Source organism: Natrinema salifodinae, assembly GCF_900110455.1.
In the GTDB taxonomy this organism is placed as follows: domain Archaea; phylum Halobacteriota; class Halobacteria; order Halobacteriales; family Natrialbaceae; genus Natrinema; species Natrinema salifodinae.
The window spans coordinates 400,297-511,069 of record NZ_FOIS01000001.1; the positions used below are offsets into that span (position 1 = coordinate 400,297).

A 110,773-nucleotide genomic window follows, 5' to 3' on the forward strand; every position below is an offset into this window, starting at 1 on the left:
CGCGGAACGCCAGCGGATACGACGAGGACACGCATGACTGACATCGAACTCACGCAGGCCGAACTGTTCGACGTGTTCAGCAACGCACGTCGACGCCGAACGGTCCAATACCTGAAACGACAGGGCGGCTCCTGTGATCTCGCACCGTTAGTCGAGCAGGTCGCCGCCTGGGAGAACGATACCAACCCCGACGATGTCACCCGCACCCAGCGCCGGCGGGTCTACATCTCGCTGTACCAGACCCACCTGCCGATGCTCGAGGACCACGGGATCGTCGATTGGGATCCAGACGGCCACGAGATCGAACTCCTCCCGAGCGAGGAACGGTTCGAACCGTACCTCGATCGCCACCTCGAGGATCGGTGGGAGTGGCACCGACTCTACGCGGCCGTGACGGCGCTCGGCGCCGTCGGGTTCGCGCTGACCTGGCTCGCAGTCGGCCCGCTGACGACGGCCCTCGCGCCGATCGTCGCGCTGGCCCTCTGCCTGGCCGTCCTCGTTCTCTCGGCGGCACAGCACGTCTCACGCCGCCCCGATCTGACCCTTCCGCTCGGCTTTGCGAGTCGGTAGGCTCCTCCCACACTCACCGTCCCCGTCGTCGCCTTTTCCGTCCCGAGTCGGTTCTCTCCCGCTCTTTTTGGCCGTCATTCGGCTCGTCGTACCCGATACGCTCGTCCGTCCCTCTGCGATCCGAAGCCGAGCGAACTAGTGCCCAGTCGAAACGATGAGGGCCACTGACCGATAAGCGGAACACACATGGCCGCTGTGGACACGGACCCCTCGACCCTGTACGTCGTTCGGAACGAGGTCGACGCCGACTGCGAGTACCACTGCGACGCGGTCGCGTCGCGGTTCCCGGCCGCCGACGAGGTGGATTTCGTCGCGGGCGAACGGATCCCCCTCGACGACGCCGACGGCGTCGTCCTCACCGGCAGCACCGCGGCCGTATACGAATCCGAGCGCCGGCCGTGGATCGACGACCAGGCGACCCTCGTTCGCGAACTCGTCGACCGCGAAATTCCCACGCTCGGCGTCTGCTTCGGACACCAGATCGCGAACGCGGCACTCGGCGGCACCGTCGAGCACGTCGGAACGACTGCGCGGCTCGTCGAGGCGACGCTCGCCGACGAGCCGCTGTTCGAGGGAGTCGCTCCGGTCGTCCCAGCCCTTCACGGCGACGCCGTGACCGAGCCGGGTGCGGAGATGGAGGTCATCGCCTCGGCGGACCACGCCCGCGTGTTCGGCACGCGCCACCGCTCGGCCCCGCTGTGGACCGTTCAGTTCCATCCAGAAGTTACCGCTGCCCTCCGGGACCGTCTCGTCGAAGACTTCGGCTGGGAGCCGACGGCGTTCTCGTTCGACGACGTCTCCGCGGACCGCATTTTCGAGCACTTCGACCGATTCGTCGCGGAGGCGACGCCCTGATCGGATCGGTTCCTCCGGCGTCCCCGCCGATACCGACGCGATTTCCGTCGCCTGGTCTCCTGTTCCGCGCCGCCGCCGCCTCGTCCAGTCGCCTACTCGTCCGCCTCGCCGCCCGTCACCGTCACCCAGAAGTGGGTCTCCTCGGCGGCGTTCTCGTTCGTGGGAGTGGCCGGCGGCTCGTCGTGATAGAGCAACACGCTGATGCGGACTGTTTCGCCTGGCGCCGCCGTCGGCGCGATCGACCGTTCGCCCGTTCCCGTCGCGCCGTCGGACACGCTCGCGTCGATGCGTCGCAACTCCGCGCGCTCGGTCACCTCGCCGTCCTCGCTGACGACCTGCTCCTGGACGACGACCGTGTAGTCGCGGTCCTCGCCCTCCTGATTCTCGATCGCGATCGTGACCGGGATCGACTCGCCGGATTCCACCTCGCCGGGGAGGTTCCCGGCGACCAACTCGCCGTCGTCGGCCTCGCTGTAGAGCGCGAGTTCGGTGAAGCCGCCGGCCGACACGGGGAACAGAAAGCCCACGAGCAAGGCCCCGGCCGCGGTCGCGATCGCCAGCACGAGCACGATCGACGAGACGGTCGCGACCGCGCCTTCGTCCCGGCGGAGCCGCCGGACGCCCGCCGTCAGCGAGACGGTAAAGCGCTCGGCGGCCGGCGTTCGGAGCCGTCGTACGGCACCGAGCTGTGCGACAGCGACCGTGACGAGCGCGAGCGCCGCCGCGATCGACGCGGTCGTCAGCCCCCACGACGTCAGCGGCAACGCCAGGACGACCGCCGGCACGATCGCGATCGAGAGGACGAACGCCAGGCCGAGATGTTCGACGGTATCGATCCCGCGGGGATGGGTCGCCGTCGCCGCCGTTGCGGTCTCCCGCGCGTCGCGCTCGCCGGCCGGAAACAGGACCGAGACGAGCGCGTAGCCCGGTAGAAACAATGCGAGCGGGAACGTCGCGAACAGCCGCGGCCCGCCGTCGACCCCGCCAGCCGTCGCGACCAGATACGCGAGCAAAGCGCCGACCGAGACGGCCGCGAGATCGATCGGGTAGCGGCGAACGACCGCGAATCGAGTCAAGGTGCCGGTTTCGTGGCTCATCGCTGCTCCACCGTCGTTCGCTGCTCGAGAGCCGATCGACCGACGAACAGTACGGATCCCATTCTCGTCCGGTCGCTACACTCTCACGTGCTTTGTTATGACCGCGTTACCGAGTGCGACCGGACGGCCGGGCGGCTGTGCGGGCCCGAGTAGGCCGCGGAATCGGGCCGAGAACGTGATCGGAATCGGGACTGTGACTGTGGCAGAATCCGGGATCGAGATCGGAGCCACGCCTGGCGATCGCTGGCGACGGTCGCTCACCGCGTTTCGTCGCCGCGAGTTCGATCGCGTCAGAAATCGACGTACTGCTCCTCCCACTCCCGGCGCTCTTCGATCTGCTGTCGACCGGCATCAGTGATCGCGTAGTAGTTCGTTCGCCTGTCGAGTTGTCCCTTCTCGACCAGTTCCTTGTTGACGAGCGTGTCCAGATTAGGGTACAGTCGGCCGTGATTGATCTCCGAACTGTAGTACTTCTCGACCTCGTCTTTGACGGTCTGTCCCGACGGTCGGTCAGCGCCCGCGATCACGTACAACAGATCACGCTGGAAGCCGGTCAGATCGTGCATTGCTCAATCACAGTGACCGTTCCAGTGAGTAGATATTTGTTATCCGTATCATACAGGATTGTCCCAGTTATTTTAAGCAATGTTACCGAACCGAAACGGACAGTTCCGGTGACGGTCACTCGCTGGTGGGGAAGTCCATCGTCCGCAGTCCAAATGAGCAGTCACTTATCTGAAACGAAACGGACGGCGCGACCGTTCGCAGACCTAATTTCGATCACGCTCGGATTAGTCCTCGGTATCCGAGACGGCAACTTCGATTCCGTCCGCGCCGATCCGAACGTGGAGGACGTCGACGGTCGCCTCGTATGCGGTCGTGTGCGACCCGTCGTCCTCGAACCGCACGCATTCCGCGAGGAGATCGCTCTCGAGGAGGTTGTTGATTCGTCGGTACACGGTGGCTGACGAACTGTCCGTTCGCTTCGTCAGTTCCTTCGCCGTCTTCGGGCCCTCGCTCGTCGCGATAAGGATCGTCCGGGCACAGTCGTCTCCGAGGACGTCGAGCTGGGCAGACGGGTCGGCAGTCGACTCCGATCGAGTGTTACTCGCTTGCGTTGACATAGTCGTGGTCACCTGGTGGGGCAGGTCCGTTCGATCTCCGTGAGCGGTGACGATTCGGAACAGCGGGGAAAGACTACCACTGTCCGAGAGGCACCGTTACATTCCGGCACGACGATCGGTAAGCGATAGTGGTATTTTATAACGATGTACCTTATTCACTGCCGCCAGTTCGTTCCGTGAGGTAAGATCGTATTTCGATCGAGAAACTACTGCTTTAGACCGGCTTGCGAAGCGATCAACTCGCTGTTTGACGACCCAAGACGCCCCAATACGAGTGAATTCGGATTGAGGTCGTTTGTTGGCTGATTATCGATTCGGTCTACTTTCGGCCTATTTGGGCATTCTCACCGGCTCCAGAGGCCAGAAATAGGCTGTTTCCAGCTTTCCGAGTGCACGTACCGGGTGAACGGTCTCCGTCCTTTATTCGCATCTGCTCCCCTCGGTACGATGATGCCCGGACGAGCCCCACCGACACAGGACCGCTGTCCGCGGGCCGATCGGCGGCGCATCAGTTCGTCGCTCGTCCGAGTACACCCCCACAAACCATGACCCCTCAACAGCAAGACTGGAAGCCCATGGAATCGTCGACGGCCGGCGCTCGCTGCCGAAACTGTGGCACGCACGTGACACAGCAGTTCGCTCGCGTCTTCGGTGACAACGGTGACGTCGTCCACGGCTGTCCATCCTGTACAACCTATCGGGAGATGCAGTCCGGCGGCCATCTCCCCGGAAGCCGATAACTGATCCGGTCCCGACACCGGTATTCGCGTCGCTTACACACGTCATCGTTTTCTGTCGCCCCGACTCAGTGACCGGCAGCCGTCGCCGTCGTCACCGAGGGGTGTCGTCGATCGTCGCGGCCGCGACGCGTGCGTCATCGTCCGTTCTCCCCTATTTTCCCCTTCTTCCCCGCTCTGTCCAACCCGGCGTCCATCGCCTGCTCGTTACTCCCGCGTCGTGCCAGCGTCGCAATATCGCGACGAGGTACTGCGAACCGTCGGTGACCCAACAGCGCGGTTAATTGTATCCTCCCCTTACGGCGATGCTCGCGTCCCTCGATTTCACCCGCCGAAACGGACGATGGCGTAACCTGCAAAAGTTAAAGTTAGTGGTGGGAGAAGTTGGGGTACATGGTCACTGGTGGTGGACTGCCCCTCGAGAACTCTCCCCCTGTCTCCCCGATCGATGTCAGTTCAAACGGACAGAACTGAACCGCTCGAGGAGAGCGAGGTGTTTCACATCCTCGGTAACGATAGGCGGCGGGCTATCGTGCAGTTGCTCGCGAACGAAGGCGGCCAGGTCGACGTCTCCGACGTCGCGAGCGAGATCGCTGCCACCGAATCCGACACCACGCCCGTCCCGAACAACCTCTACAAGAGCGTCTACGTCTCACTCCAACAGACGCATCTCCCCCAGCTCGAGGAGGACGCCGTGATCGAGTACGACTCGGAGGCGAAGACGATCCGGCCTGGCCGGCACTTCGACGACGTGCTCCGGTACGTCGACGGTCACAACGACGATCATTCGCAGGTCCTTCAACTCCACCTCGGGCTCTGCGTTCTCGGACTCGCGGTCATCGCGCTGGCCGGACTCGGCGTTCCGGTCGTCTCCGCGATCGATCCCGTGCTCTCGAGCGTCCTGGTGTTGCTCGCCGCCGGCGCCAGCAGCCTCTATCAGCTCCTCGCCTGAGTCTCGGCCCGCCTCCCCTCACGAGCGACCCGCTTCGCCGCTCTTGCACTTTCCGCCGCTACGAGCGTTGGCCAGGCCGTGACGTGCGTCTCGTCTGCGTGCTGAACTCACCGAAAGAAGATCGCCGCTGTATTCGCGACGACGGGAAAAGACGCGCCGTCCGTTGGAGCCGATGCGTTCGTCGGTGGCGGTGCGATAGTCGAGGCCGTTAGGCCGCGACGTGACCGATCGACGACTCAACGTCGCCGTTCGTCAGATCATCGTCACCGTTGTCGGTCTCGTTGGTTTCGTCGGTCTCGATCTCTTCTCCCTCAGTTAGTTCGATGGTCGCGACCTGACCGGACTGTTCGGTCAGTACCATCTGGATGTACGACCCGGGCGAGAAACTGCTCGTGTTGACCTGGAACTCGACGTTCGCGCTCTCGCCGCTTTCGAGCGTCACTTCCTCCCCGGTGACGAAGTCACCGTTGAGCCGGAACTCGACGGATTCGGTCCGTTCCTCATCCGTCGGATTCTCGATAGTTGCCGTCGCGATGAGCGGTTCACCGACTGCGACTTCCTCGGGCGCGTCGAATTCACTCACGACGAAGGACTCGGCCGTCACCTCTCCGTCGATCTCTTCATCGACATCGTCGGTCACGTTCTCGTCTTCGGTCGGCTCTTCGTCGGCGGGTTCGTCTTCGATGGCGTCAGTTTCGTTGTCCTCAGCAGGTTCTTCGTCCTCCACCGGTTCCTCGTCGACCGGCTCTTCATCGACATCGTCGGTCACGTTCTCGTCTTCAGTCGGTTCTTCGTCCTCCACCGGCTCTTCATCGACATCGTCGGTCACGTTCTCGTCTTCAGTCGGTTCTTCGTCCTCCACCGGCTCTTCATCGACCGGCTCTTCATCGACGGGTTCGTCCTCAACTGGTTCTTCGTCGACCGGCTCTTCTTCAATCGGCATTTCATCGCCATCTTCGAGCACAACGAAGACGGTCGCCTCTTCGATGGTGATCTGGATTTGGTGACCGTCGCCCGCTTCGTCGCTCGCGCGGTCATCGTCTCCGTCCACATCGTCTTCGACGGGAGCGACGTCAGTATCGTCCGTCTCGTTCGTCTCGTTCGTCTCGTCTCCGATTCCGGCGGCCGTGTCGTTGTCCGCAGTTTCGGTGTCGGTATCGACATCGAGACCGTCGTCGGTCTCGTTATCGTCAGTCGGCTCTTCCGCAGCCGATTCGTCCCCGAACATACCGAGGTGGCCAAGTGCGCCGTCAGCGCCCTGGATCTCGAGGTTCTCGACGGAGACGGTGATCGCCACATTCTCGAAGGACAGATCTCGGTCGCCGAACTCGGCTTCGGCATCCGTAGCGCTCTCGTTATCGTCAACCGGTCCGTCTTCGACGGGCTGCTCGTCGACCGGCTCTTCGTCAAGGTCGGTTTCGTTATCCTCGCCGTCTTCGATCGGCTGCCCCTCAACGGGTTCGTCCTCGACGCCGTCAGTTTCGTTGTCCTCGCTTGGTTCGGCGTCGAGGCCGTTGTCAGCGGCCTCGTCCTCGCCGAACATGTCGTCCTGAGAGTCGTTGAGTTCGTCCTGCGTGACCAGGTGGACGTTGAGCTGTTCGACGATGACGTTGATCGTTAGTTCGTCGGCCGCGGCGGGCTCTTCATCGACCGGTTCTTCCGCAACGGGTCCTTCGTCGACGCCGTCGGTCTCGTTGTCGTCGATCGGCTGCTCGTCGACCGGTTCTTCGTCGACCGGTTCTTGAACGACGTCGCCGGTTTCGTTATCCTCGGTCTCGTTGTCCGCGACCGGTTCTTCATCGACGGTATCGGTTTTGTTCTCGTCGACCGGCTCTTGAACGACGTCGCCGGTTTCGTTATCCTCGGTCTCGTTGTCCGCGACCGGTCCCTCGTCAGTCCCATCGACGGAGACCACTGCGTCGTCGGTCACCGGCTCGTCGTCGGCCGTGAGGAACGGCCCGTCAGCCTGGCCTTCGGTCTCGACGAAGTCGTACTCCTGGTTGTCGTTCGTGTCGCGATGCGGCATCGCGATCAGCGTTTCATCCTCCTCAAGCGGCTCGTCGAGGGTGACCTCGACGTTCTCGTGGGCCCCCGCTTCGAGGTATGCCGACGTGCCGATGACGCTCTCGAAGGCGTCACCCACCAGAAGGCTACTATCGTGGATCGTCACGAAGCCCCCGCTCGCCATCGAGACGTTTTCGACGACGACCGTCTCACCGTCGGTCGCCTGGTCTTCAAACGTCACGTACGCGGACTGTTGCTCGCCGTCGTCGGCGACAGACTCGTTTTCGAGTCCGTCGTCATCGTCTGCCGTGGCGTTTTCGACGTCTCCGTCATCACCTACCGGTCCGTCCGTCGTCTCGTTGTCCGTTTGGTTCTGGTCGACCTCGTCGCCTTCGACCTCGTCGCTCTGCTCGACGGTCCCAGCGCCCGCCGCCGCTGTGACCATCGCCCCGCTCGAGCAGACGAGCATCAAGGCGACGACAAGTGTGAGTAACTGATTGCGTGCGTTCATGGTTGCCGTAGAGGCATCCGTTTTGTCGTGATTTCCGGGGATAAACCGGCAGAACCATTACGCATAGAAATCGGATACTACGGCCAACGCGGGGCGTATTCAGTCGCTCGTTCGATCGCGGAAAACAACGATTGCTGATAGGAATGGCCCGGCTCGATCCGTTGTCAGCGTCGGTGACAGTGGCAGCAGTAGAAACAGTGCGAGCACCGCGACTGACACTAGTCGTCGTTGGCTTGCTCCGGTGACTTCGAAGCCGTCGGCTCGTGTCCCGGCAGACAGACCAGGTTCTCCCGCCCGAGGCGGAGTTTCGTGATCTGGTCGTCTTCCTCGAGGTCGGCGAGCAGCCGGCTGACCTTCGCTTTCGACCAGTCGACGGAGTTGACGATGTGTGACTGTTTCATTCGACCGCCGTTATCCTGGAGGAGTTGCCGAACCCGTTCCCGATCGGTCATAAACTCCTCGCGGTCCGGTTCCCGATCGGCGGCGAGCGAGTCCGGCTCCTCGTACCGGTTGCGAGCGACGAGGATCCCGCCGAGAAGCGCGAGCGCGAACATCCCCACGAGGGCAGCGAGGTGCGCGCCCCCCTCCAGTTGGAGCGGCCGGACGGCGGTCGATTCCGCGACGATTTCGGACGCGATCGCTCCGTTAGTCGATGGCGCGAGCGTCTCGACGGACGTGGCAACTCGGTGAAGGGAGCTCATGGCGCCTGGAGAGGGTTCTCGTTCACTCGATTCACGTCCTGTACCGTCGTGGCCGCTCTACAAATCGCTTTTTATCGGACATGGACTGTTAGCATTTTAGCTGTATTTCACGATGAGCGTTAATTCAATTCAACCGATATATCGCCGCGGACGGTGAGCAAGTTCACGGTGGGTCCACGCCGACTCAGTCGCTCCCTAGCGGGGGCGGAACGGCATTGGCCGTGATCGAGACCGGACCGGGAAGACAGTCGCTGGTCATGGTATGGGAACCCTTTGTTCGACGAGCCGAATAAACTCGACCGGACGTTCGAAATGGTTAGCGCGGATTCACTCCGGATTTAGCCGGTAAGTGATCGCTTCGATGATGTTTCGGTAGGTGAACAGATGCGGAATACGTCGTTTCACTGCCGCCCGGCCCCCATTTCTCACCGACCGACCGTCCGACATCGTTCGATGGCCAGGCGCGGGCGGCGCGCCGTCTGCCGTCGGGATGGCTGCCGGACTCGACGGGCGTCAACTGTACTGATTCGATTCGAGCGTAGGGCTCGGGTCCTCTCCGGTCGGCGCCGGCCGGGCATCGGACTCGCTGACCAGCGATCGAAGGCCGGACTCGAGACCGACGCGAGCCTCGAACCCGAGTTTGCGATCCGCCTTCGACGTATCCGCGCCGCTGTGTCTGATGTCGCCTGGCCTGGCGTCGCGGTGGACGATCGGCGAGGACGAGTCGGTCACGTCCCGGATCGTCTCGGCGAGTTCGAGGACGGTCGCGCGCTGGCCCGTCCCGATGTTGTACGCCTCGCCGACCGCGTCGGTCGTCGCCGCTCGCAGGTTCGCGCGGACGACGTCGCTGACGTGGACGAAGTCGCGGCTCTGCTCGCCGTCGCCCTCGACCGTGATCGGCTTGCCCGCCCACGCTTGCTCGAGGAACGTCGAGATGACGCCGCTGTAGGGGCCCTGCTGGCGCGGTCCGTAGACGTTGAAGTACCGCAGCGCGACGGTCGGAAGGTCGTACAGGTCCTCGTAGAGGCGCGCGTACTGGTCGAGTGCAAGCTTCTGGACGCCGTAGGGGGAGGTGGGCGCCGTCGACGCCGTCTCCGGCACCGGTAGCTCGTCGGGATGGCCGTAGACGGCCGCGCTCGAGGCGAGGACGACCCGGGCATCCTCCTGGCGGGCCTGTTCGAGAACGAGCAGGCTCGCGTCGAGGTTCGTGCGGTTGCTCTGGCGCGGTTCGTCGACGCTCCGGGAGACGCTGACGACCGCGGCGTGGTGGAAGATCACGTCGACGCCGCGGGCCGCTTCCTGCAGCGCCATCGGGTCGCGCACGTCGCCCTCGATGACCGTCACGTCGTCGGGGAGGTTCGCTCGGTCGCCGGTCGAGAAGTTATCGAGGACGCGTACCTCGTTCTGCGGGATCAGCGCCTCGACCAGGTGACTGCCGATAAAGCCCGCACCGCCGGTCACGAGTATCGTCGTATCGCGGATCGCTGGCGAATCCATTGCCACGTTCCACCACCCCCTCGCTGTTTAGTATTCGATCGGTACCTCGGGGTATACGGCACCTACGGAGCGAACGCGCGATATCTGACCGGCGGCGGATTCGATCGACGGTTCCTGTGTCGCGAGGAAGCAGCGGGGTTCAGGAATGGGGAAGCTATATGCGCGGTCCTCGGCAATGCCACGGCAATGACCGTCGAGCTCGTCGTGCGCAACTGCACCGTCGTCACGCCCGCGGATCGGACGCCCGACGCCGGCGTCGCCGTCGAGGACGGAACGATCGTCGCCGTCGGCCGGAGCGACCGTCTCCCCGACGCGGACCGCGTCCTCGACGCCGAGGGGATGGTCCTGGTCCCCGGGATCGTCGACTGTCACATTCACAACCGGGAGCCTGGCCTCGAGTACAAGGAGGACTGGGAGTCCGCGACCAGAGCGGCCGCGGCCGGCGGCGTGACGACCGTCGTCGGGATGCCGAACACGGACCCGGTCATCGATCGGCCCGAGCACCTCGAGTTGAAGTTCGAGCGCGGCGAGACTTCGGCCCACGTCGACTTCCAGAGCTACGCGGTCGTCACGAGCGAGAACCTCGATCTGATCCCCGACATCGACGAGGCCGGCGCGCTCGGCTACAAGATCTTCCTCGGCTCGACGGTCGGCGACGTCCCGCCGCCGAGCGACGGCGAGATCCTCGAGGCGATGGAGCGGATCCGCGAGACGGGCAAGCGGCTCGGCTTCCACGAGGAGAACGGCGAGATCATCGACCACTACACGGAGCAGTTCAAAGCAGAGGGGCGGAACGATCCGATCGATCACTCCCACTCCCGGCCGGTGATCGCCGAGCGGGAGGCCGTCGAGCGGATGATCACCTTCGCCGAGGAGACCGGCGCGAAGGTCCACATGTTCCACGTTTCGTCGGGGTCGGCCGCCGAGGCCGTCGCCCGCGGCAAGGACCGCGGCGTCGACGTGACCGCCGAGACGACGCCTCATTATCTCTGGTTTACCGAGGAGGTCATGCGCGAGAAGGGGAATCCAGCCAGAATTCAGCCACCGATCCGGGACGCCGAGGAACAGGAGAAACTCTGGGACGTCGGCATCGAGCAGGGTGCGATCGATTGCATCGCGACCGATCACGCGCCCCACACCCCCGAGGAGAAGAAGGTTGACGACCCGTTCGGAAACACCTGGGACGCGATCTCGGGGTTCGTCGGTCTGGAGACCGAGGTGCCGGTCATGCTCACGTTCGTCGATCGAGGCCGGTTCACGCTCGAGGAGTGGGTCCGCCGCCACTCGACGCGGCCCGCCAAGGTCTGGGGCATGTACCCGCAGAAGGGGTCGCTCCAGGTCGGTACCGACGCCGACTTCACCATCGTCGATCCCGACCTCGAGTGGACCCTTGAAGATCGGACGGACCTACACTCGAAGAACTGCGTGACGCCGTTCGAGGGCGAGTCGTTCCGCGGTAAGGCGGTCGCGACGGTCGTCCGCGGCGAAGTCGTCTACGAAGACGGCGAAGTCGTCGGCGAGTCGGGGTACGGAACGCGTGTGGACGTGGACTGATTCTTCTCGCGACGCATTCCCGTTCGCAGGTCGAGAGACCGACCGCGGCCGTTCGTCTCTTCGCCATCGACGATCGTCGACCCTCGATCAGTCGATCCCCGTGACGATTCTCAATCCGTGAAAGTAGCGGCCAGTTTATATTTCGGTGCCGTCCCACCGGTTCGACGAAGACCGCGCCATGTCCGAATCAGACTCCGAGGACGCCGAGATCGACGCCAGCGACGAGCCGGACGCGACGGACAAGACGGAACGACTCAGATCGGTCTACCTCTCTGTGACCGACGGCGAGGCGGAGCCGGTCGTCGAGTCCCAACGAGAGGACACCGACACGCGCGAGATCAGCGAGGCGCGCACCGACGAGGTCGTCGGGCCGGCCGAACACCACGGCCTCGACGACGCGATCGGCGATCCCGAATCCGCGGACTGATCGCGAGTCCGTTTTCTCCTCACTCGAGGTCCGCACCGACCGCTTCTTCGACCGACGAAAAGCCGTCGCGTTCGAGCAGGTCGACCAGGCCGCGGTTGATCCGCCTGGCCGTCGAGGGCCCCTCGTAGACGAACCCGGTGTAGAGTTGAAGGAGCGAGGCGCCGGCCCGAATCTTCTCGTAGGCGCTTGCCGCGGAGTCGACGCCGCCGACGCCGATAATCGGGAGGTCCCCGTCCGTATATTCGGCGAGGGTACGGATCACGGCCGTCGACCGGTTCTCGATCGGCTTGCCGCTGAGGCCGCCCCACTCGTCGCGGCGCGGCGACTCGAGGCCCTCGCGGCTCGTGGAGGTGTTCGTTGCGACGATGCCGTCGAGGCCGAACTCCTCGACGATGTCGACCAGATCGAACAGCGACTCCTCGGGTTCGTCGGGCCCGACTTTCACGAGGATGGGGACGTCAGCGTCGTTTTCGGCTTCGAGCGTCTCGAAGATCGAGCGCAGGTGGTCGGGCGAGGCCTCGTCGAACTCGTCGGGCGTGTTCGGGCAGGAGACGTTCACCACGACGTAGTCGGCGAACGGCGAGAGTCGGTCGAAGACGCGCCGGTAGTCCTCGATCGCCTCGCGCTCGGTCGAGGAGTTCATCTTCCCGACGTTGACCCCGAGCGGGACGCCGGGGGTGCCGTCGGCCTCGAGTCGCGACCTGACCGTCTCCATCCCCTGGCCGTTGAAGCCCATCCGGTTGACCATCCCCTCGTCCTCCCGGAGCCGGAAGAGCCGGGGGCGGTCGTTGCCGGCCTGCGGGTAGGGTGTGACGGTCCCGATCTCGACGAAGCCAAAGCCCAGCGCCTCGAGCGCGTGCGTCACTTCGGCGTTCTTGTCGAAGCCGGCGGCGACGCCGACCGGGTTCGGAAACGTCGACTCGAACAGATCGACCTCGAGGGCCGGATGCTCGTACCGGTACGCGTACGACAGCGCCGCTCGCGTCGGCCAGGTCGACTGGGCCGCCCGGAGCGTCCGCTTGCCGATCCCGTGGGCCGTCTCGGCCGGCAGCTTGAACGCGAGGGGGCGCACCCGAGAGTACAGCGTCATTGCCGGCCTATGGGAACGGCTGACGGGTAAACGTCTCGAACCTCGTCAGGCCCGCTCGAGCAGCGCCATGATCGCCCCGCCCCCGCCGATGCTCATGCCGACCAGGCCGCGGTCGACGTCGGAATCGGCCCGCAACTGGGAGGCCAGGCTTGCGGCGAGCATGCCGCCGGAGGCACCGATCGGGTGGCCGAACGCGACCGCGCCGCCCTGGGGGTTCATCTTCTCCCGCGGAATCCCGAGGCGGTCCATGACGTACACCGACTGCGCGGCGAAGGCCTCGTTGATCCAGAAGGCGTCGACGTCGTCGACCGCCAGGTCGTTTCGCTCGAGCAGTTCCTCGACGACGTCGCCGACGGCCTCGTTGAACCGGTCCGGATCGCGGTAGGCGGTCGCGTAGTCGACGAGCGTCGCCAGCGGGTCGAGGCCGCGCTCCGCGGCCGTCTCGCCGTCGGCCAGCAGGACCGCGCCGGCCCCGTCGCTTAACTTCGAGGCGTTGCCGGGCGTGATGGTGCCGTCCTCGCGGAACGAGGTGGGGAGGTCGGCCAGGTCCGCCGGGGTCGACTCGGGTCGGGGGCCCTCGTCCTGATCGACGGTTTCGCTACTGGTCTCGACGGGAACGATCTCGTCGTCGAACGCGCCCGATTCGATCGCTTCCGCGGCCAACTGGTGGCTCTCGAGCGCGTACTCGTCCTGGGCCTCCCGGGGGACGTCCTCGCGGTCGACCAGGCGCTCGGTGATCTCGCCCATGTGGACGTCGAGGGTGACGTCCCACAGCGAGTCGAGGAGCATCGAGTCCTCGAGTTCGACGTTTCCGTACCGGCGTCCCTTCCGATAGCCCGGAAGGATCCACGGCGCGTTCGACATGGACTCGAAGCCGCCGGCGATCGCGATCTCGGCGCGTCCGGCCGCGATCCGATCGGCAGCGAGCGCGATCGCACTCAGTCCCGATCCCGAGGCCTCGTTGATCGTCGTCGCCCGCGTGTCGTTGGGCAGCGACGATTCGACGACGACCTGGCGACCCGGCACCTGACCGATGCCGGCCTGGATGGCATTGCCGAGGCTCACCCAGTCGACGTCCGCGCCGGGAACGTCGATGCGATCGAGGAGTCCGTCGAGTGCCGTCCGTCCCAGTTCGACCGCGTCGACGTCCGCGAGCGATCCCAGCAACGTCCCGTGCGGCGTTCGCGCGCCGTCGACGAGAACGACCTCGGTGGCGGTGTCAGATCTTGCCATGAGGTTCGGATCCACGCGGAATCGAATCAAGGTTGGCGGTGGCGTTGACGATCGCGACGAGAGCGCGCCGGCTCGTCGATCGAACGGATCGGACAGCGGATAGTATACTGCCGCTGATGTCGGAAACAATCAGATAATTCACTGGAAAAGGACACAAATGTCTAGTACTAGAGTAATAAATTACACAAGTGGCGCAAGGTATTTATTGAAATGACCGACACTGTCCGGTGACAGTCACGAATGGCAGTACTAGACGATCTCATCGAGTGGATCGGCGGCGGTCGAGGGACGGGGGAACGAACGCGCGTTCACTACGAGTGTCGCCACTGCGGGACGACGCTCTCGAAGCGTGACACGACCTGTCCGACCTGCGGATCCGACGAAATAGCGGTCATTCCCCTCTGACCGCACCCCTTGCGGTCTTCACGACGGGATCGCGGCCGTTCCGCTCCGGACGCGAGGCGCGGTCAGAGGTCCTCCGGTTGCGTGCCGATTCCCTCCGGCCACCCCGGCGGCTCGGCCGCGGAGGGCTGGGCGTGCTCGCGTTTCAGGACCATCGGCGTCCGCTCGAGGGAGAGCACCAGGTCGCCGTGTTGGTTGTACGCCCGAAGTTCGGTCTCGACGATGCCGACGTGATCGCGAGACTCGAGGTCCCGCTTCGAGAGCACCTCGCTCTCGGCGAAGATGGTATCCCCGTGAAAAACCGGCTCGTGGTGGCGGACATCGTCGTAGCCGAGGTTCGCGGTGGCGTTGACCGAGACGTCGATGACGCTCATCCCGACGGCCAGGGCGATGACGAACGTGCCGTCGACCAGGCGCTCGCCGAACTCCGTCTCGGCGGCGTAGGCCTCGTTGAAGTGCATCGGGTTGAGATTCATCGTCAGGTTGGTCAGCCAGACGTTGTCCGTCTCGGTGACCGTGCGGCCGAAGGGGTGCTTGTAGATGTCGCCGACCGCGAAGTCCTCGTAGTAGCGGCCGTGCCAGCCGGCGACGAGTCGCTTGTCGGTCGCGTCGTCGGCGCTATCGCTCGGTTCCCGTTCGGCCCCTTCCTCGGTATCGTCTGTCATGGATTCGGTTCGTGCATCGTGAACCGCGACCGTAGTCCCATCGGTCGGCCGCTCGCCCGTGTGGCGAGCTAGCAGACCGGAGCGTATGAATGAGGAGCGACGCTCGGAGACCGCGGTGTGTCGCGCAGACGGTTGGCAGAAGGGTAGCAGAAGTCGGACAGCGGGCTGCTCTCGTTCGGACGAACGAACGGAGTCGTCTCGTAAAGCCCCGTGTTCCTGTCTCCGCGATAGCGGATCGTCGCCTCACACGTCGGTCCGGTGCGGACCACTCGACCGCGTCGCAAGTCGCGCTCCGGCTCGGGTCGTGACGGCCGTCGCCAGCACGAACAGGAGCGTGATGAGCGACCCGAGGACCAGGCCGGAGAGCGTGAGGACGCCGAGTTGGGCGGCGAGCAACAGACTGAGGCTCGCGGCGGTTGCCGCGCTGTAGTAGGTTGTATCGGACCGAACGGCGGCGCCGTCCGCCTCGGATTCTCGCCGATCCCGGTCCGTTCGATGGGACTCCTCGCTCGACACTTCGAGATAGGGCCGGAACACCTCCAGCCGGTCGGTCGGTCGCACGATTCCGCGGGGTTTGTCGTACTCGATGACGTCCTGTTCGTCCAGTTTCGGCAGGTGCGACTGGTACAGCGGGATGTACACGCGCTGGCGCTGCGTGGACGTCAGGTTCGCCACTGTCGTCTCGTTTTCCTTCGCCGCGACGTATTCCGCGACGTCGCGCATCTTTACGGGGTTGTCTTTCTCGAGTAGATACCTGATCGCGTCCCGTCTCCGATTCGTCTGGAGGACGTGAAAGATATCGTCCGGTGTGAGCTCGGATGGCTCGTCGGCTCCCGCCGTATTGGAGGATGACTCGGAAGAGCGGGGGTGACTGTCAGCTTTCAGGGTCATGCGCTGCACTCGGAGAGGGAAACTATGCCATCGTAAACTTTTCGCAACTAAATTCTAACTAATACATCCCATAACGTTCTCTGTGCCAACACATACAGGACCATTATTTTATTGCAAGTACAAAAACAAGTATTCAGGTCCGCTGCTCGCCGCACCGCGAGGGGACCGTAATCGTCGTCTCGGACCGCGTCGTCCGTCTATCCTGAGAGTCTAACTTGAGCGTGATAACCGTATTCCCAACAGTATTTGGTGCGAGAGGCTCTCCCTCCCGAGAGCAATTCGAGAACTCGACGAACGCAAGCGGCCGTCAAAATCCCGACAAACGGGCGTTCGAACCGTCTATTCGTCGTCGACGCGATTGGCGTTCGGCCCGAACGCTGACGCGAGCAGTTCGGGGACGTCGCCGGGCGTAACGTCGGAGTACCAGGCGTCGTGGGGCTGGATCGAGAGCGCGGTTCCGTTCTCGCTGCACAGTCCCAGACACGACGTCGTGCTGACGGAGACCGCCGTCCAGAATGCGTCCCGTTCGCGCAACCAGTCTTTGACCGCGGCGACCGTCTCGTCGGCGCCGGCCCCGCCGCAGGCCGCGTGCTCCGACTCGCGCTCGTTCGCACAGACGAACACGTGTGCGTCGAGGCGCTCGCGGTGGTGTTCGGTTCGATCCTTCATGGGCTGGTCAGCAGGTCCTCGTGTCGTTCCGCAGCGGCCCGTACGTCGGCCCGCGTCTGGAGCCATCCGAAACAGCCGGCGACCAGCGCCCAGAGCGCGGCCTGGCTGAGCGCGGTTAGCCCCCGGAACGCGGTCACGAGGGCGGCCGGCAGCGCGCCGGCGTCCACGATGGTCGGCGCCGCGATCGACGTCGCGGCGACGAGAACGACGATCGGGACCGCCGCCGTCACTACCCCGACCCGGCGGCTTCGCGCCGCGCCGCGCCCGTAGCCGTAGATCGACGCCGCGGCGACGAGCGTGCCGACGGCCATCATGCCGACGTAGATCGCGATCCGGGTCGTCGGATCGAACGCTTGATCGGCGCCTGGCGTCGCCGGCGGGAGCACCAGCCACGGCGCGACCGAGACCGCGAGAAAGCCGGCACCGGCGAGTACGTAGGCCTTGAGACTCCCGCGGCCGGGCAGAGCCGGCTCGAGGAAGTAGAAGGCCAGCGCGAACGCGCCGCCGAGCAGGATACCCCAGAGGACGCCGCTACCGACGCTGACGAGCGCGGTCGTGGTCTCGCTTACCGCGTGGGCGTGGTCGCCGGCGGCGTGTGCGTGTTCACCGGCCGCGTGCGCATGATCGGCGGCGTGTGCGTGCTCGTGACCCGAACCGGCCTCGGCGAGGTCCTCCATGTACCCGACCAGCGGGTTCGCGACCAGCGCCATATACGCGCCGTAGGCGAGTCCCCCGATCGCGCCGGCGAGGACGCCGCGCTCGAGGTAGTCAACGAACATCGTGATCAGTGGCAGGTCACGCCGGCCGCGTGCCGGAAGTTGTGCATCGCGTCGTGTGCCAGCGGTTCCTGCAGGAAGAGCAGCGTGAACGAAAGCGCCGCGACGAACGCGAAGACGGCCAGCAGCTGGCCGGTCGTCAGCTCGTCACGTGCGGTCCCGAGTCGATCGTGAACGGTGTCGGTCGTCGTCATGCAAGTAAGATTTCTCTACTGAAACTGCGATTGTAAAACTACCGGTCGGACGTCGGCGGCGCGAACTCGACTTCCGTCGACTACCCGGCGGAAAGACGAATCGAATGTCACGAGCAGTGCCAGCGAAATCGCGGAAACGAATGCCGGCCGGCGGATAACGAAATCGTTTTCCTACGGCTACCGCTTGAATCGACTAACAACGAGAGCCATGAGTACCGAACGACGGTCACCAGGAGGGAGACGCTGTGGCGGTTGAACGCCTGCTCGTCCCGCTGTCGGACACGGTGACCGTCCGGCAGACGGTCGGCTACGCCGTCCAGTCCGGCCTCGAGCGGGCCGATTCGTTCGAGTGCCACCTCGTCGTCGCGCTGCCCTACGACGCCAACGCGCCCGAGAGCGACCTCCATCGCGAGGACGCCGAGGAGCTACTTTCGCGGGCGCGAAACTGGGTCGAGGAAGACGCCGGCGACGCCAACGTGACGATCGAAACCGCGACGCTGGGCGCCGACGAGTACCTCTTCGGCCCCCGCGACTACGCCGAACTCTTCGACGACTACGCCGACGACCACGGAATCGATCGCGCGATCATCGATCCCGAGTACCAGCCGGGCGTCACCGCCCAGATGCTCCAGCCGCTCGAGCGCGAACTCGATCGCGTCGGCCTGGCCTACGACGAGGCGCCGGTCGAGCGGCCGGCCCGCCACGGGCGACTCGTCTGGAATCGCGAAGGGTTCGACCGACTGTTCGCGACGTTCTGGATCTCGTTCGGATTCTACCTCGTGCTCGGAGATCCGTTCTACTGGTTCGACCTCGTCACCGGCGCGGCCGTCGCCGCGATCGTGGCCGTCTCGCTGGGCCACGTGACGTTTACGGTGCCGCTCGATCGCGTCGAGTCGCCGCTCCGGACCCTACGCTTTGCGGTCTACATCCCGTATCTACTCTGGGAGATCGTCAAGGCCAACATCGCGGTCTCGGCCGTGATCCTCCGCCCGTCGATGCCGATCGAACCCACGCTGACGCGGGTCAATTCCCGCGTCCGCGGCGGGCTACCGCTGACCGCCCTGGCCAACAGCATCACGCTCACGCCGGGAACGCTGACGGTTCGGGCAACCGATCAGCAGCTGCTCGTCCACACGCTGATCCCCTCCGCCCGCGAGGACCTCTTCGACGGGGGGCTCGAGCGCGCGATTCGGTTCGTCTTCTACGGTCGCGATTCGGCCGCGATTCCGTCGCCGCGCGAGCGCGACGACGCGGAGATCGTCGGAGGTGACGAGCTGTGACGCCGGCGTCGATTCCGGACATCTTCATGGCCGCGGCCGCGGCCTTCGTCGTCCTCGCGATCGCGATGTTCTACCGCGCCATCGCGGGGCCGACGGCTCAGGACCGGCTGCTGGCGGTCAACGTCCTCGGGACGAACACGGTCGTCATCCTCGCCCTGCTGTCCGTAGGGCTCGACGAGCCGTGGTTCCTCGACGTGGCGCTGATCTACGCGCTACTGAACTTCCTGATGTCGATCGCGATCTCCAAGTTCACCGTCGAGCGAGGTGGGGTCCTGTGATCGAGACGATCCGCTTCTGGGCGATCGTCAGCCTCGTCGGGCTCGGCGTGTTCTTCACGTTCGTCTCGACGGTGGGCGTGCTCCGGCTGCCCGACGTCTACGCGCGGGCCCACACTGCGTCCCAGACGGACACCCTCGGGGCCGGCCTGGCCCTGGCCGGGGTTGCCCTCGCGCTCGGCTGGCAGCACGCGGCGGTTTACACCGTCTTGCTGCTGTTTTTCATCTTCGTCACGAACCCGACGGCGGCCCACGCGATCGCTCGCTCGGCCGCCGAGACGGGCGTCGAGCCGCAGCTGGACGAAGAAGCATCCGACGCGGCGGGCGGCAAGACGGGGACCGGGTCCGGATCTGAAACCGGAGCCGAAACCGACACGGGAGGTGAGCCGCGATGAACGCGTTCGTCTTCTCGCTCGCGGTCTTCGTCCTCGCGTCCGCCGTCGCGACGGCGCTGTTCCGCGACGTGCTGTCGTCGATCATCGTCTTCGGCGCCTACAGCCTTGGGATGGCGATCCTCTACACGTTCCTGCTGGCGCCTGACGTGGCGATGACCGAGGCCGCGATCGGCGCCGGCGTGACGACGCTGCTGCTGTTACTGACGATCGCGCGGACGACCCGACCGGCGACCGACGGACTGTTAGAGCGGATCCACCTGCCGGCGGTCGCCGTCGTCGGCGCGTTCGTCCTCGTGCTGTGCGTCGCTGTCCTCCCCGAGATGTACGCGATCGGGGGAACGGAGACGCCGGTCTGGTCGAACCCCGACGTGACCCAACACTACATCCAGGAGACCTACGAGCAGACCGGCGTCCAGAACGCGGTGACATCGGTGCTTGCCGCCTACCGTGGGTTCGACACCTTCGGCGAGGCGGTCGTCGTCTTCGCCGCCGGCGTCTCGACGCTGCTCGTGTTGAAACGCGAGGTGTTCGCCTAAATGTCCCACTCCGTCGACGATACCTACACCGAGAGTCAGGTGATCATGACCGCCGTCAAGATCATCGCACCGTTTACGCTCACCTACGGGCTGTTCATGACCTTCCACGGGGGCGACGCCCCCGGCGGCGGCTTCCAAGGTGGGACGATCATCGGCGTCACGGTCCTCATGCTGGCCTTCGCATTCGGGATCGAGCCAACCCGCCAGTGGCTGCGCAACTCCCTGCTCGTCGGCCTGGTCACCGGCGGCGTCCTCATCTTCGGCGCGGTCGGCCTGGCGATGATCGCCCTCGGCGGCAACTTCCTCGAGTTCTACCAGCTCAAGGAAGTTTTCCACGTCAAACCGAAGTGGGGGCTCGAGGCCATCGAGATCGGCGGCATCGCGCTGATCGTCTCGGGGGTCATCATCACCCTGTTTTTCGCGATGGCGGCCGGGTTCACGCCCGAACGCCGGGCCGGGCGCGGCGGAGCCGGCACGGCCGACGATCGGCCGACGTCGCCGCCCGCCGACGCGAATTCGAACGCGGAGGTGAGCGACGATGATTGAACTGCTCGCGAGCCGTTACCTCTACGCCCTGCTGTTCGTGTTGCTCGGCGTCGGGCTCTACATGGTGATCGCCAACGAGAACCTCGTGAAGAAGTTGATCGGGGTGAACCTCTTTCAGACGGCGATCTTCCTGTTCTTCGTCGCGATGGCCTACGTCGAGGGCGGCTCGGCGCCGGTCGTCCCCCACGAGGAGAACCCGGGGGAGCTGCTGGTCGCCAGCCCGCTGCCGCAGGTCATCGTGCTTACCGCCATCGTCGTCGGCATCGCGCTGACCGCGGTCGGCCTGGCGCTGATCATTCGCATCTACTCGGAGTACGGGACGCTCCGCGAGGACACCCTCAGGGAGGTGCGTGCCGATGAGTAGCGTCGACTTGCTTCCGCCGCTGCTGATCGCCGCACCGATCCTCGCGGCGACGCTGCCGATCGCGCTCGGCCTCTGGTTCGACCGCACCGGGTGGTCCGTCGCGGGGATCACCTCGCTCGGACTGTTCGCCGGCGCAGCGGTCCTCGCGAACGAGGTCTACGCCAGCGGCGAAGCGGTGACCCACAAACTCGGCGGCTACCCCCGCACGTACGGGATCGAACTCGTCGCTGACCAGTTCTCGATGCTGATCGTTCTGCTCGTGACGGGCGTCGCCCTCGGCGTCCTCGCGTACACGCGTCGGGGCGGTCCGCGCGGGAACACGTTCTACACCGCGTACCTGCTGCTGATCGGCGGGCTGCTCGGCATCTCGCTGACCGGCGACGTGTTCAACCTGTTCGTCTTCCTCGAGATCACGAGCATCGCGACCTACGCCCTCGTCGCGAGCGGCGACGGCCCGGAAGCGGCGGTTGCCGCACTGAAGTACCTGATCCTGGGGACCGTCGCCGCGTCGATGTACCTGATCGGCGTCGCATTCGTCTTCATGGCGACGGGGACGCTCAACATGGTCGAACTCGCCGATGCGATTCCGGACGCGGAACGGCTCACGCTGCTCCGTGCCGGCTTCGCGTTCATGGTCGTCGGCTTCGCCGTCAAGGTCGCCCAGTGGCCGCTACACACCTGGCAGCCGAGCGCCTACAACCGGGCTCCCGACGGCGTCACGCCGCTGATCGCGGCGCTCGTCTCGACCGCCTCCGCGTACGCCTTCGGGCGGGTGATCGTCACCGTCTTCGAGGTCGACTACATCTCGTCGACGATGCCCCGGGCGGCCGCGATCGTCGTCACGATCGGCTGCGTGAGCGTCCTCGCCGGCACGGTGCTGGCCGTGATCCAGTCCGAAGTCAAGCGGATGCTTGCCTACTCGTCGGTCTCGCAGTTCGGCCTGGTGATCGCCGCTTACGGGGTCGTCATCGCGGGCAACTCTGAGACGGCCTTTATCGGCGCCGCGATCCACCTCGTCGGCCACGGCCTGCTGAAGGCCGGGCTCTTCCTCGGGGCCGGCCTGGTCGCGATCAGCTACGACGCCCGCACCGTCGATGAGTACGCCGGCCTGGCGAAAGACCGGCCGATCGCCGCCGGCACGATGGCCGTCCTCCTGCTGGCGCTGGTCGGCGTCCCGCCGGGGGTCGGCTTCGTCGGCAAGTGGTACATCGCCGTCGGCGCCGTCCAGTCCGAGCTGTGGCCCGTCGCCGCAGTGATCTTTCTCAGTACCATGCTCACGCTCGCGTACGCCGCTCGCCTGATAGAGAAGATGTACTTCACGCCGTCGTCTCCGGTCGAGCGATCCCACGCGTCCGGCGCGACCGGGGTGGCCGCAACTGACGGTGGAACCGGACCCGAATCCGGAACTGCCATCACCGCCGCGTTCCGCGGTCGGGGCTCCCCCGACGACGTCTCGGCCGGAATGCTCGCGATCGTTGTTGTCGCCGCGCTCGGCGCCGTCGTGCTCGGCTTTGCGGGCGGCACGATCGCCGACATGCTCGGTCCGTTCCTCACGGAGGTGTTTAACTGATGGTTGCTGATCTCCGACCGCTCGCCGCCGTGCTCGTCTCGGCGGTCGCGATCGTTCTGATCGTCGCGTCGCATCGTCGTCCGAACCTCCGCGAGAGCTGGTCCGTTCTGGCCGCGCTCGCGAAGTTCGGCCTCGTCGCCAGCATGCTCCCCGGGGTCATGGACGGGACCGTCTACACGTGGAGCCTCTACGAGACCACGGGGATCCAGTTCCTCGAGGGGCTCGACTTCGCGCTGCGCGCGGATCCGCTGGGGATCTTCTTCGCGCTGCTCGCGAGCTTCCTCTGGATCTTCACGTCCTTTTACGCCGCGGGCTACATGCGCGGGCTCGACGAGCACGCCCAGACCCGCTTCTTCGCGGCGTTCGCGGCCAGCCTCTCGACCGCTGTCGGGATCGCCTTCGCGGCGAACCTGGTGACGATCTTCGTCTTCTACGAGCTGCTGTCGCTGGTGACCTACCCGCTGGTCGCCCACAACGAGGACGACGAGGCCCGCATCGCCGGCCGGAAGTACATCACGTACACGTTCTTCGGCGGCGGCGTCTTCCTGCTCGCGGGGACCGTCATGGTCTACTGGCTAACGAGCCTGGTCGGTGAGCCGACACTGGCGTTCGAAGCCGGCGGAATGAGTGCGCTGGCCGAAGCGGCCCAGGCCGAGCCAGTCTACGCGCAGGTCGCCTTCTTCCTGCTGATCCTCGGCTTCGGCGTCAAGGCCGCCCTGATGCCGCTGCACTCCTGGCTCGCGGACGCGATGGTCGCGCCGACGCCCGTTTCTGGGCTGCTCCACGCGGTCGCGGTCGTCAAGTCCGGCGCCTTCGGCATCGCGCGGGTCATCCTCGAGGTCTACGGCCCCGGGCTGATCCACGACCTGCCGCTCGACGTGCCGGGGTTCGGCGAGGTCGGGCTGAACATTCCAGTCGCCATCGTCGCCGCGTTCACGCTGACCGCGGCGAGCATCATCGCGATGCGGAAGGACCACCTCAAGCGTCGACTCGCCTACTCGACGACGGCCCAGCTATCCTACATCGTGCTGGGGCTCTCCTTGCTCCATCCCTACGCGATCGTCGGGGCGCTGTTCCACATCCCCGCGCACGCGTTCGCGAAACTCACCCTGTTCTTCTGTGCCGGCGCGATCCACGTCGAGACCCACACCGACTACATCAGCGAGATGGCCGGCATCGGGAAGCGCATGCCACTGACGATGTCGGCGTTCACGATCGGCGCCGCCGGCATGGCCGGCCTACCGCCGATCGCCGGCTTCGTCAGCAAGTTCTACATGCTGATCGGCGCCGGCGACGTCGGCGCCAGCTACTGGCTGTTCGCCGGCGCCTTGCTGCTCTCGGCCGTGCTCAACATCGGCTACTTCTGGCCGGTCGTCTACACCGCCTTCTTCGAGAGCGAGGACCGCCACGACGCCAAGCCGCTCCTCGAATTCCCGCAGGGCGGCCTGGTCGAATCCTACGCCGGCACGGGCGAGGCGGACGACGGCGTCGCCGCCGACGGCGGTGAGCAGACCGACGGTTCGCGATCCTCGTCGGAGCGTCGCTCCGACGGCGGGAAGCCGACCGACGGCGAGACGGACCGTTCCGAAGCGCCCGACGCGGCGGATACGGCGGACGCGGAGCGACCGCCGGACGCGGCCGAACCGGACGAGGAGGACTACGACTACGCCGTCGACAAGTATCCCAGCGACGCCGACGTGCCCGCCCAATCCAAGGGCGAGCGCGTCAGCACCGTCGACCACCACGGCGACCACGACGACCACCTCACCGGCGGGCCGCCGGCCGGCGCCTGGCCGCGTCACTCGCCGTTTACGGAGAGCACGTGGCTCATGCTCGCGCCCATCGCCGTGATCGCGACGGGCGCGGTCGTCCTCGGGATCATCCCGGACTACGCGGTCTTCCTCGACCTGGCGACCCAGATCGTCGAGGGCGTCTTCGGGATGCCTTTCGAGGAACTGACTGACGTTCCGTTCGACGAACTCATGACGGAGGTGAACGAATAATGGAAGCAGAATTCCTGTCGATGGCGTACCCGCCGCTTTTGGTCTTTGCGGCGGGGCTGCTCGTGCTCGTGTTACCGCGGCTCGCCGGCTTCGCCGTCGGCGCGCTCAGTCTTGCCGCCGTCCTGGCGATCTCGCTGATCGCGCCGGAGGGCCAGCACTTAGCCGGGACCTTCCTCGGGTTCGAGGTCGTCCCGTTCCTCGTCGACGACTTTTCCCGGATGATCGGCCTCGGACTGGGCTTCCTCGGGATCTGTAGCGTCATTTACGCCTACTCGAGCGAAGCGAGCGAGACGCTGACGGCCTTCGCCCTGATCTACGTTTCCTCGTCGCTCGGGGCGGCCTTCGCCGGCGACTGGCTCGTACTCCTGTTCATGTGGGAGCTGATGGCCGTGACAAGCACGCTCGTCGTCTGGCACTACGGCGGCGAGGCGGTCCGGGCCGGCTTCCGATACGCCGTCTTCCACGGCACCGGCGGGGTGCTCGTGATGCTGGCGGTCGCCGTCCACTACGTCCAGGCCGGCACCTTCATCTACAGCGAGACCGGCATCGCTGACGGCATCCCAGCGCTGCTCGCGGTGCTCGGGATGGGCGTCAACGTCGCCTTCATCGGGTTCCACACCTGGCTGCCCGACACCTACCCGCGACCGCACTTCGCGGCCTCGGTGTTCCTCTCCGTCTACACGACGAAGACGAGTGCGTTCATCCTCTACCGGGCGTTCCCCGTCGACGCCCAGAGCGACCTGGGGATCTACATCGCGTACATGGGCGGCCTGATGGCCGTCTACGGCGCGAGCTTCGCCCTGCTGCAACACGACATGCGGGCGTTGCTGTCCTACCACATCCAGGCCCAGCTCGGATACATCGTCGCCGGGATCGGGATGGGCGCCTGGCTGGTGGAGAGCGAAATTGCCGTCGCCGGCGCCATGGGCCACCTGTTCAACAACATCCTGTTCAAGAGTCTGCTGTTCATGGCCGTCGGTGTCGTCATCTACCGCACCGGCGAGGAGGACCTCTACGAGCTGGGCGGGCTCTGGCGCGAGATGCCGCTGACCGCGATCGGGTTCGGCCTCGGCGCGCTCTCGATCACCGCGATTCCGCCGTTTAACGGGTACATCAGCAAGGGTATGGTCTTCGACGCCGCCGATCCTCACTACTACGGCGTCGCGGAGTTCGAGGCGCTGTACTGGCTGCTCTGGCTCGGCGCGATCGGGACCCTACTCTCCTTTATCAAGCTCGGCTACTACGTCTTCTTCCACGGCGAGAGCGACGTTTCGGTTCCCGACGCCAAACCCGGCCAGACGGTCGCGATGCTCGGCCTCGGCGGCGCCTGTCTCCTCTTCGGCGTCTGGTGGCAGGGCCTGGCCGACCTGGCGCCGACGCTGCACGCCCACGGCGGCGAGTTCGAGTTCGCCTACCCCGACGGCGGCGAAAGCCACCTCCATCCCTACAGTTCGAGTCACCTGCAGACCGCCGGCGTCCTGACGGCGATCGCGGCCGTCGCGTTCGCGATCGTCCGGAAGCCGCTCTCGAAACTCGACCTCGGCGACCCGGCGATGATCGTCTACCCTGCGACCTACCACGTCAGCCGCTGGACGATGCTGGCGGTCACCGAACTCTACGCCGCCGTCGACGCCGCCGTCGTCGGAATCGTCAAACGGTGCTACTGGCTCGGGAACAACCCCGTACTCGCCGTCGACGCGGCCGCGCGCCGGCTCCCGCTGGTCGACGTCGAGGAGCGCCAGCCGACCGACGGTGGCCGCCCGTCGACGATCCACCTCCGGACGAGCATCGGCACCACCGTCTTGTTACTCGTCCTCGTCCTGACGGCGGTCCTGTGGCTCTTGGTCGTCTAAGCACCGGTACGCCACTGGGACCGCACCGACTCCGACGCACAATCGCGCTGTGACGATTCTCCGTTTTCCGTCGCGTTCCGTCGGTCGTCCCCCTTAGTCGTTCTCCGTCGGCTCGTCGCGCCGTCCGTTTCCATTGTCGCCGCCGGTCGTCTCCACGATCGGCGCCTGATGCTCCGGGACGGCGATCGACTGTTCGAGAACCGACGCGCGCAGCGTCGGCTTCGATGCCGTCGCCTCGCGGCGGGCGGGTTCGTCCGCGCGGTTCTGGTCCTGCCCTCGTCGAACGCCTCGGGGCGTCAGGTAGTCGCCGTCGACGTCGACGGCGGCCGCCCGACAGAGCCGTTTCAGCACCGACCGCGCTCCTTCCGTGGTGATCGCCGGCGGCGCGATCGACCGCTCGCGGGCGAGTTCCGTCGCCGTCGCGTCCTCGAACAGCGCCTCGATCGCTTCCTCGTCGTACCCTCGCTCGCGAAGCGCCGATCGGACCCGCCTGGCGATCGACGGCGCGTGGCCGGTCGGGAACAGCGGCCAGTCGTTCGACGGCGGGTCGAGCACGACCCGGTAGCGACGCAGCGGCGTCCGGGCCCGCGCGGGCAACGGGACGTCCTCGAGTCGCTGGGACTTTCCTAAAACGCGGATCGTCCCCGTGTAGAAATCGATGTCGTCCCAGGTCGCGCCCGTCCGGCGGTCGTCGTCGGGCACCCGGAACAGCTCGGAGCCGCGGACGGTCGAGTGGGCGAGGACGGCTACCATCGCGTACTCGCGCAGCTTCGCGCGCCGGTCGCGGGTCGAGCACTCGCCCGGCGCGGCCTCGAGCGCTCGGTCGCGGACGTAGCACTCGAGTTCGCGTCGCTGGTCGGCCGTCCAGAAGTCGCTGTCGGGCCGGTCCTCGGCGCTGGGGAGTGCGGTTTCGGCGCGGTCGGTCGCGGCGGGGTTGTCCTCGCGGATGCCGCCGCGGACGCACCACGAGAGGAACGCGCGGACGACCGCGTAGTAGGTGCCGGCGGTCGAGGGAGTGTACTCCCCGCGGTCGGTCCGGTGCCGGAGTTCGGCGGCGTAGGCCCGCATGTGTGCGACATCGAGTTCGCCGATCGACTCGACGCCGTGTTCGGCCGCGAGCCACTCGATCCACCGGCGGAGGATGGATTCGGCGTTGGACGCGTAGGTGCCCGCGCCCGAGCCGTCGGGGTCGCCGACAGCCTTTCGCTGGAGGTAGGCGTCGACCGCGTCCGCGATCGCGACCGACCCGTTCGCGGTCACGGTGCGATCACCTGCTCGGTGGCCACCGCTCCGTCAAATGTCGGGTAGTGCGACGGATAGTGAACGCCGCTCCGGTCGGTACTCGGGTTCGCGAGCGGGCCGCTGTCGCGGCCGTCGCGGATCGCGAGGGTGACGCCGCGGTGCATCACTCGTGCGATACTGTTCCACGATCCTAAATCCGTGTTTCGGTTGAACGGGTCGGAACACACGCGGTTCGTCGATTCGCATGGGTGTCGCCGCACCCGCCTCGCTTCGTCCCGGGTGATCCGCGGCTACTGAAACGCCGACCGGTCTCGGTGATCGGCGCGATCGACGCGGAGTACGATCGGTACCGGACTCAGTTCATCGATCCGAACCGAAGCACGTCCGAGTGATCGGCGATGAGTCCGTCCACGCCGGCCGATGCGAGTCGCTCCGCCTGGTACCAGGTTTCGAGGGTGAAGACGTTCACGTCCCGTCCCTCCTCGTGGGCGACCGCGAGGAGGTCGATCTCCTCCCAGCCGGCGCCCTCCTCGTAGCGCTGGTCGGCGTAGAACGGCGTCCCCCGGATCATGTCGTAGGGCGGGTGGACCGCCTCGGCGTCGTACCGCCGCGCGATCTCGACGCCGTCCGCGACGGAACTCCACAGCAGGGGCGCGACCGGGTAGTCGGACGCGTCGCGAGTCGTCGCCAGGGCCGCCTCGTAGAACGAGGAGAAGAGATACTCGTGGTCGAAGTCGTCGACGACGGCGAGTACGTCGGCGACGAACGGCTCCCATATCGCCGTCTGCTCCGCGAGTTCGTTCCCGGAGAGCGACTCGGCGAACGCCACGTCGAACGATCCCGGGTTCTTCAGTTCGACGTTCACGCCGACGCTCGTCGGAATCGCCTCGAGAACCTCCCGGAGTCGGGGGACGGTGTCACCGCTCGCGAGGACTTCGGCGCTCGTGACGGTGGCCGTGTCCGTCTCCCAGACGACGCCCTCGGCGTTCGTCAACCCGCGCTCGCCGCCGTCGCGCCCGGCCAGGCGGTCGTCGTGGAAGACGACGACGTCGCCCTCGGCCGTCGGGACGACGTCGATCTCGATCATGTCGGCGCCGCGGGAAGGAGCGTGTGACGACTGTCCGCCGCGGGCCGCGGCTTCGACGGCGCCGACGGTGTTTTCGGGGTACAGCCCGGCGAATCCGCGATGAGCGATCAGCGCCGGATCGCCGGCCCGACCGCGGAATCGCTCCCGGTCCAGATCTCGCTCGGAATCGTGTTTCGGGCCCTTGCCCTCGGAACCGGTGCCGTTTCCGCGCCCCCGATCGGCACTCGCCGCGCCGGCCAGGCCGGTCGCCGACGCGCCCGCGGCGACGATGAACGATCGTCGGCGGAGCGCGGTGCCGGTGGTGTCTGGGTGGCCGGTGCGTCTCTCGTCGTCGTTCGGCTTCGACATGGACAGATCGGCGGACGTGAGAGTCGGGCATAACCGATTATAATACCATTTTATATTCGCATGCGCGTTTGTCCGTGTGAATAGTGCTCAGTGGAGTGGTTCTAGCGGTTACGTGCTCGCCACGGCAGTCACGACTGGCAGTACTATTCGAGGGCCGAGGAGTCGGTCCCAATTCGGTATATCGATAATTGGTTTACTACGGTTGATGGCGGACGAACGAGACGGATCGTACGGACGGTAGCCAGGTCGCCTGGTCGTTGACGCTACCGGACGCTGTAGCGGCGAGCCGACTCCCAGTAGCGAAAGCGTTCGACCGCAACGGCCCGAACCCGAGAAATCTCGAGTCAGAGATCAGGACGGGTGCTGGTGTCTGATCTTTTCGGCGGTAATCCCCGGCACCGGCGTCCCGCAGTCTTTGCACTTCCAGTTCGGCGTCGGGATGCCCGGTTCCTTCTCGAGGTCCTGTTTGAACTCGATGTGTGCACCACACGGACACCGGTAGGTCGTGCGGGTCATGAGCGAGATAACCCGGTCGGAGCCGATAAACCGTTCGCCGGGACTCACGGGGCTAAGACTCCGAACTCGGAACTGACTCGACGGGCGAACCGATACCGAGCGATATCAAGGGCACGGGAGCCGTCCGTACACGAACGAATGCCCGATACGCATCGGATCCCGATCGACGCGGCGACCGGGGTGGACGCGACGCCCGACGTCGTCGCCGTGCACCACGAGGCCGATTCCGACGCCTGGCTGGTCTTCTGCCACGGCCTGCGAAGCGACAAGTCCGGCAGCTACGAGCGACGGTGTCGACGCGCCGTCGAAGCGGGGTACAACGCCGTCCGGTTCGACTGCCGGGGCTGTGGCGAATCCGACGGCGAGTTCGCCGCGTCGACGCTCGCGGCGCGACTGACCGATCTCCGTCACGTCGTCGACTACTTCGATCCCGAGTCGTACGCGCTGTTCGGTTCGAGTTTCGGCGGGAAGGCCGCCTTCCACGCCGCGGCCGACGACGACCGCGTCGACGCGGTCGCTACGCGTGCGCCCGTGACGACGAACGGGGCGTTCGACGACTACCGATCTGCCGTCGATCGCGACGGAACGTGGACGTTCGACACCGGCGAGCGGATCGACCGCTGGTTCTTCGACGCGCTCGATCGCTACCCGTTCGACCACGTCGTCGATGCACTCGATGTTCCGGTCGCGATCTTCCACGGCGGCGACGACGCGGTCGTCGACCCGACCGATAGCTTCGACGCCGCCAGGCGACTCGAGACCGACGTCCTCCTCGAACGGTTCGCGGGGGAAGGCCACCGGTTCTCCCGGGCCGCCGAAGAACGGCTTCTGGATCGGCTGTTCGAGTGGCTCGAGTGGGCGTACGGACCGGCGTAACGACCATCGGCGGGATCGCGGTCGGATCGATCAAAGCCCGCGATCTTTCCTGATAAACTTCTTGGCGCTATATGGAATGGGGGGGGGGGGTGCGGCGAGCGTGTTTTCTCACCCAGAAAAACCGGACTGCTTTTCATAGCGATACCGGAACGAACGGTTATACCAGTGAGTGAGGACACCAACTTGTCGACCCTGCTTGCGGTCCTCGACGACGAGTACGCACGGGATATCCTCACCCACACGAGCGTCGAACCCATGTCTGCTAGTACACTGAGCGAACGGTGTGACGCGTCCCTCCCGACGATCTATCGACGGCTCGACCGGCTCGAGGAGTGTAACCTCGTCACCGAAGAGACCGAACTCGCACCCGACGGCAACCACTACAGCGTTTACAGTGCGAACCTCGATCGGCTGGAACTATCGCTCAACGAGGGCTCGTTCACACTCGAACTGACGTACCGTGAGGAAGACGTCGCCGACAAGTTCACCCGCATGTGGGAGGGCATGCGATGACCCGGAGCGTCGTCCGAGTCGACGAAGCGACGCTGTTCGAACTGCTGACCGTCGCGAGCCTCTTTCTCGTCGCACTCTTCGGGACGATCATCGCCTACCAGGCCTACCGGGGTTACCGGCGCAACGACGCGACTTCGATGCTCTATCTCGCTGTCGGCCTCCTTTTGCTGACGCTGTTCCCGTTCCTGCTCAACGTCATCGTGACGACGCTGGTGAGCCCTGAGCGGATTGTCATCGCGCTGCTGGAGAATATCAGCCGCCTGGTCGGCCTGGTCGCAATCACCTACTCTCTGTACGGACAGCACTGAAAACGATCGTCTCCCGTCCATGGTCGGTTCCGGTCTGGTTTAGCTCGGTAACTCGTTCTCGGTCGATACGAGCGGGAGGGCCGAAGCGGTGCGCGGTACAAGCCGCGTGCGCAGCGATTCCCGTCAGCGGCGGGAGGTGGGTCGATCGACGCGGAACGGCTCCGTCGAGGGGATCGCGGGGCCGGAGTGGTAGCGTCGCGACCCTGGGATGATCGGATGCGGGGGACCAACGAGGCGTGCGGGGCTGGCGTACCTCGTCCCCCGTGCGTTCTTTTCCGCGTGTTCGTATTAGTATTGGAAGCGCGTTTTCTGGGTTGGAAAACACTGTGCCGAGTCGTTCGGTTTCGCGTCCATCGTCGGTCCCACAGGTTCTTTGGGATCGCCGTCGAGAGGCCCGCTATGCACTATTTGGTCGGGACCGATTCGATCCACACGACGGCCTCGATCTGCGATTATCTCGGCGAGCGAGCGACCGCCACCGATGCCGTGACCGTCGTCGCCGTCGCGCCGAGCGACGATCCGACGGCCCGCCGAGACGCCGAGGAAGCGCTAACCGTCGCCCCCGTTCGCCTGGCGACGGTCGGCGACGTCGAGACCGAGTTGCGGGAGGGCGAGGGATCGCCGGCGGACGTCCTCCGCGCCGCCGCGGCGGACAGCGACGCTGACGAGTTCGTGATCGGCTCCCGCGGCGGCGATCCCGACGCCGCTGCGACGCGGGACCTCGGCTCGACCGCGCGGGAACTGCTGGCAGCCGCCGACCGGCCGGTGGTCGTCGTTCCGGGTCCCGAATTCTAAGTTGTACTCCGGCGGCGACACTCAGCCCTGTCGCTCGCACGGGTTCTCGCGGACTCTTACGGACTAAATCTCGAAAACGAACGGCGGTGGGTGCGGGGAACGAAACCGGTACGGCTCAGAACGGGAACAGCGAGTCGGCCTCGAGATCGCGCTCGATCAGTTCGATCTCGTGGCCGTCCTGATCCTTCGTGAACGCGTACATGTTGTCGTTGCTCTCGGGGTCGCGGTAGTCGTCGGCATCCCGCTCCAGCAGCGCCTCCCAGTCCTCGGCGAGGTCGTCGACGCGGATACAGAGGTGGCCCCAGGCGTCGCCCGCGTCGTAGCTACGGCCGTCGTAGTTGTAGGTGAGCTCGACGGACATCGCCTCGGGAGCGGCGTCTCGGGGCTCGACGAAGTAGTTCGCGAAGGTGTCGGCCTCCCAGCGGCCGACCTCGTCGTACTCGAATTTCCGGGTCCAGAAGCCCAGCGCCTCGTCGGCGTCCTCGACGCGGATCATGGTGTGGTCGAGCGACCACAGCGCGCCCTCGTCGGGGTCGCGCTGGACGATCTCGACCTCGTGGCCGTCGGGATCTTTGACGAAGGCGTAGTCGCCGCCGCAGGACTCGGGGTCGCGATAGTCCTCGACACCCTCGTCCATGAGCTGCTGGTAGTAGTCCTCGAGTTCGCCCTCGGGAACGCGGACCGCGATGTGCCCCCAGGCGTCGCCCAGTTCGGGCACCTCGCCCTCGTTGTGGGTGATCTCGAGCATCGCCCCGTCCTCGTGCATGTCCTCGGGTCCGAGGTAGACGATGGTGAAGCCGTCGCCCTCGTAGCGGTCCTTCTCCTCGTACTCGAGGTGGGTCTGGTACCACTCGAGGGACTCCTCCAGATCCGCGACGCGAATCATCGTGTGGTCGAGCGTTCCGTCCATGCGCGAAACAAGGCCTGCGGGCAGCAAAAACGTGGCGAAGGCGGCGGTCTAGTCGAGGTCTTCCGGCGCCGACCCGGCCTCGGCGTCCGTCCCGCGACGAGCGAGGTCAGCGTCGATCGCGGAGGCCTTGGGAGCGACGCCCTTGCGGCGGGCGTCGAATTCGGAAAGTCCGTAGACGAGACCGACGAGCAGGACGACGCCCAGCGGCAGGAAGACGACGGGCGGGACGCCGAGGAAGCCGTAGAGCGCGTAACAGACGATCACGACGAGCAGGACCGTGCCGGCGTAGTACAGCTGCGTGCGGATGTGATCGATGAGGTCCGCCCCGGTGAACGTCGAGGAGAGGACCGAGGTGTCCGAGATCGGCGACGTGTGGTCGCCGAAAATCGCGCCCGAGAACACCGCGCCGACCATCACCGGCATGAGTTCGAACGTACCGGTGAGTTCGTAGGCGACGCGGATCGCGATCGGCGTGACGATTCCCATCGTCGCCCACGACGACCCCATGGTGAACGCGACGAACGCGGAGACGAGCAACACGACGATCGGGAGAACGGCCGGCGAGACGATTCCCTCCGCGACGCCGGCGACGTAGACCCCCGTTCCGAGATCCTCGGCGACCGCGCTGATCGACCAGGCGAGCACCAGGATCGTCACCGCGGTCAGCATGAGGTCGAATCCCTCGAGCGCCGTCTCGACGCCGTCGCCGAGGTCGAAGAGGTCGTAAGCCAGGCCGATGAGGATCGCGGTCGCGACCATCGCGAACGAGCCCCAGACGAGCGCGGCCGCGAAGTCGCCGGCGCCGATGACGTCGACCAGAACCTGTACGACGCCGCCGTCACCGATGGCCCCCTCGAGCGATGTCGGCGCACCCGCGTCGGCCTGATCGGCGACCCAGGACTGGTAGCCGGTCCGGAAGGCGCCGGCCAGCGTGACCGCAATCAGAACGACGATCGGCACGAAGAACGTTCGGAGCATCGGTCGGTCCTCGATCGGCGCACCCAGGTCCTCCTCGACTTCCTGGAGCGGCTGCGCGTCGTCGCGGTTTACCTTCCCCGTCCGCCAGGCGCGGTGCTCGGCGTCGAGCATCTCGCCGTAGTCGCGCCGCGACAGGATGATGACGCCCACCATGACGATCGCGAGCAGCGAGTAGGTGTTGAACGGGATCGAGCCGACGAACGTCTCGAACGTCCCCGGCGTGTCGGCCGCGGCGACGTCGTAGTCGTTGCTCTCGACGAGCGCGGCGTATCCCTCGTCGATCATCGACAGCTGGAACGCGACCCAACTCGAGAGGCCGATCGTCGCGACGGGCGCGGCCGTCGAGTCGACGATGTAGGAGAGTTTCTCCCGGGAGATGCGCATCTGATCGGAGATCTCGCGCATCGTGCTGCCGACGATGGCCGTGTTGGCGTAGTCGTCGAAGAACAGGAGCATTCCGAGGACCCACGTCGCCAGGCCGGCGTTGCGCTGGGTCTCGAGCCGATTCGTCGCCCAGTTGCGGACGGCGGTCGCGCCGCCGAGGCGCCAGATCAGCGCCACGCCCGATCCCAGCAACAGGGTGAAGATCAGGATCTGGGCGTGGAACACGTCCGCCATCGACTCGGCGATCCAGTCGAACGCTTGTCCGAGGCCAATACTACCGGTTACGATGACGCCGCCCGACCAGATCCCGAGGAACAGCGACAGGATCGGCCGACGCGTCACGATCGCGAGCCCGATCGCGAGCAGCGGCGGCAGGAGCGAGAGCGCGCCAAATTCTGCCATATCTACCTAGTCGTCGAGCGGTCGGATATTTTTCACCGTTCCGATTCGAATACCGTCCAGTCAGAAAACGTACGTGTCGTGTGCGCGCGAATTGGGCGGAATCCGTGCACTTCTGATCAAATAGTTGACTTCTGTCGGGCAAAAATAAAGGCCGTCAGCGGCCGATACCAGTTGGGTCAGCCGCTAAACCGGATGACGCCGGATCGAACGTATCCCGGTGGCTGCCCGGTTACCGACGCAGGATCAGCTTGAGCACGTCCTCGTCCTGAAGGACGTGATCGCGCCCGACCTGCTGTTCGTCGTGGGTCGCGCTGGGGCCGGTGACGCGGGCGAAGCGGAACCGCTCTTCCATCTCGCCGCCGAGCTTCTCGAGCGCGTCGTCGACGGACGCGCCCTCCTCGATCACGAGCGGCTCCTCCCAGTCGATACCGCGGCCTGGCTTGTCCATGTAGACCCGGATGAGCCCGAGATTCTCCCAGATCCGGTCCTTGAGTGCCTCGAGACCCTTCTCCTTCTCGGCGCTGATGAAGGTGACGTCCGCCGGATCGAGGTCCCGGTCGCGAAGTTGCTCGTCGACGGTCTCCTTGTAGGAGGGTTCGATGAGGTCGACCTTGTTGACGCAGGTGATCGAGGGGATGTACTCGCGATTGTTCATCAGGCCGTCGACCAGGCGGTCGATGGTGACGGTCTCCTGGAGGTTGAGATCCGCGTTCACGTAGCCGTGCTGGCGGAGAACTTCCTTGATCGTTTGTTCGTCGAGGTCCTGATCGGTGCTCGAGGTGAGCTTGATCCCGTCCTTGTGCTTGCGGCGAACGGTGACTCGCGGGGGCTTCTGGTCGACGCGGATGTTGATATCGTACAGTTCCTCTTGCAGGCGATCGTACTGCTCGAGTTCGAAGACCGAGAGCACGAAGACGATCAGATCGGCGTTGCGCACGACCGCCAGCACCTGCTGGCCGTCGCCCCGGCCCGACGCCGCGCCCTCGATGAGCCCGGGTACGTCGAGCATCTGGATGTTCGCGCCGCGGTGTTGGAGCATTCCGGGGTTGACGTCCAGCGTCGTGAACTCGTAGGAGCCGGTCTCGCTCTCGGCGTTGGTCATCGAGTTCAACAGCGACGACTTGCCGACGCTCGGAAACCCAACCAAGGCGACGGTCGCGTCGCCGTGTTTCTCGACGGAGTAGCCACCGCCACCGCCGGAGCCCGACTGCTGTTTTTCGAGCTTCTCCTTCTTCTCCGCGAGCTTGGACTTCAGCCGACCGATGTGGGCCTCGGTCGACTTGTTGTAGGGCGTGTTGGCGATTTCTTCCTCGATCTCCTCGATCTCCTCCTCGAGCCCCATTTGTCAGTATCCAACCGGTCGGGCCGAAAAACCCTTTCGAGACTGCACGTGGCGGGAACCGCGACGCGTCGATCCGTGAAGTGGACATTCGTTTCTCCTATTCAGTTCGTTCTGGGAATATTGAATTAACTATACCGTACTGTAAGTGCTATGTCATCGTATGCGCAGGCGGGAGTACGTCACTGCACTGGGGGGGACCGTGGGTGTCTTCGCGACGGGTGGGACGGGACGAGCGCAGCCGGCGACGCTCGAGCGGGTCTGTCCGGCGGATACCGTGACGCACGTTCGTCCGGGCGACGACGTCCTGTTCGAGGCCGCGGCCGAGCCGGGCGTCGAATCCCCGGACGCCGAGTGGACCGTCGACGGCGGCGAGTCGGATGCGGTGCGTCCGGGCGCACCGTTTTGGAGTTACACCTATAGAACGGGAAATCCGGCCGCGGCCGGGCGGTTCGACGAGACCGGCGTTTACGACGTCACCGTCTCGGTCGGCGCCTCGAGCGTCGACTGGACGGTCGTCGCCACCGAGCGCGCGCCGGCGGCCCCGAGCGCCGACCTCTCGTGCGAGCCCGGTCCGGACGCCACCGTCACCGTCCGCGACGAAATCGAGGTGACGGCGACGGCCGCGGACGACTCCGGAACACTCCGGACGCTCCTCTGGCAGGAGGGACGAAACGCCACCTACGTCGACGACACCGACCTGTCGGGGGCGGACGCGACGGTCACGTATGCGGTGACCGGCGGCAACGCCATCTGGTTCATCGGCGACTATCCGATGATCGCGTGGATCGTCTGCCGCGACGGGCGGCTGACGACCGCCCGCACCGAGGGGCCGGCGGTCGAGGCGTTTCGGGACGTCGATATCTCCGGCACGAACGCACCGGTCCGCGCCGGCGAGGACCTGGTCGTCGAGGCCGAGATCGCGGCCGAGGGGAGCTCGACCTATCACGCCTTCGTGGAGGCGTCGGCGGACCTGATCGTCGGCCACGATCCGACTCACGTCGACAGCGCGACGGTCGAGGTGTTCGCGGGCCAGGCGGAGTCGATCGAACTCGAGTTCACGACGGCTACCGTCCGTAACACGCAGACGTTTCCGGTCCGCGTCGAGACGCGCCACGCCGCGTCGGAAACCGACGTCACCGTCATCGGGACCGACGACGCCGACGAACGGGGCCACCTGCAGGTGACGGACCTCGAGACGAACGCGCCAGTGACCGGCGGCGATCGGCTCGAGGTGACGGCGACGCTCGCGAATACGGGCGACGCGCCGGCCGACCGCGAGGTCGAACTCGTCGTCGGGGACAATCCAACGACCGTCGACACGCGCCGGGTGACCGTCGACGCGGGCGCGACGACGACCGTCTCGCTCGGCTACGAGACCTATCCGGTCCGCAACGACGACGAGTTCCCCGTCCGCGTGCGGACGGGCGACGACAGCGCGTCGCGGACGGTGCTCGTCTACGGACGCGACGGTGACGGGAACGGCGACGGGAACGACGGCGACGACGGGACCGGCCAGGCGTCGTTCGCGGTGTCGATCACCGGAACGAACGCGCCGGTCGCGGGCGGCGAGCGGCTCTCCGTGACTGCCACCGTCGAGAACGCGGGCGACGCCGCCGGCACGCACGACGTCGAACTCGTCGTCGGCCGCACGCCCGAGGTGGTCGACGCCGCGAGCATGAGCCTGGCGCCGGGCGAGACGACGACGGTGTCGCTGGGGTACGAAACCTATCCGGTCCGCAACGACGACACGTTCCCGGTGACGATTCGGTCGCCGCAGACGAGCGACACGCGGACGGTGACGGTTCGCGGGTCGGGGTGACGCCGCTTCCGGTCGAGGCGGCGAGCGATAGCGGTCGGCCACCGCCGTCTCCGAAGGTTCTACCGGGCGCTCGCGCGGATCATTACCGATGACAACGTGATTCGACACGCATAAACGACGGGCGGGCGACTGGTTATACATGCCAGACGCGTCGCAGCTGCGTGACAGCACCCAGATCGTCCTCCCGCGGGAGGCGCTGGAGGGGCTGGAGCCGCAGCTCGACGACGAGTTCACGGTCACCGTCTTTCCGGACGGCGAGGACCGCTGCCGGATCATCGGCAGCCCCGTCGAGATCAAGGCGGCCAGCGAGTTCCTCGCCCGCCGCGGCGTGACCGTCCGCTAACCATTTTCGCGGAGATGCGGTCGCGATCGGTCGCAGCCCCCGGTCCCGACCGCCGTCGGAATCGACAGCCCTTCGAGCGGGTGCGCCCTAGTGACCGCCGGTGAACGTCTTCGAGCGCTTCCAGACGCTGTTCGTGATGACGGGGATCGGAGTCGGCCTGGCGGCCGCGCAGTTCGACGGCGTCCCCGCGCTCGCGGATCGGCTCGTGCTCCCGTTCCTGCTGGTGACGCTGTTCGCGACGTTCGCCGGAATGCCGCTCGCGAACCTCCGCCGGGCGTTCCGGAACCGGCGGTTCGTCGCCACGACTCTCGTCGTGAACTTCGGCTGGAACCCGCTGCTGGCGGTCGGCCTCGGCGCGGTCTTCCTGGCCGACCACCCGGCGCTGTGGGTCGGCCTGCTCATGCTGCTCGTAACGCCCTGTACCGACTGGTATCTGGTCTTTACCGACCTCGCGAACGGCGACGTGCCGCTGGCGACGTCGCTACTGCCGTACAACCTCGTCCTGCAACTGCTGTTGCTACCGGTCTACCTCGCGCTCTTCGCGGACACGCTCGTCCAATTTCGGTTGCAGCTCCTGCTCGAGAGCATCGTGCTCGTTCTCGTGGTCCCGCTGACGCTGGCCGTTGCCGTCCGCAGGGGCGTCGCGGCGTTCGACCGCCAGCAGTGGTTCGCGGCGACGGTGCGACCGAGACTCGGCCCCGTCCAGATCACCTTCCTCGCGCTGGCCGTCGCCGCGATGTTCGCCTCCCAGGGCGGCCTGGTCGTCGAGCGCCCGGACGTGCTCGTTCGCCTGGCCCTCCCCGTCGTCGCCTTCTACGCCGTCAACTTCTCGCTCGGCCTGGCGATCGGTCGCGTCCTCGACTTCTCTCACGAGGAAGTCGCCTGTTTCAACTGTACGGTCCTCTCGCGGAACTCGCCGACCGCCCTCGCGATCGCGGTGGTCGCGTTCCCGAACGAGCCGCTGATTCCGCTCGCGCTCGTCGTCGGCCCGCTGGTCGAACTCCCGCTGCTCTCGGCGGTCGCGGGCCTGTTGCGCCGGTTCGAGCGGCGCGGCTGGACGGTTGGAGAACGAGCGCCGCTCTGACGGTTCCGCGGTCCGTGATCGGCCACAGTGTCCAGTCAGCGGATGGCGACGTCCGGCACCGAAACTTCCGCTACCGCTCGGGGTGCGTCGGCGCGTCGAATCCGCCGCGGACGAGCGGCTTCGCGATGTGACGGCGCGCACACGGCGGCACTTCGTACCACCCCTCTTCGAGGTCCCGCTCCAGCGGCTGCTCCGCCTTCGCGTCCCGGCTCGTTCCGCAGTCCCGGCAGCGATAGCCCTGGTTTCGGCCGGCGCTCTCCATCGTCCGGCCGCAGTCGGGACAGGTCGGCGTCACCCGCTCGGTCCGCACCAGGCCGCGCACGGCGAACTTCTCGAGTTTGAGCGTCCCACGGGAAACCTCCCCGCAAGCGGTGATCCGATCGCCGACTCGGAGCGCTCTGACGCGATCTCTGAACCGTTTCGTCGGCTCGAAGGCCGCACACGCGAGTCGGTCGGCCGACCCTCGCCCGTCGCTGGACGGTGACTCGAGCTCGATGAAGACGTGTCCGCCGCGGCGCGTCTCCGGCTCGCTCACGACGCGGCCCTCCAGCCGGTAGGCCCGCCCGTCCTCGACGTTCGGAATCGATCCCTCCCGGAGGTGGACGTCCGTCCCCTGGTTCGTCACGAACAGCCGGCTCGCGGCGACGGGCTCGCTCTCGATCCGCTCGGCCGCCGCCCGGACCGCGTCCAGATCGTCACCGCGGATCCCGTGCAGGATCGGACCGGGCGCGTGCGGCACGCAGACGGTCTCGTCCTCGCCGCGATCGACCGTGTCCCAGACCTCGGAATAGCCTCGATCGGCCGCCTCGAAGACGCTCTCGTGGTCCACGTCGCGGGGCGTCCCCCAGCGGTCGGGCTCACGGTAGGAGATGTACTCGTAGGTCCACTCGTCGAGCGCCGACCAGGCGCCGATCGCGGCGACGGCGCCGATCCGACCGCGGCCGTCGCCGGCGTGCCACGACCGGTAGCCGCGGCGCTCGATCAGCGCCGTCGCGTCCTCGATCGCCAGGCGGTCGCGGATCGCCGCGCGCGCGAATCGACGTACGTCCTCGGGGGGTGCCGGATCGTCGTGGACGTGGGCCGCGACGACCAGGCCGGGATTCGTCCGCTCGTCCGCGGTCTCGGCCAGGGATTCGAGGCGCTCGCGGGCGATCTGGAACGCACGGTCGGGATCGCAGTCGGTGTGGATCGCCAGGGCGGCGTTGCCCCGCGTCTTGTACTCGACGGCGGGGTTGAGCCGGACGAGGAGGAGTCGCGCCACGTCAGCGTCCGCCTGGCGCAGCCGCTCGGCGATCCGTGCGGCGACGTAGGTCGTGCACATTCCGCGCTCGCGCGAGTCGGTATCGTCGAGCCCGACGACGGTCATCGGCGGGCCTTGGCGGGGGAGCGGGTAACCCCTTTCGGGACGACTGCGGATAGCCGCGGACCGCCGGCGGGCGGAAACCAGTATATAAGTATGTTCCCGATACAGGCGTGAATCGCGACACGGCAGCCGGGCGTCCCGGGGAAAGCGTCTTATACGAGGAATCGCTTACAACCCTCTATGTCCCGCTCCGCACTGGTCGGCAATGTCACCGCGATGTTAGAGGACGCGGGGTTCGTTGTCAGCGACCGGTGTGCGATCCGACCCAAGAGCTTCGATATCGTCGCGCGACGCGGCGAGGACCTTATTCTCGTCAAGATCCTCGCCAACATCGACGCGTTCAACGAGGAGACCGGCCACGAGATGCGACGGCTGGGAACCTATCTCCAGGCGACGCCGCTCGTCATCGGCCTGCGCAGTCGCGACGAGGACCTCAAACCGGACGTCGTCTACTTCCGACACGGCGTCCCCGTCTTCAGCCCCGACACGGCATACAACCTGTTCATCGAGAGCGTCCCGCCGCTGATCTACGCGGCCCCGGGCGGCCTCTACGTCAACATCGACGGCGAGCTGCTCGCCGACGAACGGCAGGACCGCGACTGGAGCCTCGGCCAACTCGCCAGCGAACTCGGCGTCTCTCGGCGGACCGTCTCGAAGTACGAAGACGGCATGAACGCCTCCGTCGAGGTCGCGATGGCGCTCGAGGAGATGTTCGACGCGCCCCTGACCAGCCCCGTCGACGTGCTCGACGGGGCCGAGGACGTCCACGAGAGCGAGTCGACGCCGGACGATCCGGAGGCGGACCCGGACGACGAGCAGGTCGTCGCCGTCTTCACCCGAGCCGGCTACCGAGTCCATCCGACGGTCCGCTCGCCGTTTACGGCCGTCAGCGAGGACGAAGACGACAGCGACGTCGTCCTCACGGGTCACTCGGAGTTCACGAAGGCCGCCCAGAAGCGCGCCCGCATTATGAGTTCGATCGGACACGTCACTCGGACGCGCTCGGTCTACATCGTGGATCGGGCGAAACAGGAGTCCGTCGACGGCACGGCCCTGGTCGAACGCGAGGAACTCGCGGAGCTCCGAGACGCCGACGAACTCCGCGACGTCATCCGGGAGCGGTCCGAGCGCGAGGAAGCGGCCTGATTGGTCGATCGGTCGAGTTACGATTCGCAATTCGCGGTTCGGCGGCCCGCGATAGCCGCGTCCGCGACGCTATTTCTTTCTTTGTCTCTGCTCTACCGCAGTCTCCGGTCTCCGTACTTCGAATCGATAGAAGCGACGGCGGCGATCGGAGCGCCGTCAGGCGTAGGTCTCTTCGAGGTACTCGACGATGTCATCGCTCTCCGGCATCCCCTCGACGCCATTAGCCTCGTCGGTGATCACCGGCACGCCGGTCTGTCCGCTGACCTTCTCGACCTCGGTGCGCTCCCCGTGGGACCGGGGGACCTCGATCACGTCGTAGTCCAGTTCAAGATCGTCGAGTTTCGACCGAACCTTCGCGCAGTACGGGCAGCCCGGGAGTTCGTACAGCGTGATGTCTGCCATACCCGTTCGTTGCCGCGGAAGACGTATCAGCCCACCGGTCGCCCGGGTGGTTGCCGGAAGAAAGCGCCGCGCGGACGGCGGACAGCGGACGGGTGACGGCTGAATGCGAACCGAAAACCGAGTCCCGAGACGGCTCCGTCAGAACGCGAACATCTCGGCGTCGACCGCGAAGAAGACCGCGAAGTACAGGACGAACGCGAGTGCGAGTACCCACTGGCCGAGCGAGACGTCGTCAGTTTCGCCCATGGCGGCCTTGACGACCGGGTAGCTCATGATCCCGGCGGCCAGGCCGTTCGAGATCGAGGCGGTCAGCGGCATGATCGTGATCGTCAGCCCGCCGGCGATTGCCCAGGCCGGGTCCTGCCAGTCGATGTCGGCGACGCCCTGGAGCATGATGATCCCGACGACGACCAGCGCGACGTAGGTCGCGTACTGCGGGATGGCGCTGATCACCGGGACGAGCAACAGGGACAGCAGGAAGAGGAGACCGACGACGAGAGCGGTACAGCCGGTCCGGCCGCCCTCCTCGACCCCGGTCGAGGACTCGATGAAGGTCGTCACCGTCGAGGTGCCGATCATCGCGCCGATGGTGGTCCCGACCGCGTCGGCCATCAGCGGTTTCTCGATCTCGGGGAGGTCACCCTCCTCGTTCAGGAAGCCGCCGATCTGCGAGACGCCGATGAGCGTCCCGGCGGTGTCGAAGAAGTCGACGAAGAAGAACGTGAAGACGACCAGTACGAAGACGAGCGGATCGTCGGTGATCATGCCGAGCCCGTCGACGAACCCGGCGACGAGCGGCGTGAAGTCGTACTGGACGCTCGCGATCACGTTCAGGAGGCCCTCGTTCGAGAACTGCTCGTAGCTCCCGGGTGGCGTGAGCGTGCCTGGCGAGGTGACGCCGAGGAGGGTCAACAGCCAACCGGCGACCGCGGTCGCGAGAATGCCGATGACGATCGAGCCGCGGATCCCGCGGGCGTGGAGGACGAGCATCAGCGCCAGGCCGGCCAGCGAGAGCGCGGCGACGGCGCTCGTCGCGACGTTGCCCATCGTCACGAGCGTGTCGGGGTCGCTGACGACGAGTTGCATCTCCTGGAGACCCAGGAAGAGCAGGTAGACGCCGATCCCGGCCCCGACGGCGAACTTGACCGGTTCGGGGAACAGTTCGATGACGTACCGGCGCGCGCCGACGGCGGTCAGCGCGATGAAGACGATCCCTTCGACGAAGACCGCCGCGAGCGCGACCTGCCACGGGACGCCCAGTCCGAGGACGACCGTAAACGCGAAGAAGGCGTTCAGGCCCATCCCGGGTGCGAGCCCGAAGGGCCGGTTCGCCCAGAGCGCCATTACGCCGATCGCGACCACCGACGCGAGGATCGTCGCCACGGCGATCATCTGTTGGATCTCCCCCTGTCCGTAGCCGTCGATCGTGATCGCCTCGCTGAGGATGATCGGATTGACGACGATGATATAGGACATCGCCAGGAAGGTCGTCACCCCCGCGATGGCTTCCGTCTCGAGGTCAGTATCGTGTTCGTCGAACCCGAAGTACCGGTCGATAGCCCCCATATTGGATGTTCGAGCATAGAAACACGGATTAGTTAAGCGTTCTTGTCCGCATCGGCGCCCATAGTATTCACGTCCATGTATATGATAGCGAGTATAACGGTCCGCGTCGAGCCGACACCAGGGAGACGGGCACCGAACGTCGGCCGCGAGCAGCCCGCGAGCGGCGGTCTCGAGCGGTCACGGCGCCGGCGGGACGAACGTATTTCACCTCGGAGCGCGTACCGTACTCTTGTACCATGAGGTTTGTCATCGTGGGATACGGCCGGGTCGGTTCGCGGACCGCGACCATCCTCTCCGAAGAAGGCCATCAGGTCGTCATCGTCGACAACGACATGGATCGGATCGAGCGCGCCGGCGGCGACGAGTTCGAGACGGTCCGGGGCGACGGCTCCGACGAGGACGTCCTGATCGAGGCCGGAATCGAGGACGCGGTCGCGATCGGCGCGTTCACGCCCGATCTCAACGCCAACTTCGCGGCCTGTATGGTCGGCACCCACCACGGCTGCCGGACCGTCCTGCGCATCGACGAGGACTACCGCGAGGACATCTACGAGAAGTACGCCGAGGAGGTTGACGAGATCGTCTACCCCGAGCGGCTAGGCGCCGCGGGCGCGAAGACGGCCCTGCTGGGCGGCGACTTCAACGTCGTCGCCGACCTGGCGGCGAACCTCCAGTTGACCGTCTTCGAGATCCGGGAGGGATCGCCGGCGGTCGGCAAACGGATGAGCGAACTCGACTTACCCGAGTCGGCACGGATCTACGCCCACGGCCGCGCCCGCGAACCGCTGACGATTCCGCTTCCGGGCACCGAGTTCGAGGTTGGCGACGAGGTCGCAGTCATCACGGAGACCGATCGCGCGGAGGCCGTCCGCTCGGCGTTGTTACCCGCGAGCGCGTAGGACAGGGTTCGTCGTCGCCGACCGTTCGATCGGTCCGACCGGCCTCTTAAATCCCGCGCTGGCGGCGTCGAAAGGGGAAAGGGGGAGAGGAACGGTATCAGGCGCGCAGACGGACGGATGGGGAGGGGTGGGGAGACCGTCGGCGCGCCTATTCGTTCCGTCGCACGGGGGGCAAATAAAACCGCGTCAGACGACCGACAGACGGGAGTCAGACGCGGATCAGTTCCCGGTTGCCTCCTCCGATTCGGGCCGGAAGACGAGCACGTTCTGGTGGACCATCGAAGGGACGAACGAGAAGGGATAGCCGTAGACGTGGAGGTCCTTCGTGGGGTCGTACCAGATCAGGGTCGCCGCGAGCGTCAGGGGTGCGGTCGACTCGATCGCGTCGGCGAGTTCGGCCGAGAGGAATTCGTAGGACTGCTCGCGATACATATCGCCGATGAAGACGACGACGTGGCCGTCCGGCGTGACCGCGTCCGCGAACCGGTCGAACTTGGCCGCCATCTCGGCGAGCCAGGCGGCCTTCGTCTGCGTCTCGTCGCGCTCGTCGGGTTTGTCGCCCGCGTCGGCTCCGTCAGGCCCCTCGGCGTCGGTCTCGCCGGGTCCGTCCCCGTCGAACGACCCCAACTTGCTCTCGCGGGTTCGTCGCTCGTTGCGCGTCTGCTCGAGTTCGTCCATGTGCCAGTAGGGAACGTCCGTTAGCAGGAGGTCGATCGAGTCGTCGGGGACGTCGTCGATCAGGTCGGCGCAGTCGCCGCGGCGCATGTCCTGGTCGGCGAGCGGGGGCTCGCCGCGGGCGCGCCGCTCCTCGTTCTCCGCTTCGAGCACGTTCTGGTAGATGTCGACCCACCGCTCGGTGCGCTCGAAGCCGATCGCCTCCCGGAGCCCCGTCCCCTCGTGTTCGCAGAGGCTCGCGCCGAGTAAGGTGCCGCCGACGCCGGCGAAGGGGTCGAGTACGGTGTCGCCGGCCTTGCTGAACCGGCCGATCAGCTCCGCGCAGAGCCGTGGGGGCTTCTGGCCGCCGTGTTCGCTGCGCAGGTCGTGCTGGAGGGCCGGCGGATACCCCTCCGCGATCACGGACTTCGTGGCGTACTTCCATTCCCTACCCGTGAGATCGTTCACCCGGTTTCGCTCGTCGTAGACCCCCCGCCCCTCGACGTAGCGCTGGTGGTCCGCGAGCTCGTCGGTGTCGATCACTTCGCCGTCCTCGACCGGCAGGGACTCTTCCCGTGCGCGCTCGGCGTCGAACGTCCCGTCCTCGTCGATGACCAGGCGACTCTGGCGGTGTCGCTCCCCGTCGTCTGTCATACCCCGACTGCTCACGCGGACCGCTTAAACGCTTTTTCACGGCCTCGTCCAAGGCCCGTCGCTTCGATGTCGTTCGTCGGAGACGCCGCTCCGTTCGTCGCCGGCGTCCTGGCGCTGTGGGCCAGCGTGATCCGTGTGTCGCGTCGGAGGAGTGGGAGCGGCGGCCGGCGGGAGCGGAGACGACCGGGGACGAGCCACGCGATCGGTCGCACGAGGGTGGTGACGCGAGTGTTAGCGGGTCCATTTGTATCCGCCGGCCGTAGGCTCGCGTATGAACATGCTCGTCGACGGCGAGTGGCGGACCGACGCGCACGAGACGACGAACGAGGAGGGGGCGTTCGAGCGTCAGGAGACGGCGTTCCGAAACCGGATCCGCGACGAGTCCGACGCCGAGTTTCAGCTGGAGGCGGGCCGGTACCACCTCTACGTCTCCTCCGCGTGCCCGTGGGCCCACCGGACGTTGGTCACGCGAGCGCTGACGGGCCTTGAGGACTCGATTTCCGTCTCAGTGGTCGACCCCTACCGCGACGAGGATGGCTGGCAGTTCACGCCCGAGAAGGAGGGATGTACGCGCGATCACGTCCACGACGCGGACTACCTTCGGGAGCTGTACGTCCGGGCCGATCCGGACGCCACCTGTCGCGTGACGGTGCCGGTCCTCTGGGACAAGCAGACGGACACCATCGTCAACAACGAGTCCGCGGAGATCATGCGGATGCTCGACACCGAGTTCGACGGTGTCGCGAGCCGGGACGTGGATATCTACCCCGAGGACTATCGGGACGCGGTCGACCGGATCATCGACGAGATCTACGAGCCGATCAACAACGGGGTCTACCGCGCCGGCTTCGCGACCGAGCAAGCGCCCTACGACGAGGCGGTCGACGACCTCTTTTCGGCGCTCGACCACTGGGACGAGGTCCTGGCGGACCAGCGCTACCTCGCCGGCGATCGGCTGACCGAGGCCGACGTCGCGATGTTCACGACGCTCGTCAGGTTCGACAGTGTATACCACACCCACTTCATGTGTAACGTTCAGTACGTCCGCGAGTACGACAACCTCTGGCCGTACCTGCGCGATCTCTACCAGACGCCAGGCGTCGCGAAAACGGTGAACATGGACCACATCACGGAACACTACTACACGACTCACCCGGACGTCAACCCCAGCGGAATCATCGCGCGCGGTCCGGACCTAAACTTCGAGGCGTCTCACGACCGCGACGAACTTCCGGGCGGGCCGCCGTCGGACCTGACCGCGGCGGCGAGCGACGACTAACGGCCGTCTCGGTCGAGTAAAAACGCGGGTTGCGGATCCCGGGTCGCTGATTTCTGGGTTCCCTTTTGCTTCCGTCTTCCTTACCTACTGTTCAGGTGGCTGCCGGCTTACGATCCGCTTGGCGGCTGACCCGACTCGCGGCCGCGCCGCCAGTCCTCGAAGCTGTGCTCGAACTCGTCCTCGGAGACGAATACTTTCCAGAGGATCCACGCGGGGACGAGCACCGGGATCACCGGAATGAGGACGATGACGAGAATCGCGGCCATCACGTAGCCGAACAGGGTCATCTGGGTGTTCGGCCCGTAGCCGGTCGATTCGGACACCTTGATAGACATGTGTGTTAGTACGAACGTGTCGATATTCCGTCTTTCGATCCCGGACCCGTCGTCGGCGCACGGTCGTGATCGGAACCGTCAGGTCGTCTCGGGGCCGTCGCGACCGTTCGACTCGTCGCTCAGCACCGCTTCGGCGTTGTCCTGCGGTCGATACCCGAGTTCGAGCATGGTCTCGGACAGCGAGAGGAACCGCTCGGAATTATCGGAGATTCCGTGGGCGATCAGCGGCGTCGTCTCGAGCGTCGTCGTCGCGGCCGCGTTGAGCACCCGTCGGCAGTCCTCGGGACTGAGCCACATCGCGCGGGCGTACCGCTCGCCGGAGGCGTCCCGCTCCTCGCATTCCTGCCGGAGTTCGTCGCGGGTGAGCAGCCAGCCGATCCGCAGGTTGACCACGTCGAAGCCGTGGCGTTTCGCGTAGTACGATCCCATCGCCTCGCCGAAGACCTTCGTGACGCCGTAGTAGGTGTCGGGGTCCGCCGGACCGTCCGGTCTGACGATCCCCGGGTTCCCGACCGTCGACTCCGGTCGGATCCCCGAGACGGTGTTTTTCATGTTGACCGCGTGGTTCGAACTCGCGAAGACCACCCGCTCGAGGTTGTTCGCCGCCGCGGCCTCGAACGCGTTGTAGACCCCGTCGACGTTCGGCCCGCGGACCTCGTCCCACTCGGCCCGCGGCGACGGGTTGGCTGCCAGGTGGATCAGCACGTCCTGGCCGTCGAGCGCGTCGACGAACTGCTCGCGGTCGGTGATCTCGAGGGGCTCCGCGTCGAGATCCTCGGTCTCGCTGTGAGAGAAGAGGGTGAGGTCGTGATCGTCGTCAGGAAACGCGTCGATGGCCTCCCTGCCCACGTTGCCCGATGCGCCGGTGATGGCGATATCGGTCATACGGAATGGACAGCGAACGGCCGGAAATAGGTCGGGCCGGCGCGTTCCGGCCTGGGCGCGGCAGAACGAACCATCGGTGAATGCCGCGTAGCAACTGGTGGCGACGGAACTCCGAAAGCCCGACGGTAGTGAGACCTGCCGGCCGAAGCCCTCCGAATCGGCCCCGCTACGGCTCGACGACGATCTTTCCGACGCTCTCGCGGTCCCGCATCGCCGCGAAGGCCGCGTCGGTGTCCGCGAGCGAGTAGGTCTCGTCGATTTCCGGTCGCAGTCGGCCGTCGGCCGCGAGTTCGACGAGCCGACGCAGGTCGTCCTGGGTGCCCATCGTCGAGCCGACGACGCGCTTGTGGCCCAGGAAGAGATCGGGCACATCGATCGTCGACTCGTCGCCGGCCGTGCGACCGCAGATCACCATCGTCCCGCCGCGGCGCATGACCGCCTGGCCGAGCGCTGTGAACTCGCCGCCGAGGTGGTTGACGACCGCGTCGGGCGTCCCGATTTCCTCGACTTCCGCGCGGATCTCGTCGGTGTCGGCCGACTCGATGCCGTGATCCAGGCCGAGGTCGCGGACGCGGTCGAGTTTCTCGGGAGAGGAGGACGTCCCGATCGTCGTCGCGCCGAGGATATCGGCGAGCTGAATCGCCGCGACGCCGACGCCGCCGGTCGCGCCGGGAACGAAGACCAGGTCACCCGCGCCGACGTCGGCCCGCCGGAGCATGTGGAAGGCGGTCATGTAGGCCGTCGGGATCGCGGCGGCGGTCGTCGCGTCCACGTCGTCCGGCAGCGAGAGGAGTCGGTCGGCCTGAACGCTGGCGGTCTCGGCCAGGCCGCCGTGGTACAGCGAGAACCGCTCGCACATGTTCTCCGGGCCCTCGCGACAGAACCGGCAGGTGCCGCAGGTCTGATTCGGGCAAAGGAGGACCCTGTCGCCGGGCTCGACGCCGGTATCGGCGTCGGCGACATCGTCGCCGACCTCGCTTACGACGCCGGCCACGTCGAGCCCCGTGACGAACGGCAGGTCGTCGGCGTCGACCATCGCCGAATCGCCCTCGAGGATCCAGAGGTCGTGGCGGTTGATCGCGCAGGCCTCGACGTCGATCAGGGCCTCGCCCGGGCCAGGCTCGGGCTCGTCGCGGTCGATCACGCTCACTCCCTCGGGACCGATCAGTTCGGTGAAGACTGCGGCTCGCATCGGTTCCCGAGTGGGCTTCGAGCGCAAAGATCCTAGGGAAGGCGGCACCGAACGGGCGGTCCGGACGCCGGCCAGGCGGCTTGCGACCCGCCACCACAGCCCTTTTTCCCGATCGGCCGTACGTGTATCCGTGACCGATCCCACGACGTGGGACGTCGAACTTCGAATTCCCGCGGACGCCGACGTAGACGCCGCCGGCGAGTCCCGGACCATCGAGGTCGACGAGGACGAGTCGATCCTCGCGGCGGCCCGCGCGGCCGGCATCTGGCTGTCCGCGGACTGCCAGCAGGGGTGGTGTATCACCTGCGGCGCGAAACTCCTCGAGGGTGAGGTCGATCACAGTCGGGCCAAGCGATACTACCCGGAGGACGAGGCGGCGAACTTCGTGCTCACCTGCGTCGCGCGACCCCGTGCGGACTGCGTCATCGAGGTCGAACGGCACGACGAACTGCTCCGCCACCGCGCCGACCACGACAAGCCACCTGGCCGGTCGAAGCTCGGGTGAGGATCGATCGACGCGACCGGCGACTGCCCGCCGAACGTTTTCCGATTCGCCGTCGAACGAGCCCGTATGACGACGGCGGACCCGCAGTCGGAGTTCACCGGCATCCTGCTCTACGACGGCGACTGCCCGTTCTGCTCGGCGGCCTCGACCGCGATGCGCCAACTCGACAGCGTCGGCGTCGTGCCGTGGGACGATCCGGCGGCCCAGGCGTTCCTCGAGGCCCAGTTCGACGAGACGCCGTTCGCGCTCTTCTTCGCGGATATTGAGGCCGAGACAGTCTGGTCGGGCCGAGCCGCGGCGACCGAGCTGTGTAAGCGAGCCGGTATGCCGGTACTAGTCCAGGACATCGTCGACGGGAATTACGAGCAATTCGCGGACGCGATTCAGTCAGTGGTCGGCGCCGACCGCGAGCTCGATCCGTACCACGACGCGTATCCGATGGCCGACGACGCCGCGGCGCTGTTCGATCGCCTGGCGGCGAAGGGCGACCGGACGCACGTGCCGAACGCCTGACGCCTCGCCACCCGGTCCGAGTATCGACCGGTCGGAACCGTCGACCCGCCGTCAGCCCGGTCGCGGGCCGCACGAGCTATCGGCCGCCGGTCACTGCACGTCGATCTCTCCCCGCATCGAACTCGGGTGGATCTGGCAGTAGTACTCGGCCATCTCGTCCGTCGCCGTGAAGGTAACCGACTGGGTCGCCCCTTCCTCGCCGACCAGGTCCGTCGCGAGCAGGTCCGCACCGCTCTCGGCTTCGATCGCGAAATTGTGCTGGAGGCCGTCGCCGTTCTCCCAGACCAGCACGTACTCCGTTCCCGCGTCGAGCGTCAGCGTCGGGTTCTCCGTTTCCGAGACGTCGTCCGGCGTGACGCCCTGCCAGGCCGACGCGTCGCCGAGGAGCCTGACGTCCGCCTGCGCGTCGGTCCCCGCGTCGCCGTTGGCCGCTTGCTCCTCCCCGTCGCCGAACTCCCAGTCCGCGAACGGCCCCTCGACGATCTCGTCTTGCTCCTACATCGCGTGGATGAACGGCTGAGGCTCCCCGTTCGGGAGTTCGAACGCGGTCGGAACCGGCGCGTACTCCGGACCCTCGGGCGTCGGCCTGATCGGCAGGACCACGCCGTGAGTGTGGTGGCTCTGTCCCGCGATCGTGGTCTCCGGTTCGAGCGGCATCTCCTCGTCGAGAACCATCCGGTATCGCTCGTCGCGAACCGTCTGGGTCGTCATGAAGTGGATGACGCGGAACCCGTCCTCGGTGGCCAATTCGCCGTCGATGTGGACGTTTCCAACGCCCCAGGACGCGCCGTACGTGTACACCTTCGGAAACAGCGGCGAGCCGGTGCCCGTGACGCCGTGGAGCAGCCCGTCCGTCAACACGCCGCCGCCGGTTTCGTAGCCGGGGATCGGCGGTTGGACGACGTGGTCGTGCTCGAGTTCGTATTCGTTGCCCGCCGGATCGGTGAACTGCGCGTCGAACTCGATCGTCTCCGGTGTGTCGCCCGGCTCTCCGGGGAGATCGTACGGCCGTCGGTCCTCGTAGGTGACCTCGAACGCGCCGCTGGTCACCTCGGCGTCGTTGCTGTACGGCGTCGGTTCGGCGAGGCGCTGCTGTGCGATCGACTCCCCGTCTGACTCCTCGATCGGCTCGCGGGCCTCGTCGGGCGCGGCCACGAGGAACGGGAGGTCTTCGAGGAGTTGCGGAATCGCCTCGTCGAGCGGGGATGGAAACTCCTTCGCCTGGTCGATCCGCGCCTGCAGGTGTTCGGTCCCGTGCCGGGGGTTCTCGGCCGTCCCGAATACCGTCGGACTTAGCGGTCGTTCGCCGGGAAGCACCCAGTAGAAGGCGTTGCCCGGCTCCTGTCTGGCAGTAAGGGCCACTTCCGGATCGGTGCCGTCGTCGCCGTCGTCACCGTCGCCGCGGTCGTCCCGCGCCGCTCCGATTCCGGATGCGCCCGCGATGCTACCGATCGATGTCGCCGCCCCTAGTTCGAGGAAGCGCCGCCGTGAATGCGACATATGCTATCCTCCAACACGGCTCCCGATAAGATCACCCCGCTGATGCATCCGTCTCGAACAGCCATTGCACCGGAACGATCAACGGCGGAGAATCGATTTGCGAGCGACGGATCGCGGTAGAGCGGTTGTTCGACCCACCTGAATCACGGGCATCTCGGTCCGTTCTCGGGCTCACTCGGGCGTCGGCGTCGGGAGCGAGCGGTGTCGCCGCGGCGGCACGAGGTAGTTCGCCCGGTTGCGGACGCTGATGTACTGGAGGATGCCGTTGTTCGTCCGGGCGCCGACCGAGCCCTCGGTGAGATCGCTGCCGGTCATCGCGTCGCGGGTCGTCACGAAGTCGTCGATCGAGCGCTGCAGGGAGAGGAAGTGGACCGACGCTGCGTCGTCATCGGTCGAGTCGAAGTCCCGCCGCAGGACGATCGGCTCGCCGTCCTCGCGGGCGCGAGCGGCCTTCTGGGCGTGACCGACCGTCCCCTCGGTCCGGGCGTCCTCGGCCGCGTCCCCGCCGACTTCGGTCACGCGGCTCGAATCGCCGAGGTTGTGGCCGGCTCCCTCGACGAGGTCCTCCGCGGCGTGGGCCGGCGAGAACATCTTGGCCACGCGCTGGCCGCGACTGTCCTGTTCGTACCACTGGTGGAGGTGCAACTGCAGTTTCGAGAGGTGGATCGTCGTGCCGCCGGCGAACGGCCCCTCCCGAATCGTCACCCGGTCCTCGCTCGCCTGGGTCCGCTTGAAGCCGGACTTGAACCCCATGAACAGCGGCGCGTCCTCGGGAACGGGCTCGCTGTCGGGGATCCCGCTGACGCCCGCCTGGCGCTCCGCGGGAAGCCCGCGACCGATGAATCCCGTCCGGCGCTCGGCCACCTCGAAGACGCCTTCGACGGTGCCCTCGACCTCGACCCCGTTGAGTTCGTCGAGGTCGCCCTTCAGTGCCTCCTCGACGCTCAACGTGACGTGCCCGTAGTCGCTGGCGACGTGCACCAGCGCGTCGTACGCGTCGAGTTGCGGGTCCTCGAACGACGTGAGGGCTTCCGGGTCGGGGAGGTCGACCCCCTCGGGGAGGTCGTCGTCGAACCGGTCGAAGTACGACGGCCCGTAGCCGATCGCGAAGACCAGGCCCTCGTTGCCGCGCTTGTACGCGCGCTCGAGGGTTCGGAACGCGGCGTCGAGTTGCTCGCGCTCGCCGTCCGCGTCGGCCGGCCCGTCGCCGACGTAGTCGAGTCCGAGCAGGAGGTGATGCTGCGGGGGGTCGTCGTTCCCGTGGTCGTCCGTCGCGAGGAACTCGTTCCAGGCGTGCTGGCGGTCGGGCAGTTCGTCGAGGGCGAGGTCGGCCTGGGGGACGTCTTCCGTTTCCTCACGCTGGAGGCAGGCGGCGAGCGCGCCGGCACCGCCGACAGCGACGGCGTTTTTCACGAACGCGCGACGGGAGAGGCCGCGATCCGAGCCGGACATACGTGATTCTCGGGGACTGGCGACCAAGGGTATTGCGGTCCCAGCGATCCGGGCTGGTCGGATCGCGCGCCGTTTCCGACGGCGGCAAATCCGGCTTGAGAGCCGGACTATCGGCCTGTAACGTATAAATTCGCTCGACTGTACGCCAAGCTCTAAGTGCCGAGTGATGGGAGACAATCGGTGCGATGTCCGACGAGAAATCGCATGCTTCTGGAAACGTCGATGAAGGGGACACGAGCGAGCGCGTCGGAATGGCGGTCCTTCGCGAACGCGGCCTCGATCCCGAGGAACTGCGCGAGACATTGTTAGACGCTATCGGCGCCGAGTTCACGACCTACTACTACTATACGAACCTCCGAATGCACCTGGCCGGCCACGAGGACTACAAGGAGATCACCGAGGACGCCCGCCTCGAGGACCGGGCCCACTTCGAACTGGTCGCGCCGCGGGTGTACGAACTAGGCGGCCACCTGCCCAACGACATTCGCGACTTCGCCGACCGGGCGTCCTGCCCGGACGCGGAACTGCCGGTGCCGTACGACGACGAGGGCGGCCAGCTGGACGTCACCGAACTCACCGCCGAGGACGTCCTCGAGGTACTGCTCGAGGCCGAACGCTGCGCCATCCGCACCTGGTCCGAGGTCTGCGACATGACCCAGGGCGTCGACCCGCGCACCTACGACATGGCCCAGCGCATCCTCCAGGAGGAGATCGAACACGAGGCCTGGTTCGTCGAACTCCTCTCGATGGAGCGCGACGGCGAGATCAACCCGGCGGGCCACTTCGTCCGGGGCGAGCCGGGCGACGCGCCGCTCTCGACGAACCGGCGCTTCAACGACAGCGCGTAGATTGCCTGGCGGCTCGTCTGTTCGACCGTTCGAGCGCCTTCCGGCGGATCTGCGAGCCGCGCGACCCCCCGACGCCGCGAGCGTCGTCCTTGCGACGGTGAGCGGCAGAGCCATCCGGCTGCGGGTGCTACTCGGTCACGTGAACCAGGTCGAAGCTTTCGCCGAAATCGACGCGCCGCCCGAGACCGTCTGGGAGGTCCTCCTCGGGTTCGAGACCTATCCCGAGTGGGATCCGATCGAGCGGACGATCGAGGGCGTCGCGATCGACGTTCGGCGGGGACCGATCGAGCCGACCGATCCCAGCCGGTTCCTCGACGGGCCGATGGTCGTCGCCGTCGAGCCGAACCGACGGCTCGCCTGGCTCGACCGGTTCGTGCTCCCCTTCGCCTTCGACCGCTACCACGAGTTCCACCTCGAGCCGATCGACGACGGGCGGAGCACGCGACTGCTTCAGCGGGAGACCGTCCGGGGCGCGCTCGTCCCGCTGGTGTTCGACGAGACCCGCGTCGAACGGGCCTTCGTCGCGATGAACGAGGCGATCGCCGCTAGCGCGGAAGGCCTGGCGAGCGCGACTGCCTGACGGTTCGAGGCGGGTACCACGGGGACGGTCCGTCAGATCAGGTCGGGCAGCGCCTCGAGCGAGTCGATCTCGTGGGCCGGGTCGATCGAGAGTTCGTACTCCGAGCGGTGGCTGCGTCGGATGAACGCCGCGTCGATTCCGGCCGCGTCGGCGGCGGCGACGTCGACCCGGCTGTCGCCGACGAACAGCGGGTTCTCGACCCCGAGATCCGCGAGCGCCTGCTCGAGGTAGTACGGCGTCGGTTTCTTCCGTTCGATCCCCTCGAGCGTCGGTTCGCGACCGTACCAGACGTCGAACCCGTCGAACTCGCAGTGTTCGAGAATGTTTCCGATGGTCTCGTGCTGGTTGTTGCTGACGATCGCCGTCGACACCGACAGCGAGTCGAGCGTCGCGACGTCGTCGTACGGCCGCTTCCGGCCGGCTCGGAGCTCCGCGAGCTGGGCCGCGATCGCGGCCTCCTCGCGGGCGGTCCAGAGCTCGTCGGGATCGACGCCGTGCTCGGCCGCGACCCGGCGCAGCGAGGGGACGTCCGGGCCGAGAAGGGTGTCGACGTGCTCGGTCGACGGGTCCGAGACGCCGATCGCTTTGAAGGCCTCGCGCATCGCTGTTTCCAGTACCGTCCGATCCGTCGGCGTCGTCAACACGCCGTCGTTGTCGAAGATAACTGCGTCGTACGCCGTCCGCGTTCCCATGTAATCGCCGGTAGGACGCGGAGGGATTTCGGCGTTGCGCCCGCCGCGTACGAAATCGGGTTCTCGGACCGAAATAGAAGGGAAAACACTTATACGACGGTTGATAATTTGGCACCGATCCGACTGATCCGTCATGACTGCCGCCCGCACCGATCCGTCGACTGGCAGCGAATCGGCGCCGCTCGCGTCGCTTCGCCCGCGCCTCCGATCGCGGCTCGGGATCGATCCCCGCGCCCTGGGCGCCTTCCGGATCGGCCTGGCGCTCGTCCTCCTCGCCGACTTGCTCGTCCTTCGGCTGCCCGGCCTGGCCACCTTCTACACGGACGACGGGGTGCTCCCGCGGTCGGCCCTCGCTGAGACCTCCCCCGCGTTCGCGCGGTGGTCCCTCCACGCCCAATCGGGGTCGCTATGGGCGCAGGCCCTGCTGGTCGGGATTGCCGTCACCCTTGCCGGGTGCCTGCTCGTCGGCTACCGCTCCCGGTTCGCTGCGGTCGGCTCCGCGTTGCTGCTTGCGTCGTTGCACGCCCGGAATCCGTACCTGACAAACGGCGGCGATACGATCCTCGTCTCGCTGCTGTTCCTCGCGGCGTTTCTCCCGCTGGACGCCCGGTGGTCGCTCCGCGGGCGCCGACGGCGCGCGGGAAGCCAGGCGACCGCAGCCCCTCGCGCCGGCGACGCGACGCGCGGCGACGATCCCCGCGTCGTTTCGGCGGCGACCGCGACCGTTCTGTTACACGTCGCGATCATCTACGCGATCAATGCCGTCCTCAAGTTCCGAAGCGACGCCTGGTCGAGCGGCGTCGCCGTCCGGCGCATCTTCCAGCTCGAGGACTTCGTGTACCTGCTGGGTCCGACGGTCGCGGAGTTTCCAGGGCTGCTGACTGCGATCAACTGGCTCTGGACCGCGACCCTGTGTGCCGCGGTCCTGCTCGTGGTCGCGACCGACCGGCTCCGGGCCGCGACCGTCGCCGCCTTCGTCGGCGCCCACCTCGGAATGGCCGCGACGATGCGTCTAGGCGCCTTCCCGTTCGTCATGCTCGCCGCCCTGCTGTTGTACCTCCCGCCGCGGATCTGGGATCCGATCGATCGATCCGTCTCGGCGACCGCGCTCGCGGATCGAGTGGGTCGCCTGGCGGCAAAACCGGTTGCCGACGGCGCCGGAGCGGAAGGACCGGCGGCGCCGGACTCCGGTACCGACCGCTCGCGGCTCGTTCGGCGCGGCGGTCGACTCGCCGCGACGGTCCTGCTTACGTGTGTCCTCCTCGCCGTCGTGGGCTGGCAGGTCGCGGCCGCGGGCCTGGTCGACACCGCGCCGGCGGACGACGACGCGTTCGAGAGCGGCAGTTGGGCCTTTTTCGCGCCGAACCCGCCGGACTCCTACGCCTGGTACGTCGTCGAGGCCGATCGCGAGTCCGGAGACGCGGTCGACCTGGTCGACGGCGGGCCGGTCGAATTCGACCGGCCGCCGAACGCGATGGATCGGTATCCGTCGACGCTCTGGAAGCGGTTCGCAACGAAGGTGCAGGGAGGGGGCGACGCCCACCTCGAGCCGACGGCGGCGTACTTCTGCGAGCGTGCGCCCGCCGACGTCGAGTCAGTGACGATCCATCGTCTCGATCAGCCCGTCGACGCGAACGGGCCGGTCGGCGACCCGACCGCCGACGAACGCATCACCACTTCCTGCGGCTGACGGCGGCGGACGGCCGTCCACTGCGATCCGAGCCGTGTCCGTCGCGATGTCCCTCCTGTCCGGAGGTTCAAGTACGGAGGGGAGACCAGACCCCCCGTGACTCGCCATCCAGTACTGCGCTCGCGCACCGCGCACCTCGACCCGCGCCGTCCCGATCGGGTGGACGATGGGCCATAGAGCCCTCGTCGCCTACCGGCGACCCGACTCCCTCTACGATCTGCGGTACAGCCACTGGGGCGGCGAGGATCTCACCCTCGCGGACGAAATCACCGGCACGACCCCGCTAGCCGACGGCGCGATCGAGGGAGCCTTGCTCGCGGGCTCGATCACCCGCGATCGGATCCTGACGGACCATCTCGATCCCTGCGTTCACGAGGCGCTGTACCTCGTCGATCCGGCGGCCGACTACGCGGTCGACGCCTTCCGAGTCTGCTGGCTCGAATGGGGCGACGGTCGCGACGGCGGCCGCGGCGCGCTCGTCGCGACCGATCCGGACGAGGACCGTCGGCTTCGGATCTGGTTTCGCGCGACGAAGACCGCGCTGGCGGACATCATCGAGATGGGCGCCCTCTCGCGGCGGGCCGCTCAGTCCTATCTCGAAGCCCGCGTCTGTGAGGAGGAGCAGGGAACGGTCTACACGTACACGGAGTCGCTCGCGGACGGAACCGGCGACGGAGGCGGCGGCTATACGCCCACGCCGGACCGCTGGATCGAACCCGAGCGCCAGACAGACGTAGAGCGCGACGACGAGCCCGACGGAGCCGGCGGGATCGGCGCCGGCGACCCGTGACTCAGTTCTCGTTCCAGCGAGCGTCGGCGAGTGTCCGCTGGACGGCCTCGTCGCCGACGGCCTCCGCCAGCGTCCCGAACCCGGCCCGCTCGCTCCGATCGCCCGCGTTCGCGACGAGCCGCGAGACGATGAACTCCGGTGTCGAGCGGCCCACCGTGTCGAACCGGGGCTGGTAGTCGACGAGCAGTTCCAGTTCGGGGTTCAGCCCCTCCGCGAAGATGCCGTCGACCCGCGCCTCGGGCGGTAGGGGCTCCAGATCGTCCGCGAGGTGGGTGACGAACACGCCCAGGGCGTCCCGGTCGACGGCGAGCGTGACGAGCCCGTGCAACAGATCCGCCGCACTACCGGGTTCGGTGATCGCCTCGAACTCGTCGACCAGCGTCAGCGTGCGCCCGCCCGAGGACAGCGGCGGGACGATCGACCGCAGCGTCGACTCGAGGACGCCGGCGTTGAAACTCGCGTGCCGGCGGTGGAAGACCAGCGAGTCGACGGGCGTCACCTCGGCGCGGTCGGCCGGCACCGGCAGCCCCATCGTCGCGAGCAAGACGACCTGGCACAGCGTCTCGAGCAGGGTCGTCTTCCCGCCGCTGTTGGCGCCGGTCAGGACCGTTACGCGCTCCTCGCCCGGCACCGAGTCGACGTCGGCCGGCACGCTCGTCACGCCGTGCTCGCCGATCGCGTAGGTGACGGGCTGGACGGAATCGTCGTCGCGTGCCGCGAGTGTGAGATTGCGCGCGTTGACGACGGACACTGCAGCGTCATCGTCGTCCACGAAGGTCGGACGAGTGCAGTCGTACGCCAGTGCGAACCGAGCCAGCGAGAGGTGGAAGGCGATGTCGTCGACCGCTTCGACGGCTCGGTCGACCGCGTCGCGAGCCGCTTCCAGCGTTTCCCGAAATTCGCTCGCGACGGCCGCCTCGCGCTCGTCGACCGCCTCGGTGAGGTCGCTCCGGAGCGTCCGCAGCGTGCCGCCGACGAAGTCGGTCGCGTCCGTCGCGTCGGTCGGCATCGCGTCGCGCACCCGATCGATCGTCACATCCGTTTCGCTCAGGAGGTGGTCCTCGAAGGCCTGGCGAAAGCCCTCGACGTCGCGGACGCCCTCCGAACGGAGGTCCTCGATCAGTTCGAGGGCGTCGGCGTCCATGTCCTCGACGGCGCCCAGCGTGGCCCGCAGTCGGTCGAGTTCCTCGTCGGCGCCCTCGCGGACTCGGTCGCCGTCGAGCGCCGAAAGCGCCGCGGCCGCGTCTTCGAGGCGGTTCCGCTCTAAGCCTGCGATCGCGGCGAACGGCCCCGAGTCGACGCCCGCGTCGAGCAGCGCCAGGGCGGCCTCGACGGCGGCGCGCTCGCTCCCGTCGCGCTCGTCGTAGCGCTCGTAGGCGTCGAGGACGGCCTCCCGGTCCTCGTCCGCGAGGGTCGACCAGGCGTCCCTGGCCGCGAGGACGTCGTCGAGTCGATCGTTCATCTCGTCGCGGCGCTCCAGCGGAGTGAGCACGCGGATCCGGTCGGCCGCGCGCCGCGTGACGGCGTGGTCGACCGCGAGAGCTAGCAGTTCCTTGTACGCCGATCGGGCGTCGCCGGTCGCCAGGACGTCCATACCCGCGCCGCCGGTCGCTCGGCGCAGGATGCGCGTCGCGCGGCCGCGGGCGAGTCCGGCATCCGCGAGCGCCCGGACGTTCTCGGTTTCGATCGCTCGAATCGCCCGCTCCCGGCCCAGTTCTTCGACCAGCGTTTCCCGCGTCTTCGGGCCGACCCCCCAGTACTCCTCGAGTCGCATACCCGTTGGGTTCGAGCCGACCGTCTTGAACACTGTGTCATCGCTCGTCGGGCGCGCAGCGGACACCGTACGATTCCACAGTAAGTATGCACGAATGTGTGTAAGATTTGGATTCGAACGCGGCTATAGGAGCACAAACACGGGGATTTTTATCGCCGCGGCGCCCTACTGACTTCCATGACTGATGGGCGGGGCGAGACTCCCCGGCGAACAGGAATGACCGAAAAGTGCGGCGTCGTCGGCGTCTCACTGAACGGTCGAGACGCGGCACGACCGTTGTATTATGCGCTCTACGCACTCCAGCACCGCGGTCAGGAGTCCGCGGGGATCGTCACCCACGACGGCTTCCAGCAGCACAGCCACGTCGAGATGGGCCTGGTGGGCGACGCCTTCGGTGAGGACGACCTCGACGCGCTCAACGGGGCGGCGGGGATCGGCCACGTCCGGTATCCGACGGCCGGCTCGGTCGACTCCTCGTGCGCCCAGCCGTTCTCCGTCTCCTTCAAGAGCGGCTCGCTGGGGCTCTCCCACAACGGCAACCTCGTCAACGCCGACGAGATCCGCGACGAACTCGCCGCCGCGGGCCACGCCTTCACCAGCGACGGCGACACCGAGGTCATCGCCCACGACCTCGCGCGCAACCTCTTAGAGGAGGACCTGGTGCGGGCCGTCAAACACACGATGGGGCGGATCCACGGCTCCTACTCGCTGACGATCAGCCACGACGACACCATCCTCGGCGTGCGCGATCCGCAGGGGAACCGCCCGCTCTGTATCGGGGAGCTCGAGGACGGCTACATACTGGCCTCCGAGTCGGCCGCGATCGACACGTTAGACGGGGACCTCGTCCGCGACGTTCGCCCCGGCGAGCTGGTCGTCCTGCGAGACGACGGCCAGGGCTTTGACTCCTACCAGCTCGTCGAAAACGAGAACACCGCCCACTGCTTCTTCGAACACGTCTACTTCGCCCGCCCCGACAGCGTCATCGACGAGACGCTGGTCTACGAGGCCCGGCGGAACCTCGGGCGCAAGCTCTGGGAGGAAAGCGGCGTCGAGACCGACGTCGTGATGCCGGTACCCGACTCCGGTCGGGCGTTCGCCTCCGGCTACGCGGACGCGGCAAGCGAGACGACCGCCGACGGCGAGCCCCGCGACGCCGACGACGACGGCGTCGAGTTCGCCGAGGGGCTGATGAAGAACCGCTACGTCGGCCGGACGTTCATCATGCCGACTCAGGATGAACGCGAGCGCGCGGTGCGGCTGAAGCTCAACCCGATCAAGTCCACGATCGAGGGCAAGACCGTCACCGTCATCGACGACTCGATCGTCCGCGGGACGACCTCGACCCAGCTCGTCCAGCTGCTGAAAGACTGCGGGGCCGAGGAAGTCCACGTCCGGATCGGCGCGCCGGCGATCGTCGCCCCCTGTTACATGGGCATCGACATGGCCACCCGCGAGGAACTGATCGCTTCCGACAAGTCCACCGACGAGATCCGCGACGCGATCAGCGCCGACAGCCTGGCCTACCTCTCGACCGACGCGGTCGCCGAGGTGCTCGACGAGGAGCGGATCGACCTCTGTCTGGGCTGCGTGACGGGTGAGTACCCCTACGACATCGAGGGCGAGGCGACCGATCGCGACGTGAGCCGACCCGACGTCGGCGACCGGCAGCTCCCCGCGGACGACTAATCTAACGCGTTCGGAGGCCGGTCCGCCGTTCGATCGCGTCGCGCTCGCGTTCTTCGTTCTCGAGGGAATTCCGCCGAGCGGTAGACCGCGGTAGCCGTCGGTCCAAGCGGCGCTCGGTGGCGCCGCTCGGCGGGCGAAACGCGAAACGAAGTGGAGTAGGGTGGAGTGGGGTGGGGTTGGGACGGTGGTGGTATCCCGGGTAGGGGTTCGGACGCAATGCCGGGTCCGCTATCACGGAGCCGTCCGCAGTATTACTACCAGAATCCATCAGATAATACTACTCCCAAAATCATTTGGATGTGTCGAATGGTGGCAATCAGCGCGTCGCTTTGTACGCGAGGAAAACCGCCGTGCCGAGCGCCGCGGCGTACCACAGCGTTCCGACGCGGATGACCATCGTGGCGCCGGCGGCGACGGGTTCGGGATACCCAACCGCGATCAGCGCGCCGACCATCGACGCCTCCGCCGCTGCGATCCCGCCGGGGAGCATCGACACCGCGCCGATGACCGACCCGAGCCCGAAGACGAACAGGCCGGTCGTGACGTCCGCTTCGACGCCGAACCCGTCGAGTACCACCCACAGCGCGACCCCCTCCAGCCCCCACGCAGCGAGGCTGAACAGCGTCGAGACGATCAGTGGCCGGACCTGAAACAGTCGATACGCGCTCTCGTAGAACTGCTCCAGTTCGGTCGCGTAGTCGCCGACGACCGGGACCGCTTCGAGCCGTTCGAGGATCGCCAGGCAGCCCCGTCGCCACTGAAGCAGACCGATCCCGGTCGCGATGGCGCCGAAAACGACGATGATGGGAAGCGACGAGCGACCGTACCCCAACAGTCCGAGCGCGGCCATCGCGCTCAGCGCGATGAGGTCCGTGATCCGCTCGGCGCCGACGACGGAGGTGGTCTTGCTCGCGGACACGCCGCGCTGATCGCGGAGAAACCACGCCTTCCAGACCTCCCCGGCCTTGCCCGGCGTGACGACCATCATCAGGCCGCTAAAGAAGGTGACGGCGCTCGCATCGAGCGGAACGTCGATGTCGAGACACCGGAGGTAGTAGTGCCACTTGGCGAATCGGAACCCGTAGCCGACGGTCGTCAAGCCGACGACGATCGCGAACGTTCGCCAGTTCAGGGCGGCCAGGGCGTTCGTCACGTCGCCGACGTCCGCGTAGACAGCGAGACCGAGGAAGACGACGACCGAGAGCAGTGCTGTCACCCAGATGCCGTGGTCGCGGACGGCCGCTCGCCCACGATCGACGACGGATTCGCCGTAATTGCTCATCGTCGCGGGGATCCCTCCGACCTGAAGGGTTCGACGGCGCGACCGGCGGCGGTGCGGACCTGGTGGAGTTTCGTCGCGACGTGCCCCGAGAGGTACCGTCCGCGACCGCCAGGCCGGACGCGGCCGTCGCGCAGGGCGTCCGCGAGCGATCCGTCACCGTCGATACAGGTGTACGCGCGACCGACCTCCATCGGAAAGTGGGCGTCGCTCCCGCCGGTCGACGGCAGGTCGTGAGCAGCCGCGAACGCCGCCGCGCGCTCGTTGAACCGCCGGCGGACACAGCGGGAGTTCACCGTTTCGACCCCGTCGACGGCGTCGGCGAGGGCGTCGAGGTCCGTCTCGTAGTACTGTCGTAGCGCGTCGAACGGGTGCGAGAGGACGGCGACGCCGCCCTGGTCGTGAACGCGGTCGACCGCTGTCAGCGGGTCGGTCTGAGGCGGCGCCTCGGTCACGTCGAGTGCCAGGAGGTGCCCTTCGGTCGTCGTCACCTCGACCCCGGAGATCACCTCGAGGGCGGCCGGTGCGGCGTCCCGAACGGCGTCGACGTTGGCGAGCGTGTCGTGGTCGGTGATCGCGATGCCGTCGAGTCCGGCGTCGACCGCCGCTGAGACGACGCGCTCGGGTGGCGTGCTCGAACAGGGCGAGGCGTCCGTGTGTACCTGGAGATCGTATCTGCGTGTCATTGTGGGTTCGGCGCGGCGTAGCGTGCGAGTCTCACGTGATCGTTTCGAGAAGTCGGAGCGGCACCTCGTAAAGGACCGCGATGACGACGAAGCCCCAGACGACGAGGTTGACGAGAAACGGGCGGTCGCCAAAGAGGTACTTCGGGTCGCCGCCCAGGTCTCGCGTGTGGGCGAGGTGGTGATAGCGGAAGGCCGCGAAAAAGGCGAACGGGAGCGTGACCATCATCCACGGGCCGTCCCCGTAGAACGTGTACAACGAGTAGGAGACGAGCAGCGCCGAGAGGACGGCGACGAGCAACTGGTCGAGCGTCTCCTCGGTGTACTCGTCGAGGCTGGAGCGCGACGCGGCCGGATCATCGCTGACGATCATCTCGTGGCGGCGTTTGCCGAGCGCGAGCATCAGCGCCGCGAGGAACGTACAGACGACGAGCCAGGGGCTCAGGGAGACGTCGATGGCGACGACGCCCGCGATAGCCCGCAGGACGAACCCGATGGCGATGACCATCACGTCGACGAGGACGACCTCCTTCAAGAACGCGGAGTAGAGCGCGTTCTGTACGATATACGTGCAGACGACGAGGAGGAACAGCGGACCGAGGTACCAGGCGAGGGCGAGCCCGCCGACGAAGAGCAGGATCGCGAACGCCGCCGCCACGGGGATCGGAACCTGGCCGCTGGCGATGGGTCGGTGTTTCTTCTGCGGATGGTTGCGATCCTCCTCGACGTCGAGGATGTCGTTGCCGATGTACGTCGCGCCCGCGATGACGCAGAACGCGACAATCCCGAGGGCGACGCTCGCGACGGCGACCGGATCGAGCAGGCTCTTGGAGAAGATTAGCCCCAACAGCAGGATGCTCTGTTTGTACCACTGCCAGGGTCGCAACTCCTTGACCAGGCCGGAGAGGGCACCCGCGAGCCGGCTCTGGTCGGCATAGGCGCGGGACATCTCTGTCTCTCCACCCCTAGGACGGACAAAAAAGGCTCGCGCTCGCTTTCAACCATTTTACGATCGTTTGGTATCGCGAAACGGCACGAGCCGACGAGCGGCCGCCCGCTTCTCGCCGAAGGGTGCCCGATCCGAGCGAAACCGGGCGGGCAGAAACGCCGGTCGGTGACCCGCCCGCTACGGCACCGACTAGCACTTCGCCAGTGGGCTCTTTCCCTCGCTCCGCCCGTTCGATGCGGCTCTCGACCCGGATCCGATTTCGAATTCGGCTCGCCGTAATCACTCCGTTCCGCGTCGGTAGGCCGAACAACCATCCGTTTAGGGCCGGTTAACCGTCGATACACTATTGAAGCGCTGCGTCGACGTTCGGCTGATATTACGATGAGCGATAGCGAGCGCACGAGCGACGACTCGACCGGTGCCGTTCTCGTTACGGGGGGGACCGGATTCCTCGGCCTCCACGCGTGCCAGCACTTCCGCGATCGGGGCTGGGACGTCACCGCGTTCGACCGCAAGCCCTTCGAGGAGTCGGACGACACGGACGGAATCGACTTCGTCCGGGGAGACGTCCGGAGCGAGGAGTCCGTGGCCGACGCGCTCGAGGAGAGCGGCGCCACCGCCGTCGTGCACGCGGCGGCCGCGCTCCCGCTGTGGGACGACGACCGCATCCGCGAGACGACGATCGACGGAACGCGCAACGTGCTCTGGGCGGCCAAAGACGGCGGCGTCGAGCGCGTCTGTTACATCTCCTCGACCGCGGTTTACGGGACCCACGATACGCATCCTATCACCGAGGAGTCGCCTCTAGAGGGCGTCGGACCCTACGGCGAGGCCAAGATCCAGGCCGAGAAGGTCTGCGAGGACTTCCGTCGCATGGGGATGTGCGTTCCCGTCCTCCGCCCGAAGACGTTCATCGGCCCGCAGCGGCTCGGCGTGTTTCAGGTGTTGTTCGACTGGATCGAAGACGGCGCGAACGTCCCGCTCGTCGGCTGGGGAGACAACCGCTACCAGCTACTGCACGTCCACGACCTCGTCACCGCCATCGAACTGATGCTCACCGAGGACGAGGAGGCGGTAAACGAGACGTTCAACGTCGGCACCGACGAGTTCGGCACCATGAAGGAGGACTTCCAGGCCCCGATCGACTACGCGGGGACGGGCAAGCGCACCATCGGAACGCCCGCCGTCCTCACGGTCACGGTTCTCCGCGCGCTCGAGAAGCTGAACCTCTCCCCGCTGTACCCGTGGGTCTACGAGACGGCCCACGAGGACTCGTACGTCTCCGTCGAGAAACTGAAGGGCCTCGGCTGGGAGCCCGAGTACTCCAACGAAGAAGCGCTCGTAGAGACGTACAAGTGGTATCTAGAGAACTACGAGTCCGACCAGGCGGCCGACGAGACTGGCCTCGATCACCGCGTCGCGTGGGATCAAGGTGCCCTCGTCGCCGCGAAGAAAGTCTCACAGCGGATCTGACCGGTGCCGACGGCGGTCGCGCGCTGACCCGCGCGATGGCAGCAGACGAGCCCGCAGCGTCCGTACCCGACCGTCACGATACCCCCCCATGCCGATACGTATCCCCCTCCGCGCTCGCTCCGACTGGATCGTCGTTCTCGGTCCGATCGTCGCCGTTCTGTTCGCCGCCGGACTCGCGACGTATCTCGTAACCGAGTGGCCGGCGATCGCGACCGATCCGGCGTTCTTCCAGCACACCGGTTGGTACGTCCTCAACGGCGGCGTTCCATACGTCGACGTCTGGGACGTGAACCCGCCCGTCCCGTTCGGCATCTCGGCCGTGCTCGCCGTCCTTTCCGGCGGCGACATGCTCGTTTTGCACGGGCTCGGCGTGACGCTCACGGCGGTCGTCGCGGCCGCGAGCGTCCTGCTCGTCGGGCAGGTGGCTCACCTCGCGACCGGGAACGACGCGGCGGCGGTCGCCGCCGGCCTCGCGATGCTGGTCGTCCCGGAACTCTTCCTCCTCTCCCCGGAAGGGGTGCGGGCGCAGTTCTACGCGCTGTTTTTCGGCGTCCTCGCGCTCGCTCTGGTCCTCCGCGACCGTCCGTTCCTCGCGGGAGCCGCCGCGGCGCTGAGCGCCGGCTCGTGGCAGTCGGGGGCCGCGTTCGCACTGTTGGTCGTCGGGATGGCGTACCAGCGAACTGACCGGCGGGGCGCGCTCGCGGCGATCGCGGGCGGCAGCGTCGTGACCGGTGCCGTCCTCGTCGCGTTCGCGGCCGCGGGCGCGCTCGTTCCAATGGTCGTCCAGACCGTGCTCGCACCGCTGCTCGCCGGCTCGTCGTACACCCTGGCCGAACGCGTCTACTCGATCCTGCTGGTGTTCGGCTACGGGTCAATGCTCCTTCCGGTGGCGTTCTACGGCTGGGCGCGCGCCGTCGCCGTCGTCGACCGCCGAGAGCTGTGGTGGGTGCCCGCAGGCGGCCTGATATTCGGCTTTCAGGTGCTGTTCGTCGACATGGACGGCTCGACCGACGCGCTCCTGTGGCTCGCCTTCGTCGCGCTCGGCGTGGGCGTCGCCGCCGAACGCGTGACCGCGCGGCGATCGTCGGTGACGGACCCCGGGGACGACGCGGCCCCGACGATCCGCCGCCAGTGGGCCGTCGTGGCCGTCGTTGGACTGCTCGTCCTCGCGGGACTGGGCTGGCACTACGGCTCTCCGCAGCCCCAGGAGCGACTCCGGACGATGGAGGAAGCGGCCGAACCCGACGGGGACCCGCTTCCGATACGGCCAGGCGACGCGGACGTCCCGTCGATGCAGACCATCTACTGGGAACGGATGGAGCCCGAGACATGCCACTACCGGTTGAGTTGGAACGAGATGCGGTGGATCGCGATGACGGACGGGCAACTAGACGCGCATGATTGCGACGGGTGGCCGAGTCGCACCGATCGCGGCTGAGCGGTCGGCGGCTCGAGAGCGCTTCGATCGGAGAAAAAATGGGTCGCTCGATCGCGGATTCGAAACGAGTGCCCGAAAGGGGTGTGATGTCCGCCCCTCTCTTTGTAATCGATCGGTGCCCTGGTGCCTCTGTGCCCCTCTCGAGGCATTCGAGTCCAGCACCTACGCGTGTATTGAACGCGGTGATTGTGTCTCCGAATTATATGACTATTCAACTGAGTTTGTGTCGTTATACGGCGTCTTCGAACGCTTGCGTTCTAGCAACGATCGAACTCGGGACGGTGCTGGGTTCCAACCACAGTTGTTGATCTGAAACTCCGGTTCAACGGGTCGCCCGAATCGATCCCGATTCCCGCGGCCGACGACCCGCGTGACCGTTAGGACCCCTGGAACGCCTCGGCGAACTCGGCCGGCAGCGTCCCGATCTCGATCCCCCAGGCGATCGGCAGCCAGCCGAGCGCGACGAGCGTGATCAGGACGATCCCGATGACGTTGAGCCCGCTCCCGATGCGGGCCATCTGCGGGAGCGAGATGTAGCCGCTGCCGAAGACGATCGCGTTCGGCGGCGTCGCGACCGGCAGCATGAACGCGAAGGACGCCGCCGTCGCGCCTGCGATCATCAGTCCGAACGGGTGGACGCCGATCCCCACCGCGACGCCGGCTAAGATCGGCATCAGCATCGCCGTCGTCGCCGTGTTCGAGGTGACCTCGGTCAGGAAGATCGTCATCACGACCACGGCCAGCAGGATGACGACCATCGGAACCCCCGCGAGCAACTCGAGTTGCTCGCCGATCCAGGCCGCCAGGCCGGTCTCGCCGAAGGCGTCGGCGATCGCGAGGCCGCCGCCGAACAGGAGGATGACGCCCCACGGGATGTCCACGGCGTTGGTCCAGTCGAGCAGGAAGGTGTGCGCGCCCGTTTCGGTCTCCGTCGGGAGCGTAAAGAGAACCAGGGCACCGCCGATGGCGACGATCGTGTCCGAGTCCTCGGGCGGCGTCACACCGAACAGCGGCTCGATCAGGCTAGCGCCGATCCAGGCCGCGGCCATGCCGACGAAGACGACGCCGACCATCATCTCCTGCGTGTTCATCGGCCCGAGGCGCTCGAGTTCGCGGTCGATGGTGTCCGCCCCGGCGGGGAGTTCGCTGAACTGGGGCGTCACCGCGAGGCGGGTGACGTAGCCGTAGACGGCCACGAGTCCGACGATCGAGATGGGGACGCCGTAGAGCATCCACTGGGCGAACGTCACCGACTGGTCGAACAGCGCCGACGCCTGGCCCGCGAAGAGAACGTTCGGCGGGGTGCCGATCAGCGTCGAGACGCCGCCGACCGAGGCGCCGTAGGCGATACACAGCATCAGCGCGACGCCGAAGGAGAAGTTCCCCTCGCTGGTGTCGACGTCGAGGCCGGCCTCGTCGATCAGGTCGGCGGTCTGGTAGATGACCGCCAGCGCGATGGGGACCATCATCATCACGGTCGCGCTGTTGGAGACCCACATCGAGAGAAACGCCGTCGCGAGCATGAATCCGAGGATGAGCCGCGAGGGCTCGGTGCCGACGGCCTTGATCGTCCGGAGCGCGATCCGCCGGTGGAGCCCCCACCGCTGCATCGCCATCGCGAGGAAGAACCCGCCCATGAACAGGAAGATCAGCGGATGCCCGTACGACGGCGTCGTCTCCGCCGCGGGCAGCGCGCCCGTCAGCGGGAACAGGACGATCGGCAACAGCGACGTCGCCGGAATCGGGATCGCCTCGGACATCCACCAGATCGCGACCCAGGCGGTGGCGGCCGCGACGGCCTTTCCCGCCGCCGACAGCCCGCTCGGCGTCGGCGAGAGGAAGATGAGCGCGAACAGGACCGGCCCGAGGACGAAGCCGACCTTCTGTCGGAGGGCGTATGTGCCGCCGACGTCGAACGGGGAGCCGCCGTCGTCGCCGCGACTGCCGCCGGCGCCGCCGCCGGGATCAGCGTCGGTCGCAGTCTCGGTTCCGGTCCCAGTTTCGGTCTCGCTACCGGACCCGGCGGCGCCGCGCTCGCCCGCGTCGCGCCCGCCGTCCGAAAAGACGCGCCGCGCGAGCCGTCGTTCCTCGGCCGTCAGGTCGTCCATGTCCGCGATCATGGCCGGCGCGTCGAGCGTGAGGTACGCCTTCGTCCGGGCATTGACGACCCACAGGTACCGCCACAGCCGCGATAGCGAACGGCCGGATCGGTCGCGTTCGGCCACCATGTTTCGGAGTGCTCCCACGACCAGGCGCATAATAGTGGTCGCTTACACGGTCCCTACACCGCGCCTGGCGGCACGGACGAGCGTATAAGCTGATTCCGATCCAAGTCGCGGTATGCCGCTACTGCAGTTCGAGACGACACTGTCACTTTCCGACGCCGAGAAGACGGCGTTCGCCGAACGGGTAACGGACCTGTACACCGACGAGATGGCGACGACCGCGGGCCACGTCGCGGTCTCGATTCGCGAGCGCGGCCAGGCGGACCTCCACCTCGGGCGCGCCGTCGACGGACCGGTGCTCTTCCTCGACGCCGAGATTCGTCGCGGCCGCTCGTTCGACCGCAAACGCGCGTTCGCGCTCGCGACCATGGCGTACGTCGGCGAGACCTTCGACGTCCCTGACGAGAACATGAAGGTCGTCTTCACCGAACACCCGGGCGAGTCGATGATGGGCGTCGACCGCGTGGGCGGCGAGTGGAGCGGCGACGAGCGGGACTAACAGCAGTCTCGCGTCGCGAGCCCCGCCATACTAAAGCCCGCCCTCGGGATAGGTCGCGACGTTCGATGGACCGGTCGGATCGACGGCTCGTCTCGCTCGTCACGCTCTGGCAGGTGGCCGCGAGCGTCTGTTACTACACCGTCTTCGCGGCGACGACTTTCTTCCGCGCCGAATTCGGCCTCTCGCGGTTTCAGGTGGGGTTCGTCGTGACGGCGCTGACGATCGGTTACGCGATCTTCCTGCTCCCAGTCGGGACGTTGATCGACCGCGTCGGCGAGAAGCGAGTCCTGATCGTCGGCCTGAGCGGGCTCTCGTTCGGCGCGGCGATGGTCGCCGGCTCGCCGTCCGTCCCCCTCCTCTTCGGGTCGGTCTTCGTCCTCGGCTCCCTGTACGCAACCGCCATTCCGGGAACGAACAAGGCGATCTACGACAACGTCGCGCCGGAGCGCCAGAACGTCGCGATCGGCATCAAACAGGTCGGCGTCACCGCCGGCAGCGGTATCAGCGCGCTGCTCGTCACCGGTCTGGCCGGCGTCCTCTTCTGGCAGGCCGGGTTTCTGATCGCCGCCGGCGTCGGACTCGCGGTCGCGATCCTCTTCTCGCTGCGGTACGCCGGCTCGGCCGACGGCGGGTCGACGACGGATCCGGACCTCCGGGGGCTACTCGACAACGGGCCGTACCTGCTGCTCGTCGCGGCGGGCTTTTTCCTCGGCGCGGCGCTGTTCACCACGACCGGCTACACCGTGTTGTTCGTCGAGGAGGCGGTCGGCGCGTCCGTCGCCGTCGGCGGCGTCGTGCTCGCGCTCGTCCAACTGTTCGGCAGCGCCGGGCGGATCGTCGGGGGCTGGCTGGGAGACGTCCTTCCCGGCGAGCCCCGCGTCCGGATCGGCGCGATCCTGATCGGCCAGGCGCTGGCCGGCGCCGGGCTGTTCGTCGTCGCCGCCACCGCCTCGACGCCGGCGGAGGCGGCCCTCACCTTCTCCGCGCTGGGCTTTTTCGTCCTCGGGAACACCGGCGTCTACTACTCCTGTCTGGCGACGCTGGTCCCGGCCGACGAGCTGGGCAGCGCCACCGCCGGCGGCCAGCTCTCGGTCGTCCTCGGCTCGGTCGTCGTCCCGCCCGCCTTCGGCTACCTCGCGGACGCGGTCGACTACCGGGCCGCCTGGTGGCTGCTCGCGGCCTGTTCGGTCGCCGCCGCCGCGGTCGTCGCGCTCGTCGTCCGCCGCGAGCCGCCGGTCGACGAGCCGGCCGCGGCGGAGTCGGGGTGAGCGTCCGCGACGGGCGCGGCGAGCGCGGTGCGATCGGGGGCTGTAACCACTATCCGTCTCGGCGTCGAACGTGTCACCATGTACCGCGTGCTGCTTCCGGTCGACGAGAACGAGTCCCGAGCGCGGAGCCAGGCGACCGCTGTCCGTACTCTTCCGAACGCCGCGGCGGACGTCTCGGTCGACGTGCTCCACGTCAGCGAGGGCGGCGGCGGGCCGGACGCCGAGTGGGCGGCGGGCGGGTTCGCCGAGGAATACGCCGACGAGATGGAGCGACTCCACGAGAACGACGCCCTGCCGGAGTCCGTCGAGACGGCGGTCGACGTCCTGGACGCTGCCGAGATAGAGTGGACGTTCCATGCGGCGACCGGCGACCCCCCGGACGTGATCCTCGCGTCGGCAGCCGAGTACGACAGCGACCAGATCATCCTGGGCGTCCAGCACCGCTCCCCGGTCGGCAAGGTGCTGTTCGGCAGCGTCGCTCAGGCCGTGATCCTCGGCAGCGACCGGCCGGTAACGGTCGTGCCCGCGAAGTGAAATCGTGTATAGAGCCGCGAGCCGTGGTATCGTACTCGCCGCTATCGCAGACAGGCGGCGACGACCTCGAGCATGCCCTCGCCGCGGACCTCGTCGGCGAACAGCGGCACTCGCCGGACGTCGGTGCCCCGGAACAGTTCCTGGGCCTCGGCTAAGGCCGACTGCTGGACGTCCCACCGGCGCTGGCAGAACTCGCAGTCGTCGAGATTCGGCTGTAGGAACTCGCCCTCGACGTCGTCGGTGACGTTCGACAGTGGCTCCATCACCCGGTTGACGACGACGGTGCCGACCGGGATCTCGAACTCCCGGAGCTGCTGGCGCAGGCGCTTTGACTCGACGACGCTCATCTCCTCGGGGACCATGACGATCCGGAAGTCGGTCCGCGCAGGGTCGCGGAGGGTGGCCCGCAGGCGCTCGATGCGCTCGCGCAGTTCCTGCAGGTCCTCGAGATCGTCCGCCTCTTCCTGCGAGTCTCCGCCGCCGAACATTCCCTTGACGCCGTCGAGCATGCCGCTAATGCGCTGGCGGAACTGGAGCAGCCGCCCCATCATCGTGTCCATGACCTCCGGCAGCTGGAGCAGCCGGAGGGTGTGGCCCGTCGGCGCGGTGTCGACGACCACGCGCTCGAACCGTTCGTCGTCCATGTACTCGAGCAGAAGCTGCATCGCGGCGGCCTCGTCGGAGCCGGGCATCGCGCCGCCGAAGACTGCGTCCATCGGCGACTCCTCGCCGAGCATCTCGCCGAGGCCGCCGAGGGGACCGCCCGCGCCGCCGGCTCCGGCACCAGCGCCGGCGTCGCCGCCGAACAGCCCCTGGCCGGATTCGGGACCGAAGCCCGCCTGGCCGCCCCCGCCCTCGTCGCCTTCGGTACCAGCGCCATCCCCGCCGAGAAACGCCGCCTGGCCCTCTTCCATCGCGGCGTCGGGGTCGATCTCGGCCGCGTAGAGGGGGATGTCCTCGCGGATGCGGGTCGGTTCCGCGGGGATGTCGGTCTCGAAGGTGTCGGAGAGGGAGTGGGCGGGGTCGGTCGAGACGATCAGCGTCGGCGTGGCGCCGCGGGCGCTGTCGAGCGCGGTCGCGGCCGCCATCGTCGTCTTCCCGACGCCGCCTTTCCCGCCGTAGAGGACGTAGTCGGGGCCGTCGATGGGCTCGTCGGATGGCTCGACGTCGACGGTCTCGCGCTCGTCCGACGCGTCGTCGACCGAGTCCGTCGGCGTCACCTCGATGGTGTGTGCGCCGTCGTCGCTGTCGGTGTCCGTCGCCCCGTCCGCCTCGCGTTCGTCTTCGTCGACCGGTTCGACGTCGATGCCGCTCATACTCCGGGATTCCCCGTCCCCACACGAGTATTCGTCGGTCTCGACCATCGGTGCCGGCTTCGATCGGACTCGACTCCCCGGCGTCGCCGGGGGCGGCGATCCATCGCCGCGGACGAGATCACGGTCCGCCAGGCCGATCGCCGACTGATTGCCGGGGAGTCCACAGCAAAGTCCCGTCCTCAAGGACCGAGGCGCGTATGCGCCGAGGGAGTAGGGTGGGGTCGTTTACTCGAAGTACGTCGCCAGGCGCTCGGCCGCTTCCTCGACCCGCGGGGTTACGAGCGCGAACCGCAGCCAGTCGCTGCGGGAGTCGCCGAAGGCTTCGCCGGGCATTCCCGCGACGCCGGCCTCGTCGATCAGGCGTTCGACGTTCTCCAGGGTGCCCGGATAGCCGTCGAAGCGGGCCATGACGTAGAACGAGCCCCGCGGCGTAGTGTACTCCGCGCCCGCCGCGTCGAGCGCGTCGGTGAACGTTTCGACGCGCTCGCGGAGCCGCTCGCGATTTCGCTCGTAGTAGTCGGGGCCGGTCTCGCGCAACGCGTTCAACACCGCGTACTGGCCGGGCCTGGTCGTGGCGACGTTGACCAGCATGTGGCGGCGCTTGGCGTCCGCGACGAGTTCCGGCGGGAAAATCGCGTAGCCGACGCGGACGCCGGTGATCGCCATCGACTTCGAGAAGGCGTTGGTGACGATTCGGTTGGGGGAGTCGACTGCGAGCGCGCTCGCGAACCGCCCCGACAGGTCGTAGTGGTCGTACACCTCGTCGCTGACGAGGATCGCGTCGTGGTCCTCGGCGACGGCGACGAGTTCTCGCATCGTCTCCTCGGGATAGACCGCGCCCGTCGGGTTGTTCGGCGTGTTCACGACGATCGCGGCAGTCTCCGCGCTCGCGGCCGCGCGGACGGCCTCGGGATCGAGCCGGCCTTCCTCGTCCGTCGCGACGAACCGTTGGCTCCCGTCGAGCAGCGTCGTCTTCCCCGGATAGTAGGGGTAGACGGGATCCGTCAGGAGGAGTTCGCTCCCCCGGTCGCGTTCGAGCGCTCGCGCCATCGCCAGGTAGTTCGCCTCGCCGGCCCCGTTGGTGACGACGACCTGGTCGGCGTCGACGCCGCGCCGGGCGGCGATCTCCTCGCGGAGTTCGCGCAACCCCTCGCTGGGCGGGTACTGGAACCGGTCGGGGTCGAGGTCGGCGTACTCGCGCAGTCCCTCCCGGAGCGCCTCGGGGGGTTCCCAGTCAGGATTGCCACTGACCATGTCGATGACGTCCCGGTCCGCCGCGTTCGCGTACTGCATCACGTGGAAGAACAGCGGCGTCTCGTACTCCATGTGACACGGTATGTATCGTCGGTCTTTTCGCTCTTCCTATCCCGTCCGGCGAGGGCGGGAGAGGTCGCGTCGTCCGTCGTCCGTCGTCCGGCGATCGGTCGGGCGTCGGTTTGACAACACGGCGGTCCGTTGCTCGAGGTATGCTCGAACACGTCGATCGGGAGCGAGCGCGGCGCGTCGGCGAGGCGCTGCGGGAGGCCGACGAGCGCCTGGCCGTCGCCGAGTCCTGTACCGGCGGGCTGATCGGGGCCGCGATCACCGCCGTCCCGGGCGCGAGCGACTACTTCGATTCGGGACTGACGACCTACGCCTACGACGCCAAGCGCCGCCACCTCGGCGTCAGTCGCGAGGCGCTCGACGAACACGGTGCTGTCTCCGAACCCGTCGCCCGCGAGATGGCGCGGGGCGTTCGAGACGTCGCGGACGTGACCTGGGGTATCTCGGCGACCGGCATCGCCGGTCCCTCCGGCGGCACCGAGGAGAACCCGGTCGGAACGGTCTACGTCGGCATCGCCTACGCGGCCCCGTGGGGCAGCGAAGACTCGTACTCGATCGTCTCGCGGTACGTCTTCGACGGCGACCGCGACGAAATTCGCGCGAAAACGGTCGACCAGGCGCTCGCCGATCTGCTGTCGGAACTCGACGCCGAACTGCCGTGACGTTCGTTCGTGTGACTGAAACGACTCGATGATAGTCTCGAGAGTAAACTATTCCCCGGTCGACTTCCCAGTCCCGGGTAATGAACAAGAAGGGGCACGTGCTGAACGCCGTCCTGTTGAGCATCGGGCTGGGGTATCTGCTCGAACCGTCGGGTGGCCCCGAGACGTTCAGGACGATTGCGATGCTCGGCATCCCCGTGACGCTCGGGGCGCTGTTCCCGGACGTCGACACCGCGTTCGGCCGCCATCGGAAGACGTTGCACAACCTGCCGATCCTAATCGGATTCGTCGCCTTTCCGTACGTTTTCGACAACCTCGAGTACGTCTGGATCGGCGTGCTGACCCACTACGTGCTCGACGTCGCGGGGAGCAAGCGCGGGATCGCGCTGTTCTATCCGGTCTGGAAGAAGGAGTTCGGCCTGCCGGTCGGCGTCACGGTCAGCAGCAAGCGCGCGGATCTGGTGACGGTGGTCGTCACCGTCGGCGAGTTGCTGCTCGCCGCCACGTTCGTGTTCGAACTCCCACAGTGGGGCTTCCGGATGGGACGACACGTTCTCGGCCTGTAACGGACGACCTGTAGCGGATGCGGTTTTCCCTCCGCACGGCCCGTCGCAGTCTCGGTCACGGCCGCAGTCAGTGACCGCCAGTCGAGAGGTGAAGGCCCGCGATGCCGACGACGATCGTGCCGATAAAGACGAGCCGCGAGAGGCTGATGGGCTCGTCGAACAGGACGATTCCGAGCGATGCCGTCCCGACGGCCCCGATCCCCGTCCAGACCGCGTAGGCCGTCCCCACCGGGAGGTCTTCGATCGCCTTCGCCAACAGGACCAGGCTGACGAGCATGGCGATCCCGGTGCCCAGCGTGGGCAGGGGGTTCGAGAACCCGTCCGAGTATTCGAGACCGATCGCCCAGGCGACTTCGAACAGACCGGCGACGAGCAAGAGGTACCACGACATCTCGGATTCCGGTAGCCGCGCGGCCCGGCTATAGCTTCCGTTTCGCGGCGACCGAGAGCGACGCGACCCGAAAACGAGCGGCCGAGGACGAGACCGAATCGACATCGTTGACGGCGGCTACCGACACCGCTATCGCCGATTGTTCGGTGTCCACTCCTGACAGGCGTCCATGTCGTCCATGGCCCGATCGTGGCGGGCGCAGTACGGGACCATCCCCTCCGAAGAGCGGACGTACTCGAAGTGCTTGCAGTTCCCGCAGTAGCGGTCCGTCGGCTGGCTGGGCGTGTCGGGCGTCGTCGACGACTCGACGATCTCCGCGTCGCGGCCGTCGCCCACGTCCGCGTCGCCGGCGGTATCGAGCGGCGAGGTGATGTCCGCGGCCGCGGAGCCACCGTCGCTGGTCGCGACGCCTGGCCGGCCGGATATCGACCCGGATCCGGTACCGGAGCTCCCTCCACCGGACCCGCTTGCGCGGCCGGTCCGCGACGAGCGGCCGCCGTTCGCTCCCTCGTCGTACGAGAGCGTCGTGTCGGTTCTGGATCGGTCGGCGTTGGCGGTCGCGGCGCCGTCGTCCGCGTTGGTCTGGGTGTCCACGTCGCCGTCGGGCGTCCCGCCGAGGAAGCCGATGCCGCCGAACCCGCTCGAGCCGGCGTCCTCGTCGTCGACGTTGACGACGGTCTTGTTGTGGCGGGTGACGTTCATCTGGAGCATGCCGCCCGGATCGTTGCGGCGCTTGAACGTCGCCACGGCGGCGAACAGACACCAGATCGCGGTCAGGAGCCCGAGCAGGTAGATCACGGAGACCTCGAGGGTTAGCTGATCGCTTCCGTACCGCCAGCGCTGGGGGTAGGCCTGCCAGAAGAGCGCGACTCCGAGCAGGCAGAGGCTCGCGCTGATCGCGGCCGTCGCCTGAACGCGACGGCCCGCCGGCAGGACGACGAAGACGCCGACGAGGATGGTGGGGACGCTGAGACCCGCGAGGATCCCCGCGGCGCGGACGGTCGCGAACCGGGCGGCCATCTCCCCCGAGATATCAGCCGCGAACCCGCCGAAGAGGTCGGTCGTCGCCACGAGCACGGCCACGACGGCCAGGGCCGCACCGAACACTACGAGCGCCGTCCCCGCGTACAGCCGGCGGCCCGTCACCCCCGATGCGGTCCCGTCGTAGACCTCCGTCAGGCTTGTCATGGGCAGCCGTTCGGCGTCCCACCACAAAACGATACGTCAGACACCTCTCAACTTACGGAGGGGTCCACGCGCGACCGTCCGTCCGCGTCGCACATCACGACCGGTTGAAACGAAAGCTTGAATCGCCGCCCTCGCAAACGACCGTCCATGAGCGACGAGGACGAAGACGAGCCAGCGGTCGAACTCGGAGCACACACCCCCGTCGAGGGCGCGCCCCTCGCCCGCGTGAGTTCGCGGCTGACCTGGCCGAAGGAGAAAAGCGAGGTCGACCGCCTCGAGGGCGACACCGTCATCCGAACGCCCGAGGGCCCGCGCGAACTCTCGAGCGTGCTCGACGAGGTCGACGAGACGTACTTCCAGCGCCACCAGGAGTTCGAGGACCACGTCCGCGACGTGATCGGGACCGGCCCGATCCCGACCGCCGACGAGTAACACCGTGGCCTCGAAGCCGGGTCAAGGCGACGACCGCTGGCTCCGGAACCGCCTGGCGCTCTCGTGGGTCCAGAAGTCGCTACTGATCGGCGCCCTCGTGACGCTGGTGTGGATGCGCCTGGTTCCGCACGACATCGACCAGCGGGTCGTCGTCGATAGCGTCCTCCTGATCGGGGGACCGCTCGTGCTCGGCCTCACTCACGGGAATCGCATCGGTTGGCGCATCGATCGCGTCGCGGTCCGCAACGCCGTTCTGCTCGCGCTGTTCGTCACGCCCTTCTACGTCATCGGCTCCACGTTGCCGACGATCCGCGCGTTTTATCCGATCTGGGAGACCTCGGCTGCGCCGGCGGCGTTCGCCTCGCACGCGTGCAAACTGTTCGTGCTCGCGCTGGCCGCCGAGACCTACTACCGCGGGTTGCTCTGTGTCGGCGTCAAGGAGGTCGGCTTCGGCGCGGTGTTCATCAGCCCCATCGTCTACATGCTGCATCACTCCGCGAAACCGCCGATCGAGTTCCTGCTGTCGGGGCCGACGGACGTCCTGTTCGGCGCCGTCGACTACAAGTCCGACTCCATCCTCCCGTCGGTGGTCGCCCACGGTGGCGGGCTCGTTCTGCTCGACTGGCTGGTCCTGCACGAGCCGCTGTTCGACCCGACCCCGATATTGCGGATCCTCGAGTGGGCGCCGATTCCGCTGTAGTCGGGTCGCCGGCAACCCGTATAAGGCCGGGGACGACTAACCGTCGCGTATGAGCCTGCCGATCGACCCGACGAAGATCGACCCGGAGGACTACGGCGAGCACCGCGCAGTTCTCGAGATGGACCACGAGGAAGCCGTCGAACACACCCGCGAGGTGTTCACCGACGCCGGATTCGGCGTCCCGGCGGAGTTCTCGCCGTCGGAACTGCTAAACGAGAAGGTCGACGCCGACCGCGACCCGTACTACGTTCTCGGCGCCTGTAACCCCGAAATGGCCGATCGCGTCCTCGACGTGACCGAGCAGATGGGTGCGCTGTTCCCGTGTAATGTCGTCATCTGGGAGGAGGAGCCCGGTCGCCAGGTCGTCTACCACGTCTCGATCATGAAGATCGCGCGCCTGCTCGGCATCGCGCCCGACGACGAGAACTGGCAGGCGATCGTCGACGAGACGAGCCAGATGGTCGACGAGGCCTACGCGAACCTCTGACCCTGCCGCCGGTCGTCCGCCGTCGATTCCCGGTTTCGGTCTCGGTTTTGGCCGTCGGATATCGAACGCCGCGTCGCGCCCGGATGCCCGATCGCGGATCGCCGCTTCGTCTCCCGTCGCCGCTCTTTTTAGCGAACGATACAGTAAGTAATACCAACACTTATGTTTCACATCCGTGAGGCTGAAACATGGACGCACGAACGTCGGTGTTCGCCCTCCTGGCCTGCGTCCTCGGTGGGCTTGCCGCCCTCATGGTCCTCCCGTTTGCCGAGTATGTGCTGCTCGCATGCGTGCTCGCGGTCGTCCTCCGTCCCGCCCACGAGCGCCTGGCGGCCCGCGTCGGACCGCGGCTCGCCGCGCTCGCGCTCACCGTGGTCGCCGTCGTCGCCGGCATCGTCCCGCTGGTACTCGTCTCGCTGGTCGTGCTCCGGACCGCCGTCTCGACGGTCGATTCGCTCGACCCCGATCGGATCGCCGACGCCTGGCGCGACCTGGCACGAACCGAACTCGGCCTGGCCGACGAGTCGGTCGCCGCGGTCGAGTCGGCCCTGCGCGCGGAACTCGCCGGCTCGGTCTCGACGGCCGCGGATCTGACGCTGAATCGGGCCGTCGGCCTCGTCACGACGGGGGCCGACGTCGCGGTCGGGCTGTTCCTCGCCGTCTTCCTGCTGTACTACCTGCTCGTCGACGGCGCGGACTTCGTCGCCTGGCTTCGCGAGATCGCACCGCTCGATCCGCGGGTCCTCGACGCCCTGTTCGCGGAGGTCCACGCCGTCACCTGGGCCGTCGTCCGGAGTCACGTGCTCGTCGCGGTCGTACAAGGGATCCTCGGCGGCATCGGACTCGCCCTACTCGGCGTTCCGTACGCGACCACGTTAGCTGTGGTTCTCGTGTGCGCGTCGTTCCTGCCGACGATCGGCGTGTGGCTCGTCTGGGGGCCGGTAACGGTCGCACAGACGGTCGCGATCGGGCCCGTCCGCGGCGCGCTCCTGGCGGGTTACGGCGTCGCCGTCCTCGCGGTCGTCGACGCGTACCTGCGAGCGATTCTGGTCGATAAGGGATCCGGCCTCCATCCGGCGATCGGCCTGGTCGGTGTCGTGGGCGGCGTCTCCCTGTTCGGGATCGTCGGGTTGTTCGTCGGCCCCGTCGTGCTCGCGACGCTCGTGGCCGCTGTGACGGTCGTCCAGCGGATCGACTGGGATCAGGTGCCGGACCGAGATCGGAACGTCGCGGTGCAGTCGGCGTCCGCGGAGTCGAGCGGCCACGACGGACCGCCGATCGAGCGAGAGCAGTCGCTCGCGGACGCGAAAACGGAGCGATAAGACGGATCGAATATTCGGTGATCGAATCGCAGGTCGGTCGACCGCGGCGGGTCTCAGTCGGCGTGCTGTGGCCGCTCGGTCCGGTCGGTCGTCGGCACGCCGCGACCGGACATCGCCATCGCGAACAGCACGAGCGGCGAGAGGATGCCAAACAGGTAGAACGGTGCGTACGCAAGGGTGTCGACACCGGTCGCCGAGGCCATGAAGACGCCGCCGGCGTGCCACGGGATGAGCGCGCCGGTCGGCGTGCCGGCCGCCTCGACGGCCCGCGAGAGTTCGTCGCTGTCGAGGCCGAACTCCTCGTAGAGGTTCCGAAGCGTCATGCCGGGCATGACGATGCTCATGTACTGCTGGGCGGTGAGCGCGTTGATCGCGATGGCGGAGATCCCCGTCCCGGCGATCAGGGTCCCGGAACTGGTGACGCCCTGCGAAAGGTTGTGGGCCAGTACCGCCAGCACGCCGGTCCGTTCGAGTAAGCCGCCGAGGGTGAGCGCCGCGACGACGATCGTGATCGTCCAGGCGGAGCCGGTCAGCCCGCCGGTCGCGAGGAGTTCGTTGACGAGTTCGGTACCGGTCTCGGGTTCGGTGCCGTACATGAAGACTTCCCAGGCGGGGACGAAGCCGGTCCCCTGGACCAGGATCGTCGTGATAGCCCCGGCGAAGACGCCGGCCACGAGGGAGGGGAGCGCGGGGTAGCCGTAGAGCGCCAGGCCGAAGGTGACCGCGAGCGGCAGGAAGACGAGCACCGAGAGGTCGTACGTGCCCGCAAGCGCGGTCTGGATCTCGGCGACGCGGTCGACCGGGATCTCACCGCTGGTCCGGAGGCCGAGCGCGGCGAAGCCGGCGACCGCGAGCCCGAACGCGATGGCCGTTCCCGTTCGCATCCGGCGGATGTGAGCGTAGAGGTCGGTGTTAGTCACGCCGGCCGCGAGATTTGTCGTGTCCGACAGCGGCGACTGCTTGTCGCCGGCGTAGGCGCCCGAGATCACCGCACCGACGGTCATCGCCGGGTCGACGCCGAGTCCCTGGCCGATTCCGACGAAGGCGACGCCAAGCGTCCCGACCGTCGTCCACGAGGAGCCGATCGAGAACGCCACGATCGCCGCCAGCACGGCCGCGACGGGCAGGAAGACCGTCGGGTTCAGCAGTTTGAGCCCGTAGTACATCATCGCCGGGATCGTGCCGGCGCCGACCCAGGTCGCGATCAGCCCGTAGATCGTGAAGATGATCAACAGCGCCTGCAGTCCCATCAGGAGGCTGTTTTCGAGCCCCTCGTAGAGATCGTTCCACCGGTAGCCAAGGTAGCGGCCGAAGGCGCCGGTAAAGACGATACTCCACAGCAGCGGAACGTGCGGATCGAGGCCGAGAACGGCCGATCCGATGCCGAGGAAGATGACGACCGCGAAGACCGGAACGAGCGCGAGCGCGAACGACGGGCGCCGCTCCGGCTCGATGTCGTCGATCGTCATCGGGGTGAAGTCGAGTGACATTGGCCGAGTTATGCGTTCCGGGAATAAAAGTGGATTGTTCTATTACTCGAAAGCATGCAACGTGGTATCAGTGGCCACTTTGCCGTGCAGTAACAGGTTCGAGGATGGGCGTTCGGCCCGTCGATTCGATCGAGAACCCGATTCCAGACGCGACGCAGCCACGGCTCTTCAGGCTAATCGAACTCGGTGACGCAAACGACCGACCGGTGCAGTTGCAGCCGCTGGTCGTCAACTCGTGCTGGAGAACGCGTTCAGGTTCGACTGCAACCCGGCCGCGAGTTCGGACTTGCGCCGCAATCGCGCGTAGGAGACCGGCAGTTGGGACGCGACCTCCGCGACCGCCCCGTGGAACGTCTCGGCCTCGCCATACTCTCCCTCGAAGGCGTTGCGGACGCTCTCGCGGACCTGCCAGACGCCGACCGGCGCCCAGTAGTCGTCCGAGACCTCCCGGAGGACGAGACACTTCGCCTGGCGGCCGATCGACTCGAGGTATTCGAGCGCGCCCAGCCTGGCGGCGTAGTAGGCGCCCGCGGTCTCCTCGACGTAGCTCGAGCGGCCGTCGTATCCCTCGCTGGCGCTCTGGAGCCAGATATCGTCGTTCGGATTCGGATTCCAGATGCTGCCCGGGGCCTTCATCTCGACGAGTTCGAACTCCCAGTTGCCGGGCGCGAGGACGACCCAGTAGCGGTTGCCGACGTACTCGTTGGCCCAGACCTGTACCTCGTCGATGCTGGGCGCGTTCCGGATGCGCCCGCGGAGGTACTTGCCGACGGTGTCGTCGACGGCCGTGATCGACCACCGCGTCGGGACCAGGCGGCGCTGTTCGGTCTGGCCGAGCGCGCCGGCCGAGAGGATCGAGTTGATGTCGTAGACGTCGAAGCCGCGCCGGTAGAGGTAGGTCATCGCCCCCTCGGCCTGCCAGTCGTCGTCTTCGAGAGTCTTCTTCACGGGCTTCGGGACGTAGGGGTTCTCCCGGAGCTCCGCGTCCCGGGCGTTGGCCTGGGGCCCGCGCGGGGTCGCGACGTCCGTCCCCGCGTCTAAGCCGAGGTCCGGGGTATCGTCCAGCCCGATCTCGAGGTCGACGGGCCGGTCGGCGATGGCGACCTCGCGTTGCACGCCGACGAAGCCGTTCCAGGCGTCGTGGACGTTGGGCGTCAGCCGGCTCGCGATCGACGGGGAGTCGACGTTCGCGCGCTTGTTCGAGTTCAGGAGCCCGGTCCGGCGCTGGAGCACGTCGTCGATACCGTAGCCCTGCCGGTACCAGTCGCCGTCGGTGACGTACTCCTCGGCGGCGTCCTCGTCGCCGACCGGGGAGAGCAGCCCGACCGGAATGTCGGGGTAGTTCGACCGCCCGACGAAGATCGAGGGGGAGGTCGAGCCGACGAGCGTGTCGCCGCTCAGCGCGTCGTCGAACCGCCGCTCGAACTCCTCTAGATGGTCCGTGATCGCGTAGGACTTCTCCTTGGCCAGGCGGCGGCGCTCGGCCTCCTCGTCGGGCTCGAGTTCCTCGATGTAGTCGTCGAGGCGCATTCACTCGATCTAGGGGCGGGGCTGCTTTGAATGTTGAGTTCTGGGAGAACGGGCGCGGTTCGGGAACGAGTTCGGCCGGCGGGCCGAAGTCGCGTATGTCAGAGGCAGAGGTTCAGTCGGGCGTCGGGTGACCGAACCTCACACACATCTTTCGGGTGCATGGTAAAGTAGCCGTGAGAGCGTTTTCCAAGTCGGAAAATGCCGGCGATCACTGGTGCTGACACGAGGGATCGACTCGTCGATCGCCGACCGCCGCGCTGGCGACCCTCGAAAGACAACGGTTAAAAACGATGGGCGGAAAGGAAGGGGTATGAGTACGACCGACGACCGCGAGACGCGCTCGTGCGTCTCCTGCGGGCTCAACATCGCTGGCACGAACGCCGCGGCGTTCAAGTGTCCGGAGTGCGGCCAGCAGATCTACCGCTGTGCCAAGTGCCGCAAGCAGAGCAACCTCTACGAGTGCCCCGACTGCGGGTTCACCGGTCCGTAATTCCAGTACCATGGGAAAAGTCGCTGCCAAAATCAAGGTCATGCCGAACAGCCCCGAGATCGACCTCGACGCGCTTCAGGAGCGCCTCGAAAGCTCCCTCCCCGAGGGCGCGAAGATCAACGGCGTCGAACGTGAGGAGGTCGCGTTCGGCCTCACCGCCCTCTACCCGACCGTGATCGTCCCGGACGGCGCGGGCGGCACGGAAACCGTCGAGGAGAACTTCACCGAGGTCGACGGCGTCGAGAGCGTCGGCGTCGAAAACGTCGGCCGTATCTGAAGTCGTCAGTTTACAGCCGTTTTTCGCTCGGATCGCTGTCGACCAGTGGCTATGCTGTCCGAACCGACCGTCGAGTCCGCTGTTTACCGAATCCCCCACCTCGACGACGTCGATTCGTCAGAACCCGTCCGGTGACGCTATTCCGACGGTCGATTTCTCAAACGACAGGGCCGTCGCTACTGCGGCTGTTGATCGGGATCCGCGCCCAGATCGGCCTGAGAGACGATCTCGGCGCCGACCGACGAGAGGTCGACGGTCACGTCCTCCGGGACGGCCTTGCTGATCTCGTCTAAGTTCCCGGCCAGCACCGTCAGCACGTCGTCCGGATTAGCGTACAGAAGCATATTGCCGTCCTGGCCCTCCGCGACGAGCTGCGTGTCGTTGAGCACGACCTGATCTTTCTGGATCGTCGCGGCGACGACCGGCAGCGCCTCCGGCTTCCCGGGTTCGTCGTCCCGGACGCGGCGGATGTGGACCTCGTCTAGGTCGATGACCTCCTTGTACTCCTTGATCTGTTCGGCGCAGTTGACCATGTCGTTGAGGAGGGCCGTCCGCTTCTCGTTGCCGTGATCGCCGTCGAGACAGTGCTGACAGACGCGGAGTTCGAGACGCATTACGCGGCGATACGTGACCGACACCGATGAGAATTCCGCTTCGGGAAGTCCGCGGGTCGACGTTAGATTCTCCGCGAGCCGCCGCCCCGCTCACTCGCGCAGTTCGTCGTGGATCTCTCGAATGCGATCGGTCCCGCGGTCGACGTACCCGCCGTGGAAACACAGCGTGTGGTCAACGTCGAGGGCCGCCAGGCTCCCGACGGACTCGATCGCCCGCTCCATATCGGGGGTGAAGCGCGGTTTCGGGCCGGACAGCGGTTCGTCGCCGTCGGCGACGAGCGCGTCGCCGGCGATCAGCAGGTTTCCATCGGGCAGGTACAGGGAGATGTGGCCGGGCGTATGACCCGGCGTCGCGACGACGCGCATCGGGCCCGCCAGCGTCGGGATCCGAACGCCGTCGGTCAGTTCCAGATCGACATCGACAGGTGGATAGCGGTCGTCGCCGTCGCCCTTGATCGGATCGTGCTCGCCCGACACGTAGGGCGCTTCCGCGCGGTGGGTCGCGACAACCGCATCGACGCGCTCGAGCAGGTCCGCCAGGCCGCCGACGTGGTCGCCGTCGTGGTGGGTCAGAACGACCAGCCAGATGTCTTCGAGGTCGAAGCCCAGCGGGTCGAGGTGGGCCCGGAGTTGCCCGACCGCGCCTGGCGGGCCTGCGTCGATCAGGACCAGGCCGCGGTCGGTCTCGACGGCCGTGGGTGTGACCGTGAGCTCGCGGCCGCCGTACTCGACGGAAAGCGGCAGTGCGTATACGCCCGGATCGTCGCTGTCGGTCGTCATATCGAAGGCATTCGATCGCCGGCCCGAAAGCGTTGCGTCCTCGCGGGACGATCGCACGCCGATCCCGGATGCACGGCGGGATGACGGAGAACTCGAGTCGTCGCGACTCAGTCGAGGACGGCGTCGATCGCCTGGTCCAGATCGCCGAGCAGGTCGTCGACGTGCTCGATGCCGACCGAGACGCGAATCAGGCTGTCCGAGAGGCCGGCTTCGAGCCGTTCCTCGCGCGGAATGGCGGCGTGGGTCATCGGCGCGGGCTGTTCGATCAGGCTCTCGACGCCGCCGAGGCTCTCCGCGAGCGTGAAGACCTCGGTGTTCGAGACGACCTCGCTGGCCTCTTCTAAGCTCGCGTCGAGTTCGAAGCTCAGCATCCCGCCGAAGTCGTCCATCTGCTCGGCGGCGATTTCGTGGCCCGGGTGGGACTCGAGCCCGGGGTAGTAGACCCGGTCGACGTCGGGGTGGTCGTCGAGCCACTCGGCAATGGCGCGGGCGTTCTCGCAGTGGCGGTCCATGCGGACGGGCAGGGTCTTGGTGCCCCGGAGCACGAGGAACGACTCGAAGGGGCCAGGCGTCGCGCCGACGGAGTTCTGGTAGAAGCCAAAGCGCTCGTCCAACTCCTCGTCGTTCGTCAGGAGGGCGCCGCCGACGACGTCGGAGTGGCCGCCGAGGTACTTGGTCAGCGAGTGAGAGACGATATCGGCGCCCAGATCGAGGGGTCGCTGGAGGTACGGCGTCGCGAAGGTGTTGTCGATCGCACAGAGCGCGTCGTTGTCGTGGGCGATCTCAGCCGCACCCTCGATATCGACGATCGACATGAGCGGGTTCGTCGGCGTCTCGAGCCAGAGCAGTTCCGTCTCGTCTCGGAAGGCCGCCTCGAGTTCGTCGAGGTCGGTCATGTCGACGAACGAGAACTCGATGTCGTAGTCCTCGTAGACCTGCGTGAAGATCCGGTGGGTGCCGCCGTAGACATCGTTGCCGGTGACGACGTGGTCGCCGGCTTCCAACAGGTTGAGCACGGTGTTGATCGAGGCCATCCCGCTGGCGAACGCGCGGCCGTACTCGGCGTTCTCGAGGCTCGCGAGGTTCTCCTCTAAGTCCGTCCGGGTCGGGTTCCCCGTCCGCGAGTATTCGTAGCCCCGGTGGTCGCCTGGTGCGTCTTGCTCGTAGGTGGAGTTGGCGTGGATCGGCGTCATCAGCGCGCCCGTTTCTGGATCCGGTTCCTGACCGGCGTGGATCGACCTGGTCTCGATCCGACGGTCGCGATCGTGGTCGTCGTCCATACTCGTGTGAGCGCCGCGCGGCCGGATCACTGTTGCGGACGGCCGGGGTGATCGGGGATCGGTACCGTGCTCGAGTCACTCACACTGCCGTGTTAGTGGCGTTACCGGTCGGTGCTGCCGACTGACGGGGACGCCGGCGGAGATGGGCGTAATACGTGTGTTTTATAACCGTCACCGGACAAAGCGGTCGTACGACTATGCCGAAATCTAATGGCCCTCGTCAGGGAACCCGGAAGAAGCTCGCGAACGACCCCCGAGAACGCGGTACCTCGCCGCCACAGCGTGCGATTCAGGAGTACGAGGAGGGTGAGAAGGTCCACCTGAAGATCGACCCCAGCGTCGCTGACGGTCGCTTCCACCCGCGCTTCGACGGTCGGACCGGCGAAGTCGTCGGCAAACAGGGCAGCGCGTTCAAGGTCCAGATCAACGACGGCGGGAAGGACAAGACGCTGCTCGTGACTGCGGCCCACCTGCGCGCCCAGAATCAGGAGAAGAGCCGAATCTGAGTCAGGAATGACGATCTTCAAAGAGATCGTCGACGAGGAGTTCCTGACGGTCTCGGAGACGAAGGAGCTGCTCGCCGACATCGAAGCCGAACGCGCCCTCGAGGAGGATCGCGAGCTGCGCTACGAACTCGCGCGAGCGATCGAACACGTCAACCGCTTTACCGTCCTCGAGCCCGAGGAGGCCCAGCAACTCGTCGACGACCTGCAGGAGGTAGAGAAGGTCGACGAACCGACGGCCTACAAGATCGCCAACCTCCTGCCGCGCGATCGGGACGAACTCCGCTCGGTCTACGCACAGCAGCGCTACTCGCTGTCGGGGGACGAGCTCGACGAAATCCTCAACGTCGTCGCGCAGTACGCCTGAGTCGGTCGATCGACTCCAGCCGCGACGCACGACCGACGACCGCCGGCACCGACCGGATGGCAACGGGCCGACTCTTTAAGTACGCCCTCGCCGTATCGAAAACCAATGAGCGAAGCCGATAGCGGCGAGCCGGACGTTCGGCGCGCGGTCGTGTTGGATTACCTCGCACACGGGCTGTCCGACGACGGCCGACCGCAGTACGCAAAGTCCCCGGCCGGCTACGCCGTGGGGATCGAGGACTTTCAGCTCTATCAAGTCGCCTTCGACGAGAACGAGCGGCTCACGATCGGCAGCGAGGTGGTCGTCGAACCGCCCGCCGAACGGGACATCGTCACCGAGGCCCACCGCGTCGAGTACGGGGACCTCTCCTCGGGCGCGCAGTCAGAGCTCGAGTACGTCGTCCAGGATCTCGTCGAGGAGCACGAACAGCGGTTCGTCGACTTCTACAACGACGCCCAACCGATTACGCTGCGACTCCACCAGCTGAACCTGCTGCCGGGGATCGGGAAGAAACTCCGCAACAGCATCCTCGACGAGCGCAAGCGCAAACCCTTCGAGAGCTTCGAGGAGCTGTCCGATCGCGTCTCCGGGCTCCACGACCCCGATGAGATCCTCGTCGAGCGCATCTTAGAGGAGCTGCGCGACGACGACCTGAAGTACCAGACGTTCGTGGGCCGACGGGAAGGTGAGCAAGACCAGAACCAGGCGTAACTATTCTCGCGGTCGGTCGCGATCCGGGTCGAACCGAACGACGGGACGACCGGCGGAGTCGACCGCCTTCGAGACGGTGCGTTTTACACCGCGCCAGCCGTAGCGCAGGCGATGAGAGATCCAGACGGACTGATCGCCCGGGCGGGCGTCCGCGGCGATCCGGATCGCGATCAACACTTCCTCGTCGATGACAGGGTGCTAGACCGGCTGCCAACCTATCTCGAGGAGATCGACGCCGATACGAGCCACCTGCTCGAGATCGGCGGCGGAACGGGCGCGCTGACGGACCGACTGCTCGCGGTCGGCGACGAGGTCACGGTCGTCGAGCGCGACCGCGAACTCGCCAGATTCCTGCGCGAGGAGTTCGCCGACGAGATCGACGCCGGCGACCTGACCGTGATCGAGGGCGACGCTCTGGAAGTCGACCTGCCCGAGTTCACCGCGTCAGTGTCGAACCTTCCCTACGGCGTCTCGAGCGAGATCGCCTTCCGGCTGTTTCCGGAAAAGCGGCCGCTCGTGTTGATGTTCCAGCAGGAGTTCGCCGAACGGATGGTCGCCGAGCCCGGGACCAGCGAGTACGGCCGACTCTCGGTCTCGAGCCAGCACTACGCGGACGTCGAACTCGTCGAATCGATCCCGAAGGAGGCCTTCTCGCCGCCGCCGGCGGTCCGGAGCGCGGTGGTTCGGGCGGTCCCGCGCGACCCCGACTACGAGGTCGACGACGAAGAATTCTTCCTGCGGTTCGTCAAGGCGCTGTTCACCCAGCGTCGGAAGACGATCCGCAACGCGATCCGGAACACGTCCCACATCACCGGGCTCGAAGCGCCCGACGCGGTCGTCGACGCGGCCGACGAAGACCTTCTGCGAAAGCGCGCCGACGCGATGGCTCCCTCCGAGTTCGCCGCACTGGCCCACCTCGCGCGCGAAGTCGGCGAGCCAGGCGACGACTGATCTCGGCCAGCTTCGGTGCTCGGTTTTGGTTCGAACCGTGCGGTCCCGTCTCCGAACCGATCCGAACGGATTCGAATGTGCGCGAATACACCCGAACGGAGCGAAACGACCGACGGATACTCAAAGCTGCACGGCTGACAGGCGGGGAGACGAGGTATGTCCGGACTACTGGAGTGGCTCGACGGATTGTCGAGGACGGTTCCGTCGACCGAACTCAAGCTCGTGATTTCCGTCACGGCGGTCGCGCTCGTGGTCGCCGTCCTCCTCTCCTATCGGCGGCTCCACCAATGGATCTGCGAGCGGACGAAGCCGCTGTACGCCGACGTCGTCTCGATGACGCTGCTCATCGGCACCAGCCTGGCGAGCCTGGCCGTGGTGACCGGGGTCTGGGGGGCTACGGAGGACGTCAGCCAGCAGCTCGCGTCGTTCGGACTGGGCGGCGACGTCGTGGCGCAGGCGCTCGTCTCCTTCCTCCTGCTGGTCGTGACGGTCATCGTCACCCGGTTCGTCCGCCGGGTGATCGAAGAGGTGTTCGGCTCGGCCTCGGCCGTGACGGCCCACCAGCGCAAGGTCACACACCGCCTCTCGCAGGTGATCATCTGGTCGATCTCGCTGGTCGTCATCCTCGGCTACTGGATCGACAACCTCGGCAGCCTGCTCGTCGGAGCTGGCTTCTTCGGGATCGTCGTCGGGATGGCCGCCCGCCAGACGCTGGGGACGATGCTCGCCGGCTTCGTCCTGATGTTCGCCAGGCCGTTCGAGATCGGCGACTGGATCGAGGTCGATGGCGACGAGGGCGTCGTCACCGACATCTCGATCGTCAACACCCAGCTCCGGTCGTTCGACGGGGAGTACATCATGATCCCCAACGACGTCATCTCCTCGAGCATGGTGACCAACCGCTCGAAACGGGGACGGCTCCGCGTCGAGATCGAGGTCGGTATCGACTACGACACCGATGTCGACCGGGCGGTCGAACTCGCGACCGACGCGATCGATGACGTCGACCAGGCGCTGTCCGCGCCGTCGCCGCAGGTCGTCACCAAGTCCTTCGGCGATTCGGCGGTCGTGCTCGGAGTGCGGTTCTGGATCGACAAGCCGAGCGCCAGGCGTTACTGGCGCGCGCGGACGGCCGCGATCAACGCGATCAAGCGGACGTTCGACTCGGCGGCGATCAAGATCCCGTACCCGCAGCGCGAACTCTCGGGGCGGGCCGAGTCGGGCGGCTTTCGAATCGCCGACGAACGCGGTTCGCGGCCGGCCGGTGACACCGACACCGATACCGACACCGGTTCCGGCGACGACGGCGAACGAGGACGCGAACATCGCATGACGACACCGGAGGACAGCTAAATGGGACTCGAAGAGCGACGCGACGTGGAAACGGACGTCTACCAGCCCGCCGAGGACTCCGCGCTGCTGGCCGAGGCGGCCTGCGAGCGCCTCGACGAGAGCGATCTCGTCCTCGAAGTGGGCACCGGATCGGGGTACGTCGCCGGGAAGATCGCCGACGAAACGAACGCGCGCGTGATCGCCTCGGACATCAATCCCCACGCGGTTCGCCAGGCGCGCGGCGACGGCGTCGAGACGGCGCGGGCGGATCTGGTCGCTCCGTTTCGGGACGGAGAATTCGACGCGGTCGCGTTCAATCCGCCCTATCTGCCGACCGACCCAGAGAACGAGTGGGACGATTGGATGGAGCACGCCCTGTCGGGCGGGGAGGACGGCCGGGCAGTTATCGACCCGTTCCTCGAGACGGTCGGGCGCGTCCTCGCGCCCGAGGGCGTCGTCTACCTGCTCGTCAGCAGCCTCACGGGCGTCGACGCGGTCGTCGAGCGCGCCGGCGAGGCGGGTTTCAGCGCGGTGGCCGTCGCCGACGAATCGTTCCCCTTCGAGACCCTGACCGTCCTCGAATTGCACCAGTAATCGGCGGTCATTCGGCCAGAGCTTCGATTCCGTAGGGAGACCGTCGTAATTCTCGCGAGACGTACGTCAGTGCTCTCTGAGGGTGTGTCCACTGCTATCTCGAAACGTGCGGCTGGGTCGTCGAAACCCGCAAAAATTACTATGGTGTATTATAGCGGATGAAAAATATTAAGCACCGGTATAGCTTAGCTCGTCCTACGATGACCGACTACGTTTCGACCACGCCGGGGCTGTATCCGCTCCCGGACTGGGCGAAGGACGACCTCTCGGACCGCAAGGGCCACCAGAAGCACGACCTCATCAGCGGTGACGAGGGCGAGGAAATCACCGCGGCCTACGAGACGGCCCGCGAGGAAGTGATCGGCGTCCAGCAAGACGCCGGGCTCGACCGGATCGTCGAGGGCCAACTGCGCTGGGACGACATGCTCGCCCACCCGCTGGCGGTCCACGACGCCGTCGAGACGCGCGGAATCGTCCGCTACTACGACAACAACAACTTCTACCGCGAACCCGTCGTTCAGGACGACCTCGGCTTCTCCGGCGACGTCGCTTCCGAACTCGAGGCGGCCGCCGAGCTGACCGACGACGACCTGCAGGCCGTCCTCCCCGGCCCGTACTCGCTCGCCGACCTGGCGACCGACGAACACTACGGCGACGAGGCCGCGTTCCTCGGGGCGATCGCCGACTTCCTCGAAGGCGAGGTCGACGCCTTCCCCGACGTCGAGACGCTGTTCCTGCTCGAACCGTCGCTGGTCGAGAACGCGCCAGGCGACGGCGAGGACGAACGCGCGAGCGAGGCGATCGACCAGATCGCGACGGCGACCGACGCGGACGTCGTCGTCCAGCCCTACTGGGGCGCGCTCTCCGAGAAGGTCTACGCGCACCTGCTCGACGCCGATATCGACGCGGTCGGCTTCGACTTCGTCGCGAATCAGGACGATAACCTCTACAACATTCAGGAGTACGGCGCGACCGACGACGTCGCGCTCGGCCTGGCGGACGGCCAGAACACGCTCGTCGAGGACCCCGAGGCGATCCGCGATCGGACCGAATGGGTCGAAGGACAGCTCGGCGTCACCGAGTTCGAGACGGTCTACTTGACGACGAACACCGAGACGTTCTACCTGCCTTACGGCAAGTTCGAGGAGAAACTGGCGGCCCTTGCGGAGGCCGCGGATCTCGCGGAGGTGAAAGCAGCATGAGCACGAACGCGAACGAGAACAAGGATCAGTTCCGACCCGAGGACCACGACAACGACCACTTCCTGCTGACGACCGTCGTCGGCTCCTACCCCAAGCCCAAGTGGCTCAACCGCGCGAAGGAGCTCTACCAGGACGAGGACCACGAGTTCGACGAGGACGACTGGCAGGAAGCGAAAGACGACGCCGCGCGCCTCATCACCGACGAGCACGAGCGCGCCGGCTTAGACGTCGTCGTCGACGGCGAGATGCGGCGCACCGAGATGGTCGAGTTCTTCGCCCACCGCATCGAGGGCTACGAGTTCAACGGCCCCGTCAAGGTCTGGGGGCACAACTACTTCGACAAGCCTTCAGTCGTCAGCGAGGTCGAGTACGAGGACAGCTGGCTCGTCGACGAGTACGAGTTCACCGCGGCCGCCAGCGACCGGCCGGTCAAGGTCCCGATCACGGGTCCCTACACCCTCGCGAACTGGTCCTTTAACGAGGCCTACGACGACGACGAGGAGCTCGCCTACGACCTGGCGGACCTGGTCAACGAGGAGATCGAGAAGCTCGTCGACGCCGGCGCCCGCTACATCCAGATCGACGAGCCCGCGCTCGCGACCACGCCCGACGACCACGCGATCGTCGGCGAGTGTCTCGAGCGGATCGTCGCCGACATTCCCGAGGAGGTCCGCATCGGCCTCCACGTCTGTTACGGCGACTACTCCCGGATTTACCCCGAAATTCTGGAGTTCCCCGTCGACGAGTTCGACCTCGAACTCGCCAACGGCGACTACGAGCAGCTCGACGTCTTCAAGGACCCCGAGTTCTCCAAGGACCTCGCGCTCGGCGTCTGCGACGCCCACGTCGCGGAGGTCGAGTCCGTCGAGCAGATCGAGGCAAACATTAAGAAGGGCCTGGAGGTCGTCCCGCCGGAGCAGCTGGTCGTCTCCCCGGACTGCGGCGTGAAGCTGCTGCCCCGCGACGTCGCCTACGGGAAGATGGAGAACCTGGTCCAGGCGGCCCGCAACGTCGAAGCGGATCTGGACGCGGGTAACGTCGACATCGAGCGCGGCGCGCCGACCCCCGCCGACGACTGACGCGGGTCATCGTCACCGCGATTCCGTCCGATTTCGCACGATTCCGTACGGTTCCGTACGATTTCGACTTCGCCGTTTTCTCCCGTCTTTTCCCCGGTCGGTGCTCTCGACCACCGGATACGCAGCTACTGCAACTCCGCTTTTCGGCCGGTGTCGTCCGTATCGTCCGCCTTCTCACCACTCGATGGCTGGATTTCGTGGGGAACTGTCACACGCACATTATGCGTCAGTACAGTGTTGAATCGATAAACATGAACGGGACACGCGTGTCACCCGGTAACCTTCCTGTCCGATAACGTATACGTACGTCGAGTCCGAACGAGTGATCGATGTCAGAGTCTCTCGACACGCAGCGCGAACTGCGCGACGAAATCGCCGACCACCGCGAACCCGATCACGATATCGATCCGCTGTTCGTCAACCGTTGGTCGCCCCGCGCGATGACCGGCGAGCCCCTCGACGAGGAGGAGTTCCTCCCGCTGTTCGAGGCCGCCCGCTGGGCCCCCTCCGCGTTCAACAACCAGCACTGGCGGTTCATCTACGCGACGCGGGAGGACGACGAGTGGGACGCCTTCGTCGACCTCCTTTCGGAGAACAACCAGGCGTGGGCGAGCGACGCCGCCGTCCTCGCGGTCATCGTCTCGAAGACGACGTTCGACCACAACGGCGAGCCGGCCCCGGTCCACTCCTTCGACACCGGTTCGGCCTGGGAGAACCTCGCGCTCGAGGGCGCGCGCCGTGACCTGGCCATCCACGGGATGGCCGGCTTCGACTACGAGCGCGCGGCCGAGGAACTCGACGTCCCCGAGGAGTTCTCGGTCGAGGCGATGGCCGCGATCGGCGAGCGCGCACCGCCGGAGACGCTCCCCGAGGAACTTCAGGAACGCGAACAGCCGAGCGACCGCAAACCGCTCTCGGAGATCGTCCACCAGGGCGGCTTCGAGGAGCAGGAGTAGACGCCGACCGTTTTCCGCCGGTCCCGAGCGGTCGGGCCGGGCCCGTTCCGCGAGCCGAATAGCCGATCGGCCGTCCGCGTTCGCGTGGGTCCACCGCTCCAAGCTGAACCGCTTTTCGTCCGGAGGCCGAACGGGCGGTATGGACGACCGCTGTCGTGTGATACCCTCAGGGGGCGGACCGGCGAAAGTCGGGTCGCACACTGGTTCCTGCTCGATGCGGACCGATGGCTGCTCACCGGCGTGTTAGCCGCCGCGGCCTTCGTCGGCTTCGTCGCCCTCGGCACGGCGGCCCCGCCGCTCCGAACGGCGATGGAGAGCGGAACGCCCGTCGACACGGCGTTTCAGGCGCTTATCGCCGCGATTCTCACCGGCGTGACGCTCGTCGTCTCGATCAACCAGCTGGTGCTCTCGCAGGAACTCGGTCGGCTGGGCGACCAGCAGGCGTGGATGGACGAGGCGATGGAGTACCGACGCAGCGTCGAGGACCTGTTCGGCAGGGTCGGGCCGCCCGATCCCTCGCAGTTCCTGCAGGAGCTCGTTCAGACGAGTAGCGACCGGGCCGAGGCGCTCCGCGAGGCCGTCGCCGACACCGATGACGATCGGCTCCGACGTCGAACCGATCGCGTGGTCGAGAACGTCTGCCGAAACTCGGAGGAGATCACGTCCCAACTCGAGACATCGACGTTCGGCGAGTTCGGCGTCCTGCGGTCGGGATTGAACTACAATTACTCCTGGAAGATCTACGCGGTCCGGCGACTGCGCCACGAGCACGAGGACGGTCTCGACGAGGACGAACTGGCAGCCTTCGAGGAGTTGATCGACAGTCTAACGCTGTTCAGGCCGGCACTCGAGCACTTCAAATCGCTATATTTCCAGTGGGAGTTGGTCCATCTCACGCGGTCGATACTGTACGCCGGGTTGCCAGGCGTCGTCGCCGCGACGGCGACGGTGCTCTACCTCGATCAGGAGTCGGTTCCGGAGACGACGCTCGGCGTCGATAACCTGGTGTGGGTCGTCAGCGGCAGTGCGACGCTCGCGCTCGTCCCGTTCTTCCTGTTGGCGGCCTACGTCCTGCGGATCGCGACCATTTCGAAGCGAACCGGCTCGCTCGGTCCCTTCATCCTCCGACGCGCGGAACGGACGTCGGCGATCGACTGGGACGAGTAGGTGCAACGACGCACGGGACGAATCGATCGTGACGTCGCGGCGGGGACGCTGCGGCTCGAGTCGATGAGGTCCGATTCGGACCGAGCGAGACCGTTCCGCGACCGATACCCGATCCCTCTCGAGACGAATCGCGGCTATCGACGGCTAGCCCGGTCGTATCCGCTTCGTATCTCGACCGTACTCCTGCTATCAACTACATATATAGCGAATATTTATTATGGTCCGAGTTGCGTAACCAGTCCGTATGGTAAATGGTAACTCACACGGGGACGGATCTGAACCGGTCGACGAATCGCGGCGGACGTTTATGAGGGCGACCGGCGCCGCGACGGCGGCGTCGGCGGTGGGTCTCGGGGCGAACGGCGCGGCGGCGGACGGCGGCCGCCGAGAGATCGATCGGATACTCGACGAACTGACGCTCGAGCAGAAAGTCGGCCAGATGACTCAGGTCGCGATCGACGATCTCGGCGAGGGGTTCGGGCCCGAGACCGCGTTCGACGACCACGACAACGCGGACACGCTCGGCGACCTGTTCACGGAGCTCCACGTCGGATCGATCCTCAACGGCGGCGCGTCGGGGCCGACGTTCGACGGCGAGGAGTACGTCGCCGGTCTGAACGCCCTCCAGAAGTTCAACGTCGAGCACAACGGCACGGGGATTCCGTTCGTCTGGGGCGGCGACTCCCTCCACGGGAATACCTTGCTCGACGGCTGTACGAGCTTCCCCCAGCGGCTCAATATGGGCGTGACCCGCGACGTCGACCTGGTCGAGGCGGCGGCGATCCACACCGGAAACGAGATCGCGGCGATGGGCGGCCACTGGATCTTCGGGCCGACGGTCGACCTGCTGCGGGACATGCGCTGGGGCCGGTACTTCGAGGGCCACAGCGAGGACTCGATGCTGTTGGGTGAGCTGGCCAAGGCGCGAGCGCGCGGGTTCGAGCGCAACGGCCGCGTCGCCGCGACGGTCAAGCACTTCGCCGGCTACGGGACGCCCAACACCGGCAAGGACCGCGCCCACGCCCGGACGTCGATGCGCGACCTCCGCACCAGACAGCTCCCAGCCTACCGACGCGCGCTCGAGGAGGCGAAGACGGTAATGGTCAACAGCGGCGCGGTCAACGGCAAGCCCGCCCACGTCTCCCACTGGCTGCTGACGCAGGTGCTGCGGGAGCGGTTCGGCTTCGATGGGGTCGTCCTCACCGACTGGGACGACTTCGAGCGGCTCATCTCCAACCACGAGTACCTGCCCGACACGGAGTCGGGCTGGCGCCAGGCGATCAAGCAGGGGATCGAGGCCGGTATTGATATGCACATGTGCGGGGGCGAGACGCCGCCGACGGCGTTCATCGAGACGACGATCGACCTGGTCGAGAGCGGCGAGCTCTCGGAGGCGCGCATCGACGAGTCAGTCCGGCGCATCCTCGAACTCAAGCGGGAGCTCGGCCTGTTCGAGACCCCCTCCGTCGACGAGGGCGAAATCGGCGACCTCGTCGGCGGCGCGCGGGACGTCTCCGAGCGACTCGCCAAGGAGTCGCTGGTCCTGCTGCAAAACGAGGACGACGCGCTGCCCCTCTCGGGCGGCGAGGAGGTGTTACTGACCGGGCCAGGCGTCGAGGACGGGACGCCGAACCGGTTCCTGATGCAACACGGCGGCTGGACGCTCGGCTGGCAGGGGATCGAGGACGGCGACCTGACCGCGGACGGCCCGCGACCGCGCCAGAACACCATCGCGGGCGAACTCGAGGCGCGACTCGGCGACCGGCTCACGCACGTCCCGACCGAGTTCCGCGCGGCGCCCTACGAGAGCATCTTCGAGAACTTCGACAACGGCTTCTTCGACGTCACCGACGAGCAGGAGGCGGCGATCGCCGACGCCGCCGGGACCGCGGAGACGGTCGTCGTCGTGCTCGGCGAGGGGCCGCACAACGAGGGCTTCGGCGACCGGGACAAGATGCGCTTCCCCGAGGCCCAGCGGGACCTGGTCGAACTCGTGGACGCGGAGACGGGCGACGATGCGACGCTCGTCGGCGTCGTCCTCGCCGGGAGCCCGCGGGGCACGCAGGAGACGTTCGAGCACCTCGACGCGGTCCTCTTCGCCGGCCAGCCGGGCAGCGACGCCGGCGTCGCGGTCACGGAGACGCTGTTCGGCGACTACAACCCCTCCGGGAAGTTGCCGTTCACCTGGGAGGCGAACGTCGGTCACGTGCCGCAGTTCTACGACGAGTACCCACCCCGACAGTCCGTCGGCGCCGAGGACGGCACGGTCCAGTACGAGTTCGGCCACGGGCTCTCGTACACCGACTGGGAGTACTCGGGACTCGATCTGTCCCGGGAGACGATCGGGAAGCCCTCCGCGAAGACGTCCGTCACCGCGACAGTGACCGTCGAAAACACCGGTGATGTGGCCGGCGAGCACATCGTCGAGGTCTACAACACCGAGTCCTACGGGTCGGTGCTCCAGCCCCACCGCCGACTGCTGGGCTTCGAGCGCGTTCAGGTCGACGCCGGCGACGCCGAGACCGTCGCGATCGACCTCGATCTCTCGACGCTCGAGGTCGTGCCCGGGGACGTGCCCGGCCACCGGCGAAAGCTCGTCGAACCAGGCGAGTACGAGATCGCCGTCGGCGACGAGACGGCGACGCTGACGGTACGGAACGCGGGGACCATCACCGACCCCGAACCGATGCCGGGCCGGTACGACATCGACGCCAACGGCGACGAGGACCTCGACGACGTCATGGAGCTGTACCGCCGGATCAAGCGCCGGGAACGATGAGCGATCGACGAGCGAACGCCGCCAGGCGCGCCGGCGGTCAGTCGTAGGTGAACAGGCGGACGTCGCAGTCCGGACACGCCAGTTTCGCCGGGGGCGTCGAGCTGATCGGCGTCACCTCGCCGCAACAGGTCGACCGCGTGACGGTCAGGTCGCCGTCACAGAGCGGACACTCTGCGAGGAGCGACCGCAGCGGCTGCCCGGCGGCAATGCGAACGGCCGGATTGTCGATCCGAGACTCGAGGGCGCGGGCGGCGGCGAGTTCGGCGACGGCGACCGCTTCGCGGAGCGAGGCAGTTCTCCCGGCCGGCCCCTCGCCTTCGAGGCGGACGGTCGAGGCTCGGCCGCGCCAGTTGCGGCCGACCCGCGCGTCGATCGAGGACTCGGTCAGTTCGTCCGCCGCAGCAGCAAGTTCGTCGAGATCGCACCCGCGGAGCCGCATCATCTCGCGGCGCCATTCGGTTCGGAACGAGTTGTCGAGGACCAGGTCGTCGCCCGCCGGGACGACCGCGCCGGCCTCGATCAGCGCGGTGACGACGGCCTCGCCTGACGGGGGCTCCGTCTCGGTCTCGGCGGGTCGGCTTTCGTCTCTGTCTCCGGTTTCGCTCCCGGTTCCGTCGCCGTTTCCTGCACCGGCGGCCGCGACGCCGGCGTCCGACAGCGAGCCGCGACCGCGCTCGTCGCCGTGATCGAACGGGTCGACCGGCAGCGAGAGCGCGGCGACCAGGCGAGGCGCGAACCGGGGCGTGTACGGGACGAGGTAGCCGCGGAGGCCGATCGCCGCGGCACCACCGAGAGCGACGAGTGCGGCCGCGACCCGCCGACCGGTGATCGTCAGAAGACCGATGGCGAGCGACAGCACGACGCCGTTCGCGACCGTACACGGCCAGCAACGGTCGTCGCCGGTGGTCGCCGGCCGTCGGATCCGGTCGAGTAACGTTGACATCAGACAGTGGTTTCGCCTCGGTCGCCTTGAATATCGCCCCCACGGATACGCTTTTTTACAACGGGTGTTATATTCGGTTAGGATGTCACGAAACCCGACGAACGGACGGCTGGGGACGATTCGCGATCGCTCGCGGCCCGCGGAGGGATCGACGCGGGCCGGACGACCGCTCCGTCCGCCGGCGGTGATCGACGATGGACGGTGACGAACTGATCGCGACCCTCGAGGACGCGGGACTCTCGCCGTACCAGGCGGACGCGTTCGTCACGCTGCTGGAACTGGGTTCGGCCTCCGCGACGGACGTGGCGGAGGCCAGTTCCGTCCCGGATCCGCGGATTTACGACGTGTTGCGCGGGCTCGAGGAGAAGGGGTACGTCGAGACCTACGAACAGGACAGCCTCCACGCTCGCGCCCACGATCCCGCGGACGTGCTGGCCGACCTCCGGTCGCGGGCGAACCGCTTCGAGACGGCGGCCGACGAGATCGAGGACCGCTGGAGTCGTCCGGACCTCGAGGATCACAAAGTCAGCATCGTCAAGCGCCTGGACACGGTCCTGACGCGGGCCGACGAACTGATTCGGTCGGCCGCGAATCAGGTTCAGATTGGGCTGACGCCCGCCCAGTTCGACGACCTGGCGCCGGCGCTCGCGGCGGCCCGCGAGAACGGCGTCGACGTCAAGGTCTGTCTCGTCCCGCCGATCGACGAGGAGCCGTCGCTCCCGTCGACCGAGACGCTGTCCGAGACGTGTACGGAGGCTCGGTACCGCGAACTCCCATCGCCGTTCGTGGCGCTCGTCGACAGGACGTGGACCTGTTTCTCGCCCCACGGCGGCTCGACGAACGAGTACGGCGTCATCGTCAACGATCGGACTCACGCCTACGTCTTCAACTGGTACTTCCTCACCTGCCTCTGGGAGATCCACGAGCCGATCTACTCGGCCCGCGACGACGAGCCGCCGATCACGTACGTCGACATCCGGCGGTGTCTCCGCGACGTCGAGCCGCTGCTCGCCGAGGGACGGACGATCGAGGCCACCGTTGCCGGGTTCGAGACGGACGCGGGACGCGAGGTGACCCGCCGCGGGACGATCACTGACGTCACCTACGGCGAACACCCGGCAAACGGCGACCGAACGCCGCTCTCGCATCTCGCCGGCGAGGCCTCGCTGACGATCGCGACCGACGACGGCACGCACACCGTCGGGGGGTGGGGCGCGATGCTCGAGGACTACGAAGCCAGGCGGATCACGATCGAAGCGATCGACTGATCGCCGGTTCCGGACCCCGACGGATTCCGACGACGCCATTTTTCCGCCGTTTTCAGCCGTCACTGCTGTTTTACCGCCTTTATCGGTTCCATCGTCTCTGCTTTCCCAGTCGAGGAGCCGCTCGTCGGTCACAGCCGTCGCATCCGAATTGAACGAGACCGATCGGACGGCGCGCAGTCCGCAGATCGGCCCGTACGGCCGCTGTTCTCCGTTAACAACACCTGTTGTACTCTGTCCATTAATTATATACCGAATGAATATCATAGTCTTTTATATGAGTGATAGACACTCACACGGGAGCGGTCGTACCGACTCGAGCGTTTCGCGACGAACGTTCGTCAAAGCGGCCGGCGCGAGCGGGGCGACGGTCGGCCTGGCCGGCTGTATCTACGGCGACGAGACGTCCGGAGATGCTGTCGTCTGGGGATTCGACCCGAACGCCGCGGACGCGGTCGGCGACGAAATCGTCGACCTCGTGCAGGAGAGCGGCGCCGACGGGGTCGACATCGAGCTGCGATCCGGCGACGAGGAGACGGACGACCGACGAAACGCGTACACGAATCTGCTGGAGGCCGGCGAGACGCAACCGGACCTGTTCCTCATGGACAACGGCTGGCTGAACACCTTCATCCAGCGCGGGCACGTTGCGAACCTGAGCGACGAACTCGACGACGACGAGCTCTCGACGGTCGAGGACGAGTACTTCGAGTCGTTTACCGCAACGGCTCGCGATCCGAGTACCGACGATCTGTACGGCGTCCCGATGTTTCCGGACTACCCGACGATGCAGTACCGGAAGGACTACGCCCGGGCGGCCGGCTACGACGAGAGCGACTTCGAGGCGTGGGCGACCGAGCCGATGACCTGGTCGGAGTGGGCCGAGATCACTGCGGAGATCGTCGACGCCTCCGACGCGAGTTACGGGCTCGCGACCCAGTGGGACCAGTACGAGGGGACGGCCTGCTGTACGTGGAACGAGGTCATGTCCTCGTTCGGCGGCGCCTACTTCGGCGGCTTCGATAACCTGTTCGGCACCGTCGGCGACCGACCGGTGACCGTCGACGAACCGGAGTTCGTCGAGGGGCTGCGGATGATGCGCACGTTCGTCGCCGACGAAGCGGACGACTACACTCTGGAGGACGAGTACCCGCTCGGGCTCGCGACCTCGGACATTACCTCCTGGACGGAGGAAGACGCCCGAGAAGCCATCCTCGAGGGCGAAGCGGTCATGCAGCGCAACTGGCCCTACGCCATCAACATGAACGTCGACGAGGCCGACGACCCGGTCCCGGTCGAGGACTACGGCGCGATGCCGATCCCCTACGGCGTGACCGAGGACGAGGCCGCCCAGCCCGGCACCGGCGGCACGACGGCCGCGCTCGGCGGCTGGCACCTCGTGCTCAACCCCAACTCCGAACGCAAAGAGGAGGCCCTCGAGGTCGTCCGCGCCACGATGACCGACGAGTTCAACCTCGGCATGTTCGACCTCTGGGGCTGGATCCCGCCGAAGCCGGCCCTGTTCGACGCCGAGGAGGTCGAGCAGTCCGAGCCGATGGGCAACTACATGGACACGCTCCGGGTCGCCGGTGAGAACGCGATGCCGCGTCCGGTGACGCCGGTCTGGACGAACCAGTCCAGCCGCATCGCCGAGGAAGTCAACCTCGCCGTCGCCGGGGACAAGGCACCGGATCAGGCGGCCGCGGATCTCCAGCACGGCCTCGAAGAGATCGAAGACCAAGGATGAGCACCGAAGACAAGGCGGCCGGTCCCACCAGGCGGTCGAACCGGACGGGACCGCTCGTCGCGATCACGCGCTGGATGGAGAACCTCGGCGAGACGGGGTTCGCGTACCTGCTGTTGACGCCGGTGTTCCTCCTGTTGGGTGCGGTCGCGCTCTACCCGCTCTTGCGGACGTTCGAGCTGTCGCTGTACCGGAACGTGCTCTCGGAGCCGACGTTCGTCGGCCTGGCGAACTACGCGGACCTGGTCACCGGCGAGGCCGACCCGCGGTTCCCCGGGACGACCACGTTCCTCCCCGGCGTCAGCGTCGACGGGAGCGTCCCGTTCGTGCACTTCGACGGGCTGCTCCGGAGCGCGCTCGCGGTGACGGTCATCTTCACCGCCGTGAGCGTCTTCTTCGAGACGCTCATCGGCTTCGGCCAGGCGCTGGTCCTCGACCAGGATTTCCGGGGCCGGCGGTGGGTCCGCGCCGCGATCATCATCCCGTGGACGATTCCGATTGTCATCCAGGGGATGATCTTCTTCCTGATGTTTCACCCCTCGGCCGGGTTCCTCGTGGAGCCGCTGTCGAACTGGGGACTCGTCGCATCGACCAACACCCTCAACGACCCGAAGAGTTCGCTGCTGATCATCACTGCAGCGGACATCTGGAAGACGTCGGCGTTCATGGCGCTGCTCATCCTGGCCGGGCTCCAGAGCATCGATCGCGGCCTCTACGACGTCGCCGAGGTCGCCGGCGCCACGAAGTGGCAGCAGTTCAAGCTGATCACGCTGCCGCTCGTGTTGCCGACGCTCGGCATCGCGGTCCTGTTCCGGACGATCGACGCGATGCGGGTCTACGGCCTCATCGACTCGGTCGCGGGCTGTTCGACCGTCCCGTCGCTGTCGTGTATGGTCGTCTCGACGTTCAACACGAACCGCGGCATGGCGGCCGCGATCGCGTTCGTCACCGCGGGAATCATCGCCGTCGCCGTGCTGGGCGTGGTCTACCAGCAGTACAAGGAGGGGTTCTAAGATGGCGACGACGCCCGAGCCGACGCCGGACCCGACGGGAGCGGACGACGAGACCGAGACCGAAAACGCGGGCCCGCTCGAACGCTGGACCCGCGCGGTCATTACCGACCCGGACAAGCGGGGGCGCCTCTACAGGGCGCTGTTCTACGTCGTCACCGCGTTCTTCCTCGTGACGACGCTGTTCCCGTTCTACTGGCTGCTGGTGCTTGCGCTGACGCCGAGCGGCGCCATCACGCGGGGCGACTGGACCGTCGCCGTCCCCCTCCTCGGCGAGGTGCCGTTCCCGACGCCCAAGGGGTTCAACGTCGCCGCCTTCGTGGAGGTGTTCCGGGAGGTGCCGTTCCACCTCTACGTGTTCAACAGCTTCGTGCTCGCGACCGCGACGACGGTCATCGTCATCGTGCTCGCGAGCCTGGCGGGCTACGTCTTCGGCCGACTCGAGTTCCCCGGCCGCGGCGTCATGATGCTCGCCATCCTGGCGATCTCATATTTCCCGCCGGCGGCGTTCCTGATCCCGCTGTTCGACGCCTTCCTCGGCAATCCGGTGACGGTGCCGTTCCTGGAGGTCCAACTGCTCCCGGTGACGGTGCCGTTCCTAGACGTCGAACTGCTCTCGCCGCCGCGGCTGGTCAACACGCCAGGCGCGATGATCATGCCGTTCAGCGCGCTGTTCCTGCCGCTGTCGATCTTCATCCTCACGACGTTCTACTCGCAGATCCCGGACGGGCTGGAGGACGCGGCCCGCGTCGAGGGGACGACCAGGCTGGGCGCGCTGTTCCGCGTGATCATGCCGCTATCGGCGCCCGGCGTCGTGACCGCGGCCGTGCTGACGTTCATCGCGGTCTACAACGAGTACTTCTTCAGCTCGATCATGTCGCTGCAGAACGAGGCCCACCAGTGGTCGCCGCTCGTGGGCGGCATTCTGAGCTACCAGACCCAGTACACGACCGACTACAACCTCATGGCGGCGGCCAGCATCGTCGGCGTGTTGCCGATGCTGATCCTCGTCGTGGTCGCACAGGAAAAGATTGTCAGCGGACTGACCGACGGAGCACTCAAGGAGTAACTATGGCACGCGTACGACTCGACAACGTCACGAAACGCTACGAAGACATCGTCGCCGTCGACGACATGAACCTCGAGATCGAGGACGGCGAGTTCGTTTGCCTCGTCGGCCCCTCGGGCTGCGGGAAGTCGACGACGATGGAGACCATCGCCGGCCTCACGAAGCCCACGGCGGGCTCGGTTCGCATCGGCGACACCGACGTGACCTCGCTCCCGCCGAAGGACCGCGGGGTCGCGATGGTCTTCCAGAACATCGCGCTGTTCCCGCACATGGACGTCTACGACAACATCTCCTTCGGGCTCCGGCTCCGCGACTACGAGCGGTCCGAGATCGACCGGCGCGTCGACCGCGCCTCGGACATCGTCCAGCTCGAGGGGATGCTCGACCGAATGCCCGACGAGCTCTCGGGCGGCCAGCAACAGCGCGTCGCGATCGCCCGCGCGATCGTCCGCAATCCCGACGTCTTCCTGATGGACGAACCGCTGGCTAATCTCGACGCGAAACTGCGCGTCCACATGCGCACCGAACTCCAGCGCCTGCACAAGGAACTGGACACGACGATCATCTACGTCACCCACGACCAGGCGGAGGCGATGACGATGTCCGACCGGATCGCCGTCATCAACGACGGCCGGCTCCAGCAGATCGCGCCGCCGCTGACCTGCTACAACGAGCCCGCAAACCGGTTCGTCGCGGGCTTCATCGGCTCGCCGTCGATGAACTTCGTCGACGGCGAACTGGCCGCCGGCGGCCTGGCCACGGAGCACTTCGACCTCGCGTTCGACGTCGACGGACTCTCGGCCGCGCCGGGCGACGCCGTCACGCTCGGGGTCCGCCCGGAGGACATCTATCCCGCGAGCGACGCCGACTCGGCGACCAGCCCCTCGGCGGCCGTCGAGGCGACGACCGACGTCCTCGAGCCGATGGGCGACGAGATCTTCGTCTACCTCACGCTCGGCGAGGGAGACGGGCAGACGATGACCAGCGAGGAAGCCGCGGCCGCGTCGAATCAACTGTTGATGAGCGTCCCGCCGGACTCGCCGATCGGCGAGGACGACCGGCTCAGCGTGGTGCTCGACCGGTCGAAGGTCCACCTGTTCGCGGCGTCGGGCGAGGCGATCGCCCACGGCGTCGCGGCGCCGTCGGCGACGGCCGACGCGCCGGACGCGAGTGCGGAGACCGCGCAGGCCGGCGCCGGAACTGAAGCCGATTCCGGAGGGACCAGCCATGAGTGATCTGATCCCGGTCGTCTACTACGGCGGCCTGGTCGTGCTGTACTTCTTCTGGATCTACGGGATCGTCTCGTTCGGTCTCGATCTGAAGAACAAGGTCGTCCCGGGGATCAAGCGGTATCGTCGCGGACGAAAACGACTCGACGAGAAACAGACGGAGGAAGATGAACGTGCTACCAAAGAGCGACAGCTGTACTGATCGCGAACGACGGCCCGCGGTTCGGGCCGGCGCCCGAACGGAGGGAGACCGATGACGGACGAGTACGGCCCCGTCCGAACCGGGATCGTCGGCCTCGGCAACATCGGGCGACATCACGCCGACCGGCTCGTCGACCTCGACGTGCCGCTGGTCGGCGGGATGGACGTCGCGCCCGAGGCTCGAACGCGGTTCGCCGATCGCTACGGCGTCGACGTCTACGAGAACCACCACGACCTCTACGACGCCGTCGACGCCGTCGTCATCACGACGCCGAACAAGTTCCACGAGGAGTACGCCGTCGACGCCCTCGAGCGGGACCTCCACGTCCTGCTCGAGAAGCCCGTGGCGCACACGCTCGAGAGCGCCGAGCGGATCACCGACGCGGCGGACGACGCCGCGGGCACGTTCCGAATCGGATTCAACAATCGGTTCCTGAACGCCGTCCGGCTCGTTAAGAACCGGATCGAGCGCGGCGAGTTCGGGGAGATCACCCACGTCGAGGCCAACTACGTCCGCCGGCGCGGCGTCCCGAGCCGCGGGTCGTGGTTCACCCGCCGGGAGGTCTCCGGCGGCGGCGCGCTCATCGACCTCGGAGTCCACGCGATCGACCTCTCGATGTTCCTGCTGGGCTATCCCGATGTCACCGAGGTCTCGGGGGTCACCCGCTCGGAGTTCGGCGCGCGGGAGGACTACGCCTACCTCGAGATGTGGGGGCCGGACAACGGGCCAGGCGCGTTCGACGTGGACGACTCCGCCAGCGCCTTCGTCCGGTGTGCGGGCGATCGCACGATCTCGCTGGAGGTCGCCTGGGCGACTAACCGACCGGCGACCCACGAGTTCGTCGTCCGCGGCACCGAGGCCGCCGCCAGGTTCGATCTCCTGGAGGGGGATCTCGAGGTCTACACGGCGGGCGCGGACGGCCCCGACCACATGCTCGATACGACCGTCGAGACCAGGGAGAACGACACCCACGCCGACGAACAGGCGGCGTTTTTCGACGCCATCGGGTCGGACCGCGACGCCGTTGCCGATATCGAGGACGCGATGACGGTCCAGCGGATCATCGACGGCATCTACCGCTCGAGCGAGACCGGCGGGACCGTCACCCCGGGCGACCCGGAGACCTGATCGACGACCCCGGCGCGGGGGATTAGACGCAGCCCGCGTTCCGTTTCGTTCCCATTCGGGACCGTCACTCGGCGAGCGGATTCGCCAAGGCGAGCCGATCGACACGCATAGCGCCCGCTACAGTAATTTTCTAAATAAAGAGGGAGAAAATTTATTGGTTGCGAACCCCGTCGTTCGAACCGTATGGAAATCGGAGTCCACACGCCACCGCTCGCGGACGAATCGCTCGACGGCGCGCTCGCGTACCTCTCTGACCTCGGCGTCGACGCCGTCGAACCAGGCGTCGGCGGCCATCCCGGTCAGGACCACCTGGTCCGCTCGGAGTACCTCGACGACGAGGCCGCCCAGACCGAGCTCCGTAAACTGCTGGACGAGTACGGAATGCGGATCAGCGCGCTCGCGACCCACAACAATCCGCTTCATCCCGACGACGAGCGAGCCGACCGGGCCGATGCCGAGCTCCGCGAGGCGATCCGGCTCGCCGCCCAGCTCGACGTCGGCACCGTGACCTGCTTTTCCGGGCTTCCGGCGGGAAGTCCGAGCGGCGAGGTCCCGAACTGGATCACCGCGCCCTGGCCGTCCGAACACGCCGAGGCCCACGACTACCAGTGGGAGGTCGCCGTCGAGTACTGGCGCGACCTCGCCGACTACGCCGACGAGCACGGAGTGGATATCGCGATCGAGATGCACCCGAACATGCTGGTCTACGAGCCCCACGGCCTGGCGCGACTGCGCGAGGCGACGAACGATCGCGTGGGTGCGAACTTCGATCCGTCGCACCTCTACTGGCAGGGGATCTCGATCACCGACGCGATCCGCTATCTGGGCGAGCGCGACGCGATCCACCATTTCCACGCGAAGGACACGCGGGTTTACGAGGAGCAGGCCCGCGAGAAGGGTGTCCTCGACACAACGGCCTACGACGACGAACTCGAGCGCTCGTGGCTCTTCCGCTCGGTCGGCTACGGCCACGACGAGTCCCACTGGAAGGACGTCGTCTCGACGCTCCGGCTGGTCGGCTACGACGGCGCCCTCTCGATCGAGCACGAGGACTCGCTGACCAGCGGGCGGGAGGGTCTCGAGAAGGCAGTCGACCTTTTGGATCGAGCGATCTTCGAGACTCAGCCAGGCGACGCGTACTGGGCCGAGTGACCGCCGTCCGTCCGCGATTCGAGACACGCCGCGGACCCTAGTTCAGGCTGACGGAAACTTCTAACAACACCTATTGTGAATGCATAGCTATGACGCTCGAAGTCGGCGTGCTCGGCTACCGGTTCATGGGTAAAGCACACGCGAACGCGATGGCGCGGCTCCCGATGTTCTTCCCGGACGCGCCCGACGTCGAACGCGCCGTCTTGGTCGGCCGCGACGAGGACGCGCTGTCCGACGCCGCCGATCGGCTCGGCTTCGATTCGATCGCGACCGACTGGACCGACGTGGTCGACGACGTGGACGTCTTCTACAACCTCGGGCCGAACCACGTCCACGCCGAACCCTCGATCGGGGCCCTCGACGCCGGAACGCCGGTCTTCTGCGAGAAGCCGCTCGCGCCGACGCTCGAGGACGCCGAGGCGATGGCGCAGGCGGCCCGCGACGCCGGCGACGACGTCCCCGCCGGCTGCGCGTTCAACTACCGGTTCGTCCCCGCGATCCGGTACGCCAAGCGGCTGCTCGACGACGGCGAACTCGGCGAGATCCGCCACGTCCGCGGGCGCTACCTCCAGGACTGGCTGGTCGACCCCGAGGCACCCTGGTCGTGGCGCAACGACGAGGAACTGGCGGGCTCCGGCGCGCTCGGCGACCTCGGCGCCCACACCGTCGACCTCCTGCGGTTCCTGGTCTGCGACGACGACCTGGCGGGCGAGATGGCGCGGGTCAGCGGCCACCTGCAGACGTTCGTCGACGAGCGGCCGGTCGAGGGCGAGGACGAGACCAGGCCGGTCACCGTCGACGACGCCTACTCCGCACAGGTCGCGTTCGAGAACGGCGCGATGGGGACCCTCGAGGCGTCGCGCTATGCGACCGGTCACAAGAACGATCACACCATCGAAATCCACGGCTCCGAAGGCAGCCTGCGGTTCTCGCTCGAGCGGCTGAACGAACTCGAGGTGCTCCGCGACGGCGACCGCGGCTACGAGACGATCCTCGTCACCGACGCGGACGATCCCTACGTCGACCACTGGTGGCCGCCTGGCCACGTCCTCGGCTGGGAGCACACCTTCGTCCACGAGAACTACGAGTTCTTAAGCGCCGTCGCCGAGGGCGGCGAGTTCCACCCGAGTTTCGAGGACGGCCTGGCCGCCCAGCGCATCCTCGCGGCCATCGAAGAGAGCGACGAACGCGGCGAGTGGGTGTCCCCGGCGTAGACGGCGGCCGATTCGGGACCGCGCTCGCGGATCGCCGGAAGCGTCGGGTATTCCCGGCCGGCGACCCAACCCCCACCCGAGATGCCTTCTGAAATGACCGCCCACGTGATCGAGGAGTACGGCGACCCGGACGTCTTCGAGCGGACGACGGTCGAGGTCCCCGAGCCTGGGCCTGACGAGATCCGCGTCGCCGTCGAGGCATCCAGCCTCAACCCCGTCGACTACAAGATCCGTCAGGGCGCCCTGCCGGACTTCGCGCCCGAGTTCCCCGCGAGGCTCCACTGCGACGTCGCGGGCGTCGTCGACGCGGTCGGGGAGAACGTCTCGGCGTTCGACGAGGGCGACGAGGTCTACGGCATGCCGGGCGGCGCGGGCCGTCAGGGTGCGCTCGCGGACTACGTCGTCGGCCACGCGGGAACGTTCGCGCACGCGCCCGAATCGATCCCACTCGAAGACGCCGCCGCCCTGCCCGTCGTCGCGCTCACCGCCTGGGAAATGCTCGCCGACAAGACGAGCGTCGACATCGGCGACGAGGTGCTTGTCTACGGCGCCACCGGCGGCGTCGGCCACATCGGCGTCCAACTGGCCGCCTGGTTCGGCGCGGACGTCACGGCGACGGCCTCGAGCGAAGCAAAGCGCGACCTGGCCGAAGAACTCGGCGCCGACGCGACGGTCGACTACACGGAAACCGACGTCGAGGCGTACGTCGACGAGCACGCCGGCGGCGACGGCTTCGACGTCGTCTTCGACCCGATCGGCGACGAGCACCTCGAGACGGCATTCGAAGCCGTCCGGCCGTTCGGCACCGTCGTGACGACCGAGTCGAGCGCCGCGCAGGACCTGGACCTCGCGCC

113 protein-coding genes (1 of these 113 cut by a window edge) are annotated in these 110,773 nt (G+C 66.9%); 67 read left to right on the forward strand and 46 right to left on the reverse strand.

The features are described 5' to 3' along the window. The first annotated feature begins 33 nt into the window (after positions 1 to 33). A complete protein-coding gene (locus BMY29_RS01790) occupies positions 34 to 570 on the forward strand; it encodes a DUF7344 domain-containing protein (RefSeq protein WP_049991646.1) in 537 nt (178 codons plus the stop codon). Between the two features lie 186 nt (positions 571 to 756). Further along, positions 757 to 1,425 (forward strand): type 1 glutamine amidotransferase, encoded by a 669-nt coding sequence (locus tag BMY29_RS01795; RefSeq protein ID WP_049991647.1) that lies wholly within the window; start codon positions 757 to 759, stop codon positions 1,423 to 1,425. A 92-nt stretch (positions 1,426 to 1,517) separates the two neighbouring features. On the opposite strand, the gene BMY29_RS01800 is transcribed toward BMY29_RS01795, so the two are convergent. From BMY29_RS01800 to BMY29_RS01810, 3 genes are all read right to left on the reverse strand, one after another. Continuing rightward, the gene (locus BMY29_RS01800) at positions 1,518 to 2,522 is read right to left on the reverse strand and encodes a DUF1616 domain-containing protein (protein WP_049991648.1); all 1,005 of its coding nucleotides are present in this window, start codon (positions 2,520 to 2,522) and stop codon (positions 1,518 to 1,520) included. Between the two features lie 290 nt (positions 2,523 to 2,812). Beyond that, complete coding sequence (locus tag BMY29_RS01805) at positions 2,813 to 3,088, reverse strand: PadR family transcriptional regulator (RefSeq protein ID WP_049991649.1); 276 nt, start codon at positions 3,086 to 3,088, stop codon at positions 2,813 to 2,815. 225 nt (positions 3,089 to 3,313) lie between these two features. Then, positions 3,314 to 3,646: a winged helix-turn-helix domain-containing protein gene (locus BMY29_RS01810; RefSeq protein ID WP_049991650.1), complete on the reverse strand. Its 333-nt coding sequence runs from the start codon at positions 3,644 to 3,646 to the stop codon at positions 3,314 to 3,316. Positions 3,647 to 4,221: 575 nt separating this feature from the next. On the opposite strand from BMY29_RS01810, the gene BMY29_RS20835 reads away from it, so the two are divergent. Both BMY29_RS20835 and BMY29_RS01815 read left to right on the forward strand, forming a co-directional pair. Then, on the forward strand, positions 4,222 to 4,386 hold the full coding sequence (locus tag BMY29_RS20835; protein ID WP_173424944.1) for a DUF7563 family protein: 165 nt from the start codon (positions 4,222 to 4,224) through the stop codon (positions 4,384 to 4,386). 445 nt (positions 4,387 to 4,831) lie between these two features. Further along, on the forward strand, positions 4,832 to 5,335 hold the full coding sequence (locus BMY29_RS01815; RefSeq protein WP_049991651.1) for a DUF7344 domain-containing protein: 504 nt from the start codon (positions 4,832 to 4,834) through the stop codon (positions 5,333 to 5,335). Between the two features lie 208 nt (positions 5,336 to 5,543). On the opposite strand, the gene BMY29_RS01820 is transcribed toward BMY29_RS01815, so the two are convergent. The 3 genes from BMY29_RS01820 to BMY29_RS01830 all read right to left on the reverse strand — a co-directional run bounded on the left by BMY29_RS01820 (position 5,544) and on the right by BMY29_RS01830 (position 10,048). Then, positions 5,544 to 7,850 (reverse strand): DUF7282 domain-containing protein, encoded by a 2,307-nt coding sequence (locus BMY29_RS01820; protein ID WP_074854608.1) that lies wholly within the window; start codon positions 7,848 to 7,850, stop codon positions 5,544 to 5,546. Positions 7,851 to 8,068: 218 nt separating this feature from the next. Beyond that, positions 8,069 to 8,551, reverse strand: coding sequence for a helix-turn-helix transcriptional regulator (locus tag BMY29_RS01825; protein ID WP_049992295.1), 483 nt, complete (start codon positions 8,549 to 8,551; stop codon positions 8,069 to 8,071). Positions 8,552 to 9,064: 513 nt separating this feature from the next. Beyond that, positions 9,065 to 10,048, reverse strand: a complete 984-nt coding sequence (locus BMY29_RS01830) for an NAD-dependent epimerase/dehydratase family protein (RefSeq protein ID WP_049992294.1) — start codon at positions 10,046 to 10,048, stop codon at positions 9,065 to 9,067. 186 nt (positions 10,049 to 10,234) lie between these two features. Here BMY29_RS01830 and allB point away from each other — a divergent pair, with 186 nt between their 5' ends. Both allB and BMY29_RS01840 read left to right on the forward strand, forming a co-directional pair. Next, the gene (gene allB, locus BMY29_RS01835) at positions 10,235 to 11,602 is read left to right on the forward strand and encodes an allantoinase AllB (RefSeq protein ID WP_049992293.1); all 1,368 of its coding nucleotides are present in this window, start codon (positions 10,235 to 10,237) and stop codon (positions 11,600 to 11,602) included. Between the two features lie 178 nt (positions 11,603 to 11,780). Continuing rightward, positions 11,781 to 12,029, forward strand: a complete 249-nt coding sequence (locus BMY29_RS01840; protein ID WP_049992292.1) for a hypothetical protein — start codon at positions 11,781 to 11,783, stop codon at positions 12,027 to 12,029. Between the two features lie 19 nt (positions 12,030 to 12,048). Here BMY29_RS01840 and BMY29_RS01845 read toward each other — a convergent pair whose 3' ends face one another. After that, entirely contained in the window at positions 12,049 to 13,119 is a 1,071-nt protein-coding gene (locus BMY29_RS01845) for a quinone-dependent dihydroorotate dehydrogenase (protein WP_049992291.1), read from the reverse strand. Positions 13,120 to 13,164: 45 nt separating this feature from the next. Then, positions 13,165 to 14,352, reverse strand: coding sequence for a thiolase family protein (locus BMY29_RS01850; protein WP_049992296.1), 1,188 nt, complete (start codon positions 14,350 to 14,352; stop codon positions 13,165 to 13,167). Between the two features lie 240 nt (positions 14,353 to 14,592). On the opposite strand from BMY29_RS01850, the gene BMY29_RS20840 reads away from it, so the two are divergent. Then, positions 14,593 to 14,757: a hypothetical protein gene (locus BMY29_RS20840; protein WP_173424960.1), complete on the forward strand. Its 165-nt coding sequence runs from the start codon at positions 14,593 to 14,595 to the stop codon at positions 14,755 to 14,757. A 62-nt stretch (positions 14,758 to 14,819) separates the two neighbouring features. Here BMY29_RS20840 and BMY29_RS01855 read toward each other — a convergent pair whose 3' ends face one another. From BMY29_RS01855 to BMY29_RS01875, 5 genes are all read right to left on the reverse strand, one after another. Further along, positions 14,820 to 15,419: a MaoC family dehydratase gene (locus BMY29_RS01855; RefSeq protein ID WP_049992290.1), complete on the reverse strand. Its 600-nt coding sequence runs from the start codon at positions 15,417 to 15,419 to the stop codon at positions 14,820 to 14,822. A 243-nt stretch (positions 15,420 to 15,662) separates the two neighbouring features. Continuing rightward, positions 15,663 to 16,310, reverse strand: coding sequence for a DUF7344 domain-containing protein (locus tag BMY29_RS01860; RefSeq protein WP_074854609.1), 648 nt, complete (start codon positions 16,308 to 16,310; stop codon positions 15,663 to 15,665). 339 nt (positions 16,311 to 16,649) lie between these two features. Continuing rightward, complete coding sequence (locus BMY29_RS01865; RefSeq protein ID WP_049992236.1) at positions 16,650 to 16,979, reverse strand: (2Fe-2S) ferredoxin domain-containing protein; 330 nt, start codon at positions 16,977 to 16,979, stop codon at positions 16,650 to 16,652. After that, entirely contained in the window at positions 16,976 to 17,758 is a 783-nt protein-coding gene (locus BMY29_RS01870; protein WP_049992235.1) for a CbtA family protein, read from the reverse strand. The genes BMY29_RS01865 and BMY29_RS01870 overlap by 4 nt, the downstream gene beginning before the upstream one ends. Before the next feature lie 5 nt (positions 17,759 to 17,763). Continuing rightward, a complete protein-coding gene (locus tag BMY29_RS01875) occupies positions 17,764 to 17,949 on the reverse strand; it encodes a CbtB domain-containing protein (RefSeq protein ID WP_049992234.1) in 186 nt (61 codons plus the stop codon). 245 nt (positions 17,950 to 18,194) lie between these two features. Between BMY29_RS01875 and BMY29_RS01880 the strand changes: the two genes are divergently transcribed. The 9 genes from BMY29_RS01880 to BMY29_RS01920 are packed head-to-tail and all read left to right on the forward strand — an operon-like array spanning position 18,195 to position 26,771. After that, positions 18,195 to 19,229: a monovalent cation/H+ antiporter subunit E gene (locus tag BMY29_RS01880; RefSeq protein ID WP_049992233.1), complete on the forward strand. Its 1,035-nt coding sequence runs from the start codon at positions 18,195 to 18,197 to the stop codon at positions 19,227 to 19,229. Positions 19,230 to 19,255: 26 nt separating this feature from the next. Further along, positions 19,256 to 19,507, forward strand: coding sequence for a cation:proton antiporter (locus BMY29_RS01885; RefSeq protein WP_394297068.1), 252 nt, complete (start codon positions 19,256 to 19,258; stop codon positions 19,505 to 19,507). Further along, positions 19,504 to 19,899, forward strand: a complete 396-nt coding sequence (gene mnhG, locus BMY29_RS01890; RefSeq protein WP_049992231.1) for a monovalent cation/H(+) antiporter subunit G — start codon at positions 19,504 to 19,506, stop codon at positions 19,897 to 19,899. Before BMY29_RS01885 ends, mnhG begins: the two co-directional genes overlap by 4 nt. Further along, a complete protein-coding gene (locus BMY29_RS01895; protein ID WP_049992230.1) occupies positions 19,896 to 20,435 on the forward strand; it encodes a DUF4040 domain-containing protein in 540 nt (179 codons plus the stop codon). The genes mnhG and BMY29_RS01895 overlap by 4 nt, the downstream gene beginning before the upstream one ends. Then, positions 20,436 to 20,981: an MnhB domain-containing protein gene (locus BMY29_RS01900; RefSeq protein ID WP_049992229.1), complete on the forward strand. Its 546-nt coding sequence runs from the start codon at positions 20,436 to 20,438 to the stop codon at positions 20,979 to 20,981. Next, positions 20,974 to 21,345, forward strand: a complete 372-nt coding sequence (locus tag BMY29_RS01905; protein WP_049992228.1) for a cation:proton antiporter subunit C — start codon at positions 20,974 to 20,976, stop codon at positions 21,343 to 21,345. Before BMY29_RS01900 ends, BMY29_RS01905 begins: the two co-directional genes overlap by 8 nt. Next, a complete protein-coding gene (locus BMY29_RS01910) occupies positions 21,338 to 22,915 on the forward strand; it encodes a proton-conducting transporter transmembrane domain-containing protein (RefSeq protein WP_049992227.1) in 1,578 nt (525 codons plus the stop codon). The genes BMY29_RS01905 and BMY29_RS01910 overlap by 8 nt, the downstream gene beginning before the upstream one ends. Beyond that, on the forward strand, positions 22,915 to 24,918 hold the full coding sequence (locus BMY29_RS01915; protein ID WP_049992226.1) for a proton-conducting transporter transmembrane domain-containing protein: 2,004 nt from the start codon (positions 22,915 to 22,917) through the stop codon (positions 24,916 to 24,918). Before BMY29_RS01910 ends, BMY29_RS01915 begins: the two co-directional genes overlap by 1 nt. Next, positions 24,918 to 26,771: a Na(+)/H(+) antiporter subunit D gene (locus tag BMY29_RS01920; RefSeq protein ID WP_049992225.1), complete on the forward strand. Its 1,854-nt coding sequence runs from the start codon at positions 24,918 to 24,920 to the stop codon at positions 26,769 to 26,771. The genes BMY29_RS01915 and BMY29_RS01920 overlap by 1 nt, the downstream gene beginning before the upstream one ends. 93 nt (positions 26,772 to 26,864) lie before the next feature. Here the strand turns inward: BMY29_RS01920 and BMY29_RS01925 are convergent, their stop codons facing one another. The 4 genes from BMY29_RS01925 to BMY29_RS20850 all read right to left on the reverse strand — a co-directional run bounded on the left by BMY29_RS01925 (position 26,865) and on the right by BMY29_RS20850 (position 29,964). Then, positions 26,865 to 28,031, reverse strand: a complete 1,167-nt coding sequence (locus tag BMY29_RS01925) for a tyrosine-type recombinase/integrase (RefSeq protein WP_049992224.1) — start codon at positions 28,029 to 28,031, stop codon at positions 26,865 to 26,867. Then, positions 28,028 to 28,177, reverse strand: a complete 150-nt coding sequence (locus BMY29_RS20845; RefSeq protein WP_160290129.1) for a hypothetical protein — start codon at positions 28,175 to 28,177, stop codon at positions 28,028 to 28,030. Before BMY29_RS20845 ends, BMY29_RS01925 begins: the two co-directional genes overlap by 4 nt. 191 nt (positions 28,178 to 28,368) lie before the next feature. Beyond that, positions 28,369 to 29,448: a glycerophosphodiester phosphodiesterase gene (locus tag BMY29_RS01930; RefSeq protein WP_049992223.1), complete on the reverse strand. Its 1,080-nt coding sequence runs from the start codon at positions 29,446 to 29,448 to the stop codon at positions 28,369 to 28,371. A gap of 351 nt (positions 29,449 to 29,799) precedes the next feature. Beyond that, complete coding sequence (locus BMY29_RS20850) at positions 29,800 to 29,964, reverse strand: hypothetical protein (protein WP_173424957.1); 165 nt, start codon at positions 29,962 to 29,964, stop codon at positions 29,800 to 29,802. Positions 29,965 to 30,102: 138 nt separating this feature from the next. Here BMY29_RS20850 and BMY29_RS01940 point away from each other — a divergent pair, with 138 nt between their 5' ends. The 4 genes from BMY29_RS01940 (at position 30,103) to BMY29_RS01955 (ending at position 32,456) form a co-directional block, all read left to right on the forward strand. Further along, positions 30,103 to 30,840: an alpha/beta hydrolase family protein gene (locus BMY29_RS01940; RefSeq protein ID WP_049992221.1), complete on the forward strand. Its 738-nt coding sequence runs from the start codon at positions 30,103 to 30,105 to the stop codon at positions 30,838 to 30,840. Between the two features lie 165 nt (positions 30,841 to 31,005). After that, positions 31,006 to 31,353 carry an ArsR/SmtB family transcription factor gene (locus BMY29_RS01945; protein WP_049991051.1) on the forward strand — a complete coding sequence of 116 codons (348 nt, stop codon included), beginning with the start codon at positions 31,006 to 31,008 and terminating at the stop codon, positions 31,351 to 31,353. Further along, a complete protein-coding gene (locus BMY29_RS01950; protein WP_049991052.1) occupies positions 31,350 to 31,661 on the forward strand; it encodes a DUF7521 family protein in 312 nt (103 codons plus the stop codon). The genes BMY29_RS01945 and BMY29_RS01950 overlap by 4 nt, the downstream gene beginning before the upstream one ends. A gap of 399 nt (positions 31,662 to 32,060) precedes the next feature. After that, on the forward strand, positions 32,061 to 32,456 hold the full coding sequence (locus BMY29_RS01955) for a universal stress protein (protein ID WP_049991053.1): 396 nt from the start codon (positions 32,061 to 32,063) through the stop codon (positions 32,454 to 32,456). A 115-nt stretch (positions 32,457 to 32,571) separates the two neighbouring features. Here BMY29_RS01955 and BMY29_RS01960 read toward each other — a convergent pair whose 3' ends face one another. The 3 genes from BMY29_RS01960 to BMY29_RS01970 form a co-directional block, all read right to left on the reverse strand. Continuing rightward, positions 32,572 to 33,366 (reverse strand): VOC family protein, encoded by a 795-nt coding sequence (locus BMY29_RS01960; protein WP_049991054.1) that lies wholly within the window; start codon positions 33,364 to 33,366, stop codon positions 32,572 to 32,574. Between the two features lie 48 nt (positions 33,367 to 33,414). Continuing rightward, the gene (locus BMY29_RS01965; RefSeq protein WP_049991055.1) at positions 33,415 to 35,130 is read right to left on the reverse strand and encodes a Na+/H+ antiporter NhaC family protein; all 1,716 of its coding nucleotides are present in this window, start codon (positions 35,128 to 35,130) and stop codon (positions 33,415 to 33,417) included. Positions 35,131 to 35,359: 229 nt separating this feature from the next. After that, positions 35,360 to 36,472 (reverse strand): OBG GTPase family GTP-binding protein, encoded by a 1,113-nt coding sequence (locus tag BMY29_RS01970; protein WP_049991056.1) that lies wholly within the window; start codon positions 36,470 to 36,472, stop codon positions 35,360 to 35,362. A gap of 160 nt (positions 36,473 to 36,632) precedes the next feature. Between BMY29_RS01970 and BMY29_RS01975 the strand changes: the two genes are divergently transcribed. The 3 genes from BMY29_RS01975 to BMY29_RS01985 all read left to right on the forward strand — a co-directional run bounded on the left by BMY29_RS01975 (position 36,633) and on the right by BMY29_RS01985 (position 39,718). Further along, complete coding sequence (locus BMY29_RS01975; RefSeq protein ID WP_049991057.1) at positions 36,633 to 38,291, forward strand: COG1361 family protein; 1,659 nt, start codon at positions 36,633 to 36,635, stop codon at positions 38,289 to 38,291. Positions 38,292 to 38,430: 139 nt separating this feature from the next. Then, positions 38,431 to 38,634, forward strand: a complete 204-nt coding sequence (locus tag BMY29_RS01980) for a VNG_1110C family protein (protein WP_049991058.1) — start codon at positions 38,431 to 38,433, stop codon at positions 38,632 to 38,634. 100 nt (positions 38,635 to 38,734) lie between these two features. Beyond that, the gene (locus BMY29_RS01985; RefSeq protein ID WP_049991059.1) at positions 38,735 to 39,718 is read left to right on the forward strand and encodes an arsenic resistance protein; all 984 of its coding nucleotides are present in this window, start codon (positions 38,735 to 38,737) and stop codon (positions 39,716 to 39,718) included. A gap of 70 nt (positions 39,719 to 39,788) precedes the next feature. On the opposite strand, the gene BMY29_RS01990 is transcribed toward BMY29_RS01985, so the two are convergent. Next, positions 39,789 to 41,084, reverse strand: coding sequence for a tRNA(Ile)(2)-agmatinylcytidine synthase (locus BMY29_RS01990; protein WP_049991060.1), 1,296 nt, complete (start codon positions 41,082 to 41,084; stop codon positions 39,789 to 39,791). Positions 41,085 to 41,261: 177 nt separating this feature from the next. Here BMY29_RS01990 and BMY29_RS01995 point away from each other — a divergent pair, with 177 nt between their 5' ends. Beyond that, entirely contained in the window at positions 41,262 to 42,227 is a 966-nt protein-coding gene (locus BMY29_RS01995) for a transcriptional regulator (RefSeq protein ID WP_049991061.1), read from the forward strand. Between the two features lie 156 nt (positions 42,228 to 42,383). On the opposite strand, the gene BMY29_RS02000 is transcribed toward BMY29_RS01995, so the two are convergent. Both BMY29_RS02000 and BMY29_RS02005 read right to left on the reverse strand, forming a co-directional pair. Further along, positions 42,384 to 42,629: a glutathione S-transferase N-terminal domain-containing protein gene (locus BMY29_RS02000; RefSeq protein ID WP_049991062.1), complete on the reverse strand. Its 246-nt coding sequence runs from the start codon at positions 42,627 to 42,629 to the stop codon at positions 42,384 to 42,386. Between the two features lie 138 nt (positions 42,630 to 42,767). Next, positions 42,768 to 44,195 (reverse strand): NCS2 family permease, encoded by a 1,428-nt coding sequence (locus BMY29_RS02005; RefSeq protein WP_049991063.1) that lies wholly within the window; start codon positions 44,193 to 44,195, stop codon positions 42,768 to 42,770. 236 nt (positions 44,196 to 44,431) lie between these two features. Here BMY29_RS02005 and BMY29_RS02010 point away from each other — a divergent pair, with 236 nt between their 5' ends. Beyond that, positions 44,432 to 45,094, forward strand: coding sequence for a potassium channel family protein (locus tag BMY29_RS02010; RefSeq protein WP_049991064.1), 663 nt, complete (start codon positions 44,432 to 44,434; stop codon positions 45,092 to 45,094). A gap of 219 nt (positions 45,095 to 45,313) precedes the next feature. Here the strand turns inward: BMY29_RS02010 and BMY29_RS02015 are convergent, their stop codons facing one another. Beyond that, positions 45,314 to 46,402 carry a DNA methyltransferase gene (locus BMY29_RS02015; RefSeq protein ID WP_049991065.1) on the reverse strand — a complete coding sequence of 363 codons (1,089 nt, stop codon included), beginning with the start codon at positions 46,400 to 46,402 and terminating at the stop codon, positions 45,314 to 45,316. A gap of 271 nt (positions 46,403 to 46,673) precedes the next feature. On the opposite strand from BMY29_RS02015, the gene BMY29_RS02020 reads away from it, so the two are divergent. After that, positions 46,674 to 47,681 carry a glutathione S-transferase family protein gene (locus BMY29_RS02020; protein WP_049991066.1) on the forward strand — a complete coding sequence of 336 codons (1,008 nt, stop codon included), beginning with the start codon at positions 46,674 to 46,676 and terminating at the stop codon, positions 47,679 to 47,681. Positions 47,682 to 47,788: 107 nt separating this feature from the next. On the opposite strand, the gene BMY29_RS02025 is transcribed toward BMY29_RS02020, so the two are convergent. The 3 genes from BMY29_RS02025 to BMY29_RS02035 all read right to left on the reverse strand — a co-directional run bounded on the left by BMY29_RS02025 (position 47,789) and on the right by BMY29_RS02035 (position 50,093). Beyond that, a complete protein-coding gene (locus BMY29_RS02025; RefSeq protein WP_049991067.1) occupies positions 47,789 to 48,016 on the reverse strand; it encodes a DUF7535 family protein in 228 nt (75 codons plus the stop codon). 78 nt (positions 48,017 to 48,094) lie between these two features. After that, positions 48,095 to 48,901, reverse strand: coding sequence for an NAD-dependent epimerase/dehydratase family protein (locus BMY29_RS02030; RefSeq protein ID WP_049991068.1), 807 nt, complete (start codon positions 48,899 to 48,901; stop codon positions 48,095 to 48,097). 166 nt (positions 48,902 to 49,067) lie between these two features. Further along, the gene (locus tag BMY29_RS02035; protein WP_049991069.1) at positions 49,068 to 50,093 is read right to left on the reverse strand and encodes an alcohol dehydrogenase catalytic domain-containing protein; all 1,026 of its coding nucleotides are present in this window, start codon (positions 50,091 to 50,093) and stop codon (positions 49,068 to 49,070) included. Positions 50,094 to 50,223: 130 nt separating this feature from the next. On the opposite strand from BMY29_RS02035, the gene BMY29_RS02040 reads away from it, so the two are divergent. Continuing rightward, positions 50,224 to 50,598 carry a 2Fe-2S iron-sulfur cluster-binding protein gene (locus BMY29_RS02040; protein WP_049991070.1) on the forward strand — a complete coding sequence of 125 codons (375 nt, stop codon included), beginning with the start codon at positions 50,224 to 50,226 and terminating at the stop codon, positions 50,596 to 50,598. Between the two features lie 66 nt (positions 50,599 to 50,664). Next, on the forward strand, positions 50,665 to 51,111 hold the full coding sequence (locus tag BMY29_RS02045; protein ID WP_049991071.1) for a DCC1-like thiol-disulfide oxidoreductase family protein: 447 nt from the start codon (positions 50,665 to 50,667) through the stop codon (positions 51,109 to 51,111). Positions 51,112 to 51,201: 90 nt separating this feature from the next. On the opposite strand, the gene BMY29_RS21645 is transcribed toward BMY29_RS02045, so the two are convergent. The 3 genes from BMY29_RS21645 to BMY29_RS02055 all read right to left on the reverse strand — a co-directional run bounded on the left by BMY29_RS21645 (position 51,202) and on the right by BMY29_RS02055 (position 54,063). Beyond that, positions 51,202 to 51,594 (reverse strand): cupredoxin domain-containing protein, encoded by a 393-nt coding sequence (locus BMY29_RS21645; RefSeq protein WP_338141411.1) that lies wholly within the window; start codon positions 51,592 to 51,594, stop codon positions 51,202 to 51,204. 12 nt (positions 51,595 to 51,606) lie between these two features. Beyond that, positions 51,607 to 52,611 carry a hypothetical protein gene (locus tag BMY29_RS02050; protein ID WP_049991073.1) on the reverse strand — a complete coding sequence of 335 codons (1,005 nt, stop codon included), beginning with the start codon at positions 52,609 to 52,611 and terminating at the stop codon, positions 51,607 to 51,609. 171 nt (positions 52,612 to 52,782) lie between these two features. Continuing rightward, the gene (locus BMY29_RS02055; protein ID WP_049991074.1) at positions 52,783 to 54,063 is read right to left on the reverse strand and encodes a DUF7405 family protein; all 1,281 of its coding nucleotides are present in this window, start codon (positions 54,061 to 54,063) and stop codon (positions 52,783 to 52,785) included. Positions 54,064 to 54,248: 185 nt separating this feature from the next. On the opposite strand from BMY29_RS02055, the gene dps reads away from it, so the two are divergent. Both dps and BMY29_RS02065 read left to right on the forward strand, forming a co-directional pair. Beyond that, positions 54,249 to 54,911, forward strand: coding sequence for a DNA protection during starvation protein (gene dps, locus BMY29_RS02060; RefSeq protein ID WP_049991075.1), 663 nt, complete (start codon positions 54,249 to 54,251; stop codon positions 54,909 to 54,911). A gap of 139 nt (positions 54,912 to 55,050) precedes the next feature. After that, positions 55,051 to 55,491: an SRPBCC domain-containing protein gene (locus BMY29_RS02065; RefSeq protein ID WP_049991120.1), complete on the forward strand. Its 441-nt coding sequence runs from the start codon at positions 55,051 to 55,053 to the stop codon at positions 55,489 to 55,491. Positions 55,492 to 55,523: 32 nt separating this feature from the next. On the opposite strand, the gene BMY29_RS02070 is transcribed toward BMY29_RS02065, so the two are convergent. Next, the gene (locus BMY29_RS02070; RefSeq protein ID WP_049991076.1) at positions 55,524 to 56,183 is read right to left on the reverse strand and encodes an HAD family hydrolase; all 660 of its coding nucleotides are present in this window, start codon (positions 56,181 to 56,183) and stop codon (positions 55,524 to 55,526) included. Positions 56,184 to 56,316: 133 nt separating this feature from the next. Here BMY29_RS02070 and BMY29_RS02075 point away from each other — a divergent pair, with 133 nt between their 5' ends. Together BMY29_RS02075 and BMY29_RS02080 are read left to right on the forward strand one after the other, a co-directional pair. Further along, positions 56,317 to 57,873: an HTTM domain-containing protein gene (locus BMY29_RS02075; protein ID WP_049991077.1), complete on the forward strand. Its 1,557-nt coding sequence runs from the start codon at positions 56,317 to 56,319 to the stop codon at positions 57,871 to 57,873. A gap of 166 nt (positions 57,874 to 58,039) precedes the next feature. Next, the gene (locus tag BMY29_RS02080) at positions 58,040 to 58,663 is read left to right on the forward strand and encodes a DUF6735 family protein (protein WP_049991078.1); all 624 of its coding nucleotides are present in this window, start codon (positions 58,040 to 58,042) and stop codon (positions 58,661 to 58,663) included. Between the two features lies 1 nt (position 58,664). Here BMY29_RS02080 and BMY29_RS02085 read toward each other — a convergent pair whose 3' ends face one another. Further along, positions 58,665 to 60,437: a MutS-related protein gene (locus BMY29_RS02085; protein ID WP_049991079.1), complete on the reverse strand. Its 1,773-nt coding sequence runs from the start codon at positions 60,435 to 60,437 to the stop codon at positions 58,665 to 58,667. Positions 60,438 to 60,653: 216 nt separating this feature from the next. Here BMY29_RS02085 and purF point away from each other — a divergent pair, with 216 nt between their 5' ends. Continuing rightward, positions 60,654 to 62,126 carry an amidophosphoribosyltransferase gene (purF, locus tag BMY29_RS02090; RefSeq protein WP_049991080.1) on the forward strand — a complete coding sequence of 491 codons (1,473 nt, stop codon included), beginning with the start codon at positions 60,654 to 60,656 and terminating at the stop codon, positions 62,124 to 62,126. A 316-nt stretch (positions 62,127 to 62,442) separates the two neighbouring features. Here purF and BMY29_RS02095 read toward each other — a convergent pair whose 3' ends face one another. Genes BMY29_RS02095 through BMY29_RS02105 form a run of 3 tightly spaced genes read right to left on the reverse strand, consistent with a single transcriptional unit; the run spans position 62,443 to position 65,037 of the window. Further along, positions 62,443 to 63,408 (reverse strand): lysylphosphatidylglycerol synthase transmembrane domain-containing protein, encoded by a 966-nt coding sequence (locus BMY29_RS02095; RefSeq protein ID WP_049991081.1) that lies wholly within the window; start codon positions 63,406 to 63,408, stop codon positions 62,443 to 62,445. Then, on the reverse strand, positions 63,405 to 64,091 hold the full coding sequence (locus BMY29_RS02100) for a PHP domain-containing protein (RefSeq protein WP_049991082.1): 687 nt from the start codon (positions 64,089 to 64,091) through the stop codon (positions 63,405 to 63,407). Before BMY29_RS02100 ends, BMY29_RS02095 begins: the two co-directional genes overlap by 4 nt. Positions 64,092 to 64,122: 31 nt before the next feature. After that, a complete protein-coding gene (locus BMY29_RS02105) occupies positions 64,123 to 65,037 on the reverse strand; it encodes a decaprenyl-phosphate phosphoribosyltransferase (protein ID WP_049991083.1) in 915 nt (304 codons plus the stop codon). Between the two features lie 381 nt (positions 65,038 to 65,418). Here BMY29_RS02105 and BMY29_RS02110 point away from each other — a divergent pair, with 381 nt between their 5' ends. Together BMY29_RS02110 and BMY29_RS02115 are read left to right on the forward strand one after the other, a co-directional pair. Next, positions 65,419 to 66,510: an NAD-dependent epimerase/dehydratase family protein gene (locus BMY29_RS02110; RefSeq protein WP_049991084.1), complete on the forward strand. Its 1,092-nt coding sequence runs from the start codon at positions 65,419 to 65,421 to the stop codon at positions 66,508 to 66,510. An 88-nt stretch (positions 66,511 to 66,598) separates the two neighbouring features. Further along, a complete protein-coding gene (locus tag BMY29_RS02115; RefSeq protein ID WP_049991085.1) occupies positions 66,599 to 67,948 on the forward strand; it encodes a DolP-mannose mannosyltransferase in 1,350 nt (449 codons plus the stop codon). A 377-nt stretch (positions 67,949 to 68,325) separates the two neighbouring features. Here BMY29_RS02115 and BMY29_RS02120 read toward each other — a convergent pair whose 3' ends face one another. Then, positions 68,326 to 70,176 carry an SLC13 family permease gene (locus BMY29_RS02120; RefSeq protein WP_049991086.1) on the reverse strand — a complete coding sequence of 617 codons (1,851 nt, stop codon included), beginning with the start codon at positions 70,174 to 70,176 and terminating at the stop codon, positions 68,326 to 68,328. A gap of 112 nt (positions 70,177 to 70,288) precedes the next feature. Between BMY29_RS02120 and BMY29_RS02125 the strand changes: the two genes are divergently transcribed. The 3 genes from BMY29_RS02125 (at position 70,289) to BMY29_RS02135 (ending at position 72,474) form a co-directional block, all read left to right on the forward strand. Continuing rightward, positions 70,289 to 70,672 carry a tautomerase gene (locus BMY29_RS02125; RefSeq protein WP_049991087.1) on the forward strand — a complete coding sequence of 128 codons (384 nt, stop codon included), beginning with the start codon at positions 70,289 to 70,291 and terminating at the stop codon, positions 70,670 to 70,672. A 65-nt stretch (positions 70,673 to 70,737) separates the two neighbouring features. Beyond that, complete coding sequence (locus BMY29_RS02130; RefSeq protein ID WP_049991088.1) at positions 70,738 to 71,940, forward strand: MFS transporter; 1,203 nt, start codon at positions 70,738 to 70,740, stop codon at positions 71,938 to 71,940. A gap of 78 nt (positions 71,941 to 72,018) precedes the next feature. Beyond that, positions 72,019 to 72,474 (forward strand): universal stress protein, encoded by a 456-nt coding sequence (locus BMY29_RS02135; RefSeq protein ID WP_049991089.1) that lies wholly within the window; start codon positions 72,019 to 72,021, stop codon positions 72,472 to 72,474. A 41-nt stretch (positions 72,475 to 72,515) separates the two neighbouring features. Here BMY29_RS02135 and BMY29_RS02140 read toward each other — a convergent pair whose 3' ends face one another. Then, complete coding sequence (locus BMY29_RS02140) at positions 72,516 to 73,790, reverse strand: ArsA family ATPase (protein ID WP_049991121.1); 1,275 nt, start codon at positions 73,788 to 73,790, stop codon at positions 72,516 to 72,518. Positions 73,791 to 74,015: 225 nt separating this feature from the next. After that, on the reverse strand, positions 74,016 to 75,116 hold the full coding sequence (locus BMY29_RS02145; RefSeq protein WP_049991090.1) for a pyridoxal phosphate-dependent aminotransferase: 1,101 nt from the start codon (positions 75,114 to 75,116) through the stop codon (positions 74,016 to 74,018). A 140-nt stretch (positions 75,117 to 75,256) separates the two neighbouring features. Here BMY29_RS02145 and BMY29_RS02150 point away from each other — a divergent pair, with 140 nt between their 5' ends. Next, positions 75,257 to 75,775: a CinA family protein gene (locus BMY29_RS02150; protein ID WP_049991091.1), complete on the forward strand. Its 519-nt coding sequence runs from the start codon at positions 75,257 to 75,259 to the stop codon at positions 75,773 to 75,775. A gap of 80 nt (positions 75,776 to 75,855) precedes the next feature. Beyond that, a complete protein-coding gene (locus BMY29_RS02155) occupies positions 75,856 to 76,341 on the forward strand; it encodes a metal-dependent hydrolase (RefSeq protein ID WP_049991092.1) in 486 nt (161 codons plus the stop codon). A gap of 67 nt (positions 76,342 to 76,408) precedes the next feature. Here the strand turns inward: BMY29_RS02155 and BMY29_RS02160 are convergent, their stop codons facing one another. Next, positions 76,409 to 76,732, reverse strand: coding sequence for a DMT family transporter (locus tag BMY29_RS02160; protein ID WP_049991093.1), 324 nt, complete (start codon positions 76,730 to 76,732; stop codon positions 76,409 to 76,411). 129 nt (positions 76,733 to 76,861) lie between these two features. Beyond that, complete coding sequence (locus BMY29_RS02165) at positions 76,862 to 77,920, reverse strand: cell division protein CdpA domain-containing protein (protein WP_049991094.1); 1,059 nt, start codon at positions 77,918 to 77,920, stop codon at positions 76,862 to 76,864. A 147-nt stretch (positions 77,921 to 78,067) separates the two neighbouring features. On the opposite strand from BMY29_RS02165, the gene BMY29_RS02170 reads away from it, so the two are divergent. The 4 genes from BMY29_RS02170 (at position 78,068) to BMY29_RS02185 (ending at position 80,861) form a co-directional block, all read left to right on the forward strand. Further along, positions 78,068 to 78,352 (forward strand): DUF5789 family protein, encoded by a 285-nt coding sequence (locus tag BMY29_RS02170; RefSeq protein WP_049991095.1) that lies wholly within the window; start codon positions 78,068 to 78,070, stop codon positions 78,350 to 78,352. Between the two features lie 4 nt (positions 78,353 to 78,356). Then, positions 78,357 to 79,052 carry a CPBP family glutamic-type intramembrane protease gene (locus tag BMY29_RS02175; RefSeq protein WP_049991096.1) on the forward strand — a complete coding sequence of 232 codons (696 nt, stop codon included), beginning with the start codon at positions 78,357 to 78,359 and terminating at the stop codon, positions 79,050 to 79,052. A gap of 49 nt (positions 79,053 to 79,101) precedes the next feature. Then, a complete protein-coding gene (locus tag BMY29_RS02180) occupies positions 79,102 to 79,539 on the forward strand; it encodes a DUF302 domain-containing protein (RefSeq protein WP_049991097.1) in 438 nt (145 codons plus the stop codon). 188 nt (positions 79,540 to 79,727) lie between these two features. Then, positions 79,728 to 80,861, forward strand: a complete 1,134-nt coding sequence (locus BMY29_RS02185; RefSeq protein WP_049991098.1) for an AI-2E family transporter — start codon at positions 79,728 to 79,730, stop codon at positions 80,859 to 80,861. A gap of 53 nt (positions 80,862 to 80,914) precedes the next feature. Here the strand turns inward: BMY29_RS02185 and arcD are convergent, their stop codons facing one another. Together arcD and nreA are read right to left on the reverse strand one after the other, a co-directional pair. Beyond that, the gene (gene arcD / locus BMY29_RS02190; RefSeq protein WP_049991099.1) at positions 80,915 to 82,351 is read right to left on the reverse strand and encodes an arginine/ornithine antiporter ArcD; all 1,437 of its coding nucleotides are present in this window, start codon (positions 82,349 to 82,351) and stop codon (positions 80,915 to 80,917) included. A gap of 228 nt (positions 82,352 to 82,579) precedes the next feature. Continuing rightward, entirely contained in the window at positions 82,580 to 83,881 is a 1,302-nt protein-coding gene (gene nreA / locus BMY29_RS02195; RefSeq protein WP_049991100.1) for a DNA repair protein NreA, read from the reverse strand. A 310-nt stretch (positions 83,882 to 84,191) separates the two neighbouring features. Between nreA and BMY29_RS02200 the strand changes: the two genes are divergently transcribed. Together BMY29_RS02200 and BMY29_RS02205 are read left to right on the forward strand one after the other, a co-directional pair. Then, a complete protein-coding gene (locus BMY29_RS02200; RefSeq protein WP_013881574.1) occupies positions 84,192 to 84,371 on the forward strand; it encodes an HVO_2753 family zinc finger protein in 180 nt (59 codons plus the stop codon). A 10-nt stretch (positions 84,372 to 84,381) separates the two neighbouring features. After that, the gene (locus tag BMY29_RS02205) at positions 84,382 to 84,648 is read left to right on the forward strand and encodes an elongation factor 1-beta (protein WP_049991101.1); all 267 of its coding nucleotides are present in this window, start codon (positions 84,382 to 84,384) and stop codon (positions 84,646 to 84,648) included. 176 nt (positions 84,649 to 84,824) lie between these two features. Here BMY29_RS02205 and BMY29_RS02210 read toward each other — a convergent pair whose 3' ends face one another. From BMY29_RS02210 to BMY29_RS02220, 3 genes are all read right to left on the reverse strand, one after another. Next, positions 84,825 to 85,262, reverse strand: coding sequence for a hypothetical protein (locus tag BMY29_RS02210; RefSeq protein WP_049991102.1), 438 nt, complete (start codon positions 85,260 to 85,262; stop codon positions 84,825 to 84,827). A gap of 90 nt (positions 85,263 to 85,352) precedes the next feature. Continuing rightward, complete coding sequence (locus BMY29_RS02215) at positions 85,353 to 86,042, reverse strand: MBL fold metallo-hydrolase (protein ID WP_049991103.1); 690 nt, start codon at positions 86,040 to 86,042, stop codon at positions 85,353 to 85,355. Positions 86,043 to 86,149: 107 nt separating this feature from the next. Then, entirely contained in the window at positions 86,150 to 87,322 is a 1,173-nt protein-coding gene (locus BMY29_RS02220; protein ID WP_049991104.1) for a cystathionine gamma-synthase, read from the reverse strand. Between the two features lie 197 nt (positions 87,323 to 87,519). Between BMY29_RS02220 and BMY29_RS02225 the strand changes: the two genes are divergently transcribed. From BMY29_RS02225 to BMY29_RS02275, 11 genes are all read left to right on the forward strand, one after another. After that, on the forward strand, positions 87,520 to 87,828 hold the full coding sequence (locus tag BMY29_RS02225; protein WP_049991105.1) for a 50S ribosomal protein L21e: 309 nt from the start codon (positions 87,520 to 87,522) through the stop codon (positions 87,826 to 87,828). A gap of 7 nt (positions 87,829 to 87,835) precedes the next feature. Further along, positions 87,836 to 88,192, forward strand: coding sequence for an RNA polymerase Rpb4 family protein (locus tag BMY29_RS02230; protein ID WP_049991106.1), 357 nt, complete (start codon positions 87,836 to 87,838; stop codon positions 88,190 to 88,192). Between the two features lie 105 nt (positions 88,193 to 88,297). After that, positions 88,298 to 88,903: a DUF655 domain-containing protein gene (locus BMY29_RS02235; protein ID WP_049991107.1), complete on the forward strand. Its 606-nt coding sequence runs from the start codon at positions 88,298 to 88,300 to the stop codon at positions 88,901 to 88,903. A gap of 111 nt (positions 88,904 to 89,014) precedes the next feature. Then, a complete protein-coding gene (locus BMY29_RS02240) occupies positions 89,015 to 89,854 on the forward strand; it encodes a 16S ribosomal RNA methyltransferase A (protein WP_049991108.1) in 840 nt (279 codons plus the stop codon). 156 nt (positions 89,855 to 90,010) lie between these two features. Beyond that, positions 90,011 to 91,207: a mechanosensitive ion channel family protein gene (locus BMY29_RS02245; protein WP_049991109.1), complete on the forward strand. Its 1,197-nt coding sequence runs from the start codon at positions 90,011 to 90,013 to the stop codon at positions 91,205 to 91,207. Beyond that, entirely contained in the window at positions 91,208 to 91,780 is a 573-nt protein-coding gene (locus tag BMY29_RS02250; RefSeq protein WP_049991110.1) for a HemK2/MTQ2 family protein methyltransferase, read from the forward strand. Between the two features lie 200 nt (positions 91,781 to 91,980). Further along, the gene (locus BMY29_RS02255) at positions 91,981 to 92,982 is read left to right on the forward strand and encodes a 5-methyltetrahydropteroyltriglutamate--homocysteine methyltransferase (protein WP_049991111.1); all 1,002 of its coding nucleotides are present in this window, start codon (positions 91,981 to 91,983) and stop codon (positions 92,980 to 92,982) included. Further along, positions 92,979 to 94,061 (forward strand): methionine synthase, encoded by a 1,083-nt coding sequence (locus BMY29_RS02260; protein WP_049991112.1) that lies wholly within the window; start codon positions 92,979 to 92,981, stop codon positions 94,059 to 94,061. Before BMY29_RS02255 ends, BMY29_RS02260 begins: the two co-directional genes overlap by 4 nt. A gap of 329 nt (positions 94,062 to 94,390) precedes the next feature. Continuing rightward, positions 94,391 to 95,017: a nitroreductase family protein gene (locus BMY29_RS02265; RefSeq protein WP_049991113.1), complete on the forward strand. Its 627-nt coding sequence runs from the start codon at positions 94,391 to 94,393 to the stop codon at positions 95,015 to 95,017. Positions 95,018 to 95,167: 150 nt separating this feature from the next. After that, entirely contained in the window at positions 95,168 to 96,184 is a 1,017-nt protein-coding gene (locus BMY29_RS02270; RefSeq protein ID WP_049991122.1) for a DUF7972 family membrane protein, read from the forward strand. Between the two features lie 244 nt (positions 96,185 to 96,428). Beyond that, positions 96,429 to 98,963 carry a glycoside hydrolase family 3 protein gene (locus BMY29_RS02275; protein ID WP_049991114.1) on the forward strand — a complete coding sequence of 845 codons (2,535 nt, stop codon included), beginning with the start codon at positions 96,429 to 96,431 and terminating at the stop codon, positions 98,961 to 98,963. A gap of 37 nt (positions 98,964 to 99,000) precedes the next feature. Here the strand turns inward: BMY29_RS02275 and BMY29_RS02280 are convergent, their stop codons facing one another. Further along, positions 99,001 to 99,906 carry a DUF8054 domain-containing protein gene (locus BMY29_RS02280; protein ID WP_049991115.1) on the reverse strand — a complete coding sequence of 302 codons (906 nt, stop codon included), beginning with the start codon at positions 99,904 to 99,906 and terminating at the stop codon, positions 99,001 to 99,003. A gap of 194 nt (positions 99,907 to 100,100) precedes the next feature. Here BMY29_RS02280 and BMY29_RS02285 point away from each other — a divergent pair, with 194 nt between their 5' ends. The 10 genes from BMY29_RS02285 to BMY29_RS02330 all read left to right on the forward strand — a co-directional run. Beyond that, complete coding sequence (locus BMY29_RS02285) at positions 100,101 to 101,174, forward strand: TrmB family transcriptional regulator (protein ID WP_049991116.1); 1,074 nt, start codon at positions 100,101 to 100,103, stop codon at positions 101,172 to 101,174. A 274-nt stretch (positions 101,175 to 101,448) separates the two neighbouring features. Next, positions 101,449 to 102,918: a substrate-binding domain-containing protein gene (locus BMY29_RS02290; RefSeq protein WP_049991117.1), complete on the forward strand. Its 1,470-nt coding sequence runs from the start codon at positions 101,449 to 101,451 to the stop codon at positions 102,916 to 102,918. After that, positions 102,915 to 103,928, forward strand: coding sequence for a carbohydrate ABC transporter permease (locus BMY29_RS02295; RefSeq protein WP_049991118.1), 1,014 nt, complete (start codon positions 102,915 to 102,917; stop codon positions 103,926 to 103,928). Before BMY29_RS02290 ends, BMY29_RS02295 begins: the two co-directional genes overlap by 4 nt. A 1-nt stretch (position 103,929) precedes the next feature. Then, positions 103,930 to 104,994, forward strand: coding sequence for a carbohydrate ABC transporter permease (locus tag BMY29_RS02300; RefSeq protein WP_049991119.1), 1,065 nt, complete (start codon positions 103,930 to 103,932; stop codon positions 104,992 to 104,994). Positions 104,995 to 104,996: 2 nt separating this feature from the next. Next, positions 104,997 to 106,229 carry an ABC transporter ATP-binding protein gene (locus tag BMY29_RS02305; protein WP_074854610.1) on the forward strand — a complete coding sequence of 411 codons (1,233 nt, stop codon included), beginning with the start codon at positions 104,997 to 104,999 and terminating at the stop codon, positions 106,227 to 106,229. Then, entirely contained in the window at positions 106,222 to 106,425 is a 204-nt protein-coding gene (locus BMY29_RS02310; protein ID WP_049992065.1) for a DUF8005 family protein, read from the forward strand. The genes BMY29_RS02305 and BMY29_RS02310 overlap by 8 nt, the downstream gene beginning before the upstream one ends. A 51-nt stretch (positions 106,426 to 106,476) precedes the next feature. Beyond that, positions 106,477 to 107,553 (forward strand): Gfo/Idh/MocA family protein, encoded by a 1,077-nt coding sequence (locus tag BMY29_RS02315; protein ID WP_049992064.1) that lies wholly within the window; start codon positions 106,477 to 106,479, stop codon positions 107,551 to 107,553. Between the two features lie 183 nt (positions 107,554 to 107,736). Beyond that, positions 107,737 to 108,705: a sugar phosphate isomerase/epimerase family protein gene (locus BMY29_RS02320; protein WP_049992063.1), complete on the forward strand. Its 969-nt coding sequence runs from the start codon at positions 107,737 to 107,739 to the stop codon at positions 108,703 to 108,705. An 89-nt stretch (positions 108,706 to 108,794) separates the two neighbouring features. Next, positions 108,795 to 109,919 (forward strand): Gfo/Idh/MocA family protein, encoded by a 1,125-nt coding sequence (locus tag BMY29_RS02325; protein ID WP_049992062.1) that lies wholly within the window; start codon positions 108,795 to 108,797, stop codon positions 109,917 to 109,919. 81 nt (positions 109,920 to 110,000) lie between these two features. Then, a protein-coding gene (locus tag BMY29_RS02330; protein WP_049992061.1) for a zinc-binding dehydrogenase crosses the window boundary here: on the forward strand, positions 110,001 to 110,773 show its 5' portion. Its footprint extends 232 nt past the window's final position; 773 of the gene's 1,005 nt are visible here — the first part of the coding sequence; it begins with the start codon at positions 110,001 to 110,003; the stop codon falls past the right edge of the window.

Bases quoted from the DNA above. Each gene is read 5' to 3' on its own strand.
- BMY29_RS02305 (WP_074854610.1), top strand. From the start codon at position 104,997: ATGGCACGCGTACGACTCGACAACGTCACGAAACGCTACGAAGACATC.
- BMY29_RS01820 (WP_074854608.1), bottom strand. From the start codon at position 7,850: ATGAACGCACGCAATCAGTTACTCACACTTGTCGTCGCCTTGATGCTC.
- BMY29_RS02080 (WP_049991078.1), top strand. From the start codon at position 58,040: ATGGGCCATAGAGCCCTCGTCGCCTACCGGCGACCCGACTCCCTCTAC.
- BMY29_RS02230 (WP_049991106.1), top strand. From the start codon at position 87,836: ATGACGATCTTCAAAGAGATCGTCGACGAGGAGTTCCTGACGGTCTCG.
- BMY29_RS01850 (WP_049992296.1), bottom strand. From the start codon at position 14,352: ATGGCAAGATCTGACACCGCCACCGAGGTCGTTCTCGTCGACGGCGCG.
- BMY29_RS02235 (WP_049991107.1), top strand. From the start codon at position 88,298: ATGAGCGAAGCCGATAGCGGCGAGCCGGACGTTCGGCGCGCGGTCGTG.
- BMY29_RS02315 (WP_049992064.1), top strand. From the start codon at position 106,477: ATGACGGACGAGTACGGCCCCGTCCGAACCGGGATCGTCGGCCTCGGC.
- BMY29_RS02205 (WP_049991101.1), top strand. From the start codon at position 84,382: ATGGGAAAAGTCGCTGCCAAAATCAAGGTCATGCCGAACAGCCCCGAG.
- BMY29_RS02045 (WP_049991071.1), top strand. From the start codon at position 50,665: ATGACGACGGCGGACCCGCAGTCGGAGTTCACCGGCATCCTGCTCTAC.
- BMY29_RS01805 (WP_049991649.1), bottom strand. From the start codon at position 3,088: ATGCACGATCTGACCGGCTTCCAGCGTGATCTGTTGTACGTGATCGCG.
- BMY29_RS01885 (WP_394297068.1), top strand. From the start codon at position 19,256: ATGGCCGCGGCCGCGGCCTTCGTCGTCCTCGCGATCGCGATGTTCTAC.
- BMY29_RS02275 (WP_049991114.1), top strand. From the start codon at position 96,429: ATGGTAAATGGTAACTCACACGGGGACGGATCTGAACCGGTCGACGAA.
- BMY29_RS01905 (WP_049992228.1), top strand. From the start codon at position 20,974: ATGATTGAACTGCTCGCGAGCCGTTACCTCTACGCCCTGCTGTTCGTG.
- BMY29_RS01910 (WP_049992227.1), top strand. From the start codon at position 21,338: ATGAGTAGCGTCGACTTGCTTCCGCCGCTGCTGATCGCCGCACCGATC.
- arcD (WP_049991099.1), bottom strand. From the start codon at position 82,351: ATGTCACTCGACTTCACCCCGATGACGATCGACGACATCGAGCCGGAG.
- BMY29_RS02130 (WP_049991088.1), top strand. From the start codon at position 70,738: ATGGACCGGTCGGATCGACGGCTCGTCTCGCTCGTCACGCTCTGGCAG.
- BMY29_RS01955 (WP_049991053.1), top strand. From the start codon at position 32,061: ATGCACTATTTGGTCGGGACCGATTCGATCCACACGACGGCCTCGATC.
- BMY29_RS02140 (WP_049991121.1), bottom strand. From the start codon at position 73,790: ATGAGCGGCATCGACGTCGAACCGGTCGACGAAGACGAACGCGAGGCG.
- BMY29_RS02245 (WP_049991109.1), top strand. From the start codon at position 90,011: ATGTCCGGACTACTGGAGTGGCTCGACGGATTGTCGAGGACGGTTCCG.
- BMY29_RS02170 (WP_049991095.1), top strand. From the start codon at position 78,068: ATGAGCGACGAGGACGAAGACGAGCCAGCGGTCGAACTCGGAGCACAC.
- BMY29_RS01915 (WP_049992226.1), top strand. From the start codon at position 22,915: ATGGTTGCTGATCTCCGACCGCTCGCCGCCGTGCTCGTCTCGGCGGTC.
- BMY29_RS02290 (WP_049991117.1), top strand. From the start codon at position 101,449: ATGAGTGATAGACACTCACACGGGAGCGGTCGTACCGACTCGAGCGTT.
- BMY29_RS01870 (WP_049992235.1), bottom strand. From the start codon at position 17,758: ATGTTCGTTGACTACCTCGAGCGCGGCGTCCTCGCCGGCGCGATCGGG.
- BMY29_RS01895 (WP_049992230.1), top strand. From the start codon at position 19,896: ATGAACGCGTTCGTCTTCTCGCTCGCGGTCTTCGTCCTCGCGTCCGCC.
- BMY29_RS02155 (WP_049991092.1), top strand. From the start codon at position 75,856: ATGAACAAGAAGGGGCACGTGCTGAACGCCGTCCTGTTGAGCATCGGG.
- BMY29_RS01975 (WP_049991057.1), top strand. From the start codon at position 36,633: ATGCGCAGGCGGGAGTACGTCACTGCACTGGGGGGGACCGTGGGTGTC.
- BMY29_RS02095 (WP_049991081.1), bottom strand. From the start codon at position 63,408: ATGAGCAATTACGGCGAATCCGTCGTCGATCGTGGGCGAGCGGCCGTC.
- allB (WP_049992293.1), top strand. From the start codon at position 10,235: ATGACCGTCGAGCTCGTCGTGCGCAACTGCACCGTCGTCACGCCCGCG.
- BMY29_RS02125 (WP_049991087.1), top strand. From the start codon at position 70,289: ATGCCGCTACTGCAGTTCGAGACGACACTGTCACTTTCCGACGCCGAG.
- BMY29_RS02185 (WP_049991098.1), top strand. From the start codon at position 79,728: ATGGACGCACGAACGTCGGTGTTCGCCCTCCTGGCCTGCGTCCTCGGT.
- BMY29_RS02075 (WP_049991077.1), top strand. From the start codon at position 56,317: ATGACTGCCGCCCGCACCGATCCGTCGACTGGCAGCGAATCGGCGCCG.
- BMY29_RS01940 (WP_049992221.1), top strand. From the start codon at position 30,103: ATGCCCGATACGCATCGGATCCCGATCGACGCGGCGACCGGGGTGGAC.
- BMY29_RS02000 (WP_049991062.1), bottom strand. From the start codon at position 42,629: ATGGCAGACATCACGCTGTACGAACTCCCGGGCTGCCCGTACTGCGCG.
- BMY29_RS02030 (WP_049991068.1), bottom strand. From the start codon at position 48,901: ATGACCGATATCGCCATCACCGGCGCATCGGGCAACGTGGGCAGGGAG.
- BMY29_RS01970 (WP_049991056.1), bottom strand. From the start codon at position 36,472: ATGGGGCTCGAGGAGGAGATCGAGGAGATCGAGGAAGAAATCGCCAAC.
- BMY29_RS01980 (WP_049991058.1), top strand. From the start codon at position 38,431: ATGCCAGACGCGTCGCAGCTGCGTGACAGCACCCAGATCGTCCTCCCG.
- BMY29_RS02325 (WP_049992062.1), top strand. From the start codon at position 108,795: ATGACGCTCGAAGTCGGCGTGCTCGGCTACCGGTTCATGGGTAAAGCA.
- BMY29_RS01920 (WP_049992225.1), top strand. From the start codon at position 24,918: ATGGAAGCAGAATTCCTGTCGATGGCGTACCCGCCGCTTTTGGTCTTT.
- BMY29_RS01840 (WP_049992292.1), top strand. From the start codon at position 11,781: ATGTCCGAATCAGACTCCGAGGACGCCGAGATCGACGCCAGCGACGAG.
- BMY29_RS02300 (WP_049991119.1), top strand. From the start codon at position 103,930: ATGGCGACGACGCCCGAGCCGACGCCGGACCCGACGGGAGCGGACGAC.
- BMY29_RS02135 (WP_049991089.1), top strand. From the start codon at position 72,019: ATGTACCGCGTGCTGCTTCCGGTCGACGAGAACGAGTCCCGAGCGCGG.
- BMY29_RS01990 (WP_049991060.1), bottom strand. From the start codon at position 41,084: ATGACCGTCGTCGGGCTCGACGATACCGACTCGCGCGAGCGCGGAATG.
- BMY29_RS20850 (WP_173424957.1), bottom strand. From the start codon at position 29,964: ATGACCCGCACGACCTACCGGTGTCCGTGTGGTGCACACATCGAGTTC.
- BMY29_RS02145 (WP_049991090.1), bottom strand. From the start codon at position 75,116: ATGGAGTACGAGACGCCGCTGTTCTTCCACGTGATGCAGTACGCGAAC.
- BMY29_RS02015 (WP_049991065.1), bottom strand. From the start codon at position 46,402: ATGACAGACGACGGGGAGCGACACCGCCAGAGTCGCCTGGTCATCGAC.
- BMY29_RS01965 (WP_049991055.1), bottom strand. From the start codon at position 35,130: ATGGCAGAATTTGGCGCGCTCTCGCTCCTGCCGCCGCTGCTCGCGATC.
- BMY29_RS02150 (WP_049991091.1), top strand. From the start codon at position 75,257: ATGCTCGAACACGTCGATCGGGAGCGAGCGCGGCGCGTCGGCGAGGCG.
- BMY29_RS02295 (WP_049991118.1), top strand. From the start codon at position 102,915: ATGAGCACCGAAGACAAGGCGGCCGGTCCCACCAGGCGGTCGAACCGG.
- BMY29_RS02320 (WP_049992063.1), top strand. From the start codon at position 107,737: ATGGAAATCGGAGTCCACACGCCACCGCTCGCGGACGAATCGCTCGAC.
- BMY29_RS02085 (WP_049991079.1), bottom strand. From the start codon at position 60,437: ATGCGACTCGAGGAGTACTGGGGGGTCGGCCCGAAGACGCGGGAAACG.
- BMY29_RS02255 (WP_049991111.1), top strand. From the start codon at position 91,981: ATGACCGACTACGTTTCGACCACGCCGGGGCTGTATCCGCTCCCGGAC.
- purF (WP_049991080.1), top strand. From the start codon at position 60,654: ATGACCGAAAAGTGCGGCGTCGTCGGCGTCTCACTGAACGGTCGAGAC.
- BMY29_RS02110 (WP_049991084.1), top strand. From the start codon at position 65,419: ATGAGCGATAGCGAGCGCACGAGCGACGACTCGACCGGTGCCGTTCTC.
- BMY29_RS02105 (WP_049991083.1), bottom strand. From the start codon at position 65,037: ATGTCCCGCGCCTATGCCGACCAGAGCCGGCTCGCGGGTGCCCTCTCC.
- BMY29_RS01795 (WP_049991647.1), top strand. From the start codon at position 757: ATGGCCGCTGTGGACACGGACCCCTCGACCCTGTACGTCGTTCGGAAC.
- BMY29_RS02285 (WP_049991116.1), top strand. From the start codon at position 100,101: ATGGACGGTGACGAACTGATCGCGACCCTCGAGGACGCGGGACTCTCG.
- BMY29_RS02200 (WP_013881574.1), top strand. From the start codon at position 84,192: ATGAGTACGACCGACGACCGCGAGACGCGCTCGTGCGTCTCCTGCGGG.
- BMY29_RS02005 (WP_049991063.1), bottom strand. From the start codon at position 44,195: ATGGGGGCTATCGACCGGTACTTCGGGTTCGACGAACACGATACTGAC.
- BMY29_RS02220 (WP_049991104.1), bottom strand. From the start codon at position 87,322: ATGGACGACGACCACGATCGCGACCGTCGGATCGAGACCAGGTCGATC.
- BMY29_RS01875 (WP_049992234.1), bottom strand. From the start codon at position 17,949: ATGACGACGACCGACACCGTTCACGATCGACTCGGGACCGCACGTGAC.
- BMY29_RS02050 (WP_049991073.1), bottom strand. From the start codon at position 52,611: ATGTCGCATTCACGGCGGCGCTTCCTCGAACTAGGGGCGGCGACATCG.
- BMY29_RS02210 (WP_049991102.1), bottom strand. From the start codon at position 85,262: ATGCGTCTCGAACTCCGCGTCTGTCAGCACTGTCTCGACGGCGATCAC.
- BMY29_RS20835 (WP_173424944.1), top strand. From the start codon at position 4,222: ATGGAATCGTCGACGGCCGGCGCTCGCTGCCGAAACTGTGGCACGCAC.
- BMY29_RS02120 (WP_049991086.1), bottom strand. From the start codon at position 70,176: ATGGTGGCCGAACGCGACCGATCCGGCCGTTCGCTATCGCGGCTGTGG.
- BMY29_RS02070 (WP_049991076.1), bottom strand. From the start codon at position 56,183: ATGGGAACGCGGACGGCGTACGACGCAGTTATCTTCGACAACGACGGC.
- BMY29_RS01800 (WP_049991648.1), bottom strand. From the start codon at position 2,522: ATGAGCCACGAAACCGGCACCTTGACTCGATTCGCGGTCGTTCGCCGC.
- BMY29_RS20845 (WP_160290129.1), bottom strand. From the start codon at position 28,177: ATGCACCGCGGCGTCACCCTCGCGATCCGCGACGGCCGCGACAGCGGC.
- nreA (WP_049991100.1), bottom strand. From the start codon at position 83,881: ATGCGCCTCGACGACTACATCGAGGAACTCGAGCCCGACGAGGAGGCC.
- BMY29_RS01930 (WP_049992223.1), bottom strand. From the start codon at position 29,448: ATGTCGAAGCCGAACGACGACGAGAGACGCACCGGCCACCCAGACACC.
- BMY29_RS02260 (WP_049991112.1), top strand. From the start codon at position 92,979: ATGAGCACGAACGCGAACGAGAACAAGGATCAGTTCCGACCCGAGGAC.
- BMY29_RS02160 (WP_049991093.1), bottom strand. From the start codon at position 76,732: ATGTCGTGGTACCTCTTGCTCGTCGCCGGTCTGTTCGAAGTCGCCTGG.
- BMY29_RS02180 (WP_049991097.1), top strand. From the start codon at position 79,102: ATGAGCCTGCCGATCGACCCGACGAAGATCGACCCGGAGGACTACGGC.
- BMY29_RS01995 (WP_049991061.1), top strand. From the start codon at position 41,262: ATGTCCCGCTCCGCACTGGTCGGCAATGTCACCGCGATGTTAGAGGAC.
- BMY29_RS01855 (WP_049992290.1), bottom strand. From the start codon at position 15,419: ATGACAGACGATACCGAGGAAGGGGCCGAACGGGAACCGAGCGATAGC.
- BMY29_RS02165 (WP_049991094.1), bottom strand. From the start codon at position 77,920: ATGACAAGCCTGACGGAGGTCTACGACGGGACCGCATCGGGGGTGACG.
- BMY29_RS02010 (WP_049991064.1), top strand. From the start codon at position 44,432: ATGAGGTTTGTCATCGTGGGATACGGCCGGGTCGGTTCGCGGACCGCG.
- BMY29_RS01865 (WP_049992236.1), bottom strand. From the start codon at position 16,979: ATGAAGGATCGAACCGAACACCACCGCGAGCGCCTCGACGCACACGTG.
- BMY29_RS01810 (WP_049991650.1), bottom strand. From the start codon at position 3,646: ATGTCAACGCAAGCGAGTAACACTCGATCGGAGTCGACTGCCGACCCG.
- BMY29_RS01960 (WP_049991054.1), bottom strand. From the start codon at position 33,366: ATGGACGGAACGCTCGACCACACGATGATTCGCGTCGCGGATCTGGAG.
- BMY29_RS01950 (WP_049991052.1), top strand. From the start codon at position 31,350: ATGACCCGGAGCGTCGTCCGAGTCGACGAAGCGACGCTGTTCGAACTG.
- BMY29_RS01860 (WP_074854609.1), bottom strand. From the start codon at position 16,310: ATGACCCTGAAAGCTGACAGTCACCCCCGCTCTTCCGAGTCATCCTCC.
- BMY29_RS02225 (WP_049991105.1), top strand. From the start codon at position 87,520: ATGCCGAAATCTAATGGCCCTCGTCAGGGAACCCGGAAGAAGCTCGCG.
- BMY29_RS01845 (WP_049992291.1), bottom strand. From the start codon at position 13,119: ATGACGCTGTACTCTCGGGTGCGCCCCCTCGCGTTCAAGCTGCCGGCC.
- BMY29_RS02115 (WP_049991085.1), top strand. From the start codon at position 66,599: ATGCCGATACGTATCCCCCTCCGCGCTCGCTCCGACTGGATCGTCGTT.
- BMY29_RS02055 (WP_049991074.1), bottom strand. From the start codon at position 54,063: ATGTCCGGCTCGGATCGCGGCCTCTCCCGTCGCGCGTTCGTGAAAAAC.
- dps (WP_049991075.1), top strand. From the start codon at position 54,249: ATGTCCGACGAGAAATCGCATGCTTCTGGAAACGTCGATGAAGGGGAC.
- BMY29_RS02240 (WP_049991108.1), top strand. From the start codon at position 89,015: ATGAGAGATCCAGACGGACTGATCGCCCGGGCGGGCGTCCGCGGCGAT.
- BMY29_RS01900 (WP_049992229.1), top strand. From the start codon at position 20,436: ATGTCCCACTCCGTCGACGATACCTACACCGAGAGTCAGGTGATCATG.
- BMY29_RS02025 (WP_049991067.1), bottom strand. From the start codon at position 48,016: ATGTCTATCAAGGTGTCCGAATCGACCGGCTACGGGCCGAACACCCAG.
- BMY29_RS02035 (WP_049991069.1), bottom strand. From the start codon at position 50,093: ATGCGAGCCGCAGTCTTCACCGAACTGATCGGTCCCGAGGGAGTGAGC.
- BMY29_RS20840 (WP_173424960.1), top strand. From the start codon at position 14,593: ATGGCAGTACTAGACGATCTCATCGAGTGGATCGGCGGCGGTCGAGGG.
- BMY29_RS02100 (WP_049991082.1), bottom strand. From the start codon at position 64,091: ATGACACGCAGATACGATCTCCAGGTACACACGGACGCCTCGCCCTGT.
- BMY29_RS02280 (WP_049991115.1), bottom strand. From the start codon at position 99,906: ATGTCAACGTTACTCGACCGGATCCGACGGCCGGCGACCACCGGCGAC.
- BMY29_RS01825 (WP_049992295.1), bottom strand. From the start codon at position 8,551: ATGAGCTCCCTTCACCGAGTTGCCACGTCCGTCGAGACGCTCGCGCCA.
- BMY29_RS01790 (WP_049991646.1), top strand. From the start codon at position 34: ATGACTGACATCGAACTCACGCAGGCCGAACTGTTCGACGTGTTCAGC.
- BMY29_RS02310 (WP_049992065.1), top strand. From the start codon at position 106,222: ATGAGTGATCTGATCCCGGTCGTCTACTACGGCGGCCTGGTCGTGCTG.
- BMY29_RS01830 (WP_049992294.1), bottom strand. From the start codon at position 10,048: ATGGATTCGCCAGCGATCCGCGATACGACGATACTCGTGACCGGCGGT.
- BMY29_RS01815 (WP_049991651.1), top strand. From the start codon at position 4,832: ATGTCAGTTCAAACGGACAGAACTGAACCGCTCGAGGAGAGCGAGGTG.
- BMY29_RS02215 (WP_049991103.1), bottom strand. From the start codon at position 86,042: ATGACGACCGACAGCGACGATCCGGGCGTATACGCACTGCCGCTTTCC.
- BMY29_RS02020 (WP_049991066.1), top strand. From the start codon at position 46,674: ATGAACATGCTCGTCGACGGCGAGTGGCGGACCGACGCGCACGAGACG.
- BMY29_RS02250 (WP_049991110.1), top strand. From the start codon at position 91,208: ATGGGACTCGAAGAGCGACGCGACGTGGAAACGGACGTCTACCAGCCC.
- BMY29_RS02265 (WP_049991113.1), top strand. From the start codon at position 94,391: ATGTCAGAGTCTCTCGACACGCAGCGCGAACTGCGCGACGAAATCGCC.